This is a genomic window from Cupriavidus oxalaticus (genome assembly GCF_004768545.1).
Classification (GTDB): domain Bacteria; phylum Pseudomonadota; class Gammaproteobacteria; order Burkholderiales; family Burkholderiaceae; genus Cupriavidus; species Cupriavidus oxalaticus_A.
This window is the reverse complement of record NZ_CP038635.1, coordinates 3474638-3586848: the sequence shown is the minus strand read 5'-3', so window position 1 is coordinate 3586848 and position 112211 is coordinate 3474638. Positions and strand designations below refer to the sequence as shown.

Sequence of the window (112211 nt, the reverse complement as noted above, 5' to 3'; positions counted from 1 at the left end):
GGCCTGCAGGCCTGGTATGGCGAATCGCACATCCTGCACGGCGTCGACCTCACGGTGAACCGCGGCGAAGTGGTGACGCTGCTGGGCCGCAACGGCGCCGGGCGCACCACCACGCTGCGCGCGATCATGGGCCTGACCGGCGCGCGCAAGGGCTCGATCAAGGTCAACGGCAACGAGACCATCGGCCTGCCCACGCACAAGATCGCGCACTACGGCATCGGCTACTGCCCGGAAGAGCGCGCGATCTTCTCCAGCCTGTCGTGCGAGGAGAACCTGCTGCTGCCGCCGCAGCTCAAGGGCAAGGGTGGTGAGACGACCGCGGGCATGAGCGAGTCCGAGATCTACGACATGTTCCCCAACCTGAAGGAGCGCCGCCAGAGCCAGGGCACGCGCCTGTCGGGCGGCGAGCAGCAGATGCTGGCGGTGGCGCGCATCCTGCGCACCGGCGCCAACCTGCTGCTGCTCGATGAAATCTCGGAAGGGCTGGCACCGGTGATCGTGCAGGCGCTGGCGCGCATGATCCGGATGCTCAAGCAGAAGGGGTACACGGTGGTGATGGTGGAGCAGAACTTCCGCTTCGCCGCGCCGCTGGCCGACCGCTTCTACGTGATGGAGCACGGCAGCATCGTCGAACGCTTCGATGCCGGCGATCTGCAGGCAAAGATGCCGGTGCTGCATGAACTGCTCGGGGTCTGATCCCGGGATCTGACCGATACCCGGATCGTTGATTGCTGTTTGGCAGGAACGGGTGGCGCATCGCCGCCGCAAATCAGGAGACAAAGAGATGAAAAAGACTCGGCTCGCGGCCGCGATGGCGGCTATTGCCATGGGTGCGGTTTCGTTCGGCGCTGCCGCGCAGGTATCCGGCGACACCGTAAAGATCGGCTATATCACCGACATGTCGGGCCTGTACGCCGACATCGACGGCCCCGGCGGCCTGGAAGCCATCAAGATGGCGATCGAGGACCGCGGCGGCAAGGTGCTGGGCAAGCCCATCGAGATCGTTTCCGCCGATCACCAGAACAAGGCCGACATCGCCGCCTCCAAGGCGCGCGAATGGATGGACCAGCAGGGCCTGGACATGCTGCTGGGCGGCACCAACTCCGGCACCGCGCTGGCGATGAACAAGGTCGCTTCCGAGAAGAAGCGCGTCTACATCAACATCGGTGCCGGCACCGCGCGCCTGACCAACGAAGAGTGCTCGCCGTACACGGTGCACTATGCCTATGACACGGTGGCGCTGGCCAAGGGCACCGGCAGCGCGGTGGTCAAGCAGGGCGGCAAGTCGTGGTTCTTCCTGACCGCCGACTACGCCTTCGGGCACTCGCTGGAAAGCGACACCGCCGCGGTGGTGAAGGCCAGCGGCGGCACGGTGGCGGGGCAGGTACGGCATCCGCTGTCGGCGTCCGACTTCTCGTCGTTCCTGCTGCAGGCGCAGTCGTCGAAGGCGCAGATCCTGGGCCTGGCCAACGCCGGCGGCGACACCATCAATGCGATCAAGGCGGCCAAGGAATTCGGCATCACCAAGACGATGAAGATCGCTGGCCTGCTGATGTTCATCAATGACATCCACAGCCTGGGTCTGAAGAACACCGAAGGCCTGCTGATGACCGACAGCTGGTACTGGGACATGAACGACGACACCCGCAAGTTCGCCAACCGCTTCTTCGGCAAGATGAAGAAGATGCCGAGCAGCCTGCAGGCCGCGGACTATTCGGCCGCCAGCACCTACCTGAAGGCGGTGGAAGCAGCCAAGACCGATGATCCGGACAAGGTCATGGCCGAGCTGAAGAAGATGAAGATCAACGACTTCTACACCAAGGGCTATATCCGCCAGGACGGCCGTGGCATCCACGACATGTACCTGATGCAGGTGAAGACCGCGGCCGAGTCGAAGAAGCCGTGGGATTACCTGAAGGTGGTGGCGACCATCCCGGGCGACCAGGCATTCACGACGGTGGCCGAGTCGAAGTGCGCGATGTTGAAGAAGTAAGAGCCGTCGACACTGCGACGGTTTGCTCCCCTCTCCCGCGCGCGGGAGAGGGGCAGGGGAAGAGGGCCGGCGCTAGCAGGAGCGTGGCGCAACCAAACTTCCGGCAGCGGTCCTGAGGCCCGCACGCGCCGGTGTTGAAGTCGGCAGCCTCTTGCACGCCGGCCCTCTCCCCCAACCCCTCACCCGAAGCGGGAGAGGGGAGACACAACCAGCAACGGATGCCCATGGACATCTTCGGAATTCCCCTGCCTGCCATGCTTTCCCAGCTGTTGCTGGGGCTGGTGAACGGCGCCTTCTATGCGATGCTGAGCCTGGGCCTGGCGGTCATCTTCGGCCTGCTCAACGTCATCAACTTCGCGCACGGCGCGCTCTTCATGCTGGGTGCGGTGCTGGCCTGGATGGGCATGGAGTACGCCGGGCTCAACTACTGGATCATGCTGCTGCTGTCGCCGCTGGTGGTTGCCGCCATCGGGGTGGTGATCGAGAAGACCATGCTGCGCTGGATCTACAAGCTCGACCACATCTATGGCCTGCTGCTGACGCTGGGCATCACGCTGGTGATCGAAGGCATCTTCCGCTCGATCTACGGCGTGTCGGGCCTGCCGTACCAGACGCCTGACGCGCTGCAGGGTGCGACCGACCTCGGCTTCATGATCCTGCCGAACTACCGCGCCTGGGTCGTGGTGGCGTCGCTGGTGGTGTGCTTCGCGACCTGGTACGTGATCGAGAAGACCAAGCTGGGCGCCTACCTGCGCGCCGGCACCGAGAACCCAAAGATGGTCGAGGCCTTCGGCGTCAACGTGCCGCTGATGGTGACGCTGACCTACGGCTTCGGCGTGGCGCTGGCGGCGTTTGCCGGGGTGCTGGCCGCGCCGGTGATCCAGATCTCGCCGCTGATGGGCCAGAACCTGATCATCATCGTGTTCGCGGTGGTGGTGATTGGCGGCATGGGCTCGATCATGGGGTCGATCCTGACCGGCCTGGGGCTAGGCGTGGTCGAGGGCCTGACCAAGGTGTTCTATCCTGAAGCATCGTCGACCGTGGTGTTCTTCATCATGGTGATCGTGCTGCTGCTGCGCCCGGCCGGGCTGTTCGGGAAGGAGAAGTGATGAGCGCACCAACCACATCATCGACGCGGCCCGCAGTGGCTGCCAACGCGGGCCGGGCAGGAAAGGGACAGGGCGTGCAGAAGAAACTGTTGTACGGATTGCTGCTGCTGGGGCTGATCGCCGCGCCGCTGGCGGGTGCCTATCCGGTATTTGTGCTCAAGGTGCTGTGCTTTGCGCTGTTTGCCTGCGCGTTCAATCTGCTGATCGGCTATACCGGGCTGCTGTCGTTCGGCCATGCGGCCTTCTTCGGCGGTGCCGGCTACGCGGCCGGCCATGCCATGAAGGCCTGGGGCGTGACGCCCGAGATCGGGCTGATCCTGGGCACGGCCACCGGCGCGCTGATCGGCTACGTGGTCGGCTCGCTGGCGATCCGGCGTCAGGGCATCTACTTCTCGATGATCACGCTGGCGCTGGCGCAGATGCTGTTCTTTATCTGCCTGCAGGCGCCATTCACCGGCGGCGAGGACGGACTGCAGGGCATCCCGCGCGGCAAGCTGTTCGGCGTGCTGCCGCTGTCCAATGACCTGACGCTCTACTACGTGGCGCTGGTGATCATTGTCGCGGCCTTCGCGCTGATCGTGCGCACGGTGCATTCGCCGTTCGGCCAGATCCTGAAGGCGATCAAGGAGAACGAGCCGCGGGCTATCTCGCTGGGCTACGATGTCGACCGCTTCAAGCTGACCGCTTTCGTGCTCTCGGCGGCGCTGTCGGGGCTGGCCGGCTCGATCAAGGCGCTGGTGCTGGGCTTCGAGACTCTGACCGACGTGCACTGGTCGATGTCGGGCTCGGTGATCCTGATGACGCTGGTGGGCGGCCTGGGCACCTTGTCGGGCCCGATCGTCGGCGCCTTCGTGATCGTGGCGCTGGAAAACAAGCTGGGCGACATCGGCAGCTTCCTGGCCTCGGCCACCGGCCTGCAGTGGTTCAACACGCTGGGCGAGTCGGTGACGATGGTGACCGGCGTGATCTTCGTGATCTGCGTGCTGACCTTCCGCCGCGGCATCATGGGCGAGCTGCTGGCCCGGTTCGGCCGCAAGCACGAGTGATCGTGGGGCGACATGCCCGATTCTGGGGCTAGGGTTTTTTCTAGCTTGTCCTCTGTGCACCGCTTCGTTACATTCCATATACGGTTTTCGCAGGTTAAATGGAGGCGGAAGCGAGGAGACGACAGGCGCGCACCCGGTGTCGGGTAGCAGCGTTATAAAATAAAGGGCGTTGCCGGGTGATCCTCGGCAACGCTTTTTTCATTGGTGCTTCGCCCACGGCAGCGAGCACGCAATCCTTCACTGTGCCGTGTTCGCCTCATTGTGGGGCACCCATGCCGGATCGGCATCACCCCGGTCCCCGACGCATGCGACAATGCGGGCGCTTTCCGTTGCCCGCCATGCCCGACTATCCCCCTGATTCCCAAGATCCGCCGCTTCCGGACGGCTCGGGCCGTCCCGACGCAACGCCGCAACGGCCCATGCCGCAGCTGTGGGTACGCGCCGGCCAGAGTGCCGATGGCGCCATGCTGGAGGCCTGGCTGGCAGTCGTGCAGCCGTTGCCGGTGCCGGCGGCCAGGGCTCGGCGGCTGATGCTGGACGAGTTGCTGGCGCAGTCCGGGCGCGGGATCTGCCTTCTGGCCTATGGCGGCGCGCCGGACGATGTGCTGGCTTGCCTGCCGGTGGCGCTGGTGCCAAGCCTGGAACTGGCTGGCCTGGCCGCCCTGGCCACGGAATGGTGGGTACGCCCCGGCCTTGGTGCCGGTATGGCCCGCGCCTGCCTGGACGCCGGCTGCGACACGCTGGCCGACTGGGGGCGCGCCCATGGCATCCGCCATGCGCTGCTCGCCCCGGCACTGGCCGGCGCGCAGGGCGGCGCGCCGCCCGGTTTTGCCCCGCATGCCAGCGGCATGTGGATGCGCAATCTTGTGCCGGCGGCCAAGGTGCTCGGCTGAGCCGGCACTGACGCGCTCCGGCGCCCCGTTTTTTCCTCTCCCCGTTTTCCTTTCCCCGTTCCTGCAATGATGGAGTTCGCTTTCCTGGCGGTTGCCGCCTTTCTCGCCGGCATGATCGACGCGGTCGCCGGCGGCGGCGGCCTGGTCCAGATCCCGGCGCTGTTCTCCGCCTATCCCGGCATGGCGCCGGCAACGCTGCTGGGTACCAACAAGGTTGGCTCGATCGCCGGCACCGCCAACGCCGCGCTGCGCTACGGCCGCAGCGTGCGCATCTACTGGGGCGCGACCGCGCCGGCGGTGGTGGCGGCCTTTGTCTTCTCGATGGCCGGCGCGTGGGCGCTGACCATGATCCCGGCCGAGCCGATGCGCAAGGCGCTGCCATTCATCCTGGTGACGCTGCTGGTGTATACGCTGGCCAAGAAGGACCTCGGGACCGAGCATGCGCCGACGCTGAAAGGCGGCCGCGAACGGCTCGCGGCATTGCTCGCCGGCGCAGTGCTCGGCTTCTACGATGGCGTGTTCGGCCCCGGCACCGGCAGCTTCCTGATGATCGTGTTCGTGCGCGTGTTCGGCTATGACTTCCTGCATGCCGCGGCGTCGACCAAGCTGGTCAACCTCGCCACCAACCTGGCGGCGTTGCTGCTGCTCGCCAGCAAGGGCCATATCTGGTGGCAGCTGGGGCTGGTGATGGCGGTGGCCAATGTTGCCGGCAGCCAGGTGGGCAGCCGGCTGGCGCTGCGGCATGGCAGCGCGTTCGTGCGCAAGGTGTTTATCGTGGTGGTGAGCGCGTTGATCCTGAAGACGGCATGGGATGCGTTTGCGCGCTGAGCAGCCGGGCGCTGACCTTGATGCGGGTTAATCCTGCTTTTCGCGTCAAGTCGCTGTGATAGACTCGATTCGCATTCCCGACCGCACGGTCGGTGAATGACAGAAGCGCCAATTCCGGGGGAATTCCGGGGAAAATGGGGCCGGTTCGCCAGGGCGAACGGGTTCTCGGCGTGGACGGGAAATGGGGAATGGTGTGTCATCGTTCCTGGCAGTAGCGCAGGTGCCGGCGATGTGCCTGCGTCAGACCCGAGGGGTCCGTAGAAAATGGGCATCCGCCGGTGGACGCCGGACGGATGCCTTTCCGTTTCAGGAACCGAAGGAGACAAGATGGATTTCAAGCGCGCCAGCCTGCTGGCAATCGCGGCGGCCTGCCTGGCTGCCGGCGCCGCCCAGGCACAGGTCAAGGTCGGGGTCACGGTGTCGGCGACGGGTCCGGCCGCATCGCTGGGTATTCCGGAGAAGAACACCTTCACGCTGATGCCCAAGGAAGTCGCGGGCAAGAAGATCGAGTACATCGTCCTGGACGACGCTTCGGACACCACCACCGCGGTCAAGAACACCCGCAAGCTGATCAGCGAAGACAAGGTTGACGTGGTGGTCGGTTCCACCGTGACGCCGAACTCGCTGGCCATGGTCGACGTGGTCGCCGAGAACGATACGCCGATGATCACCATGGCCGCCTCGGCCCGCATCATCGAGCCGATGGATGCCAAGCGCGCCTGGATCTTCAAGACGCCGCAGAACGACTCGCACATGGCTACCGCGATTGCCGAGCACATGGGCAACAACAACGTGAAGACGGTGGCTTTCATCGGCTTCGCGGATGCCTATGGCGACAGCTGGGCGCAGGAATTCGCCAAGGTGGCGGAGATGCGCAAGATCAAGGTGGTCGCCAACGAGCGCTTTGCCCGCACCGACACTTCGGTGACCGGGCAGGTGCTGAAGATGATGAGCGCCAACGCCGACGCGGTGCTGATCGCAGGCTCGGGTACGCCCGCGGCGCTGCCCGCCAAGACACTGAAGGAGCGCGGCTACAAGGGCAAGGTCTATCAGACTCACGGCGTTGCCAACGCGGACTTCCTGCGCGTGTGCGGCAAGGATTGCGAAGGCACGTTCCTGCCGGCCGGCCCGCTGCTGGTGGCTGAACAGTTGCCCGACAGCAACCCGGTGAAGAAGCCGGCCATGGCCTACAAGACCGCCTACGAGAAAGCCTTCGGCGGCCAGGTCTCGACCTTCGGCGGCCATGCCTGGGATGCGGGCCTGATCCTGCAGCACGCCATTCCCGAGGCACTCAAGAAGGGCCAGCCCGGCACCAAGGAATTCCGCAAGGCGCTGCGCGACGCCATGGAGCAGACCAGGAACCTGCCGGTGTCGCACGGCATCATGAACATGAGCACCACCGACCACCTCGGCTTCGACCAGCGCGCACGCGTGATGGTGCAGATCGTCGACGGCAAGTGGAAGCTGCTGAAATAAGCCGCTGCACTAGATTCCCGAGTGACAGTGGAGTAGGAGTGAAGCAGGGCGCATGGGTTATGCCATGCGCCCTTTTTTCTGCCGCACCGCCATACCTAGGGTTGCCGAGTATTTCCGCAATGGGCAACCTGTTTACCATTTCGTAAATCCCACCGCGCGCAGCGCCCTGTCGGCCCCCTTCGAAGCAGGCAGGTATTTCAACGATACGGGGAGACAATGGACCTATCTATCGCCGCCATCCTGGCGCAGGACGGCATCACCTCGGGCGCGATCTACGCGCTGCTGGCACTGGCCCTGGTGCTGGTGTTCTCGGTGACGCGCGTCATCTTCATCCCGCAAGGGGAGTTCGTTGCCTACGGCGCGCTGACGCTGGCCGCGATGCAGGCCGGGCATGCGCCGCAGACCAGCTGGCTGCTGCTGGCCATGGGCGCGCTGACCTTCGTCTATGAAACCGTGACCGTGCTGCGCAGCGCCGAGCTGCGGCGCACGCTGGGCCAGCGGCTGGCGGTGCTGGCCGGCAAGTACCTGGTGTTCCCGCTCGCGGTGCACTGGGTGGTCCAGCAATACGGCGCGCAGCCGTTGCCGATGCTGGCGCAGATCGCGCTGACGCTGCTGGTCATCATTCCCCTGGGGCCGATGCTGTACCGCCTCGCCTACCAGCCGCTGGCCGAGGCCAGCACGCTGGTGCTGCTGATCGTATCGGTCGGCGTGCACTTTGCGCTGGTGGGGCTGGGGCTGGTGATGTTCGGCGCCGAGGGCTCGCGCACCACGGCGTTCTCGGATGCGCGCTTCGAAGTGGGCGCGCTCAGCGTCTCGGGCCAGAGCCTGTGGGTGGTGGGCGTGTCGGCGCTGCTGATCGGCGCGCTGTACTTCTACTTCGAGCGCACGCTGCAGGGCAAGGCGCTGCGCGCGACCGCGGTGAACCGGCTGGGCGCTCGCCTGGTCGGTATCGGCACCACGCAGGCGGGGCGGCTGTCGTTCACGCTGGCCGCGGCGATGGGCGCGCTGTGCGGCGTGCTGATCGCGCCGCTGACCACGGTGTACTACGAGTCGGGGTTCCTGGTGGGCCTGAAGGGCTTTGTCGGCGCGATCGTCGGCGGGCTGGTGAGCTATCCGGTCGCAGCACTGGGTGCGCTGCTGGTAGGCCTGCTCGAATCCTATTCGTCCTTCTGGGCCAGCGCGTTCAAGGAGGTCATCGTCTTCACACTGATCATCCCGGTGCTGCTGTGGCGCTCGCTGACGAGCAAGCATGTCGAGGAGGAGGAATAAGCCATGACCATGCTGACCGACAAGCAAGCGGCGGCCGTGACCGGCGCCGAGGCCGGCAGCCGCGCGCGGCTGAACCGCAACCGGATTCTGGTGCTGGCCTTCATCGTCGTGCTGGCGCTGCTGCCGGTGCTGCCGACGCCTGAATTCTGGATCACGCTGGGCAACTACATCGGGCTCTACAGCATCGTCGCGATCGGGCTGGTGCTGCTGACCGGCGTGGGCGGGATGACATCGTTCGGACAGGCCGCGTTCGTGGGGCTGGGCGCGTACAGCACCGCCTACCTGACCACGCAGTTCGGGCTGTCGCCGTGGTTCGGGCTGCTGGTGGGTCTGGTGATCACGGTAGCCTCGGCCTATGTGATCGGGCTGATCACGATGCGCATGTCCGGCCACTACCTGCCACTGGCGACCATCGCGTGGGGCCTGTCGCTGTTCTTCCTGTTCGGCAACCTGGAGTTCCTGGGCAAGTACGACGGCATCAACGGCATCCCGGTGCTGTCGTTCTTCGGCATCGAGCTGCAGTCGGGCCGCTCGATGTTCTACCTGATCTGGGCAGTGGTGCTGCTGGCCGTGCTGGCGATGCAGAACCTGCTGAACTCGCGCCCGGGCCGCGCCATCCGCGCGCTCAAGGGCGGCGGGGTGATGGCCGAGGCGATGGGCGTCAATACCGCGTGGATGAAAGTGGTGATCTTCGTCGTGGCGGCGATCCTGGCGTGCGTGTCGGGCTTCCTCTACGCGCACCTGCAGCGCGCGGTGAACCCGACGCCGTTCGGCCTGAACTACGGCATCGAGTACCTGTTCATGGCGGTGGTCGGCGGCGTCGGCCACGTGTGGGGCGCAGTACTGGGTGCGGGCATCCTGACCATCCTGAAGGACGTGCTGCAGGGCGTGCTGCCCAAGCTGCTCGGCGCCAACGGCAACTTCGAGATCATCGTCTTCGGCGTGCTGCTGGTGCTCCTGCTGCAGTATGCGCGCGATGGCATCTGGCCGTTCCTGCGCCGGCTGTTTCCGTCGGGCCCCGCGGTGCTGGCGCCGGCGCAGGCCGAGGCGCTGGCGGTGCGGCGCAAGCCCGAGGCGGGCGAGCTGATCCTCGACGTGCGCGCCGCGCGCAAGGAGTTCGGCGGGCTGGTCGCGGTCAACGATGTCAGCTTCCAAGTGCGTGCGGGCGAAATCATCGGCCTGATCGGCCCGAACGGTGCCGGCAAGTCCACCACCTTCAACCTGGTGACGGGCGTGCTGCCGGTCACGCGTGGCGAGGTCCGCTATCGCGGCGAGGTGATCTCCGGCCTGCCGTCGCGCGAGATCGTCAAGCGCGGCATTGGCCGCACCTTTCAGCACGTGCACCTGCTGCCGACCATGACGGTGCTGGAGAACGTCGCCATCGGCGCGCACCTGCGCGGCGACTTCCGCGCGCAGGGCGGTGTCTCGGCAGCGATCCTGCGCATGAACAAGGTCGAGGAAGACAAGCTGCTGTTCGAAGCGAAGCGGCAACTGGAACGCGTAGGCCTGGCCGACTGCATGTACATGGAAGCGGGCAGCCTGGCGCTGGGCCAGCAGCGCATCCTGGAGATCGCGCGCGCCCTGTGCTGCGACCCCGCGCTGCTGCTGCTCGACGAGCCGGCTGCGGGCCTGCGCTACAAGGAGAAGCAGGCGCTGGCCGACCTGCTGCGCAAGCTCAAGGGCGAGGGCATGAGCGTGTTGCTGGTCGAGCACGACATGGACTTCGTGATGAACCTGACCGACCGGCTGGTGGTGATGGAGTTTGGTACGCGCATCGCCGAGGGCGTGCCCGAGGAAGTGCAGAAGAACCCGGCGGTACTGGAAGCCTACCTGGGTGGCGTGGAATAGGTGTGGAGCAAGGACCCGACATGAGCCTGATACTTGAAGTGAAGGACCTCCACGTCCGCTACGGCAAGGTGGAAGCGGTGCACGGCGCCAACCTGAAGGTGGAAGCCGGAAAGATCGTGACGGTGATCGGCCCCAATGGCGCCGGCAAGTCGACCATGCTCAACGCGATCATGGGTGCGCTGCCGGTCAACGGCTCGGCGAGCGGATCGGTCAGCTACCTCGGTCACGACATGGCCGGTATCCCCGTGGAGGGCCGCGTCGCGCGCGGCATGTGCCTGGTGCCGGAGAAGCGCGAGCTGTTTGCGTCGATGACGGTCGAAGACAACCTGTTGCTGGGCGCGTTCCGCCGCAAGCGTGCCGGCGAGAAGAACTACCTGGACCAGATGGACGTGGTCTACGACTTGTTCCCGCGCCTGCGCGAGCGTGCGCGCCAGGATGCCGGCACGCTGTCGGGCGGCGAGCGCCAGATGCTCGCGGTGGGCCGCGCGTTGATGGCCAAGCCGCAGCTGCTGATGCTGGACGAGCCCAGCCTCGGCCTGGCACCGCTGATCGTCAAGGAGATCTTCCATATCATCAGCAACCTGCGCCAGACCGGCGTGGCCACGCTGCTGATCGAGCAGAACGCCCGGGCGGCGCTGCAGGTGGCTGACTATGGCTATGTGATCGAGACCGGGGATATGTCGATGGAGGGGCCCGCAGACGAGTTGGCGGCGAACCCGAAGGTGATTGAAACCTATCTTGGGTTGGCAAAAAAGGCCGCTTAATCCATAAGGATGATAGCCGGACGAATGAGGGCTCGCCTAGGCGAGCCCTTTTTCATTTCTCGTGTGAATAACTTTGGGGATAAGTGGTTTCAGAGGCCTGTTTTTTGGTATCGGGAGGAGCGACGCAGGGTTGGGTACGCTTCGATTCGGTTGATGAATGAAAGGCTGCGAGAATCCTCTGTAGATATCGAGGCCAACGATGATGGCGCTAAAATTATGCTTTGAAGGAATATAGTGGCGCTATCATTTTGGTGTTTTATTTTTTGCGAGAATGTCCTTCGGTATCTTGGATAGCTTCTTGCTGCGCGGTCTCCAGCAACCAATCGCGAAAGCGGTTTAGCGCCGGATGATCGCGGCGCTCCCGCGGCGCGCACAAGAAATAGCCCCGTTGCAGCGAAATCGGCAAATCAAACGGCGCAAAAACACGTCCCGCTGCAATTTCATCTCTCACCAGGCATCGCTGCAACACCGCGACTCCCATGTCGGCGCGAACAGCCTGGATCAGGATCGACACCTGGTCGAACGCTGTGGATAACATCGGCGCAGCGTTGGGTACGCCGGCCGCTCGCAGCCAGTTTTGCCAGTTCGCCGGCGCTGACGTGTGATAGAGCAGGGGCTCCTGCAACAGCTCCGCCGGCGTCTGCCAGCGGCCGGCCTCGCGGCGAGCACGGGCGCGGTCCGGATGGCAGACCGGCACCATTTCACGCCCGATCACGTAGTCGGCCTGCAGGCCCGGCCACTTGCCCGCTTCACCCGCCAGGATGGCGGCATCGGGCGTGGCGCCCGAGAGATCCTCATCGCGCTGGTAGGGAACGAAGTCGAGGTGGATTTCCGGATGGCGCCGATGGAAGTCCGGCAGGCGCGGCACCAGCCATACGCTGGCCAGCGTCGGCACGACCGACAGCGTCAGGCGGTGGCGCCGGTCGCCGGCGAGCAGGGCAGCGCTGGCATTTTCGATTGCGGCCAGCGGCTCGGCCACGGCATCGAGCAGCTGCCGGCCGGCATCGGTCAGCACCAGCCGATGTGCATTGCGCTGGAGCAGCGGCTGGCCGAAGTGTTCCTCGAGCCGGGCGATTGCCCGGCTGATCGCGCCCTGGGTGACGCACAGCGTGTCGGCGGCACGGGTGAAGCTGCCAAGCTTTGCCGCGGCGGCAAAGGCGTGCAACTCGGACATCGACGGGGAACGCAGCCGCATGGCGCAGGGTACAGCGCAGGAGAGGGGCAGAACCTGCGATGCCACAGTGTTTACCTGGGCGTGGGGCAGGATGATCTTTGGTAATGCAAACGTGCAATATAGTCGTTTGTGCGCATCCGGTAAACGCCTGACACTCGCTCGGTTCCTTCGCATAAAACAACAGGAGAAAGCCTCATGAACCGAGCCACGATGACGCGCCGCCAACTGATGCTGTCGGGCGCCGCAGCCGCCGCCACGCTGATGTTTACCAGCAGCGCCTTCGCGCAGGCCAACTATCCGACCCGCCCGATCCGCTTGATCGTGCCGTTTGCCGCGGGCGGTTCGACCGACCTGTCGGCGCGCCTGGTGGCCGAGTTCGCCGGCCGCGAGCTGGGCCAGTCCATCGTGGTCGAGAACAAGGGCGGCGCGGGCGGTTCGCTCGGCATGGAGCAGGTGGCCGGCTCGGCACCGGACGGCTACACCATCGGCATGGCCACGGTCAGCACGCACGGCTCCAACCCGGCTGTGTATCCGAGGCTGAAGTACGACCCGATCAAGGACTTCGCCCCGGTGACCAACGTGGTCGCCATCCCCAGCGTGTTCGCCGTACACCCGAGCGTGCCGGCCAAGACCATGCAGGAGTTCATCGCGCTGGCCAAGGCCAATCCGGGCAAGTACAGCTTTGCCTCGCCGGGTGCGGGCTCGCTCGGCCACGTCAACATCGAGAACTTCATGATGCTGGCCAAGATCGACCTGCTGCACGTGCCGTACAAGGGCGCCGGCCTGGCGCTGAATGACGCTGTAGCAGGGCAGGTCAATGCCATCACCGATAACCTGTCGTCGACGCTGCCCCACGTGAAATCCGGCAAGTTGCGCGCGCTGGCGGTGCTGGGCGCGTCGCGTTCGGCACAGCTGCCGAACGTGCCGACGTATGCCGAGCTGGGCTTCAAGGACATGGGCGAGGGCGGCTGGTTCGGCATCGTCGCCCCGGCCGGCACGCCGCCGGCGATCGTCAACAAGCTGAACCAGGCTATCCACAAGGCCATGCAGAACCCCGAGTTCAAGCGCAAGGTGGAAGAGTCGGGCGGCACGCTGGTGCCGACCACGCCGGATCAGTTCAAGGCCCAGATCCAGCAAGCCATGGCGCGCTATGCCCGCGTGGCCAAGGCCGCCGAGATCAAGCTGGACTGAGGCATGGCTGAAGCGAATCATCAGGGCGCGCTGCCGCCGGTCATCGTGCGGCTGCCGGAAGGGAAGGCGCTGCCGCTGGTGTGCGACTCGCCGCATAGCGGCACCGTGTACCCGGCGGATTTCGGCGCGGCGATCCCTGCGGCGCGGCTGCGCGGCGGTGAAGACACGCACGTTGATGCGCTGTGGGCAGCGGTGCCGGCGGTCGGCGGCACGCTGCTGGCGGCTACGTTCCCGCGGGTCTATATCGACCCGAACCGGATGGCCGACGATATCGACCCGGATCAGCTGGACGGGGCGTGGCCCACGGCGCTGGCGCCGGGACCGAAGACCAGCCTGGGCTATGGCCTGGTCTGGAGCCGGATCGATGCGAGCACGCCGATCTACGATCGCCGGCTGTCCGTGGCGGAAGTGCAGGGGCGTCTGGACCGCTATTACCGCCCCTACCATGCGGCGCTTGCCGAGGCCGTGGAGGGCGCATACCGGCGCTTTGGCGCGGTCTGGCACCTGAACCTGCACTCGATGCCGAACAATGCCTATGAGCGCCTGAAGATCGACAGCCCGCACCCGCTGGCGGACTTTGTGCTGGGAGACCGGGACGGAACCACCTGCGAGCCGGGGCTGGTCGACCTGGTCGACCGGGAACTGCGCAACATGGGCTACACGGTTGCGCGCAATGACCCCTACAAGGGCGTGCAGCTGATCGCCCAGATCGGGCGGCCGGCCGAGCGGCGTAGCAGCCTGCAGATCGAGATCCGACGCCCGCTCTATATGGACGAGGCGACGCGGAAACGGAATGCCGGGTTCGATACCTTGCAGCGCGACCTTGGCAGGCTGGCGGAGCAGGTTGCAGCATATATCCGGGCCAGCCTCTGAGCAGCTTGTTCCACGTGAAACATTGGCCGGGCCTTGTGCCCGGCCTTTTTGTTTCACGTGGAACATCGTGGCACCCCAGGCGTCGCTTGCCGGCCACGCGCAGGTATCGTCCACATCATGTTTCACGTGAAACATGGTGTCGGTCGAAAAGCGGCCAGACGAATGCCGCTATAATTTCGCATTCCCGCATTTTCCCGCCAGCCTCCCGGAGGAGGTGTCTCATGCTTTACCCAAAAGAATTCGATGTCATCGTCGTCGGTGGTGGTCACGCCGGAACTGAAGCAGCACTCGCGGCCGCGCGCATGGGCTGCCAGACGCTGCTGCTGACCCACAACATCGAGACGCTGGGCCAGATGAGTTGCAATCCGTCCATCGGCGGCATCGGCAAGGGACACCTGGTCAAGGAAGTGGATGCGATGGGCGGCGCCATGGCGGCCGCCACGGACGAGTCCGGCATCCAGTTCCGCATTCTCAATTCCAGCAAGGGACCGGCGGTGCGCGCCACGCGCGCGCAGGCGGACCGTGTGCTGTATCGCAAGGCGATTCGTACTCGCCTGGAAAACCAGCAGAACCTGATGCTGTTCCAGCAGGCAGTGGATGACCTGATGGTCGAGGGCGATCGGGTCGTCGGCGCCATGACGCAGGTCGGCATCGCCTTCCGCGGGCGGGCCGTGGTGCTGACCGCCGGCACTTTCCTGGACGGCAAGATCCACGTCGGCCTGGACAACTACACTGGCGGGCGCGCCGGAGATCCGGCTGCCGTATCCCTGTCGGCGCGCCTGAAGGAACTGAAGCTGCCGCAGGGCCGGCTGAAGACCGGCACGCCGCCGCGCATCGACGGCCGCACCATCGACTTCTCGGTGATGGAAGAACAGCCTGGCGATCTGGATCCGGTGCCGGTGTTCTCCTTCCTGGGCCGTCCGGAGCTGCACCCGCAGCAACTGCCTTGCTGGATCACCCATACCAACAGCCGCACGCATGACGTCATCCGTGGCGGTCTCGACCGTTCGCCGATGTACACCGGCGTGATCGAAGGGGTGGGGCCGCGCTACTGTCCCAGCATCGAGGACAAGATCCATCGCTTTGCCAGCAAGGAAAGCCACCAGATCTTCCTGGAACCGGAAGGGCTGACCACCAATGAGTTCTACCCGAACGGGATCTCGACCAGCCTGCCGTTTGACGTGCAGCTGGAGCTGGTGCATTCGATCCGCGGCCTGGAGAACGCGCATATCCTGCGCCCTGGCTACGCCATCGAGTACGACTACTTTGATCCGCGCGGCCTGAAGTCATCCCTGGAGAGCAAGGCGATCCGCGGGCTGTTCTTTGCCGGCCAGATCAATGGCACCACCGGCTATGAAGAAGCCGCCGCGCAGGGCCTGCTGGCCGGCATCAATGCCGGTTGCTACGTGCGCGAGCGTGAAGCCTGGACGCCGCGTCGCGACCAGGCCTACCTGGGCGTACTGGTTGACGACCTGATCACGCGCGGTGTGACCGAGCCGTATCGCATGTTCACCAGCCGTGCCGAATTCCGACTGAGCCTGCGCGAGGACAACGCCGATATGCGGCTGACGGAAGTCGGCCGTGAGCTGGGTGTCGTTGACGATGCACGCTGGGATGCTTTCAACCGCAAACGCGACACTGTTTCACGTGAAACAGAGCGGCTGAAAAGCACATGGGTGAACCCGGCCATGCTGCCGCCGGAAGACGCCGTGCCGTTGCTGGGCAAGCCGATCGAACGCGAGTACAGCCTGGCCGACTTGCTGCGCCGGCCGGAAGTCCGCTATGAGTCGCTGATGGCGCTGCAGGGCGGCCGCCACGCGCCCGAAGCACCGCTCGACGCCGATGCCATGCTGGCCGACCAGATCCGTGAGCAGATCGAGATTGGTATCAAGTACCACGGCTATATCGCTCGCCAGGCTGCCGAGGTCGACAAGCTGGAAGCCAATGAATCGACCCGCCTGCCCGAGAATCTCGACTACACCGAGGTACGCGGGCTGGGCTTCGAGGTCAGCCAGAAGCTGAACCAGCACCGCCCGGAAACGCTGGGCCAGGCATCGCGCATCTCGGGCGTGACTCCGGCGGCGATCTCGCTGCTGCTGGTACACCTGAAGAAGAAGGGGCTCGGCCGAACGCGCGCCGACTCGGCTGCCGTTGGCGGCAACTCGGAAGAGGCGGCCTGAGTGGCGGGCGCTCGACACACCATGACAGACGACGCCACGCAGCGTCGTCGCCTCGAAGCCGGTCTCGCCGAGATCGGGCTGGTATTGGCACCGGTACAGATCGACAAGCTGTTCGACTACCTCGCGCTGCTGCGCAAATGGAACGGCGTCTATAACCTGACCGCGATCCGCCACCCCGATGAGATGCTTACGCATCACATGCTGGATTCGCTCGCGGCAGTGCCCGCGCTGGCCGCTGCCGCGCGTTCTGCAGAGATAGGTACGCCTGCGCGGGGCAGGGTGCTGGACGTCGGCTCGGGCGGCGGCATGCCCGGGCTGCCATTGGCGATTGCGTGTCCCGACGTGTCGGTGCTGATGGTCGACATCGTGCAGAAGAAGACCGCATTCCTGACGCAATGCCGCGCCCAGCTCGGCCTGGTCAACGCCGCGGCGCACTGGGGCCCGGTGGAAAAACTGGACGATGCGGGCGGCTTTGCCGTGATCACGTCACGTGCCTTTGCTGAACTGACCGACTTCGTGAACCTGTCGGGCCAGTTGCTCGCGCCGCACGGCAAGCTGATCGCCATGAAGGGCGTTTATCCACAGGCGGAGCTCGACCGGATGGAAGCCGCGGGACTGATGGCCAACTGGCAAGTCGACGAAGTACCGCGCCTCACTGTGCCGGGACTGGATGCCGAGCGCCACCTGGTGGTGCTGTCGCGGCGCGCAGGCGCGCACGCATGACCTACGCCGCGGCGCTGCAAGCAGTGCCGCGAACTGCCGGCCATGAGGCTGGCCGGATGAATTGAAGCAGGAGCCTCAGGAACATATGGCCAAGGTATTCGTGATTGCAAACCAGAAGGGCGGGGTGGGCAAGACCACCACGACGGTGAACCTCGCCGCCGGCCTGGCCGCGCAAGACCAGCGCGTGCTGCTGGTCGACCTGGATCCGCAGGGCAATGCCTCGATGGGTTCGGGCATCGACAAGCAGGCGCTGGAACACAGCGTGTACCAGGTGCTGGTTGGCCTGGCCAGCGTCCCGCAAGCGCGCCAGAAATCCGAGACCGGCAGGTACGACGTGCTGCCGGCCAACCGCGAGCTGGCCGGTGCCGAAGTCGAACTGGTCGAGCTCGATCACCGCGAGCGCCGGCTCAAGCAAGCCATCGACGCAGTCGACGACGAGTACGACTTCGTGCTGATTGACTGCCCGCCGTCGCTGTCGCTGCTGACGCTGAACGGGCTGTGCGCGGCGCATGGCGTGATCGTGCCGATGCAGTGCGAATACTTCGCGCTCGAAGGGCTGTCCGACCTCGTCAACACCATCAAGCAGGTGCACGCCAACCTGAACCGCGAGCTCAAGGTGATCGGCCTGCTGCGCGTGATGTTCGACCCGCGCGTCACGCTGCAGCAGCAGGTGTCGGCACAGCTCGAATCGCACTTCGGTGACAAGGTGTTCAAGACCCTGATCCCGCGCAACGTGCGCCTGGCCGAGGCACCGTCCTATGGCATGCCGGGCGTGGCATTCGATCCGTCATCCAAGGGCGCCAAGGCGTACCTGGACTTTGGCGCCGAGATGATCGCGCGCGTCAGGCAGTTGGGCTGAAGCTCGAGGAGGCATCGACCATGAGTACCGCAAAGACGCCGGCAAAGAAGAAGGGCCTGGGCCGGGGCCTGGAAGCATTGCTGGGCGGTCCCGCCGAGATCGTCGAGACAGCGAAGCAGGAGGGCGCGCCCAGCGTGTTGCACGTGGACCAGTTACAGCCCGGCAAGTACCAGCCGCGTACACGCATGGATGAAGGCGCGCTGCAGGAGCTCGCCGCCAGCATCCGCGCGCAGGGCCTGATGCAGCCGATCCTGGTGCGGCGCGTGGCCGAGCCGGATCGCTACGAGATCATTGCGGGCGAACGCCGTTACCGCGCGTCGAAGCTCGCGGGCCTGGACCAGGTGCCGGTGCTGGTCAAGGACGTGGCCGACGAAGCCGCGGCCGCGATGGCGCTGATCGAGAATATCCAGCGTGAAGACCTGAACCCGCTGGAAGAAGCGCAGGGCATCATGCGCCTGATCCGCGAATTCAAGTTTACGCACGAGCAGGCCGCCGAGTCGGTGGGCCGCTCCCGCAGCGCCGTGTCCAACCTGCTGCGCCTGCTGAACCTGGCGGCGCCGGTGCAGACCATGCTGATGGCGGGCGATCTTGACATGGGTCACGCGCGCGCGCTGCTTGCTGTCGACGGCGCCAATCAGATCACGCTGGCGAACCAGATCGTCAACAAGCGGCTGTCGGTGCGCGAGACTGAAAAGCTGGTGGCGTCCACGCTCAAGCCGTTCGACCTGAGGTCGCTCAAGCAGAAGGGCGTGAACAATATCCGCGACGTGGCGCGGCTGGAGGAAGAGCTGTCGGATGCGCTGGGGCTCTCGGTGCAGATCAAGGTGGGTGCGCGCGGCAAGGGCCAGCTCACCATCCACTTCAGCGACAACGATGCGCTCGATGGGGTGCTCGCGCGGCTGCGCGAATCGCGCGAAGGGCAGCAGGCAGCCTGAAATAGCGGGCGATAACCGGCCATTGCGAGGGTAACTGTTGCATCGAAGCAGCAGTGGCCGGTGCGATTATCGGCATACGTGAGGCGTACCGGCTAATCCACCATCATGCGCAGGGTCCGCTGCGCAATCCAATTACGTCAAACATCATTGCGGCGCAATTTTTGTGAAGCCATCATGCAATCGTGATGGCAACCGTTGTGCGCAACGCACTGCAAGCTAACTGTAAGCAGATTGACGCGAATCAGTAGTTCCCCTTAAAATCGTGCGGTTTGAATTCTGGTCGGGCCGATAAGTTCCGGCCTGAATGAGGCAGGCAGGTAGTGGTTCGAGACCGTCAGCAGCGCAGCGCCGGTTCCCGTCAGGAAGATGACTGGGACGACTGGAAAGAAGGCGCAGAACGTGAAGATGAAGCTGTCGATCCGCTGTCGCACGCCGATGCGGTGAAGCTGTTTGGCGAACGCGCGCTGCGTCCTTCGCGCATGACCCCGGGCAAGGTTGTCCTGGCGCAGGTGATCGTTTCCCTGCTGTCAGCATTTTGCTGGGCGTTGTTCGGGAAAGAGGCGGGGCCGTACGGCTGGTCAGCGTTGTTCGGCGGCATGGTGTGCTTCGTGCCCAGCGGATTCTTCGCATTCCGGCTGTGGGTGGCGCGGGATCGCGCATCGGTCGGCGGGCTGGTCCTGGGTGAGGCGATCAAGGTGTTCGCCACCGTGGCCATGCTGGTGCTGGTGGTGGTGCTGTACCGGGATCTGCGTTGGGTACCAATGCTGGTCACGTTCCTGCTGGCGCTCAAGACTTACTGGGTGGTGGCCCTCGCGATGCGCTAGGCCGCTGCACAAAACAGGTGCTTCATCCGGAGGTGGGGCACCGAAACGGAATATCAAGATGTTTCCGTGGCGGTTTCACCGTGGTTTCACAGCGGTGACACCGGACACGGTCAAGGTTGGAAACCCGCTTGCATCGCGGTGACCGGCGAATCCGCCGAAGGCAATGCAAGACGCGTACCGGGTGCCGCACAGGAGTAGCGGCGCGCGGCCCGAAGATTTCGCAATATACCGTTCGATTCGACAATGGCAGAAGCTACCCAAAGCGCGGAACACGTGCTGACACCCTCCGGCTATATCGCCGAACACTTGCAGAACTTGAACTCGGTCGGCGGCAAGCAGGCGTCGGTGGTCGATTTCTCCGTGATCAACTATGACACGGTGTTCTGGTCGGTCCTGTGCGGCGCCATCGCCGTGCTGTTCCTGTATGCCGCCGCGCGCCGCGTCACCTCGGGCGTGCCGGGCCGCTTCCAGGCCTTCGTCGAGATGATCGTCGAGATGGTCGACGACCAGGCCAAGGGCATCATCCACGGCGACCGTTCGTGGATTGCTCCGCTGGCACTGATGGTGTTCTGCTGGATCACCATGATGAACGCGATCGACTTGATCCCGGTGGACTGGGTCACCGGCCTGAATCATGTCCTGGGCATCTTCCACATCCATCTGCCCCACCACCGCGCGGTGGCCACGGCCGACCTGAACGGCACGCTGGGCATGTCCTGCGCCGTGCTGGTGCTGATGATCTACTACAGCTTCAAGATCAAGGGCGCGGGCGGCTTCATGCACGAACTGTTCTCGGCCCCGTTCGGCGCCAAGTGGTACCTGGCCCCGTTCAACCTGATCCTGAACATCATCGAATTCCTGGCCAAGGCCGTTTCGCTCGGCATGCGGTTGTTCGGCAACATGTACGCCGGCGAACTCGTGTTCCTGCTGATCGCGCTGCTGGGTTCCATCTGGACGTTTGGTGCCGACCTGTCGGCGCTGGGTTTCGTCGGCCACGTCCTTGCCGGCGCTGTCTGGGCGATCTTCCACATCCTGATCGTGCTGCTCCAGGCCTTCATTTTCATGATGCTGACGCTGGTGTACATCGGCCAGGCTCACGATCACCACTGATCGCCGCAGGTTTCAAGTTTTAGGTTTTTGGTTTTTTTGATTTTTTGGTTCTAAGTCTCTCTAAATTAAAGGAGTCGTCATGCAAGAATTTCTCGCCAACATCCAGGGTCTGACCGCTATCGGTATCGGCATCATCATCGGCCTGGGCGCTATCGGCGCCTGCCTGGGTATCGCCCTGATGGGTGGCAAGTACATCGAAGCCTGCGCACGTCAGCCCGAGCTGATGAACCCGCTGCAAACCAAGATGTTCCTGCTGGCCGGCCTGATCGACGCGGCATTCCTGATCGGCGTGGGTGTTGCAATGCTGTTCGCCTTCGCGAACCCGCTGCTGGCTGTCATCAAGTAATTCTTTTCGGTCTGCATGATGCTGACGGGCGGCGCGGGCCACCAGCCCAGCCGCCTTTTGTGCATTTATCTGTAGTTTGATTACCGAAAGGAACACACCATGAATCTGAACGCAACGTTTTTTGCGCAGATGGTCGTGTTCTTCATCCTGTGGTGGGTTGTTGCCAAATTCATTTGGCCGCCGCTGGTGAAGGCGCTCGACGAACGCGCAACGAAGATCGCCGATGGCCTCGCCGCTGCCGAGAAGGGCAAGGCCGAGCTTGAACTCGCCAACAAGCGTGTGGACCAGGCCATGGCCGAAGCCCGCACCGAAGGCGCCCAACGCGTCGCTGACGCCGAGAAGCGCGCCCAGCTGACGGCCGAAGAGATCAAGCAGAACGCCCAGGCAGAAGCCGCACGCATCATTGCCCAGGCCAAGGCCGACGCCGAACAGCAGGTTACCCGCGCGCGCGAAGAACTGCGCGACCAGGTCGCCGTGCTGGCCGTCAAGGGTGCCGAGCAGATCCTCAAGCGTGAAGTGAACGCGCAGGTCCACAGCGACCTGCTCAATCAACTCAAGGCTGAGCTCTAATCATGGCTGAAACCGCAACCATTGCCCGTCCCTACGCTGAGGCGCTGTTCCGCGTCGCCAGTGAATCGAGCGCAGGCAACCTGGGTGCATGGTCCGAGCTGGTGTCGGAAATGGGGCTAGTTGCCGCCAATGCCGACATGAAGGCGGTCGCCGACGATCCGAACGTTCCCGGCGACAAGCTGGCCGAACTGTTCCTGTCGGTGCTGAAGTCCCCGGTCAGCGACGAGGCACGCCGCTTCGTCAAGCTGCTGGTGGAGAACGGCCGCCTGACGGTGATGCCTGACATCGCCGAACAGTTCCATGCGCTCAAGAACGCCCGTGAAGGGTCGTCGGATGTCGAGATCACCAGTGCTTTTCCGCTGGAAGATGGTCAGCTGAACGACCTGGTCGCCGCACTCGAACGCAAGTTCGGCCGCAAGCTGTACGCGCAGGTGGCGGTGGACCCGTCCCTGATCGGCGGCGTCAGCGTCAAGGTTGGCGACGAAGTGCTCGACACCTCCGTGCGTGCGCGCCTGGCAGCCATGCAAACCGCGCTGACCGCCGCCTGAGCGGCAGTCCGACGGATTGAAGAATTAGGAGCATTGTGATGCAACTGAACCCCTCAGAAATCAGCGAGCTGATCAAGACCCGCATCTCGGGTCTTGGCGCCGAAGCTGAAGTGCGCAACACCGGCACGGTGATTTCCGTGACCGACGGTATCTGCCGCGTGCATGGCCTGTCCGGCGTGATGCAGGGCGAGATGCTGGAATTCCCCGGCAACACCTTCGGCCTCGCGCTGAACCTCGAGCGCGACTCGGTCGGCGCCGTGGTGCTGGGCGACTACGAACACATTTCCGAAGGCGACACGGTCAAGTGCACCGGCCGCATTCTGGAAGTGCCCGTTGGCAAGGAACTGCTGGGCCGCGTGGTGAACACGCTGGGCCAGCCGATCGACGGCAAGGGCCCGATCAACGCGAAGCAAACCGACGTGATCGAAAAGGTCGCGCCGGGCGTGATCGCGCGTCAGTCGGTGAGCCAGCCGGTGCAGACCGGCCTGAAGTCGATCGACTCGATGGTGCCGATCGGCCGTGGCCAGCGCGAGCTGATCATTGGCGACCGCCAGACCGGCAAGACCGCCGTTGCCGTGGACGCGATCATCAACCAGAAGGGCAAGGGCATGTACTGCGTGTACGTCGCCATTGGCCAGAAGGCTTCGACCATTGCCAACGTGGTGCGCAAGCTGGAAGAGCACGGCGCGATGGAATACACCGTCGTCGTGGCTGCTGCCGCTTCGGACTCGGCCGCCATGCAGTACCTGGCTGCCTACGCCGGCTGCACGATGGGCGAATACTTCCGCGACCGCGGTGAAGACGCGCTGATCGTTTATGACGACCTGACCAAGCAAGCCTGGGCCTACCGCCAGGTGTCGCTGCTGCTGCGCCGCCCGCCGGGCCGCGAAGCCTACCCGGGCGACGTGTTCTACCTGCACTCGCGTCTGCTGGAGCGTGCTGCCCGCGTGAACGAAGACTACGTCGAGAAGTTCACCGACGGCGCCGTCAAGGGCAAGACCGGTTCGCTGACCGCGCTGCCGATCATCGAAACGCAGGCTGGCGACGTGTCCGCGTTCGTGCCGACCAACGTGATCTCGATCACGGACGGCCAGATCTTCCTGGAAACCGACCTGTTCAACGCCGGTATCCGTCCCGCCATCAACGCCGGTATCTCGGTGTCGCGCGTGGGTGGTGCAGCACAGACCAAGGTGGTGAAGGGCCTGTCCGGCGGTATCCGTACCGACCTGGCCCAGTACCGTGAACTGGCTGCGTTCGCGCAGTTTGCTTCGGACCTGGACGATGCGACCCGCAAGCAGCTCGAGCGCGGCCGCCGCGTGACCGAACTGCTGAAGCAGGCGCAATACCAGCCGCAGCAAGTGTGGCAGCTGGCCGCTTCGCTGTTCGCCGCCAACAACGGCTTCCTCGACAATGTGGAAGTGAAGGACATCCTGCCGTTCGAGAAGGGCCTGCACGACCATCTGAAGACCAAGTACGCTGACCTCGTCAACCGCATCGAAGAGACCAAGCAGCTCTCGAAGGAAGATGAACCCGCCCTGCGTGCCGCCGTCGAGGATTTCAAGAAGTCCGCCGCGTTCTAACCACCGCGTGATTCCACGACATCCCTGCCGCGCCTGAGTAGTCAGGCGCGGCAGGGACTCGGACGGAGAGGAAGATATGGCCGGAACGAAAGAAATTCGAACCAAGATCAAGAGCGTGCAAAACACGCGCAAGATCACCAAGGCGATGGAAATGGTCGCCGCATCCAAGATGCGCAAGGCGCAGGAACGGATGCGCAATGCCCGCCCCTATGCCGAGAAAGTGCGCAACATCGCGGCGCACCTGGCTTCTGCCAACCCCGAGTTCAAGCACCCGTTCATGCAAGAGCGCGAAGTGAAGCGCGTCGGCATGATCGTGGTCACGACCGACAAGGGGCTGTGCGGCGGCCTGAACACGAACGTGCTGCGTGCGGTGACCAACGAGCTGAAGAGCCTGCAGGGTCGAGGCGTGGATGTGCAAGCCACTGCCATCGGCAGCAAGGGCATGCAATTCCTGAGCCGCATCGGCGCCAAGGTGGCCTCGAATGTGGTGCAGCTCGGCGACACCCCGCACCTGGAAAAGCTGATCGGCGCGATCAAGGTCCAGCTCGACGCATTCACCAACGGTGAAGTCGACGCGGTGTACCTGGCGTACACCAAGTTCATCAACACGATGAAGCAGGAACCGATGGTTGAGCAGCTTTTGCCGCTCGCCGCCGACAAGCTTTCGCAGACGGAAGAAGAGAAGCGCGCCTACTCGTGGGACTACATCTACGAGCCTGACGCGCAGACCGTGGTGGAAGAGCTGTTGGTCCGCTACGTCGAGGCGCTGGTGTACCAGGCCGTGGCCGAGAACATGGCGTCCGAGCAGTCGGCGCGCATGGTGGCCATGAAGGCAGCATCCGACAACGCGAAGAACGTGATCGGCGAACTGCAGCTGGACTACAACAAGACCCGGCAGGCAGCGATCACCAAGGAACTGTCGGAGATCGTCAGCGGCGCGGCAGCGGTCTGAGGCGTCAAGAATTCAAGCTATCGGAGATACGAAATGAGTATCGGAAATATTGTGCAGTGCATCGGCGCCGTGGTGGACATCGAGTTCCCGCGCGACGCGATGCCGAAGGTGTACGACGCGCTGGTGCTGGAAGACAGCGGCGAAACGTCGTTCGCCGAAAAGGGCCTGACGTTCGAAGTCCAGCAGCAGCTGGGCGATGGCGTGGTGCGTACCATTGCCCTCGGTTCGTCGGACGGCCTGCGCCGCGGCATGCCGGTGAAGAACACCGAAGCGCCGATCTCGGTGCCGGTGGGTCAGGGTACCCTGGGCCGCATCATGGACGTGCTGGGTCGCCCCATTGACGAAGCTGGCCCGATCGCTTCGGACGAGCGCCGCGCGATTCACCAGAAGGCACCGAAGTTCGACGAACTGTCGCCTTCGACCGACCTGCTCGAAACCGGCATCAAGGTGATCGACCTGATCTGCCCGTTCGCAAAGGGCGGCAAGGTGGGCCTGTTCGGTGGTGCTGGCGTGGGCAAGACCGTCAACATGATGGAGCTCATCAACAACATCGCCAAGCAGCACAGCGGTCTGTCGGTGTTCGCCGGCGTGGGCGAGCGTACCCGTGAAGGGAACGACTTCTACCACGAAATGAAGGAATCCAACGTGCTCGACAAGGTGGCCATGGTGTTCGGCCAGATGAACGAGCCGCCGGGCAACCGTCTGCGCGTGGCACTTTCGGGCCTGACCATGGCCGAGAAGTTCCGCGACGAGGGCCGCGACATCCTGTTCTTCGTCGACAACATCTACCGCTACACGCTGGCCGGTACCGAAGTGTCGGCACTGCTGGGCCGTATGCCTTCCGCCGTGGGCTACCAGCCGACGCTGGCTGAAGAAATGGGCAAGCTGCAGGAGCGCATCACCTCGACCAAGACTGGCTCGATCACCTCGATCCAGGCCGTGTACGTGCCTGCGGATGACTTGACCGACCCGTCGCCGGCAACCACCTTCCTGCACCTGGACTCGACCCTGGTGCTGTCGCGTGACATCGCCGCTCTCGGTATCTACCCCGCCGTCGATCCGCTCGACTCGACCTCGCGCCAGATGGACCCGCAGGTTGTGGGCCAGGAGCACTACAGCGTCGCGCGCGCCGTGCAGCAGACCCTGCAGCGCTACAAGGAACTGCGCGACATCATCGCGATTCTGGGCATGGACGAACTGTCGCCGGAAGACAAGATGGCCGTGAACCGCGCGCGCAAGATCCAGCGTTTCCTGTCGCAGCCGTTCCACGTGGCCGAAGTGTTCACGGGTTCGCCGGGCAAGTACGTGCCGCTGAAGGAAACCATCCGTGGTTTCAAGATGCTGGTGGACGGCGAGTGCGATCACCTGCCCGAGCAGGCGTTCTACATGGTCGGCTCGATCGACGAAGCCTTCGAGAAGGCCAAGAAGCTCCAGTAAGCCTTGTTTCGATGCCCCCGCGCCTGCGGGGGCGGCGGGGCATCGCGCCAAGCGGTGCAGCCGCCAGAAGCGAAGCGATTGGAGAAAGGATCAGATATGGCAACCATTCTTGTAGACGTCGTCAGCGCGGAAGCGTCGATCTTCTCCGGCCAGGCGAAGTTCGTGGCGCTGCCGGGCGAGTCGGGTGAGCTGGGCATCCTGCCGGGCCACACGCCGCTGATCACGCGCATCCAGCCGGGTGCGGTGCGCATCGAGAAGGAAGACGGCAGCGAAGAGTTCGTGTTCGTTGCCGGCGGCATTCTCGAAGTGCAGCCCAAGCACGTCACCGTGCTGGCCGACACCGCTATCCGCGGTGGCGACCTGGACGAAGCCAAGGCCCAGGAAGCCAAGCGCGCGGCCGAAGAGCTGATGCAGAACCGGAGCAGCGACCTCGACCTGGCACGTGCCCAGAGCGAGCTCGCCGTGGCGGCTGCGCAGCTGGCTGCCATTGCCCGCCTGCGTCGTAAGAAGTAACTGCTTCGGTAGTACTGTCGCGTTGTTGTTTTTTCGATGCGACATTTAAAAAAGGCAGCCGCGAGGCTGCCTTTTTTGTGGGCACAGCGATATGCTTTCGTCCTGCCTGGACAAAAAAAAGCGCGCGGGCCGGGGAGGCTCCGCGCGGACGGGAAAATCCCTTCGAGGGGTCAATTCGAAGGAACGGGTTCGGTCCAGGTGACAATCAAGGCGCATCGGATACCTGGTATCCGCAACAGGCTGCAAAGGCCACGCGCTAAAACGGTCTTCCTGGTGTTCCGGTCCAGCGGCAATTTTGCTGGATCGGAAAATCGGGTTGCTGCAAGAAACGCTACAAAAAGGCTTTCTTCACCACGCCCCTTTAGGTCTGCACAGCAATCTTTGCTGGGGCGCCGCACCCCGGACAGCGGGTGTGTCAATGCATTGTGGGGGAAACTCCCCGGCATGGCAGTAACAAAATGTATCGTTTTGCAAGAAGTTGAAAGCCGCTGGCACCAATACCCGCCGTGCGCGCCACTTTTGTGCAAGTTACGACCACGTTTGCCGTTGTAACGTGCCGATAGCGTATCATTCCCGGCTTGTTTTTCGTGTTCGCTCTCGCACCATGTCCATGTGGCGATTCGCGGTTACGATTTGATACGTCCCCAGCGCTGGCCCGCCTCGGGCCGACGGAAGCCGGACAGTTATCCCCGGTTATCCTGCAGTTGTTCAGCCGTTATCCCAAGACTTATCCCGCAGTTATTCACAGTTTCACAGCCGGAGCCGCAATGCACCCAGAGATGCAGCCAGCGATACATGCCATGCTGGCGATGAAGACCGTGGCCGTGGTCGGCCTGTCGGACCGGCTGGAGCGCCCCAGCAATGAGGTGGCGGAATTCCTGCAGGGTCACGGCTTCCGTATCGTGCCGGTGAATCCACGCCACGCCGGCGAGCGCATCCTTGGCGAAACCTGTCACGCCAGTCTGCAGCAGGCCGCCGAGGCGATGGCCGCCAGCGGCGTGCGCATCGAGTGGGTCGACATCTTCCGCCGTGCCGAGGATACCCCCGCGGTGGTCGATGACGCCATCGCCATCGGCGCGCGCGGGGTCTGGCTGCAGCTTGGCATCGTCAACGATGAAGCCGTGCGCCGCGCCACCGCCGCGGGACTGCTGGCGGTCCAGGACTGCTGCAGCAAGATCGAATTGACGCGCGCACTGGCGCCGCGCTAGGTTGCCCAAGTTGCGCTCAGCCGCGCCGGCACTGGCCCGTTTTCGTTTTTACAAGCCCTCGCAACCATGGCCATCGATCCCGAACTGACCGCCTACTATCGCCGCCTGGCCGAGCGCTATGCCGGCGCGCCCGTGCCTGCCGACGCCGCCGCGCGCCGTACCCGCTTCGCCGAGATCGCCGCGGCTTCGCAGCTGCCGGACCCCGAGGGCATCGCCGTGCGGGACCTGCAGATCCCGCTGGCGGGCCGCACCCTTGACGCGCGCCTGTTCCAGCCGCAAGGCGAGGCCCGGCCGCGGCTGATCGTGTACTTCCATGGGGGCGGCTGGGTCATCGGCTCGCCCCAGACCCACCATACCGTGGCGGCATTGCTCGCCGCGGATACCGGTTGCGCGGTGGTCAGCGTCGACTACCGGCTGGCGCCCGAGCATCCATTCCCCGCGCCTTGCGAAGACGCCATGGAAGCGGTGGCGTGGCTGGCGGGCCAGCGCGAGGCGCTGGGCCTGGCACCAGCCTTCCTGGCGCTGGCCGGCGACAGCGCGGGTGGCCATCTGGCGGCGCAGGCCGCACAGCAGCTTAACGGCGGCAACGCGGTGCGGGTCGACGCCCAACTGCTGATCTACCCCGTCGCGGCGCCGGTACTGGCCACGGAAAGCTATCGGGCCTTTGCCGACGGTCCCGGCCTGACGCGCGACGAAATGGCATGGTTCTGGACCCAGTTCATCGGCGCCGGGGCTCTTGCGGAAGGAGCGGCGCATGCCGACCCGCGCGTGCACCTGATGGCCGCAGCGCCGGTTCGGCCGCCCGCGACGGTGATCGTGGTCGCGGCCCACGACGTGTTGCGCGACGATGGTCTGGCCTACGCCGACTTCCTGGTGCGCCACGACGCCGCGGTGATCACCATCGAGGCCAGTGGCATGGTCCATGGCTTCGCGCGGCTGCAGCCGGAAGCCCAGCGTGCGCGCGAATGGATGCGGCGTGCCGCCGATGCCTTCCGCGACCTGCTCGACGACGCCTGAGCGTGGCCGCAGCGCATCGGGCCCATACCCTGAAGCGCCGGCACGCCTCGCCCATCCCTTAGAATGGCGGTCTTACGAGGATGACCATGACCGCACTGCAGAACGATACCTTCCTGCGCGCGCTGCGCCGCCAGCCCACCGAATACACGCCGCTGTGGCTGATGCGCCAGGCAGGCCGCTACCTGCCCGAGTACAACGCCACGCGCGCGCGCGCCGGCAGCTTCCTCGGGCTGGCCAAGAACCCGGCCTACGCCACCGAGGTGACCCTGCAGCCGTTGGACCGCTATCCGCTGGACGCGGCCATCCTGTTCTCCGACATCCTGACCGTGCCCGATGCCATGGGCCTCGGCCTCTCGTTCGCCCAGGGCGAAGGCCCGCGCTTCGCGCATCCGCTGCGCTCCGAAGCCGACGTGCAGAAGCTGGCCGTACCCGACATGTCCTCGTTGCAATACGTGTTCGACGCGGTCAGCGAGATCCGCCGCGCGCTGGTGCAGGACGGCCGCCAGCGCGTGCCGCTGATCGGCTTCTCGGGCAGCCCGTGGACGCTGGCGTGCTACATGGTCGAAGGCGGCGGCTCGGACGACTTCCGCACGGTCAAGGCGATGATGTATGGCCGCCCGGACCTGATGCACCGCATCCTCGAAATCAACGCGCAGGCCGTCTCTGCATACCTGAACGCCCAGATCGACGCGGGCGCGCAGGCCGTGATGATCTTCGACACCTGGGGCGGCGTGCTCGCCGACGGCATGTACCAGGCGTTCTCGCTGGCCTATATGCGCCGCGTGCTTGCCGGACTGAAGCGCGAGCACGCCGGCGAGCAGGTGCCGGCGATCGTCTTTACCAAGGGCGGCGGACTGTGGCTGGAAGCGCTGGCCGATACCGGTGCCGACGCGATCGGGCTGGACTGGACCGTCAACCTGGCCGAGGCGCGCCGCCGTACCGGCGGGCGCGTGGCCCTGCAGGGCAATATCGACCCCACCGTGCTGTTCGCGCCCGAAGCGGCGATCCGCGAGCAGGTGCGTGGCGTGCTGGACAGCTACGCCGCGGGCGGCGGCAGCGATGGCCACGTGTTCAACCTCGGCCACGGCATCTCGCAGTTCACGCCGCCCGAGCATGTCACCGTGCTGGTCGACGAAGTGCATGCCTACAGCCGCAAGCTGCGCGCCGCGCAGAAGTGACCCGCGTGATATACGCCGCGGCCATTGGGCTCGCGGCGCCCCGCGCTGCAGCGAAACGCGCCGGCGCGTACCCGGTGATGCGGGAGCCGCGCCGTTACGCCTGTCAAGTTAACTTTTTCGCCAGCATTCGCCAAAAAGGTGCTCGGAGTTGATTCTCGGGGCTTGACTTATGCACACCGATAGGTTTGCCGCAGTGCAAGGGAGGGTAATGCCTTAACCTATCCGGGGGATGTTTGCAAGGTCTTGATTTTTAAGGCTTTGGAAGATTTGCAAAGCGTGGGCCGATGCCAGTGGATCCCTTGATTTCCGGGCCTTCCGGGCGCTCCCGAGCGACTTTTCAACAAAGTTATCCACAGGGGCGATGGAATTAGTGGAAAACCAGTCATCTATCATCGACTTAGGGCCACATTTGAAGTTTTACTTTAAGTTGATGTTGCGCCGCACACAAAAACGCCTGCGGCCGCCGTGCTGCCGCCCAAAGCACAGCGATCGTGCGACTGGCGTGCACCAGGTCGGGTCCGATGGCGGACGATAGCGGCGCCAACGCCATATTGCGGGGCGACCCGGCCATCGCCCTGCCGATCGTCCGTGTCGCGCTGGATACACCCGCCGACGATTGCTTCGACTACCTGGCGACGCCCGAGGTCGCGACCGGCGACCTCGTCGTGGTGCCATTTGGCCGTCGCAGCCTGGTTGGCGTAGCCGTGGAGCGCGCTGCCACCTCCGATGTGCCGCCCGACCGGCTGCGCCCGGTGGCGCAGCGCCTGGACTGGATGCCGCCGTTGCCGCCCGACTGGATCGCGCTGGCCGCGTTTGCGGCGCGATATTACCAGCGCCGCCTGGGCGAGGTCATGCTCCCTGCGCTGCCGCCGGCGTTGCGTGAAGCCGACAGTTGGCCGGGCCTGGCACAGCGTGCCCGCACCGACGAATATCGCCTGCTGCCCGGGCATGTGGATAACTTGCTGGCCGCCGTGCCGCCGCGCGCCCGCAGCGTGCGGGCGCTGGCTCAGGCGCTCGCCGAACGCGCGGCCGTCGGCACGCCAATGGCGCTGGCCGATGCGCGCGCGCTGTGCGCGGCGGCACCGGCCCGGCTGGCCGAATGGCAGGCCGCCGGCTGGGTCGAAGCCGATCGCACCGCGCGGCTGCTGCTGCCGACCGCGCCGATGCAGGCGCCGTCCGCGGCCCCTGCCTTGCATGACGAGCAGCGCGCCGCGGTACAGGCGATCGCCGAAGCGCAGGGTTTCTCCCCGTTCCTGCTGCACGGCGTTACCGGCAGCGGCAAGACCGAGGTCTACCTGCACGCCATGCAGGCCGTGCTGGAGCGCGACCCGCACTCCCAGGTGCTGATGCTGGTTCCAGAGATCAACCTGACACCGCAGTTGCAGATGCGCATCGCCGCGCGTTTCCCGCACCTGCCGCTGGCGGTGCTGCACAGCGGCCTGGCCGACCAGGAGCGCAGCCTGCAGTGGCTGGCCGCGCATCGCGGCGAGGCCCGGATCGTGCTGGGCACGCGCATGGCCGTGATGGCGTCGCTGCCGGCACTGGCACTGATCGTGGTCGATGAGGAGCACGATACCTCCTACAAGCAGCAGGAAGGGCTGCGCTACTCGGCTCGCGACCTGGCGGTGTGGCGGGCCAAGCAGCGCGGCATCGCCGTCGTGCTGGGTTCGGCCACGCCGTCGATGGAAACCTGGTGGCGGGCGGGGCAGGGCACTTACCGCAAGCTGGTGCTGCGCGAGCGCGCCCAGGCGGATGCCGCGTTGCCAACCGTGCGGCTGGTCGACCTGAACCATGAGCGGCAGCGCCAGCGCGCGCTGTTCGAAGGCCTGTCGGTGCCGCTGCTGGAAGCGATCGACGCCCGCCTGGCGCGCGGCGAGCAGAGCCTGCTGTTCCTGAATCGCCGCGGCTACGCGCCGGTGATTGCCTGCGACAGCTGCGGCTGGTTGTCCGGCTGCCCGCGCTGCTCGGCGTACCTGGTGCTGCACCGGCCCGAGCGGCGCCTGCGCTGCCACCACTGCGGGCTGGAGGCCCCGGTGCCGCACCACTGCCCGGATTGCGGCAATGTCGATATTGCGCCGCTCGGCCGCGGCACCCAGCGCATCGAGGAAGCGCTGGCGGCACGCTTCCCGCAGGCGCGCATCGCCCGCATCGACGCCGACTCGACCCGGCGCAAGGGCAGCGCGCAGGCGATGTTCGATGAAGTCCACGCCGGCGAAGTCGACATCCTGGTGGGCACCCAGATGGTCGCGAAGGGCCATGACTTCCAGCGCGTGACGCTGGTCGGCATCGTGCACCCGGACGCCGCCATGTTCAGCCACGATTTCCGCGCCGCCGAGCACCTGTTCGCGTCGCTGATGCAGGTGGCGGGGCGCGCCGGGCGCGCCGGGCTGCCGGGCGAGGTGCTGATCCAGACCCGCTACCCGGATACCCCGGCATTGCAGGCGCTGACGCGCCATGACTATGATGGATTCGCGGCCAGCCAGTTGCGAGAGCGGCGCCAGGCCGGGTTGCCCCCGTTCTGCTTCCAGGTGCTGGTCACCGCGGAGCACGGCGAGCTGGAGCGGGCGCTGCAGTTCCTGCAGGCAGCGCGGCGGCACGCCGATTCGTGCCGGTTGGCGGCCGAGGTGCAACTGCACGACCCGGTGCCCATGTCGATGGTGCGCATCGCCAACCGCGAGCGCGCCCAGATGCTGGTCGAGGCGACATCAAGGCCGGCGCTGCAACGGTTCATGGCTGAGTGGGTACAGACTTTCGCAGAGGTAGGAACGGAGGTGAAAGGGGTGCGCTGGCAGCTGGAAATCGACCCGCTCCGGATTTGAAGCAACAGCGGCGGGCTGCGCAGGTGCAACCCATTTTTCAGGGTTAACGCTAGGGTTGCACAAGGTTGCACCTTGAGGTTTTTCGGGAGTAAGATCGCGCCAGCTCACAGGCTGCGGCCGGTCGTGCGTCCATGCCTGCGGCATCGGCGCGGCGGTACCGGCGGCGCCCCAGTTTTCGGAGAACTGCCCGCATGGCCACCACCACTCTCGGCGTCAAGCTCGACGACGCCTCGCGCGATCGCCTCAAGCGTGTCGCCCAATCCATCGACCGCACGCCGCACTGGCTGATCAAGCAGGCCATCTTCACTTACCTGGAGCAGGTCGAGCGCGGGCACCTGCCGCACGAGACCAGCGCCGCCGGCTCGGCCGACTCCGATGGTTCCGACGCCCCCGACCTGGTCGCCGCCGACGGCGCGCCGCAGCCGTTCCTGGAATTCGCGCAGAGCATCCAGCCCCAGTCGGTGCTGCGTGCCGCCATCACCTCAGCCTACCGTCGTCCCGAGACCGACTGCGTGCCGGTGCTGCTGGAGCAGGCACGCCTGCCGCAGCAGCAGGCCGAGGCAGCCATCAAGATGGCCAAGAAGCTGGCCACCGCGCTGCGCGAACAGAAGGTTGGAACTGGCCGCGAAGGCTTGGTGCAGGGCCTGATCCAGGAATTCTCGCTGTCGTCGCAGGAGGGCGTGGCGCTGATGTGCCTGGCCGAGGCGCTGCTGCGCATTCCCGACAAGGCCACCCGCGATGCGCTGATCCGCGACAAGATCAGCGGCGCCAACTGGCAGTCGCACCTGGGCCAGAGCCCGTCGCTGTTCGTCAACGCCGCCACATGGGGCCTGCTGCTGACCGGCAAGCTGGTCGCCACGCATACCGAATCGGGCCTGACCAAGGCGCTCACGCGCATCATCGGCAAGGGCGGCGAGCCGCTGATCCGCAAGGGCGTGGACATGGCGATGCGCCTGATGGGCGAGCAGTTCGTCACCGGCGAGACCATTTCCGAGGCGCTCGCCAACGCGCGCAAGTACGAGGCGCAGGGGTTCCGCTACTCCTACGACATGCTAGGGGAAGCGGCCATGACCGAGGACGATGCCGCGCGCTACCTGGCTTCGTACGAGCAGGCCATCCATGCCATCGGCCAGGCTTCGCGCGGTCGTGGCATCTATGAAGGCCCGGGCATCTCGATCAAGCTGTCGGCGCTGCATCCGCGCTACAGCCGCGCCCAGCACGAGCGCGTGATCGGCGAGCTGTACGAGCGCCTGAAGTCGCTGACGCTGCTGGCCCGCCAGTACGACATCGGCATCAATATCGATGCCGAGGAAGCCGACCGGCTGGAGATCTCGCTCGACCTGCTCGAACGCCTGTGCTTCGAGCCCGAGCTGGCCGGCTGGAACGGCATCGGCTTCGTGGTGCAGGGCTACCAGAAGCGCTGCCCGTTCGTGATCGACTACCTGATCGACCTGGCCCGCCGCAGCCGCCACCGCCTGATGATCCGCCTGGTCAAGGGCGCCTACTGGGACAGCGAGATCAAGCGCGGCCAGGTGGAAGGACTGGAGGGCTACCCGGTCTACACGCGCAAGGTCTACACCGATGTGTCGTATGTCGCCTGCGCGCGCAAGCTGCTGTCGGTGCCGGACGCGATCTATCCACAGTTCGCGACGCACAACGCGCACACGCTGTCGGCCATCTACCAGATCGCCGGCCACAGCTACTACCCCGGCCAGTACGAGTTCCAGTGCCTGCACGGCATGGGCGAGCCGCTGTACGACCAGGTGGTCGGCCCGACCGCCGACGGCAAGTTCAACCGCCCATGCCGGATATACGCGCCGGTCGGCACGCATGAGACGCTGCTGGCCTACCTGGTGCGCCGCCTGCTGGAGAACGGCGCCAACACCTCGTTCGTAAACCGCATCGCCGACGACACCATCTCGCTGGACGAGCTGGTGGCCGATCCGGTTGCCGTGGTCGAGGCCATGCACCGTGACGAAGGTACGCTGGGCCTGCCGCATCCGCGCATCCCGTCGCCGCGTACGCTGTACGGCAAGAGCCGTCCCAACTCGGCCGGCATCGACCTGGCCAACGAACACCGGCTGGCGTCGCTGTCGTCGGCGCTGCTGGCGGGCACCAGTGAGCGCCAGGTTGCCGAGCCGATGCTGGGCGCGGAGGTGCCGCGCGCGGCCGACGCCATCACCACGCCCGTGCTGAACCCCGCCGACCACCGCGACGTGGTCGGCCAGGTCACCGAAGCCAGCCAGGCCGACGTCGACGCCGCGCTGCAGGCAGCCGTCAATGCCGCGCCGATCTGGCAGGCGACGCCGCCGGACGTGCGCGCCGCCGCGCTGGAGCGCGCCGCCGACCTGATGGAAGCGCAGATGCAGTCGCTGATGGGCATCATCATGCGCGAGGCCGGCAAGACCTTCTCCAACGCCATCGCCGAAGTGCGCGAGGCGGTGGACTTCCTGCGCTACTACGCCGCCGAGATCCGCCGCGGCTTTGACAACGAGACTCACCGCCCGCTGGGCCCGGTGGTGTGCATCAGCCCGTGGAACTTTCCGCTGGCGATCTTCACCGGCCAGGTCGCCGCGGCGCTGGCCGCAGGCAACCCGGTGCTGGCCAAGCCCGCCGAGCAGACCCCGCTGATCGCCGCCGCCGCGGTGAAGCTGCTGCGCGAGGCCGGCGTGCCGGCCGGCGCGGTGCAGCTGCTGCCGGGCCGCGGCGAGACCGTCGGCGCCGCGCTGGTGGGCGATGCCCGCGTCAAGGGCGTGATGTTCACCGGCTCGACCGAGGTCGCACGCATCCTGCAACGCAATGTCGCCGGCCGTCTCGACGCCGCCGGCCGCCCGATCCCGCTGATCGCCGAGACCGGCGGCCAGAACGCGATGATCGTCGACTCCTCGGCGCTGGCCGAGCAGGTGGTCGGAGACGTGGTCAACTCGGCCTTCGACTCGGCCGGCCAGCGCTGCTCGGCGCTGCGCGTGCTGTGCCTGCAGGAGGACGTGGCCGACCGCGTGCTGGAAATGCTCAAGGGCGCGATGCAGGAACTGACCATGGCCAACCCGGATCGCCTGTCGACCGACGTCGGCCCGGTGATCGACGAAGAGGCGCGCGCCAACATCGTGCGCCATATCGACGCCATGCGTGCCAAGGGCCGCCGCGTCCACCAGGCCGATCCCAATGCCGCGCAGGGCGCCAGCTGCCGCAACGGCACCTTCGTGCCGCCGACGCTGATCGAGCTGGACAGCATCGAGGAACTGAAGCGCGAGGTGTTCGGCCCGGTGCTGCACGTGGTGCGCTTCCCGCGCGCGGCGCTCGACACCATGGTCAGCCAGATCAACGGCACCAACTACGGCCTGACGCTGGGCATCCATACCCGCATCGACGAGACCATCTCGTTTATCGTCAGCCGCGCCCATGTGGGCAACCTGTACGTGAACCGCAATATCGTCGGTGCCGTGGTCGGCGTGCAGCCGTTCGGCGGCGAGGCGCTGTCGGGCACCGGTCCCAAGGCGGGCGGCCCGCTGTACCTGCACCGGCTGCTGTCCGTGTGTCCGCAGGACGCGGTGGCACGCAGCGTACGCGCGGCCGACGTGACCAACCACGCCGAGGCGGTCGGCCCGGACGATGAAGCCGTGCGCGCCGCCGAAGCCTTCCGCAACTGGGCCGGCACCGAGCTGCCCGCGGTCGCCGACGCCTGCGCGCGATTTGCCGAGGCATCGCCGTCGGGCCTGGCGGTGACCCTGGCCGGCCCCACCGGCGAGCGCAACACCTACACGCTGCTGCCGCGCGAACACGTGCTGTGCCTGGCCGCGCAGGAGGCCGACCTGGCGCTGCAGCTGGGCGCCGTGCTGACCGTCGGCGCGCGCGCCGTATGGCCGGAAACCCCCGTTGCGCGGGGGCTGTTTGCGCGCCTGCCTAAGGGCGTACAATCGCGCGTCCGCATGGTGGCTGACTGGACCGCCGCGGACATCGCCATCGACGCGGTGCTGCACCACGGCGACTCCGACCAGCTGCGCACGGTGTGCGAGCAGGTGGCGGCGCGCCCGGGGCCGATCATCGGCGTGCAGGGGCTGGCGCAGGGCGAGCCGACCGTCGCGCTCGACCGCCTGCTGATCGAGCGCTCACTGTCGGTCAACACCGCTGCCGCGGGCGGCAATGCAAGTTTGATGACGATCGGCTGAGGCATTCTCGGACGACGCGTCTTGTCGAAGCGCGCACCGGTGGCGGCGATCCTGCCCCGGCGCGCATACCAAGGAGGGCGCGGCACTGCCAGGCCGCGCCCAGAAAAATACGCCGCCCAGGGCGCCATACCGGCACCACCGCGGCACAGAGTGGCACCAATTGGGACCCAAGGAGATCTGATGAGCTCGACATTCCACAAGACGGCACTGACCGTTGCCCTGACCCTGGCCGGCCTGACCGGCGCCTCCGCCGCCTTCGCGCAGGCGCAGGAAATCAAGCTGGGCTACGCCGGCCCGATGACCGGCGGCCAGGCCCAGTATGGCAAGGACATGCAGAACGGCATCGTCCTCGCGATCGAGGACATGAACGCCACCAAGCCCAAGATCGGCGGCAAGGAAGTCAAGTTCGTGCTGGTCTCCGAAGACGACCAGGCCGACCCCAAGACCGGCTCGGTGGTCGCGCAGAAGCTGGTCGATGGCGGCATCCAGGGCATGCTCGGCCATTTCAACTCGGGCACCACCATTCCGGCGTCGATGGTCTACAACCGCGCCGGCATTCCGCAGATCGCCATGGCGACCGCGCCGGAATACACCAAGCAGGGATTCAAGACCACCTTCCGCATGATGACCTCCGACACCCAGCAGGGTTCGGTGATCGGCGCCTACGTGGTGAAGAAGCTGGGCGCGAAGAACATCGCCATCGTCGATGACCGCACCGCCTACGGCCAGGGCCTGGCCGACGAGTTCGAGAAGGCCGCCAAGGCCGCCGGCGGCAAGATCGTGCGCCGCGAGTTCACCAACGACAAGGCGGTGGACTTCAAGGCCGTGCTGACCAACATCAAGCGCAGCAACCCGGACATCATCTTCTACGGCGGCGCCGAGACCCAGTCCGCGCCGATGGCCAAGCAGGTCAAGGAACTGGGCATCAAGGCCCCGCTGGTGTCGGGCGAGATGTCCAAGACCGACAACTTCCTGAAGCTGGCCGGTCCAGCCGCCGAAGGCACCGTGGTGTCGCTGGCCGGCCTGCCGCTGGACCAGATGCCGGGCGGCGCCGCCTACGAGAAGAAGTACGAGAAGCGCTTCGGCTCCAAGGTGCAGACCTACTCGCCGTACTCGTATGACGGCGCCACCGCGATGATGACCGCGATGGTCAAGGCTGGTTCGGCCGATCCGGCGCGCTACCTGCCGGTGCTGGCCGCGACCAGCATGCAGGGCGTGACCACCAAGACGCTGGCCTATGACGGCCGCGGCGACCTGAAGGACGGCGGCATCACCGTCTACAAGGTGGTGGGAGGCAAGTGGACCGTGCTGGAAACGGTCGGCGGCAAGTAAGCAATCAGTGCCCGCCAGGCAGGACGCCACCCTCGGGTGGCGTTTTGTTTATGTGCAATGGCTTAAAGAAAGCGGCCGCCGTGCCGATGGTTGTCCGGATGCGGATCGCCCTCATGGCGCATAATCCCGCACTCGCTTACCAAAAATGCAGAAGGAGCAGTACGTGTCCGTGCCGGAAGTCAGCTACGACCACGCCATCGAGCTTGCCAACCAGGGCCGCTTTGCCGACGCCCTGCAGATCGCCGACCAGCTTGCGCAGGCCCGGCCCGAGGTGGTCGATTTCGTCACGCTGCGCGCGCGGCTGCACTTCGACAACGGCGATGCCGCCGCGGCGCTTGCCGTGCTGGACGAGGCACTCGCGCGCCTGGACAGCCTGCCGCTGCAGCCGCCGCACCGCTGGGCCTCGCGCGGCGTGATCGCGCACCGCTACGGCGCCATGCTGATGAGCCTGGGCCGCGACGCCGAGGCGCGCCCGTGGCTGCATGAGGCCGCGCAGCGCAGCGGATTGCTGTCGGGCGAATGGCCGGCGCATTTCCACGCCGGCTTGGCCGCGCTGCGCATGAACGACATGGCTGCCGCGGCGCGCTACTGGCACGACCTGATGTTCCGCAATCCCGACCTGGGCGCGGAAGACATCGCGCCGCTGGTGCAGGACTACATTGCCCGCGCCGAGGGCGCCGGCGTGCCGGTGGAGCCGCTGATGCGCGTCTGCCTGGGGCGCGTGGCGCTGGACAACCCGCACCTGCTGCAGCTCGACGCCGATGCCGGCGACGCGCTCGCCGCCGACCAGGCCGCCCGCGTGCTGGCCGAACATCCCGACCACCCCGAGGCGCGCCGGCTGCGCGCGCCGCTGCGCTGGGGCGTGGGCGACACGCAGGGCGCGCTCGACGACCTGGCCGTCTACCTGCGCCAGGTGGCCGACCCGCAGGCCCAGGTACGCGAACTGGCCTGGCGCCATCAACTGGCCAAGGCCGGCGCGCAGGATGCCGAACGCGAGCCCTGGCAGCGCTTCGCCATCACCGACAAGTCCGACGACGGCGCCGCCTACTACCGCGCCGCCATGGCGCTGGGCGAGTTCATCGATGAAGTCCCCGCCGCCGAGGCGGCGCTGCGCCCCGCGCTGGTGGCCGCGTGCCGCCATGGCGTGAGGTGCTACGACCACTATTTCGCCACCGGCCAGGGCGATGCCGCCGGGCACGGCGGCAATGCCGATCCGCACGTGTATTCATTGTTGTGCCGGCTGCTGGCGCGCAGCCTGCCTGCCGATGCCGCGCACCTGGAAGAGCGCATCGCGCTGCATCGCCAGGGCATGGCCGCCAGCGAGTTCATCGACCACTGGATCGACCTGCTCGACTGCCATGCCGGCGCGGGCCAGCACGGCAAGGTGGTCGAGCTGGCCGGCGAAGTGCTCAATCGCTACCCGCTCGAGCGCAATCCGGCCGATGTCACCTGGGCCTTCAGCCGCCTGATCGCGGCCTGGAAGTCCATGGGCGGCGCCGAGCCGGCCGAGGCGGCGCGCGCCGCGATGGCGCACATGGACGCGCGCCTGGATGCGCTGCCGGTAGAGGCCCGCAGCGAGGCCGCGCACCCGATGGCGCATGCGCGCGCTCACTTCGCCGCGCTTCTGCAGGCACAGATGGCGCGCATGGACGAGCATGACCGTGCCGACGCGCTGGCCGAGATCGAGGGCCAGCAGCGCCGCGCGCTGCTGGTCGAGGATGCCTGGCTGTACAACCGCTTCGGCCTGCTGTGGCGCGAGCTGGGCGAACCGGAGCGCGCGCTGCCGATGTTCGAGCAGGCGGTCGCGCTGACCGAGGGCGATCCCGAGGACCAGGCCGGGCCGCGCCTCCAGCGCGGCCTGGTCCACAACGCCTCGCGGCGCCATGAAGCGGCCATGGCGGACTTCGCCGCCGCCTTTGCCGTGCGCGACGACTGGGATGCCGAGGTATGCCTGCGCGTGGTCGAGTCGGCACTCGGGCTGCAGCAGCGCGAGACGGCGCTGGCTTACTTTGAAAAGGCCCGGGCACGCGGCGCTGCGCAGGGCGCCACGCGCACTTTGTACACGCAGGTCGAGACGGCGCTGAAGTCCACCCGCCCGCGCTGGAAGGTCTGGGGCGTCTGATGCGTCGCACGGGTGTGCGGACGCGTTGAGTTCCGCACAAAATGTAAAAAATGCCATCCAGAAGATGGCGTTTTTTGCGCGAACTTGACCGAAGTTCGTAAGGCGTTTGGTGCGGTGTCGGACAATCACTGACATGGATTGTGATGTGCTTACATTACCATGTCGACCATGAACGGACTGAGCCAACTATTCCCAACTCTTCCCCTCGCCCCAGGGGGCTTGTTCTGGGTCGGGCTCGCGCTGGTAGGCGCGGGCCTGGCGGGGGAAGTCAGCCGCCGCTGGCTGCGCTGCCCGCGCATCGTGGGCTATGCCGTCGCCGGGCTGTTCGCCGGCATGCTCGGGCGCGGCATCGTCGACGAGAACATGATCAACCAGACCCGTATCCTGATCGATATGGCGCTGGCACTGGCCCTGTTCGAACTCGGGCACCGGCTGTCGCTGACCTGGCTGCGCGCCAACCGCTGGCTGCTGCTGACCAGCGCCTTCGAAAGCGTGCTGACCTGGGGCCTGGTCGCGGCGGTGCTGCAATGGATCGGCGCCTCGCCTGGCGTGGCGATCCTGGCCGGCGGCATTGCCGTCAGCACCTCGCCCACCATCGTGCTGCAGCTCAAGAACGAACTGCGTGCCGAGGGCCAGGTCACCGAGCGGCTGATGGCAATGGCGGCACTGAACAGCATCTACGCTGCCGTGATCGTGCAGGTGGCCACCGGCTGGCTGCATTCCGAATACGGCAACCTGGGCGCCGCCCTGCTGCACCCGCTCTACCTGCTGGTGGGCTCGTGCCTGCTGGCATGGGTGGTGGGCAAGGTCGGCCACGTGATCTATGAGCGCATGTCGGCCGATGACCACTACAGCTTCCTGGTGCTGGTGGGCCTGGTGCTGTTCACGCTGGCGCTGACCCGGGTACTAAAATTGTCGATGCCGCTGACGCTGCTGCTGGCCGGCGTGGTGTTCAAGCACCAGGACAGCCAGCCGCACGTCTGGCCGCCGCACTTCGGCAGTGCCGGCAGCCTGCTGATCATCGTGATGGTGGTGTCGCTGGGCCTGCCGCTGACCGCGCATGACTGGGCCGTGGGCGGCGTCTATGCCATCGTGCTGGTGCTGCTGCGTCACCTCGCCAAGTTTGCCGGCGTGATGTCGCTGGGATCGTTCTCGGGCCTGAGCATGCGCCAGTGCATGGCACTGGGGCTGGCGCTGGCGCCGATGTCGGGGCTGGCCTACCTGCTGATGAGCGACGTCGCGCGCATCTACCCCGGCACCGGACAGCCGCTGGCCGCTATCATCCTGTGCGCGCTGGCGATCGAACAACTGATCGGCCCGGTGTTGGCAGCGTGGGCGCTGCGCTTCGCCGGCGAATCCCGGGCCAATGGAGGAGGGCGCTGATGTCGCTCGAATCGTTCAAGCAATCCGAGGCACTGACCTTCGGCGTGGAGCTGGAGCTGCAGCTGGTCAACCGCCACGACTATGACCTGGCGCCGTTCGCGCCCGACCTGCTGCGCGCACTCAAGGGCGCCGAGCATGCCGGCGACATTAAGCCGGAAATCAGCCCGTCGATGATCGAGATCAGCACGGGCATCTGCCACAGCTACCAGCAGGCGCTGGACGAGCTGACCACCATGCGCAACCTGATGGTGGCCGCCTCGCGCTCGCTCAACCTGGGCATTTCCGGCGGCGGCACGCATCCGTTCATGCAATGGGCCGACCGCACCATCTCGGACTCGCCGCGCTACCAGTACATCTCCGAGCTGTATGGCTACCTGGCCAAGCAGTTCACCGTATTCGGCCAGCACGTGCATATCGGCTGCCCGAGCGCGGACGAGTCGCTGTTCCTGCTGCACGCCATCGGCCGCTACGTGCCGCACTTCGTTGCGCTGGCGGCGTCGTCGCCGTATGTGCAGGGTGTCGATACCGGCTTTGCCTCGGCGCGCCTGAATTCGGTCGCGGCGTTCCCGATGAGCGGGCGCGCGCCCTTCCTGCTGACGTGGGACGCCTTCACCGCGTATTTCGAGAAGATGCGCAATACCGGCGTGATCGAGAGCATGAAGGACTTCTACTGGGATATCCGGCCCAAGCCGGAATTCGGCACCATTGAGGTCCGCGTGATGGACACGCCGCTGACGGTGCAGCGCGCCTGCGATATCGCCGCGTATATCCAGATGCTGGCGCGCTACCTGTTGTTGTCGCGCCCGTTCATGCCGCAGGAAGACGACTACCTGGTGTACACCTTCAACCGCTTCCAGGCGTGCCGCTTCGGGCTGGATGGCGAATATGTGCATCCCAACGAGCTGACCCGGATGCCGATCGCCGACCACATCCTCTCGATCTGCGATGCACTGGTGCCGCATGCAGAGGCATTGGGTTCGCTGGACGCGCTGGCCAATATCCGCGCGCTGGCCGAGCGCCGCGACGGCGATGCGGAATGGCTGCGCCAGACCGATGCCGACGCGCGCAGCCAGCGCGAGACCGTGCGCAAGGCCTGCGAGCGCTGGGCGGCGTAACACACCGCCCGCCGCCTAACCGCTGAACCGGCACTTACTTCACGCTGTAGCCGCGCCCTTGCATGCACGCGGACCAGGCCTGGTAGTACGAACCCATCGCCTGGCTGGTGTTGGCCTGCGCCTGCTGGTTGGCGGCGTTGGCCTGGCGCCGCGATTGCCGGTGCGCCACGCCGCCTGCCACCGTACCCGTTGCAGCGCCGACCGCCGCGCCTTTGCCGGCATCGCCCGCCATCGCCCCCACCACTGCGCCGGCAGCGGCGCCCCCCGCGGCACCGCGCACGCGCTGGCCGCTTTGCGGCTGCGCCGGGGGCGGTGCCGCGGCGGCCTGGGCGGGATCGACACCGCTCTGCTGCTTGGCCCAGCTGTAGCAGGCGCCGTCGTCGCTGGCTTGCTGCTGCTGGCTCTGCCCCTTGGCCGGATAGGCCACCGGCTTGCCTTGCGCGAGTGCCTGGACCGGGGCCAGTACCAGGGCGGCAGCCAGTACGCCCAGGCCGCGGTACAGCGTGCAGTTTTGCCTTCGCTTCATGATCGATCCCCCGCGATTGCCGGCCGCGCCGCCGTGTGCGGTGGCGGCCGTGTTTGAAGGCCAGTATTGCAGGCGGCGTGGCTAAGTCAATGCATCGTTTCAACGCGCCGGACCGGCTGGCGCCGATGCGTGCACCGCAGGTGCCCGGCAGCGCACGCGCGCATCAGCGGGACGCGGGCGGCGACAGCAGGAACGCGAGCGCGTTGCGCCACCATGCCTCGTCGACGTAGCCGGTCCAGTCGTTGTGCCCGGCGTGATCGATCACGGCCAGGCGGCGGGGTTCGTCCAGCGCTTCATAGAGCGCCTTGCCGAGCCGGGGCGGCACGATGCTGTCGCGCTCGGCCACGACCACCATGACCGGGCGGCCAAAGGCGGCCAGGTGGCTCACGCTGTCGTAACGGTCGCGCAGCAGCCATCCGGTCGGCAGCCATGAGTAGTGGTGTGCGGCGACGTGGGCGAGCTTGTCCCATGGCGTGATCAGCAGCACGGCATCGACGTGCTCGCGCTGGCGCGCCGCGGCGGCCGCCGCAACCCCGGCGCCGAGCGATTCGCCGACCAACAGCAGCAGGCCGTCGAACTGGCGCCGGGCCAGCGCAATCGCCTGCCCGGCATCGTCGACGAAGCTGCGCTCGCCAAGCGCGCCGTCGCGCGGGCCATAGCCGGGGTATTCGGCCAGGATCACGCGAATGCCCAGCCGCGTCAGCACGCTGGCGTAGTAGCCGCGATGGCCGGCGTGCCCGGCATTGCCGTGGAAGACGATGGCGGTGGCGCGGACGGGACCGTGCGGCTCGGCCAGCAGGCCGCGGAAATCATCCGGACCCGGCCATGCGCGCAGTCCCTGAGCAACCATATCGTCGACCGAGGCCCTGTCGGGAAAGTAAAGAAAACGATCCTGCAGCATCAGGATGCCTCCCAGCAGGACCGCGCCCGCCAGCAGCCAGCGCAGCAGGCGCCGCGCCGGCGCGGATCGTGCCGCGGGCAGCGCGGTGGCCGGCATGGCGCGTGCGCTAGGCGCCGGCGAGCACCGGTTCGCACCGCACCTCGGTCCGGACCGAATTGGCGATAAAGCAGGCATCGTGCGCGGCATGGTGCAGGCGCTCCAGCTCGTCGCGGGTGGGTTCGCGCTCGCCGGAGAAAGTGACCTGGGGGCGCAGGGTCACCACTGTCATCGCCATCTGGCCTTCGCGGTTCTTTTCCATCACGCCGGTGGCGGCATCGACATAGCGGTCGACGACAAAGCGCTGCTTCGCCGCCAGCGACAGGAACCACAGCATATGGCAGCTCGACAGCGAGGCGATGAACATCTCTTCCGGGTCGACCGCGCTGGCGTCCGACATCGGCAACGGCACCACATGGGGCGACGACGAGCCCGGGACTTCGGCGCCGCCGTCGAAGCGCAGCACGTGCCTGCGGCTGTAGCGGTTGCCGGTGAAATCCTGCCCGTCGCGTTGCCACAGGACTTCGGCGGTATATACGGACATGCGGTTGACTCCCAAGGTTGGAATGCTTCAGGCGCCGTGCGGCACGCTCTCGCCGTCGCGCAGGCCCAGGTGCTGGTTCGCCGGCACCGCGATATCGATCAGCCTGGGCCGCGGCAGGTTCAGGTTGCGCATCATCTCGATGAACTCCTCGCGCGTGCGGCCGGATACGCGACTGTTGTGCGCGCGCTCATGGCCGATGGTCGAGCAGGTCTGGCCCTTGTAGTCGTGCGCGGGATAGACCCGGGTGTCGTCGGGCAGCGCGAACAGCTTGCGGGTCAGGCTGTCGTACAGCGTGCCGGCATCGCCCGACTGGAAATCGGTGCGGCCGCAGCCGTCGATCAGCAGCGCATCGCCCGTGAAGACGCGGCGCACGATGCCTTCGGAGGTGGACTCTTCCCACAGGTAGCTCATGCTGCCGGCGGTATGGCCGGGCGTATGGATCGCGCGCAGCACCTGCTTGCCGAATGCGACAGTGTCGCCGTCGATCAGTTGCTTCTGTGCCGGCTTGATATCGCAGCCCGACGGCGCCGCGGTGTGCGCGCCGGTCTGCATGGCCAGGTGGCCGGCCGAGGTGATGTGGTCGGCGTGGGCGTGGGTCTCGATGACCCAGGTCAGGTGTGCGCCGGTATCCTCTACCAGCGCCAGGTCGCGTTCGAGCTGGTGGTCGACCGGGTCGATCAGCAGCGCCTCCTTCGTTTCCGCATCGATCAGCAGGTACGTGAAGGTTGACGAGGCATCGTCAAAGAGCTGGTGGAAGGTCTGCATGGCGGGCCCTCTTGTTCTGCAGTCGGGGAACGCCGCAATGATACGCCGCAAACCATGCACGATGTACGACGGTTTTCTTCCCTCTCCCGCGCGCGTGAGAGGGGAGAAAACCCCGCGTTTAGCACTCGACGATATTCACCGCCAGCCCGCCGCGCGCGGTTTCCTTGTACTTCGTCTTCATGTCGGCGCCCGTCTCGCGCATGGTCTTGATCACCGAATCGAGCGATACATAGTGCGTGCCGTCGCCGCGCAGCGCCATGCGCGCCGCGTTGACCGCCTTGACCGACGCCATCGCATTGCGCTCGATGCACGGAATCTGCACCAGCCCGCCGACCGGGTCGCAGGTCAGGCCGAGGTTGTGCTCCATGCCGATCTCGGCCGCGTTCTCCACCTGCGCCGGGCTGCCGCCGAGTACCGCGGCAAGCGCGCCGGCGGCCATCGAGCAGGCCACGCCGACCTCGCCCTGGCAGCCGACCTCGGCCCCGGAGATCGACGCGTTGAGCTTGTACAGCAGCCCGATCGCGCCCGCTGTCAGCAGGAAGTCGACTACACCCTGCCGGTTCGCGCCCGGCACGAAGCGGTCGTAGTAATGCAGCACGGCGGGGATGATGCCGGCCGCACCGTTGGTCGGCGCGGTCACCACGCGGCCGCCCGCCGCGTTCTCTTCATTGACGGCGATGGCGTACAGGTTGACCCAGTCCATCACCGAGAGCGGATCCGACAGCGTGCGCTCGGCACGCTCGGTCAGGCTGCGGAACAACTCGGGCGCGCGCCGCTTGACCTTGAACGGCCCCGGCAGTTCGCCATCGGTGCGGCAGCCGCGCGCGACGCAGGCCTGCATTACGTCCCAGATATGCAGCAGGCCGTCGATGACCTCTTGCTCGCTGCGCCACGTCAGTTCGTTCTCCAGCATCAGCCGCGCAATGCTCTTGCCGCTGTCCTGCGCCATCTGCAGCATGTCCTTGCCGCTGCGAAACGGGTGCGGCAGCTGCTGCGCGGCGTTGAGCACCTGGGTGTTGGGCGCACCGGCCGTGACCACGAAGCCGCCGCCCACCGACAGGTAGCGCGCTTCGCGCAGGCTCGCGCCGCTGCTGTCGAAGGCATGGAACTTCATGCCATTGGGATGCTCGGCCAGGGCCTCGCGGCGGTAGAACGCGATGTGATCCTTCTCGACGAAGGGCACGATATGGCGTCCCAGCAGCGACAGCTCGCGCGACTTGCGCAACGCGGCGAGGCGCCTGTCGATGGAATCGGGATCGATGGTGTCGGGAGACTCGCCCATCAGGCCGAGGATCACGCCCTTGTCGGTGCCGTGCCCCTTGCCGGTGGCGCCGAGCGAGCCGTACAGCTCGACCCGCACGCTGGCCACCTGCGGCAGCAGGCCGTCGCGCTCCAGCCCCTGCGCGAACATCAGGGCCGCGCGCATCGGGCCCACGGTATGCGAGCTCGACGGGCCGATGCCCACCTTGAACAGATCGAAGACGCTGACTGCCACGGAATGTCTCCAGCAATGGGGTGGCCTTGCAGAGGCTCTTTTTAGGCGGTCGAAGTACGGCAACGGACACCGCCGCCGGCGGGCCCGCCATCTTGAGAATAGTGCGGCGGCCGAGCCACCGCAGATGCGATGGCACGGCCCCGGGGGTGCGTCAGTCGACCACGTAGTCGCTGACCGGCACGCAGCTGCAGAACAGGTTGCGGTCGCCATATACGTTGTCGGCACGGCCGACCGGCGGCCAGTACTTCTGCGTGCGCAGCGACGCCACCGGATAGGCGGCTTCCTCGCGCGTGTACTTGTGGGTCCACTCGTTCGCGGTCACCACCGCGGCGGTGTGCGGCGCGTGCTTGAGCGGGTTGTCCTCGCGATCGAAAGTACCGTCGGCGACGCGGCCGATTTCCTGGCGGATCGCGATCATCGCGTCGATGAAGCGGTCCAGCTCATGCAGTGCTTCGGACTCGGTCGGCTCGATCATCAGCGTGCCCGGCACCGGGAAGCTCATGGTCGGCGCGTGGAAGCCGTAGTCCATCAGGCGCTTGGCCACGTCTTCGTTGCTGATGCCGGTCTCCTTCTGCAGCGGGCGCACGTCCAGGATGCACTCGTGCGCGACCAGGTCGTGCTGGCCGGTGTACAGCACCGGGTAGTACGGCGCCAGGCGCTTGGCCACGTAGTTGGCCGCCAGGATGGCGTTCTCGGTGGCGGCGGTCAGGCCGGCCGAGCCCATCATCGCGATATACATCCACGAGATCGGCAGGATGCTGGCCGAGCCGAACGGTGCCGCCGACACGCCACCGATGCCGCGGTCGTCGCGGCGGTAGCCGACGCTGTCCTGGTTGGGCAGGAAATCCGCCAGGTGCGCGCCGACCGCAACGGGGCCAACGCCCGGGCCGCCGCCGCCGTGCGGGATGCAGAAGGTCTTGTGCAGGTTCAGGTGCGACACGTCGCCGCCAAACTGGCCCGGCGCGGCGGTGCCGACCATCGCGTTCATGTTGGCGCCGTCGACATAGACCTGGCCGCCGTGCTTGTGCACGATCTCGCAGATCTGCTGCACGCCCTGCTCAAACACGCCGTGCGTGGACGGGTAGGTGATCATGATCGCAGCCAGGTTCTTGCTGTGCTGCTCGGCCTTCTTCGCCAGGTCTTCCAGGTCGACGTTGCCATTCTCGTCGCAGGCCACCACCACCACCTTCATGCCGGCCATCTGCGCCGACGCCGGGTTGGTGCCGTGCGCCGACGACGGGATCAGGCAGATGTCGCGATGGCTTTCGCCGCGGCTGGCGTGATACGCATGGATGATCAGCAGGCCCGCGTACTCGCCTTGCGAGCCGGCGTTGGGCTGCAGGCTGACCGCGGCGTAGCCGGTGGCGGCGCACAGCATGGCCTCGAGCTGGTCGATCATCTCGCGGTAGCCCACGGTCTGGTCCAGCGGCGCGAACGGGTGGATCTGGCTGAACTCGGGCCAGGTCACCGGGATCATCTCGCTGGTGGCGTTCAGCTTCATCGTGCACGAGCCCAGCGGGATCATGGTGCGGTCCAGCGCCAGGTCCTTGTCGGCCAGCATGCGCAGGTAGCGCAGCATCTCGTGCTCGGCGTGGTGCGTATTGAACACCGGATGGGTCAGGTACTCGCTGGCGCGCGCCAGTTCGGCCGGGAAGGCGTCATTGATGGCGGCTTCGAGCTTGTCGAAATCGAGGCCCGCCGGCAGCGGCTTGCCTTGCGTGAAGATTTCCCACAGCGCAACCACGTCGTCGCGGGTGGCGGTCTCGTCCAGCGAGATGCCGACGCGCGTGGCGCCGGCATGGCGCAGGTTGATGCCGCGCGCGGTGGCGGCGGCATGGATGGCTTCGGTGTTGAAGCCGGTCTCCAGCGTCAGCGTGTCGAAGAAGGTGGCGTTGGTGCGGACGAAGCCAAGCTGCTCCAGGCCGGCGGCCAGCGTCGCGGCCAGGCGATGCACGCGCTGCGCGATGCGCTTCAGGCCCTGCGGGCCGTGGTATACGGCGTACATCGACGCCATCACCGCCAGCAGCACCTGCGCGGTACAGATGTTGGAGGTCGCCTTCTCGCGGCGGATATGCTGTTCGCGCGTCTGCAGCGCCAGGCGATACGCCTTGTTGCCCTGCGCGTCGACGGTCACGCCGACCAGACGGCCCGGCATCGAGCGCTTGAACGCATCCTTCACCGCCATGTAGCCGGCGTGCGGGCCGCCAAAGCCCAGCGGCACGCCGAAGCGCTGCGAGTTGCCCACGGCCACGTCGGCACCCCATTCGCCCGGCGCGGCGATCAGCGTCAGCGCCAGCAGGTCGGCGGCAGCGACCACCAGGCCCCCGGCGGCGTGCACCGCGTCGGCGATGGCGCGGTAGTCATTGATGTCGCCGTTCACGCCCGGGTACTGCAGCAGCACGCCGAAGGCGCCCGCAGCAGCGGCGTCGGCGGCGGGGCCGACCTTCACTTCGATATCCAGCGGCAGCGCGCGCGTTCGCACCACTTCCAGCGTCTGCGGCAGCACGTCGTCGGCGACGAAGAAGATACTGGAGTCGTGCTTGTTCACGCGCTGCAGCAGCGTCATCGCTTCGGCGGCAGCGGTGCCTTCATCGAGCATCGACGCGTTGGCGATATCCAGCCCGGTCAGGTCGGTGACCATCTGCTGGAAGTTCAGCATCGCTTCCAGGCGGCCTTGCGAGATTTCCGGCTGGTAGGGCGTGTAGGCGGTGTACCAGGCCGGGTTCTCGAAGATATTGCGCAGCACGACCGCGGGCGTGACGGTGTTGTAGTAGCCCTGGCCGATAAAGCTCTTCAGTACGCGGTTCTTGCGCGCCAGGCCGCGCAGCTTGGCCAGTGCGGCTTCCTCGCTCAGCGGCTCGGTGAACTCGCCCATCGGCATGCCGTCGCGGCGGCGGATGGCGGCGGGGATCACGGCATCGATCAGCGCGGCGCGGCTGTCGTAGCCGAGCACCTTCAGCATGTGCTGCTGTTCGGGGGTATCGGGGCCGATGTGGCGGGCGGCGAAGGCGTCGCGCGCCTCCAGTTCGGCCAGCGTGGGCCGGTTACCTTGGGCGGCGGTCATGGGAAGCGGGGCGTTCATTGGCAAGAACCTCGTGGGGAGCGCTGCGGCAGGTGGTCAGCCGTGCCGCGGCGCTGCAAATGCTGTGTGCCGATCCCGGGTGCGGGACCGGCGGGGCGATCAGGCGCCGACGCTGGCCTTGTACGCGTCGGCCGACATCAGGCCGTTGACGTCGTCGCTGTTGGCCGGCTTGAGCTTGAACAGCCAGGCGTCGAAGGCATTGGCATTGACGCTTTCCGGCTCGGCCGTGGCGGCTTCGTTGACGGCGATCACTTCGCCGGCCACCGGGGCGTAGATATCGGAAGCGGCCTTCACAGATTCCACCACTGCCAGCGCGTCGCCGGCACCGACCGACTTGCCCACTTCGGGCAGTTCCAGGAAGACGATGTCGCCCAGCGCATCCTGTGCGTGGTCGGTGATGCCAATGGTGAGCGTGCCGTCGGCTTCGACGCGCACCCACTCATGCGACTCGGTGTATTTGAGGTCGGCGGGGAAATTCATGAAGGTTCTCCGGATTCAGATCTGTTTCTTGTTGGGTGATGCCTGCCCGGCAACGCTGCCGGCAGGCGAGGGCGACCGTTGGGTGAGCGGATGTTTCCCTTAGCTCACGAGTGCCTTGCCATTACGCACAAACGGCAGTTTAACCACAGTCGCGTTGAGTTTGCGGTCGCGGATCTCCACCTGCACGGTGTCGCCGACGTTCACGCCCTGCGGCAGGCGCGCGAACGCGATCGATTGCGACAGCGAGGGGCTGAAGGTGCCGCTGGTGATTTCGCCGTCACCGGCGGCGGTGATGACCTTCTGGTGGGCGCGCAGCACGCCACCTTTGTCGCGCAGGATCAGGCCGAGGAATTGCTGGCGCGAGCCGGCCGCGGCCAGTGCCGCCTTGCCGGTGAAGTCGCGCTCGCTCTGCAGGTCGACGGTCCAGGCCAGGCCCGCGTCCAGCGGCGAGGTGCTGATATCCATGTCCTGGCCATACAGGTTCATGCCGGCTTCCAGGCGCAGCGTGTCGCGCGCGCCCAGGCCGGCCGGGCGCACGCCCGCGGCATTCAGTTTTTCCCACAGGCCGGCGACGCTGGCCGCCGGCACCACCAGCTCGAAGCCGTCTTCGCCGGTGTAGCCGGTGCGCGCGACCATGACTTCGCCAAGTGCGGGGTCCTGCACCACGACAGCGTTGAACGGCTTGAGCGCATCGGAAGACTGGGTCGACGGGAAGGTGCTCCACACCTTGGCGCGGGCGTTAGGGCCCTGCACCGCGACGATCGCCAGCGGCTGCGCGCCCGCGGGCGCAACATCTTCACGGCGCGGGGTGATGGTCACGCCGCTGCCGGTGGCGTCGTTGCGCGCACGGATCCAGTCGATATCGCCGACCGCGGTGCTGGCGTTGACCACCAGGCGGAAACGGTCCTCGGCAAAGAAATAGACGATCAGGTCGTCGATCACGCCGCCTTTTTCGTCGAGCATGCACGAGTACAGCGCCTTGCCCGGCGTCTGCAGCTTGTCGACGTTGTTGGCCAGCAGGCCGCGCAGGAAGGCGCGGGTATTGGGGCCGCTGAGGTCGACCACGCACATGTGCGAGACGTCGAACATGCCGGCGTCGGTGCGCACGGCGTTGTGTTCTTCGATCTGGGAGCCGTAGTTGACCGGCATGTCCCAGCCGCCGAAGTCGACCATGCGGGCGCCGAGGGCGCGGTGGATGGCGTTGAGGGGCGTGGCCTGGAGCGTCATGGAATCCTCGGGGCAATGTCGGGTTGCGAAAACAAAAAAGGGCCATCCGCCGCAACGATCGCTATGCCAATGGCCAAGCAATCCGCTGCGGCGGATGACCCCTCTGTCCTCGATACCTGAGAGATTACGAGGCGGATTCGTTGAATCCCGTCCTCGCGCGCCCCTTCGGTGGGCACGCTCGCCATGAATGGCGGGTGCCGCTCTCCAGAGTGCGGCATGCATCGTGTGCATGTTGCATGCCGATCCGAGCGGTCCGTGGTGCCTGAGAGTTTTCGGGTGATACCCCTTCGGCGGCGCAGATATGCGCGCTCTCCCGGTCGGATGCGCGCAATGTACGGGAGGGCCCTGCCTTTGTCAACGCGGCGGGCGCCCCCCGCCAGCAGCCATTCGCCCTATCAACGGCGATGGTCGTCGGTCATTACGTTACCGACCACGCCGCCCAGGGCGGCACCGCCCAGCGTGCCTGCGGCACTACCGTGCGTCAACGCAGCACCGCCGGCCGCGCCCACGCCGGCACCAATTACCGTGTTGCGCTGCTTCGGTGTCATGTCGGCACAGCCGGTGGCCAGGGCCGCAACGGCTATGCCGGCCATCGTCGCTTTGGAAAAGGCTCGTATCATTTTCATGATGGGCTCCGAAAGTAACTTTGAGTACGTTCGGGACGCAGGTCTGCCATCCCGCCATACTGGTTAGAGGAGGGTCCGGACGCCCGGTTTTTGGACTTACCAAGTGTTACTTCGGTAACGTCCCCGCCCCCGGAAAAAGCGGTTCCCGCTGACTGATCAGGGCCGGCCCAGCGTGTTAACATGATTAGTTTTGCGTCCGGCGCCGCCCCATGTGGTGTACAGGGCGCGACGCCGTCCCGACCACCCCACGCAAGCATTCCCGCGCATGAGCCACGGCCTCAACACCGCCCAATCTGAAGCCGTCCGCTATCTGGACGGACCCTGCCTCGTCCTTGCCGGGGCGGGCTCGGGCAAGACCCGCGTGATCACGCAGAAGATCGCGCACCTGATCGAAGACAAGGGCTTCGAGCCGCGCCATATCGCTGCCGTCACCTTCACCAACAAGGCTGCCAAGGAGATGCAGGAACGCATCGGCAAGCTGATGGAAGGCAAGACCACGCGCGAGGGCAAGCGCATCCCGCTCAAGCAGCTCACAGTCTGTACCTTCCACTCGCTGGGCGTGCAGATTCTGCGCATGGAGGCGGAACACGTCGGCCTGAAGCCGCAGTTCTCGATCATGGATTCGGACGACTGCTTCGGCCTGATCCAGGAGCAGCTCGGCACCACCGACAAGAAGCTGATCCGCGGCGTGCAGAGCACGATCTCGCTGTGGAAGAACGGCATGGTCGACCCCGAGGCCGCGATCGCGCAGGCAGCCAATGCCGACGAGCACCAGGCCGCGCTGGTCTACCGCAACTACGTCGCCACGCTGAACGCGTACCAGGCGGTGGATTTCGACGACCTGATCCGCTTGCCCGCGGAACTGTTCGCGCGCAACGAAGCGGTACAGCTCAAGTGGCAGAACCGGCTGCGCTACTTCCTGGTCGACGAGTACCAGGACACCAACGCCTGCCAGTACCAGCTGCTCAAGCTGCTGGCGGGGGGCTCGCACCTGCGCGCGCCGGCCTTTACCGCGGTGGGCGACGACGACCAGGCCATCTACGGCTGGCGCGGCGCCACGCTGGACAACCTGCGCGGGCTGCAGACCGACTTCCCCGACCTCAAGGTGATCAAGCTGGAGCAGAACTACCGCTCCACCGTGCGCATCCTGGAAGCGGCCAACGCGGTCATCGCCAACAATCCCAAGCTCTTCGACAAGAAGCTGTGGAGCGAGCACGGCATGGGCGATCCCATCGCCATCCACCCGATGAACGACGAGGAGCACGAGGCGGAGTCGGTGGTGTTCCGCCTGTCGGCGCACAAGTTCGAGCGCCGCGCGCAGTTCCGCGACTACGCCATCCTGTACCGCGGCAACCACCAGGCGCGGCTGTTCGAGCAGATCCTGCGGCGCGAGCGCATTCCCTATGTGCTGTCGGGTGGCCAGAGCTTCTTCGACAAGGCCGAGATCAAGGACATCTGCGCCTACCTGCGCCTGATCGCCAATCCCGACGACGATCCCGCCTTTATCCGCGCGATCACCACGCCGCGCCGCGGCGTCGGCAATACCACGCTCGAAGTGCTGGGCACGTTTGCCGGGCAGGCCAAGGTGTCGTTGTTCGAGGCGGCGATGATGGGCGGCATCGAGGGCAAGCTGCAGCCGCGCCAGCTGGAGCCGCTGCGCGTGTTCTGCGAATCGATGGTGCGGCTGGCCGACCGCGCGGCCAAAGATCCGGCCACCGAAGTGCTCGACGACCTGATGGCCGGCATCCACTACGAGGCATACCTGTACGACAGCTTCGACGAGCGCCAGGCGCAGTCGCGCTGGACCAACACGCTGGAGTTCCTCGAATGGCTCAAGCGCAAGGGCACCAAGCCGGAAGCGGCCGAGGGCGAGGAAGCCACCGGCTATGACAACGCCGACGGCTTCGGCAGCGAAGGCAAGAACCTGCTTGAGCTGACGCAGACCGTGGCGCTGATGAGCATGCTCGAAGGGCGCGAGGAAGATCCCGACGCCGTGCGGCTGTCCACGCTGCACGCCTCCAAGGGGCTGGAATATCCGCACGTGTTCCTGGTCGGCGTGGAAGAGGGCATCCTGCCCCACTGCCGCGAAGACGACGACATGACCGACGAGAAGATCGAGGAAGAGCGCCGGCTGATGTACGTCGGCATCACGCGCGCGCAGCGCAGCCTGCAGATCAGCTGGTGCAAGAAGCGCAAGCGCGCGCGCGAGACGTACTCTTGCCAGCCGTCGCGCTTTATCGGCGAGATGAAGCTGGAAGAAGCGCCGGCACCCAAGGACGAAACTCCGGCGATGAGCCCCAAGGACCGGCTCGGCGCGCTCAAGGCGCTGCTCGGCGGCCCAGGCAAGACAGCGGCAGGCTGATCTTAGGTACGAAGCCCGATACAAAACCCTACCAGGCCGACAAGACCGCGCGCGCCGCTGTCCTTAGCATGACGGTTGTGCCGCTCTGCGCTTTTCACGGTGTGCGGCTTGCGGCGGCAGGGGCTGCCCGGGTCTTGCCGCGCCAGACATCAAGTCTGGTTTTTCCCTGTAATTGGCCCCCGCCGCGCCAGCGTGCGGGGGCAATTTTGGACGTGCTCGCCCTGCTGCAGGCGGTGGTCGACGACGCCGCCGACAGCGGCCACGAGGTCGCGCTCAGCGGCCAGGCGCAGCAGCTGCTGGCGTGGCCGTCGGAGCTGCGGCGCGCGGTGGTCAACCTGGTCGAGAATGCGCGGCGCTATGGCGGCGCGGCCAGCATCGTGCTGACCGACAGCCCGGCGCGGGTGCTGATCGATATCTGCGACGATGGCCCCGGCATTCCGGAAGACCAGCTGGCGCGCGTGATGGAGCCGTTCTACCGGCTCGAATCGTCGCGCAGCCGCGCCACCGGCGGGGTCGGCATGGGTTTGTCGATCGCTGCCGATATCGCCGCGCGGCATGGCGGCGAGCTGGTCTTGTCCAACCGTCCCGAAGGCGGCCTGCGCGCGCCTGTCGCTACCGCGCGCCTGACACCGCCAGCGTGACGTACTGCGAGCCGCGCTGGCCGTGGCTGAAGTCGAGGGTAAAGTCCCCCACGTCGACACGGCCTTGCAGTGCGCGGCGCAGCTCGGCGGCACCGCCGGCGCGCACGCCGGCCAGCGCCCGTGCCAGCCATGCGGCGCCGATATAGCCGGCCAGCGTCGCCGAGGACGGCGGCTCATCCAGGTATTGCTTCATGCGCGCTACGTGTTCCCTGACCACGCGCAGCGTGGCCTGCTGCGGGCCGGGCGCGACCTGGGTCAGCACCATGCCGCCGGCGTAGCCGGTACCCAGGATCTCGCGCGCGGCCGTGGCACTGACCGACGACAGGCCGACCAGGAAGCCATACCAGCCCTGCGCCGCCAGTGCGCGGCCCAGTCCGGCATAGGCCAGCGTATCGCCCGCGACGATCACGGCGCCGGGGCGGGCGGCTGCAATGCGGCGTGCCGCAGCGTCGGCACCCGGGTCGGCTTTGGGATCGAGCGGCACCGCGCGCGTGCCGGTCTGCGCCTCCAGCCGGGCCAGCGATGGCGTGGCGAAGTCCGGCGCCACCGCCAGCGCGATCGCGCTCAGGCCATAGCTGCGCAACTGCCGCACTGCCGCGTCGAGTTCGGCCTGGTAGTCGGCGCGGGTGAACCAGACGTTGTCCGCTGCCAATGCCAGGCCCGACAGCGGCGCCACAATCTGCACGCCGCGCCGGACCAGCTCGGCCGATGACGCCAGCGCCGGCAGGAGACGGTCGCCGGCGCCGAACAGCAGCTCGGCGTGCTCGCTGTCGGCCAGCGCCACCGCCTGGGCCACCGCGCGGCGCGGATCGGGATCGGCGTTGCGCACCACGTGGGCGATCCGTACCGGGCCGTTGGCGGCATTGACCGCGTCGAACAGCACCTTGGCGCCGGCCAGGTAGTCGCGCGCCAGGTCCGCCTGCGCACTACCGCGGTCGATCAGGTGGCCCACCACCACGGTGCGGCGCGCGGGAGACTGGGCCAGCAGCGGGGCATTGGGCAGCGCCAGGGCCGCTGCGCCGGCCGCCAGCAGGCGTCGGCGCAGCGGTAGGTACGGCAGGGAAGGGGGCAGGGTGTCCGGGATCGGCATCGCGCAATAGGAAAAGGGGGCGCAAGTCGCGCCGGCGCGCAGCGTATCCGCCACGTATTACCGCCGTGTGACGCGGGGCGCCTGCGCACCCGTGCCGTGCCAACGCCGCGCTTGACGACGATCAACGCAACGCGCGGCGCGCAGTCCTAGCATGGGCTGTCAAACACCGTTCCCCCCGCGCCCCCCCATGAACCCGCTTGCCATGACTACCCTTGCGCCCGACCGCCGCGCGCTGTCGGACTTTCGCGCTCTCGCCGGCCGCATCGACGGCAACGGCCCGCGCTACACCTCCTACCCGACTGCCGACCGCTTCAGGAACGGCCCGGACCTGTCGCTGTACCACGACGCCCTGGCCGCCTGCCGTGCCGATGCGCCCGCGCCGTTGTCGCTCTACCTGCATATCCCGTTCTGCGAGAACATCTGCTACTACTGCGGCTGCAACAAGATCATCACGCGCGACCACGGCCGCAGCGCCCGCTACGTCACCTACCTGGGCCGCGAGATGGCGCTGCTGGCCGCGCGGCTCGGCACGCGCCGGCGCGTGCTCCAGTCGCACTGGGGCGGCGGCACGCCGACCTTCCTGGATCCCGAAGAAATGCGCCGCGTGATGGCGCTGCTGCACGAGCATTTCGAACTGCCGCCCGATGGCGAGCATTCGATCGAGATCGACCCGCGCCGCGTCGATGACGCGCGCATGGCGCTGCTGGCCGAACTTGGGTTCAACCGCGTCAGCCTGGGCGTGCAGGATTTCGATCCCGAGGTGCAGCAGGCCATCCACCGGATCCAGTCGTACGAAGAGACCCGTGCCGTGGTCGACGCCGCGCGCCGGCTGGGCTTCCGCTCGGTCAGCCTCGACCTGATCTACGGCCTGCCGCACCAGACTGCCGCACGCTTTGGCCGCACCATCGACCAGGTGCTGGCGCTGCGGCCCGACCGCCTTTCGGTCTACAGCTATGCGCACCTGCCGCATGTGTTCAAGCCACAGCGGCGCATCGACGAAAGCGCGCTGCCGCCTGCCGGCGAGAAGCTCGACATCCTGGTCTCCACCATCGAACGCCTGACCGCCGAGGGCTACGTCTATATCGGCATGGACCACTTCGCGCTGCCCGATGACGACCTCGCCGTGGCGCAGCGCGAAGGCCGGCTGCAGCGCAACTTCCAGGGCTACTCCACGCACGCCGGCTACGACCAGCTCGGCCTCGGCGTCTCGGCGATCGGCGCGGTGGCGGGCCGCTACGTGCAGAACGCCCGCACGCTGGACGAGTACTACGGCGCGCTGGACCAGGAGCGCCTGCCGCTGGCGCGCGGGGTGGAGATGACCGCCGACGATCATCTGCGCCGCGAACTGATCGGCGCGCTGATGTGCAACGGCGTGCTGGATATCCCCGCGCTGGAGCGGCGCCACGGCATTGACTTCGGCACCGATTTCGCGCCCGAACTGGCCGACCTTGCCACCCTGGCGGCCGACGGGCTGGTGCAGGTCCAGCCAGCCCGCATCACGGTCACGCCGCTGGGACGCCTGCTGGTGCGGCGCGTGGCGATGGCGTTCGACCGCTACCTGCGCGACGATGCCGCACGCGTGGCGGTCGCCGGGCCCGAAAGCGAAGGCACTCGCCGGTCCGCCAACGACGGCGCGCAACCGATCCGCATCGTGCCGCGGGCGCGCTACTCGCGCGTCGTGTAACCGCCGCCAGGCATGAAAAAACGCCCGCGAATTTCGCGGGCGTTGTTGTTTGCGGCGCAGTCGTGCCTTACTTGGCTGCGTTCGCCATGTAGTCCGACGCGGCGATCACGTCGGCGTCCGGGCCGGCGTAGCCACCCTTGGGCGGCATCACACCCTTGCCCTTCAGTGCGTAGTTGTGGACCGCGTCCATGCCTTCCTTCAGGCGCGGCGCCCAGGCGGCCTTGTCGCCAAACTTGGGCGCACCTGCCACGCCGGCGGCGTGGCAGGCGGCGCAGACCTGGTCATAGACCTTCTTGCCGACGTCGGCCGACGCTGCGGCTGGCGCCGCGGCAGCGGCTGCCGGAGCCGCAGCAGCGGGTGCGGCCGGTGCGGGCGCAGCAGCAGCCGCAGCGGCTTCCGGCGCCGCAGCGGTCGTCGGGGCAGCGGCAGCCGGTGCCGGCGGCTCGGGGAACTTCGCGCCACCGGCGTCGGCCATGTAGACCACGGCGCGGGCCAGTTCGTAATCGGTGTAGTCGTCAGGCGTGCTGCCGGCGCGCGGCGGCATTGCGCCCTTGCCGCCCAGCACCGACTTCATCAGGCCGTCAAAGCCCTGGCCGATACGCGCGCTCCAGTCGCCGGCAGTACCATACTTGGGCGCTCCCGCCGCGCCAGTGGCGTGGCAGGCCGCGCAGATTTCCTTGTAGACCTGTTCGCCGGTCTTGAACACGCGCGGTGCATTGGGGTCCTTGATTTCGAGCGACGCGACCGGCTTGATGCGGTCGTTGACGGCTTCCGCGGTGGTGGCAGTGCCGGCACTTTCAGTGGAGCCGTGTCCCACAAAGTTGACCAGGAGGACGATCACGAGGATCGGTACCAGGAAAGCCGCGACCACCACAGCGATCAGCTGCTTGGGGGTCTTGATGGGAGACTCGTGTTCGTGGTGTTCGTTGTGGACGTCGCTCATACAGAACTCTCAGTTTTGCAGGAAACCTTCTGGCCGCTCACCCTCGGCTTGCTTTATCTGGCCCTAGTCTGACCACTACCTGGCCCGCAGGGACCCGACAGAAGTCCGCCCCATGCTGCCTTGCGGCCATTGCCTGGCTCGGGTCTGTCGCTATTTGCGCACTTCGGAGTGTCTCCCGGGCCGGGCCCCGGATTGTCGCCGAAACCAAGCCGCAAAGCCTTGATCCTGGTCGACTGCGTGAGGGGCACGATTTGACGCAAATAGCTGGCGATTATAGCCCCATTCCACCCTTCGCCAGTGCCAAAAGCGGCGGTTGCGAGACGTAAGGCGGACCCTCCGGAGAGGCCCGCATGGACGGCGCGGGGCAAACGCGGTATCCTATGCGACTTTCCTGCGGCGGCATTCGCGCGCTGCATTGCTGTACCCGCAATACCGGTTTAAAAAACCGTCTCTGTGCGCCCGTAGCTCAATGGATAGAGTACTGCCCTCCGAAGGCAGGGGTTGCTGGTTCGATCCCAGCCGGGCGCGCCAATCCCATCCGGATTTCCCGCTTTTCCTCCGCCGCCACCACCGCCGCGAAGAACAACAACGCACAACCACAGCCTGCGCGATAAGACGCCGATGTCGATGCTGATGGTCGATATTGACCCCGCTTCAAGCGCGTCAACGACAACTGGGCCACGCCAGCGGCGACCGCGTGCCGAAGAAGCTGGCCGACGTGATGCGCGCGACCGTGCGGGCCATCGACGTGCCGGGCGCGCATCGGCGGCGAGGAATTCGCCGTGCTGCTGCCGCGGATGGCAAAACGCGCCTCGAATAACGCGGCGGTTGCCCAGCCCGGTCAGCGCGTCGGTCTCGGCCAGTTCGCGCAGCGCTTCGCCGCGGGCGAGGTAGTGCGAAAACAGCTTGCGGAAGCCCTGCAGCGTGACCCACAGCAGCAGCCCCAACAATAGCGCGCTGGCCGCCAGCACCGCGCTCAGGTGCGAGGCGGTGCGCAGCAGCAGGGGGGCGGAGGTCAGCGAAAGCTGAACTCATCATGTGCTATCCGGCATAATAAACAAAGAACTCGATGCGTCATTGCCAAATAAGGAATGATCGAGGCTGCCAGGTATGGATATCGCCACTGCTGGCATGGATATCGGCGCGCACTTAATTCGCGGCGCAAAAAGTTTCATGACGGTCCCGCCACCTCGCGCCACGGCCATGCTGATAGATTCACCCGACCACACCCTGTCCCGAATGCCCTGTCATGGTTATCTCGACAAGCCTCCCGCGCTGGCTGCGCGGCGCGTTGGCCGGCATTGCGCTGGCCGTGGCCGCGCACCCCGGCGAGGCCGCGCCGGTCAGCCTGCCAGGATCGCTGCCGAACATGGTCGGCCTCGGCGTCGGCTCTACCACCGAGTTCGCCGGCGGCAAGGACCGCATGATCGGCGTGGTGCCCGGCGTGCGCTACGTGACCCCGGGCGGCCGCCTGCTGGAATGGTATGGGCCGTATGCACAGTTCAATTTCGGCGGCCTGACGGGATTCCAGTGGGGGCCGGCGGTAGGGCTGCGGCTGGGCCGCAACAATGTCGACGATCCGGTGGTGGCGCAGGTGCACGAGATCGACACCACGGTGGAGGCGGGCGGGTACATCGGCTATGAATACCTGAACCCTGGCCGCGTCCCGTGGCGGCTGCGCGGCGGCATCAACGTGATGACCAATGCCGGCATCGTTTACGGCGGCAGCCGCGTCACCGCCACCGGCACCTTCTGGATGCCGCTGCACCAGCGCATCTACGCGGGCATGGGCCTGGGCGCGACCTGGGTCAGCGGCAGCTTCAACCGTACCTACTTCGGCGTAACGCCGGCGGATTCGGCAGCCAGCGGCCTGCCCGTCTACAGCCCGGGCGGCGGGCTGGAGCAGTTTACGGGCTGGCTGGCGATGATCTACCAGTTCGACAAGCACTGGTATGGCGGCGCGATGGTCTACGCGCAGCGGCTGGCCGGCGACGCGGCCGACAGCCCGATCGTCACGCAGCGCGGCACGCGCAACCAGGTTACCTATGGCATTGGCCTGGCTTATTCGTGGCGCTAGGTGCGGTCCGGCGCGGGGCCGGCTTGCTATGATGCAGCATGGTCGACGAGCTAGTCATTCCCCACCACGAATACCTGATCACCGCGATCCGCGCGCAAGGCGCGGGCGGCCAGAATATCAACAAGGTATCCAACGCCGTGCACCTGCGTTACGACGTGCGGGACTCTTCGCTGCCGCCCGACCATAAGGAACGCCTTCTGGCCCTGCACGATCACCGCATCACGCGCGACGGCGTGGTGGTGATCAAGGCGCAGCAATTCCGCAGCCTCGAGCAGAACCGCGACGAAGCGGTGCGGCGCCTGCATGAACTGGTGCGCAGCGTGGCTACGCCGCCGCGCGTGCGGCGCGCCACGCGTCCGACGCTGGCATCGCGCCGGCGCAGGCTGGAAGGCAAGAGCCAGCGCAGCCAGGTCAAGGCGCTGCGCGGCAGGGTGCTCGACTAGCCCCGCTTGCGAGGCCAGCCTCAGGTCAGCGGGCCGACTGTAGCGCGGCAATGCGTTCCTCGATCGGCGGATGGCTGGAGAACAGCGCCATCCACGACTTGCCGCCGGCAATGCCCATGGCCTGCATGTTCTGCGGCAGTCCGTCCGGCTCCAGGCCGCCCAGGCGGCGCAACGCCGAGACCATCGGCGTGGGCGAACCCATCAGGCCCGATGCGCCGGCATCGGCGCGGAATTCGCGCTGGCGCGAGAACCACGCCACGATGATGCTGGCCAGGATGCCGAACACGATCTCGCAGACGATCACGGTCACCATGTAGCCGATGCCGGGGCCGCTCGATTCTTCGTCGTTCTTGCGCAGCATCGAATCGACGAAGTAGCCGACCACGCGCGCCAGGAAGATGACGAAGGTGTTGACCACGCCCTGGATCAGCGTCAGCGTGACCATGTCGCCGTTGGCCACGTGCGCGACCTCGTGCGCCAGCACCGCCTCCACTTCCTCGTGCGACATCGATTGCAGCAGACCGGTGGACACCGCCACCAGCGAGCTGTTCTTGGTTGCGCCGGTGGCGAAGGCGTTGGGTTCGCCGTCGTAGATTGCCACCTCGGGCATGGGCAGGCCGGCGCGCTGCGCCAGCTTTTCCACCGTCTGCACCAGCCACAGCTCGGTGCTGGTGCTCGGGTGGGTGATGACCTGCGCGCCGGTGGACCACTTGGCGATGGTCTTGGACATCAGCAGCGAGATAAACGAGCCGCCAAAACCCATCAGCGCCGCAAAGGCCAGCAGCATGCCCAGGTTCAGGCCGTTGGCGGTCAGGAAGCGGTTCACGCCGAGCACGCTGGCGGTGATGCTGAGGACGATCATGACGGCGATGTTGGTCGCCAGGAAAAGCAGTACGCGTTTCATGTGTGTATGGAATGCAGTCGAGTGCAATCGAAGTGGATGTGGAGCAACTACGGCGGGGATGCGGACGAGCCGCAAGCGCGCACCGCACCCGCGGCACGGCGCGCAGGAAACGGCGGACGCGGACAACCGCGGCCGCGCACGCTCAGGCGCGCGGCGGGCGGGGCAGCAGCGGCAGGTCGGGTTCGGGCAGCGCGGCGCCGGCGTAGCGCGGCCGGCCGGCGCGGCCCGCCCACGCTGCCAGGCGCAGCGGAGATGCCGGCAGCAGTTGCTCGGCAAGGTCGGCGCCGGGCTGCGGTTGCGGCTCGGGGGATTCGGGAGAAGGGACGGAATCGGCCAGGACGGACGGTTCAGCTTGCGCGACATCGCCGGCCATGTCATCGGACCTTTGGTCGGACATTTTGTCGGCTGCACTTGCAGCCGGTGCGGTGGCGGACGCCGCCAGCCCGTCGCCGATCGTACCCGCGGCGTGCGCGAGCGCGCCCGCCCAGCCCGGCAGGGGCAGGAAGGCCAGCATCATGACCAGCAGGAGAAGCCGGAGCGAACGCAATTGGGGGACGACTTATCGGTGGTGTTGAGGGATTCTACAGGATGCGCCATGACGTCGGCGCCGGCTGCCGCACGCCGCTGCAAGGTTGCGCAGACTGCCCTACACTAGCCAAAACCCTGGAGCGATTACAGGATTCGATCTTCCAAGACAGGACTTCCACCATGCGTATCGGCGAGCTTTCCCGTACCAGCGGCTGCGATGTCGAGACCATCCGCTATTACGAACGCGAGGGGCTGCTCGACGCCCCGCGGCGCGAGGCCAACGGCTACCGGCGCTATGACGACGGCCACCTGGTGCAGTTGAACTTCGTGCGCCATTGCCGCTCGCTCGGCATGAGCCTGTCGGACGTGCGCAGGCTGCGCGAGTTCGAGCGCAACCCGTCGCAGGATTGTGACGACATCAACACGCTGCTGGACCGCCAGATCGCGCAGATCCATGCGCAGCGGGTGGCGCTCGAAGCGCTGGAAGGGCAGTTGCGCGCACTGCGCGAAACCTGCCACCATCACCACCACCAGCCCGCCAGCGAATGCGGCATCCTGCAGAACCTGCAGCAGGCCGCCGCCGGGGCCGCCTGTGAATGCCATCCTGGCGCGCACGATAGCGCCGACGATAGCGGGCATGCCGCCAATGGGTGAGGTACGCGGCCGCATCGCTGTGCTACGATGACTGTCACCGTGATCGCACCACAGCGGTGCACGAGCCCGGGCGGCGCCTTGCATAGTAAGCAATGACTTACGTTGCCGGCCTTACGGCCAGATGGCCGCCGCACTCCAATCTTTTCCACATGACCGTGAACGATCGCTTGACGCCGATGACCGACGCGCCTGTCCGCCTGCAGCGGACCGGCCGCCCGCGCGCGTCCGCGTTCGCCATGTCCCCGCGCCGGATCAGCGCACCGCCTGCATCCGCCCGGTTCCCAGCCTGACTCTCCCCCACACGGGGCCCGGGCCGAACCGGGCCCGAGCCAGCCTCTCCATGGTTGCCGACGACTGACACGCCGGCACCGTCGATATTCGCGCTGCTGCGCAAAGCCAAGACCTGACCGCGCTGCCGCCCGCCACGTTCATGCGGCCGGGCCGCGCTAATCCATGACTGCCGGAGGATCCGCCATGAAGGCCACCAAGAAGCAATCCGCCAAAACTACACGATCCACTCAGGTGGCGACCCCGTCGCTGTACCTGACCGAGCTCGACGTCACGCGCCTTGAGCGCATCGCCAGCCGCGCCGGCTCGACCCAGCTCGAAGACATGCTCGACAGCCTGCTGGCGCGCGCCACGATCGTTGCGCCTGACGAAATCCCGACCGATGTGGTCACCATGAACTCGCGCCTGGTGTGCACGCTGCCTGGCGATCCGTCGCCGCGCAACTGGACGCTGGTCTACCCGGATGCGGCCGATTTCGACGCCGGCCGGCTGTCGGTGCTGTCGCCGGTGGGCCAGGCGTTGCTGGGCGCACGTGCCGGCCAGACCGTCGGCTACCGCCTGCCGGACGGCCGTGAGCAGCAGGTGACGATCGGCGAGATCGCTTTCCAGCCGGAAGCCAGCGGCCAGTACACGCTCTGAGCGCAGCGCGCGCCCGCCGGCGCGTGCCGGCCTGGCCACACGCAAGCCCAGCCGCCTGCGTGCAACCGGCGCTCCGTGGACACCATTCATCGGCAAGCGAGTCGTTTCACGACTCGCAACGCACCATTCGTCGCAGCGGCATTTCTGCTTGCGCGCACTGTGACTAATCTTCAGTCCGTGCTCGCATCGCAACATAGATTGCCGGGCGGTCGGAGTTTCACCCGGCCAAAAAATAAGACCGACGAAATCAGTTGAAGGAGTCCCGAAATGATCGCCAGACGTATCCTTGGCGGCGCGCTTGTGTTCGCGGCAGTGGCCGCGTCCGCTGCGGCGTTGGCTGCCCCCGCCACCAGCAAGGTCGGCAAGTTTGATGTGTATGCCGATGCGCTGCGCGCCGGCAAGTACGACGTGTACACCGACGGCGCCAAGCAAGGCAAGTTCGATACATATACCGATGGCGCCCGCACCGGCCGCTTCGATGTGTATTCGGAAGGCTCGCGCCAGGGTGGCAAGTTCGACACCTTCACCGAAGGCACGCATACCTTCAGCGGCGAGATCTCTAAGCAAGGCAAGTTCGATACCTTCAGCGAAGGTACGCACACCTTCAGCGGCGATATCGCTGACCGCGCGCTCGACAACTCGCGCACGGGTGACGGCTCGCTGTACGGCTATCGCGTCTGAGCGGCACAGCCGAACGCCTGACCTGAAGCGGCCACCACGGTGGCCGCACGTTTTCTCTCCCGCCTGCCCGGCCGACCTCCTCCTCCTTCTCTCTTCGCCTGGCAGGCGTTTTTCTCCCCCGTCTTTCTTCTCTTTGTCCGATTGTGCTGATTGCAAGCCCACGGCTGCGATAGCCTGCGCGCGTCTCATGCCGCCGGCGGCTGCGTGGCAGCGGCGTCGTGCCGCTCCGCCTGCGCCTTTGGCAGCCTGCGCGCGATCGCCGCGTACAGCAGCGGCACCGCCAGCGTACCCAGCACGAACGCCAGCGAGGTCATCACCACCGGGCGCAGGCGCTGGCGAGCCGCGCGCCCGGCGGCCTCCACCACGCTGGTCACGCCGCCTTCGCGCCGCGGTGCCCTTGGGCTAAGGCTTCAGGGCTCGCGCGCGGCGAAGGTGTCGCACTTGCGGACGTCGCCCGACTCGATGCCGCGGCGCAGCCAGCGCACGCGCTGTTCGCTGGAGCCGTGGGTAAAGGCCTCCGGCACGACATAGCCTTGCGACCGGCGTTGCAGCCGGTCATCGCCGATGGCGGCGGCGGCCTTCAGGCCTTCCTCGATATCGCCCGGTTCCAGCAGTTGCTGGTTGGCGCGCTGCGCGGTGGCGGCCCACACGCCGGCCAGGCAGTCGGCCTGCAGTTCCATGCGCACCGACAGCTGGTTGGCCTGCGCCTCGCCCATGCGGCGGCGCGCGGCGTCGACCTTTTCGGACACGCCCAGCAGGTTCTGCACATGGTGGCCGATCTCGTGCGCGATCACGTACGCCTGGGCAAAGTCGCCGCTGGCGCCAAAGCGCTTGCGCAGTTCGTCATAGAAAGCCAGGTCGATATAGACCTTCTGGTCGCCGGGGCAGTAGAAGGGGCCCATCGCCGACTGGCCCGTGCCGCACGCGGTCGGCGTGGCGCCGGAGAACAGCACCAGCGTCGGCGGTGCGTAGCGGCGGTTCAGCTCGGTCTCGAAGATGTGTTGCCAGGTGCGCTCGGTATTGCCCAGCACCTTGCGCGTGAACACCGTCATCTGGTCGGTGGCGGGCGGGCGGTTGGCCTGCTGCTGCTGTTGCTGCTGGCCAGAGCCTTGCAGCACCGATGCGCCCTGCATGATCAGCATCGGGTCGATGCCGAAGAAATACGACGCGGCCAACGCGACGATGACCGTGCCAATGCCGATCGACTTGCCGCCCAGCCCGCCGAATCCGCCGCGGCGGTCTTCTACGTGCTGGCTTTCGGCTTCGTCATCGAGGCGCATGTTGCAGGCTCCTGGGGCAATGTGAGGGAGATCCGGGATTTGCCGGGTTGAAAGTCAGTATAGCAATGGGCTCGGGCGGCCCGCGTGCGCCCAAAACCGCCCCCCTTTTTGTACCCCTCTTTTGCCTTTCTGCGCCCCAAAAAAAAAACACCACCCGATCGCCCTGGAGACGGGCAACGCGGGCGGTGTGCGGCAAACATAAGAAACCGGGCTTGCGCCCGGTCCGGTCACTGCCTGAGCGTCCCGCGACGGGACGCTGGTGCGTCGGCTAGGCCAATGCGGCTTCCCGCGTGGACGAGGCCGTGGCCACTGCGCTGGCGCCGACTTCCGCCACGCGCAGCAGGTTGGTCGTCCCGCCCTGGCCGAACGGCATGCCGGCCGCGATGGTGATCTGGTCGCCCGGCGCGGCGTAGCCTTCCACCAGCGCCGCGCGCGTCGCGGCCTCGACCATCTCGTCGACGCTCTGCACGTCCGGGCTCACGGTGGAGTGGATGCCCCACGCGATCGCCAGCCGGCGCGCGATGTCCAGGTTGGGCGTGATGCTGACGATCGGCGCGCACGGCCGCTCGCGCGCGGCGCGCAGCGCGGTGGCGCCCGACGACGTATAGGTCACCGTGGCCGCCGCGCCGATGATCTGCGTGACCTCGCGCAGCGCGGCGCAGATCGCGTCCTGGCGCGTGTTCAGCGGGGTCTCGTGCTGCGCGTCGAGCAGGTTGCGGTACAGCGGGTCGCGCTCGACCTCGGTGACGATGCGGTTCATCATCGACACCGCCTGCACCGGGTAGCGGCCGTTGGCTGACTCGGCCGACAGCATTACCGCATCGGCGCCTTCGTAGATCGCGCTGGCCACGTCCGACGCTTCGGCGCGCGTCGGTACCGGCGAGTCGATCATCGATTCCAGCATCTGCGTGGCGATCACCACCGGCTTGCCCAGCTGGCGGCACACGCGCAGGATACGCTTCTGCACGCCGGGCACGCGCTCGGGCGGCAGCTCAACGCCCAGGTCGCCGCGCGCCACCATCACCGAGTCGGACACGCGCACGATCTCTTCCAGCTGCTGCAGCGCGGCCGGCTTCTCGATCTTGGACAGGATGCCGGCACGGGTGCCGACGATCTCGCGCGCCTCGACGATATCCGACGGACGCTGCACGAACGACAGCCCGATCCAGTCCGCGCCCAGCGACAGCGCGAAGTCCAGGTCCTTGCGGTCCTTCGCCGTCAGCGCGGGGATGGGGATCACCGCGTCGGGCACGTTCACGCCCTTGCGGTCGGACAGCGTGCCGTTGTTGGCCACGCGCGTGGTGATGGTGCCAGTGGTGACCGACTCGATCGCCAGGCGCACCTTGCCGTCGTCGATCAGCAGCGACTGGCCCGGCTGCGCGGCTTCGAACAGCTCGGGGTGCGGCAGGTAGACGCGGGTGCCGTCGCCCGGGGTTGGATCGCTGTCGAGCACGAACACGTCGCCGGTGCGCACCGCGACCTTGCCCGCGGCGAAGGTGCCGATGCGCAGCTTGGGACCCTGCAGGTCAGCCAGCACGGCGATGGGACGGCCGGTCTCGGCCTCGATCTGGCGCACCGCGTCGTAGCGCGCGCGGTGGTCGTCGTGCGTGCCGTGGCTGAAGTTCAGGCGGAACACGTCCGCGCCGGCCTCGAACAGCGCGCGGATCGCCGCGATGTCGGTGCTGGCGGGGCCGAGCGTGGCCACGATCTTCGCTTTGCGCTGGCGTCTCATGATGTCTCCTCTTCCATTCTCGGTTGCGGCGCGTCGGCGCCGCGAGTCAGTCGGTACTACGTTGGCGGCGATCGTCAGACGATCAGGATCGCGCGGAAGTCGTTCACGTTGGTACGGGTCGGGCCGGTGACGATCAGGTCGTCCACGCCGGCAAAGAAGCCGTAGCCGTCGTTGTTCTCCAGATGCGCGCGCGCATTCAGGCCACGCCCGGCGGCGCGGGTCAGCGTGTCGGGCGACAGCAGCGCGCCGGCGTTGTCTTCCGAGCCGTCGATGCCATCGGTATCGCCGGCAATCGCATGCACGCCGGGCAGGCCGTCGAGCGCCACCGCCAGCGACAGCAGGAACTCCGCATTGCGCCCGCCGCGGCCCTTGCCGCGCACGGTCACGGTGGTCTCGCCACCGGACAGCAGCACGCACGGCTTGCTGAAGGGCTGGCCGCGCTGGGCGACCTGGCGCGCGATGGCGGCGTGGACTTCGGCCACTTCGCGCGCTTCGCCCTCGATGCAGTCGGACAGGATGTGGGCCTCGAAGCCCAGTTCGCGCGCGCGCGCCGCGGCGGCTTCCAGCGATTGTTGCGCGGTCGCCAGCGTCACGCTGCGGTGGCCGTTGAAGCGCGCGTCGCCGGGCTTGGGCGTTTCACCCGCGCCGCTCTCCAGGTGCGCGCGCACATTGGCGGGCACGTCGATGCCGTACTTGGCGATCACGGCCAGCGCATCGGCGCAGGTGGTCGCATCGGGCAGCGTCGGGCCGCTGGCGATGAGGGTCGGGTCATCGCCCGGAATATCGGAAATCAGCAGCGTCTCCACGCGCGCCGGCGCGCAGTGCAGCGCCAGGCGTCCGCCCTTGAGCGCGGACAGGTGCTTGCGCACGCAGTTCATCTCGCCGATGCTCGCGCCGCTCTTGAGCAGCGCCTTGTTCACGGCTTGCTTGTCGGCCAGCGTCAGGCCCGGCGCGGGCGCGGCCAGCAGCGCGGAGCCGCCGCCGGAAATCAGGCACAGCACCAGGTCGTCGGCGGTCAGGCCCTGCACCAGTTCCACCATGCGCTGCGCGGCGCGTGCGCCGGCTTCGTCGGGAACAGGGTGGGCGGCTTCGACCACTTCGATCCGCCTGCAATCGGCACCATGGCCGTAGCGCGTCACCACCAGCCCCGACAGCTCGCCTTGCCAGTTCGCTTCCACCGCTTGCGCCATCGCGGCGGCGGCCTTGCCGGCGCCGATCACCACGGTGCGGCCCTTGGGCGGCGCGGGCAGGTGCGGCGGCAGGCAGTGGCTGGCGCTGACGGAAGCGACCGCGGTATCGAACAGGTCGCGCAGCAGCGCGCGCGGATTGATCTGTCCGGGATGGGCTGCCGTGCGCTGGGGCGACAGCAGCGCGGCTTGGGGTTCGGTGGCGAGCATGAAGAATCCTGGTGCTGACGAGGTACTGGCTGACTGCGAAAGCTAGTCGTCCCCGCGGGGCGGGGACGACAAGGTTGCTGCTTACTTGGCGTTGGCGATCTGGTGGTTAGACATGATCTCGATCGCGCGGCACAGGGCCGAGTGGTCCTGCTTGCCCAGGCCGTTGGCCGAGCAGGTGTTGAACAGCTCCTGCGCGGTGGCGGTGTTGGGCAGTGCCACGCCCAGCGCCTTGGCACCCTGCAGCGCCAGGTTCAGGTCCTTCTGGTGCAGTTCGATGCGGAAGCCCGGATCGAAGGTGCGCTTGACCATGCGATCGCCATGCACTTCCAGGATGCGGGAGGCCGCAAAGCCGCCCATCAGCGCCTCGCGCACCTTGGCCGGATCGGCGCCCGCCTTGGAGGCGAACAGCAGCGCTTCGGACACAGCCTGGATGTTCAGTGCGACGATGATCTGGTTGGCCACCTTGGTGGTCTGGCCGTCGCCGTTGCCGCCCACCAGCGTGATGTTCTTGCCCATCAGCTCGAACAGCGGCTTGACCTGGTCGAAGGCCTCCTGCGGGCCGCCGACCATGATCGTCAGCGATGCGGCCTTGGCGCCGACTTCACCGCCCGACACCGGGGCGTCCAGGTACGAAGCGCCCAGCTTGTTGATGCGCGCGGCGAAGTCCTTGGTGGCGATCGGCGAGATCGAGCTCATGTCGACCACGATCTTGCCGTAGCTGGCTTCCTTGCCGGCGGCCTTCAGCGCGGCGGCAACGCCCTTGTCGGCAAACAGCACGGCCTCGACGTGCGGCGTGTCCGGCACCATGATGACGATGATGTCGGCGCGCTTGGCGACTTCCTCGGCGCTGGTGCAGACGGTCACGCCTGCATCGACCAGCGCTTGCGGGGCCGGGTTGACGTCATGCACGAACAGCGTGTGGCCGGCGGCGCGCAGGTGGCCCGCCATCGGTGCGCCCATGATGCCCAGGCCGATGAAGCCGACGTTGCGTTGGTTTGCCATATTGATGTCTCCTTGCTTGAGAGTAAGTCTGTCTTGGTTCGAGTAGGTGGTAGCGGGTTACCGCGGGGGCTTACTGCACGCCGTGCGCGGCGCGCCAGCCCAGGCCGGCTTCGGTGGTGGTCTTCGGCTTGTATTCGCAGCCGATCCAGCCGGTGTAGCCGATCTCGTCCAGGAACTTGAACAGGTACTGGTAGTTCAGCTCGCCCGTGCCCGGCTCGTTGCGGCCCGGGTTGTCGGCCAGCTGCACGTGCCTGATCTTCGGCAGGTTGGCCTTGATGGTGTTGGCGATCTCGCCTTCCATCCGCTGCATGTGATAGATGTCGTACTGCACGTACAGGTTGGGCGCGTTGACCTGGTTGATCAGGTCGACCGCCTGCTGGGTGCGCGACAGGAAGAAGCCGGGGATGTCGAAGGTGTTGATCGGCTCGACCAGCAGGTCGATGTGCTCGGCGGCCAGCGCGCCGGCGGCGAAGCGCAGGTTCTCCACCAGCGTTTCCTGGGCCTGCTCGCGCTTGACGTTCTGCGGCAGGATGCCGACCAGGCAGTTCAGCTGGCGCACGCCCAGCACCTTGGCGTACTTGATGGCTTCGCCCACGCCGTCCTGGAATTCGCCGACGCGGTCCGGGTGGCAGGCAATGCCGCGCTCGCCCGCGTCCCACTTGCCGGCGGGCAGGTTGTGCAGCACCAGGTCCAGCTGGAAGCGGTTCAGGCGGTCAGCGATCTGGTCCGCGTGGAACGCATACGGGAAGAGGAACTCCACGCCGCGGAAGCCCGCGCGCGCGGCGGCTTCGAAGCGGTCGAGAAAGCCCACTTCGTTGAACAGCATGGTGAGGTTGGCCGCAAGTTTGGTCATTTGTCATCTCCTGTGACTTGGTTTTTGTTCGTCGTTCCCGCGGAGGCGGGAACCCAGTGACTTTCAAAGACACTGGATTCCCGCCTCCGCGGGAATGACGTGTCGGACTGCAAGGGGCTGTGGAGCCTTACGCCGTTTCCACTTCTTCGTTCAGGATGGCCTCGTCCGCATCCTCGATGTCTTCGATCGGCTCGAACTCGTTGATGTTGTCGATCTCGGTGCCCATCGCGATGTTGGTCACACGCTCCAGGATCACCTCGACCACCACCGGCACCGAGAACTCGGCCATCAGGTCGCGCGCTTCGGCAAAGGCGGGGGCGATGTCTTCCGGCTTGAACACGCGGATCGCCTTGCAGCCCAGGCCTTCCACCACCTTGACGTGGTCCACGCCGTAGCCGTTCAGCTCGGGCGAGTTGACGTTGTCGAAGGCCAGCTGCACGCAGTAGTCCATCTCGAAGTTGCGCTGCGCCTGGCGGATCAGGCCGAGATAGGAGTTGTTCACCACCACGTGGATGTACGGCACCTTGAACTGCGCGGCCACGGCCAGTTCCTCGATCATGAACTGGAAGTCGTAGTCGCCCGAGATCGCCACCACGTCCGAGTTCGGCGAAGCGGTCTTCACGCCGATCGCGGCCGGGATGGTCCAGCCCAGCGGGCCGGCCTGGCCGCAGTTGATCCAGTGGCGCGGCTGGTTCACCGACAGGAACTGCGCGGCGGCGATCTGCGACAGGCCGATGGTGCTGACATAGCGCACGTCGCGCGGGAAGTACTGGTTCATCTCGCGGTACACGCGCTGCGGCTTGACCGGCACGTTGTCGAAGTCGCTCTTGCGCTGCATGGTGCGGCGACGCTTCTGCACGTCGGCGACCCACGACTTGCGGCACGGCAGGCGGCCGGCCATCTTCATTTCGCGCGCGACTTCGACGAACAGCTCCAGCGCGGCCTTGGCGTCGGAGACGATGCCCAGGTCGGGGCCAAACACGCGGCCGATCTGGGTGGGCTCGATATCGACGTGCACGAACTTGCGGCCCTTGGTGTAGACGTCGACGCTGCCGGTGTGGCGGTTGGCCCAGCGGTTGCCGATGCCCATCACGAAGTCCGAGGCCAGCAGCGTCGCATTGCCGTAGCGGTGCGAGGTCTGCAGGCCGACCATGCCGGCTTGCAGCGGGTGGTCGTCGGCCAGCACGCCCCAGCCCATCAGCGTCGGCACCACCGGCACGTTGACCAGTTCGGCGAACTCGACCAGCAGATCCGAAGCGTCAGCGTTGATCACGCCGCCGCCGCAGACGATCAGCGGGCGCTCGGCCGCGTTCAGCATGGAGATGGCCTTTTCGATCTGGGCGCGCGAGGCGGCCGGCTTGTATGGCTGCAGCGACTGGTAGGTGTCGGGATCGAATTCGATCTCGGCGACCTGCACGTCGAACGGCAGGTCGATCAGCACCGGACCCGGGCGGCCCGAGCGCATGATGTGAAACGCTTGCTGGAACACTTGCGGCACCAGTGCCGGCTCGCGCACGGTCACGGCCCACTTGGTCACGGGCTTGGCGATCGACTCGATGTCGACGGCCTGGAAGTCCTCCTTGTACAGGCGCGCGCGCGGGGCCTGGCCGGTGATGCAGAGGATGGGGATCGAGTCCGCCCAGGCCGAGTACAGGCCGGTGATCATGTCGGTGCCGGCGGGGCCCGAGGTGCCGACGCAGACGCCGATATTGCCGGGCTCGGCACGGGTGTAGCCCTCGGCCATGTGCGAGGCGCCTTCGACGTGGCGGGCCAGAACGTGGCTGATGTTGCCCGACTTGCGCATTGCCGAGTAGAACGGGTTGATCGCCGCGCCCGGCACGCCGAACGCCGTGGTCACGCCTTCCTTCTCCAGAACCGCGATGGCCGCGTCGATTGCTCTCATCTTTGCCATGATCTTGTCTCCAATGGTGGTGGGATTCGCATTGGAGTCGATCCTATTCCCCCAACCGGGGCGGGATAAACGGAAGGACGATCAGTTGATTCGATACTTCGGGTATGGAATATGGCCTTGGAAGCCTGATGAGACGGTCGCCGACAGCACGCCGGCGTATGCAATTGGATATGCGGTGTGATGAAGCGGCCACGCTGCGCAGCGGTGGGTACGCCCCGGGGCCACCCGGCGCGGTGTCTATCCGGCACGTGCCCATGCGGCGAAAATGGCGGCATCCCGTTGCCCGTGCCGATCATGTATTCCAGGCTGCCGCCGACCTACGAACTGCTTGAAGCGCTTGACGCCTCCAGCGCGCCCGCGCCGCCATCGGAGCGCGCGCCGGCTGGCGGGCTGGCCCGCGTGCTGTGGATCGGCTTTATCGTCGCGCTGGTGGCGACCCTGCTCGGCGGCGGTGCGCTGGCCGCGTGGCGGCTGTGGCTGAAGCACCCGGTACCACCGTGGTCGCTGCGCGCCTTCGAGGCGTTTCTGGCCGCGGCGGCCGCCTGCTATGTGGGCGCCGGGCTGGCGCGCACCCGCCCGGTGCTGGCCAGGCTGCGCAACCCGCTGCGCTGGCAAGCCTGGGAAATGGACCGCCAGCGCGCGGCCGAGGACGCGCTGCTGCGGCAGCTGGCGCGCATCCCGCCGGCGCAGCTGGAAGCGCGCCAAAGGCGCGTGGCCTTGCAGCTGCGGCTATGGGAGGGGGCTGCACGTACCGTGGGCCTGCTGCTGGCTCTGGCGCCCGCCGCGGTGGTGCTGGCCGGCGCGTGGCGCGCCTTGCCGCGTCCGGAGCAGGCGGTGCCGACGCTGCTGTGGGGCTATGGCGTAATGCTGGTCGCCGGCGGCGCCAGCTACCTGTACCTGCATGTGCAGTGCAGCCGGCCGTTGCGGCGGCTGGCCTACGTGCTGGGCGAAGCCGCGCGGATGAACGCCGAACTGGATGCGCGGCGCGCGCAACGCGCCGCCGCTGCACGCGAAGCGTGATCAGGCCGCGGCGAGATAGGTCTGCACCAGCCGCACCCAGGCCGCCGCGCCCAGCGGCAGCACCGCGTCGTTGAAGTCGTAGCCGGGGTTGTGCACCATGCAGCCGCCGAATTCGCCTTCGCCGTTGCCGAGGATCAGGTAGCACCCCGGCACTGCGTTGAGCATCCACGCAAAGTCCTCGCTGCCGTTGAGTCCCTTTGGCGCCTGCGTGACCACGTTGTCCGCGCCGACCAGCTCGGTGCAGACGCGCTGCGCCAGCAGCGTTTCGGCTTCGGCGTTGACCATCGGCGGCGTCAGCTGGCGGTAGTCGATCTCCGCCTCCACGCCATGTGCCTGTGCCGTCAGCGCGACGATCTCGCGGATGCGCTGCTCGACCAGCGCACGGGTCTCGGGCCGCGCGGCGCGCACGTTGAGCCCCAGCGTCACGGCTTCCGGAATCACGTTGTGCGTGGCGCCGCCGCGAATGAAGCCGACTGATACCACGGCGGTATCGTCAGGTGCGACATTGCGCGCCACCACGGTCTGCAGCGCGGTGACGATGGCCGCCGCCGCCGCGATCGGGTCGCGCGCGCGGTGCGGCATCGCGCCGTGGCCGCCCACGCCGCGCACGGTCACGTCGGCCACGTCCGACGACAGGCTCACCGGCCCCGGCAGCACGCGGAACGATCCCGCCGGCACGCCCGGCATGTTGTGCAGCGCGAAGATCGCATCGCACGGAAAGCGCTCGAACAGCCCGTCCTCGATCATCGCGCGCGCGCCGCACAGGTTTTCTTCGTCGGGCTGGAAGATCAGGTTGAGCGTGCCGTCGAATTCGGGCTGGTCGGCAATCGCCCTGGCCGCCGCCAGCAAAATTGCGGTATGGCCGTCGTGGCCGCACGCGTGCATCTTGCCGGGCACGCGGCTGGCGTAGGGCAGGCCGGTGGCCTCGGTGATCGGCAGCGCGTCCATGTCGGCGCGGATGCCGAGGCGGCGCGCGCCGCTGCCGCGCTTGAGCTGCCCGACCACGCCGCTCTTGCCGATGCCGGTGTGGACCTCGTAGCCCCATTCGGCCAGCAGCGTCGCCACCAGCTTGCTGGTCGCCCCCACCTCGAAGCCCAGTTCGGGCTGCGCGTGGATCTGGCGGCGGATGCCGACGAAGGTTTCGGCGTCGATGCCGAGCGCCGGCAGCAGGTGCGGCAGGTACTGGAACGGCTGGAGCGTCGGTGCGCGGGTCATGGGTTCGGTCTCCGGAAAATGGTCAGGGTTCAGTGGGCGCGGATCAGTGGGCGCGGATTTCGCGGATGCGCAGCACGGCGAGCAGCGTGATCACGCCGCAGACCAGCATGTAGAGGGCCGGCGACATCGGGTTGCCGGTGCGGGCCAGCATCCACGTGACGATGAATTGCGACGAGCCGCCGAACACCGTCACGCCCACGCTGTAGATCACCGACAGGCCGCTGGCGCGCACGCCGGCGGGCAGCATCTCCAGCATCATCAGGAACATCGGCGTGGTGCCCAGGTTGACCAGCGCCGTCAGCAGCGCCGACACGCACAGCACCAGCGGCACGCTCGGGTAGGCATTGATCAGCCAGAACGCCGGGTACACCGCCAGCATGCTGAGCACCAGCGATGCCACCACCAGCGGCTTGCGCGCGACCAGGCGGTCAGCGAGGCGGCCGGCGAACAGTGACACCACCGTCAGCGTCAGCCCGGTGACACAGCCCGACAGAAACGAGAGCGACGCCGGCATATGCAGCACGCGGATCATGTAGGTCGGCATGAAGAACACCACCAGGTACATCGTCGCGGTGCCGGCCGTGGTCGCCAGGATGCCCTTGAGCACGGTGGCCCAGTGGTTGCGGAACAGCTCGCCGAGCGGGCTCGGCGCGTGGTCGTCGGCCTGGTGGGTTTCGTCGAGGTGCGCGCGGATATACAGCCCCACCGGCGCGATCAGCAGACCGACCAGGAAGGGCAGGCGCCAGCCCCAGCTCTCCAGCGACGCGGCCGGCAGCACGGCGTACAGCGCGGCGCCGGTCAGCGCGCCCAGCAGCGCCGAGATGCCCTGGCTGCCGAGCTGCCAGCTGACGCGCCAGCCGCGGCCCTTGACCCCGCCTGCCTCCATCAGCATCGCGGTCGAGGCACCGATCTCGCCGCCGAGCGAAAAGCCCTGCAGCAGGCGGCCCGCCACGATCATCAGCGAGCCGGCGATGCCGGCCGACGCATACGGCGGCGCCAGCGCGATGCACAGCGTGCCCAGCACCATCAGGCCGATGGTCAGCGTCATCGCAGCCTTGCGGCCGCGCCGGTCGGCGTAGCTGCCGATCAACACGCCACCGAGCGGGCGCATCACGAAGCCGATGCCGAAGGTGGCGACCGCCAGCAGCAGCGAGCCGTAAGGACTGTCGGAGGGGAAGAACAGCTTGCCGATCAGCAGCGAGAAGAAGCTGTAGACGGTGAAATCGAACATCTCCAGCGCGTTGCCCAGCGAGCACGCCGCGATCAGGCGGAACTGGCTCTGGTTGCGAGGCGTGCTGACGGTGGCGGCGGGGGCGGCCGCGACGCTGGCAGGCGTCGCGAGGGTGGCGTCGTTCATGCAAGTTCTCCACGAACTGGTGGGGGGCTGCACGCACGGCGGACCGGTGTTGTCAGGGCCCGGTGAGCTGGAGCGGCTCGCGCGGCAGTCAGGTTGGCAACCTGTGGCGCTGAGTATTCAGGCAAACGGCCCGGGACAAAAAATCATATATTTTCATCCTGATAACCAGATCGAATCACCGTCATAACCGGTGTCGTCCCGATATCGGGAAAACTACTGAAGGGCGCCGGCAAAGCCTTGGCCGATGCGGCGAAGGGACGGAAGTGCTGCCCGCGACGCGCATCGGCGCCGCGCCCGCGGATGGGGCGTGTTGCCCCGCGCCGGGGCATGGCGCACGGCAATGCACGGCACCCTGGAACAGGAAACGAAATCGATGAAGCTGCACCAACTGCGGGTCCTGCTGGCCGTGGCCGAGCACGGCAGCATCCATGAAGCGGCGCGCGCGCTGCATATCTCGCAGCCGGCGCTGTCCAAGGCCATCGCCGAGCTGGAACGCGAGCTCGGCGTGACGCTGCTGTCGCGCTCGGTGCGCGGCGTCAGTCTGACCGCCTACGGGCTGGCGCTGGTCAAGCGCGCCAGCGTGGTCGAGCAGGAGCTGCGGCATGCGCTGGAAGACATCGAATCGATCCGCGGCCATGCCGAGGCGGAGCTGAACATCGGCTTTACCGCGGTGGCGTCGAGCGGCCCGCTGCCCGCGGCCATCGCGGCGTTCCGGCAGCGCTTTCCCAACGTGGCGCTGCGCGGCTTCGAGCTGCGCCCGCAGCAGATCCAGGAAGGCCTGCGCGAAGGGCGGCTCGACCTGGGCCTGATCTCCACCAACAGCGGCCCCGGCTCGGCCTCGCTGCAATGGGAGCCGCTGTTCTCGGTCGGCATGAAGCTGGCGGTGCGCGCCGGGCACCCGCTGCGCCGCACGCGCCGGCTGCGGCCACTGCTGGACGCCGACTGGCTGGTGCTCGACCCGGTCGACGATGCCGGCAGCCCGCTCGCCAGCCTGATGCGGCTGCACCGGATGGAAATGCCGCGCCGGGTGGTGCAGAGCGCATCGAACCTGCTCGGCCTGCAGCTGGCCACGCGCACCGACCTGGTCAGCATGTGGTCGGACTTTGTCTTCCACGGCACCGGCGGCCCGCTGCAGCTGGCCCGCGACCAGCTGGTGCCGCTGCCGATCCAGGACGAGCTGCCGGATTTCCGCGTTTTCCTGGTCTATCGCTCGGTCGACCTGATGACGCACGCCTGCGCGGAATTCAGCCGCGAAGTGCGGCATTGTGCCCGCGAGCGCCGCGATGCGCCGCCCGCCATGCGCCGGGCCCGATCCGCTTCATAAGCGCCGCCGGGATGCCACGGCGGCGCCGATGCCGCACAATGGCGCCCGGGAGACTGATATCCGATGGACAAACTCAAGCAAATCGAAGCCTTTATCGCCGTGGTGGAGCACGGCAGCATGGCCGCCGCGGCGCTGACGCAGAACGTCACGCCGGTGATGATCGGCCGGCGCATCAACGCGCTGGAGGCGCGTATCGGCGTCAAGCTGCTGCACCGCTCCACGCGCCGCATCGCCGTGACCGAGCAGGGGGCGGTGTTCATGGAGCAATGCAAGAAGGCGCTCGCCGACCTGGACCGCGCCGAGATGCTGATCGCCGAAGGCAAGCACAAGGCCACCGGCCACCTGATCGTGTCGGCGCCGGCCGCGTTCGGCCGCAAGCACGTGGCGCCGCACGCGCCGGCCTTCCTGGCCGCCAACCCGGAAGTGCAGATCTCGTTCAACCTGACCGACCGCGTGGTCGACCTGGTGCGCGAGGGCTATGACGTCGGTATCCGCATCGGCGGCGCGATCGACCCCAACTTCGTCGCGATCAAGCTGGCGCAGAACAAGCGCGTGGTATGCGGCACGCCGGCGTACTTTGCCAAGTACGGCGTGCCGCAGACGCTGGACGACCTCGAGCACCACAACTGCCTGGCGTTCAACCTGCAGGGCGGCCAGCAGCGCGGCTGGTACTTCAGCCAGAACGGCAAGACCGTGACGGTGCGCGTCAACGGCAACCTCGACTGCAACGACGGCGAGCTGCTGCACCGCTGGACCGGCGAAGGGCTCGGGCTGGGCTGGCGCTCGACCTGGGAGATCCTGCCGCAGCTAGAGAGCGGCGAGCTGATCACCGTGCTCGACGAATACGCGCTGCCCGACTACGACATCCTCGCGGTGTACCCGCAGCAGCGCCCGGTGCCGGCCAAGATCCGTTTCTTTATCGAGCACCTGAAAGCCCAGTTCGCGCGCCCCGGTTACTGGATGGCCGGCGGCAACGGCGACTGAGCGCAACGGGACGAGATGCCAATATCAGCCTGGCTGGCGGATCTCGTCGTCATCGTGCACGGGCTGTTTATCGTGTTCGTGGTGGCTGGCGGCCTGCTGGTGCTGCGCTGGCCGCGGCTGGCGTGGGTCCACCTGCCCGCCGCGGCGTGGGGCGTGCTGATCGAGTGGTCCGGGTGGATCTGCCCGCTGACGCCGCTGGAGAATGCGCTGCGCCGTGCCGCGGGGGAGGCGGGCTACAGCGGCGGATTTATCGAGCGCTACCTGTTGCCGCTGATCTATCCGCCGGGCCTGACGCCCGCCGTGCAGCTGTGGCTGGGATTGGTGGTGTTGGTCGTCAACGTGGCGGTCTACGCGGTTTGGTGGCGCCGCCGGCGCCACCACTGAGCTACAGGCTTCAACGCGCCGGGTCAAACCGCGGCACGCGTTTCTCCATGTTGGCCAGCACCGCCTCACGCTGGTTGGGCGAGCCGACCAGCCGGTCCTGCTCGTCCGACTCGGCCTGCAGGATAGCGGCATTGTCGCCGCGCTCGACCACCGCCATCAGCCGCTTGGCCGCGCGGATCGCATCCGGGTTCTTCTGCGCCACCTGGCGCGCCGCTTCCAGCGCCGCGGCGCGCGGGTCGTCGGCAACGTAGGTGGCGAGCCCCAGCTCGCACGCTTCGATGCCATTGAGCACGCGCGCGCTGTAGACCAGCTCGCGCAGCACGTCGGGCCGAACCAGACCGCGCGTCAGCACCATGCCGGCCATGTCGGGCACGAGGCCCCACTTCATCTCCATCACCGACAACTTCGTGTCGGGCGCGACGTAGCGCACATCGGCACCCAGCGCCACCTGCAGGCCGCCGCCGAACGCCACGCCGTGCACCGCCGCGAACACCGGCACCGGCAGCTCGCGCCACACCATGCAGGCATATTGCGGGCGATTGGAAATGCCGTTGGTGCGCTTGCCGAGCCGCCCGCCGCCGATGCTGTCGCTTTCGCTGCCGCCATCGCCGGACAGCATGCCGGCCATGCGGCCCATGTCCAGGCCCGCACAGAACGCGCGGCCTTCGCCCGACAGCACCACGGCGCGCAAGTCCTGTGTGCGCGCCAGCTGCTCGCCGGTCTCGATCAGCGCATCGAACATCTGCTGGTCGAGCGCGTTCATCTTGTCGGGACGGTTCAGGCGGACGTCGGCGACGCCGCCTTCGATGGTGACGATGATCCGTTCATTGCTGCTGGCGCTCATGCGCGGGCTCCTTGAGTTGATGTGCCGGGTGTGCCGGTTGTGCTGCAGGCGGCGAGAACGCTGCTCAGCGCCCCTTGAACTGCGGCTTGCGCTTCTCGACAAAGGCGGCGACGCCTTCCTTGCAGTCTTCGCTGCGGCTGGCACGCGACTGCAGCGTGGCCTCGACTTCCAGCTGCGCGGCCAGGTCATTGCCGAAGCTCTGGTTCAGGGCTTCCTTGATCATGCCGTAGGCCAGCGTCGGCATGCTGGCCAGGTGGCGCGCGAGCTTGCCGGCTTCGTCCTGCAGCGCGGCATCGTCATGGACCTTCCACACCAGGCCGATGCGTTGCGCTTCCTCGGCGTCGATCTTCTCGGCCAGGATGGCCAGCGCGCGGGCGCGCATCTCGCCGGCATAGCGCGGCAGGAAGTAGGTGCTGCCGGCATCGGGAATCAGGCCGATCTTGGAGAACGCCTGCAGGAAGCTGGCCGAGCGGCCCGCCAGCACCACGTCGCCGGCCAGCGCCAGGCTCATGCCCGCGCCGGCGGCCACGCCGTTGACCGCGGTAATGACCGGCTTGGGCATCTGGCGCAGCGCCAGGATGATCGGGTGATAGCGCTCGCGCAGCATCTGGCCGGAATCCTGCAGGCCATTGCCGCCGGCCTGGCGCGCGGCCAGGTCGGCGCCGGCGCAGAAGCCGCGGCCGGCGCCGGTGATCAGCACGGCGCGCACTTCGGCATCGGCCGCGGCGCGTTCCACGCCTTCGCGCAGCTCGCGCATCAGCTCGGCGTTCATCGCGTTGAGCACGTCGGGGCGGTTCAGGGTCAGCGTCGCCACGCCTGCGTCGGTTTGGTAAAGCACGGATGCTGTCATCGTTGGATCTCCATGTATCGTTGTGGTTGCTCTTGTGTTCTCCGGGTCGCGCGTCAGCGCATGGGCTTGAGCGCATCGGCCGACGCGTCGCCCAGCTTGCTGCCGCCGTCGCAGTCAAGGATGGTGCCGGTGACGAAGTGCGCGTTGTCGCTGCTCAGGTACATGGCGGCGTCGGCGATATCGTCCTTGGTGCCGTAGTCGCGCAGCGCCAGGCGGGCCTTGTAGCGCGCCTCCACCTCGGGCGTCGGCGCCAGCCGCGCCATGCCTTCGGTATCGGCGATCGGGCCCGGCGAGATGCCGTTGACGCGCACGCCGGCCGGCCCCCATTCCATTGCCAGGCACTTGATCAGCATATTGATCCCGGCCTTCGCCGCGCAGGCATGGGCCTGGAACATCATGGCGTTGACGCCTTGCGGCGCCGTGATGGCGATCAGCGATGCGCCGGGCTTGCTCAGGTGGTCGAAGCTGGCGCGGAACACATTGAAGGTGCCGAGCAGGTCGATGTCGACCACGGTCTTGAACGCATTGGCCGACATGCCGACCACCGGCGCGAGGAAATTGCCGGCGGCGCCGGAGATCACCACGTCGATCGGGCCGAGTTCCTGGCGCGTGCGCGCCAGTGCCGCTTCCACCGCCGCGTAGTCGCGCACGTCGGCCGCCATGCCGATCGCGGTGCTGCCCGCGGCGGCGATGCCATCGGCCGCGGCCTGGATGCGGTCTTCGGTGCGGCTGATCAGCGCCAGCTTCGCGCCGGCGCGGGCGAAGCCGTGCGCGATGCCGAGGTTGATGCCGGAAGAGGCGCCGGCGATGAATACGGTCTTGCCGGAGAAGGCGTCTGCGCGAAAGGCACTGGGCATGGGTAGTCCTCTTGATCGATGGTCAGGCAATGCGAGGGATGACCGCGCCCGCCAGAGGCGGGGCGCTCAGGAAACGAAAACCGGGAGAGGGTGCGAACGCAGGCCGGACGGCCGCGCGGGCACGGTGCGATCACGCATGACGGGTCTCCATGACGGTTGTTCTGATGCGCGTCCGCGGCGATGCCGCGGCGCAGGCCTCTGTGTTGGGCCCTCGCGATCCTAACCCGAAGCACGCATTCGGTTATGGCCGCTTTGCGCCGGCGACGTAAAGTGGCCGGCCCGGCAATGTGCGCCAGCCCGCACGGCCTTGCGGCGGCCGGCACATGCGCAAGTGATTGGCCGAAAAGGGAAATTGCCGCGCTGCGGCATTGCTCGCGAGGACCCGCCGGCTAACGATGCTCGGCGCGGCAAAAGCCAGCCCTCAAAAAAAAGAAAGCCCGCACACCGTTGCAGCGTGCGGGCGGCCTTCCGGCGATGATGCGCGAAAGGCAGAGTGCTCATGAAGTGCGCCCCCGCGTCTTCATGGCGAGGACAAGTGTGCCCGGGCGCGGCCCAGGCCGCTTTGACTCACGTCAAGCGCGGGTCAACGGCCAGTCCCTCTCCTACGCCAGCAGCGCCGCGACCAGGTCCTTGCCTCGTGCCACCGGCGCGGTTTCCTCGAAATGCAGCGCGCTTTCGACATGGCTGAGGTGGTCCACCATCAGCGTGACGGCGCGCTCGACATCGCCCGCGCGCGCCGCCTCGATGAATTCGCGATGCTCGTCCGACGAGCACGCCGCGTCGCGGCGGGACTGGTACAGCATGGTGATGACCGCGCTGCGCGCGGACAGCTCGCGCATCATCTCGGTCAGCACGCCATTGCCGACCACCTCGGCCAGCACGATATGGAAATCGCCGAGCAGCCGGGTGCGCACCTGCGCGTCGTTGCCGCCCAGCGACTTGCGCTCGGCGGCGAGGTGCTTGTCGATGCGCTTGTAGTCGGCCGCGGTTGCCCTGGCGACGAACTCGCGCGCCAGCGCCGCTTCCAGGATGCGCCGCACGGCGAAGACCTCGCGCGCTTCTGCCGCGCTGGGCTTGGCCACGAACGCCCCCTTGTCCGGCACGATCTGGATGACCTTGTCCTTGCTCAGCATCAGCAGCGCCGCGCGCACCTTGGTGCGGCTGACGCGGTAGACGCTGGCCAGCGCCTCCTCGCGCAGCTTGGTGCCAGGCGGCAGGCGGTGCGAGACGATCGCCGCGACGATGTCGTCGGCGATCGCTTCAGCGGTCATGTCGGGATCGATATGCTCGGGCATGGCAGCGCACTTGCGCAGGGGCTGCGCGTTGGGGAAATGCCGTGATTCTAGCGCCCCGCGACACTCCCCGGCACGGCGGCGGGCGAACCGGCCACGGCGTTGTCATCCGTCATGGCGGCGAGGCCGGCGTCCAGGTCGGTCGCTTCGATCGTGCCGTTGAGCACGCCACGCGCCCGTTCGCGGTCGATATCCTTCTCCCATGCGGCCACCACCACGGTTGCGACGCAGTTGCCGATCAGGTTGCCGAGCGCGCGCGCGATGCCGATGAACCAGTCCACCGACAGCACCAGCACCAGGCCGATCGCCGGGATTGCCGGATGCGCCGACAGCGTCGCCGCCAGGATCACGATGGCCGAGCCTGGAATGCCGTGCGCGCCCTTGGAGGTGACCAGCGCCACCGCCAGGATACCGAGCAGGTCGCCCATTGCCAGCGGCGTGTTGGTGGCCTGGGCGATGAACACCGCGGCCAGCGTCAGGTAGATCGAGAACGCATCCAGGTTGAACGAATAGCCGGTCGGGATCACCAGGCCCACCACCGACTTCTTGATGCCCATGAACTCCAGCTTCTTCATCACCTGCGGCAGCACGCTGTCGGACGAGGCCGTGCCCAGCACCACCAGCAGCTCGGCACGCAGGTAGCGGATCAGCTTGATCACCGAGAAGCCGCACACGCGCATGATGGTGCCCAGCACCACCAGCACGAACACGATCACCGCACCGTAGAACAGGAACACCAGGAAGCCCAGCTGCTTGAGCGAGCCGATGCCGTACTTGCCCACGGTGAAGGCCACCGCGCCCAGCACGCCCAGCGGCGCCAGCTTGATGATGAAGCCCATCATCTTGAACAGCGTGTGCGAGAAGGTATCGATCAGCTTGACCAGCGGCCGGCCCGGCTCGCCCACCAGCGACAGCGCGCAGCCGAACAGGATCGACACCAGCAGCACCTGCAGCACGTCGCCGTTGGCAAAGGCGCCGAACACGGTATTGGGAATCAGCTTGAGCAGGAAGTCGACCGTGCCCTGGTCCTTGACCTTGGTGGCATTGTCGATAAAGCCGGCAATGGCCGACGCGTCGAGCGAGCGCGGATCCACGTTCATGCCGACGCCGGGCTGGAACACATATGCCAGCAGGATGCCCAGCGCCAGCGCGATGGTGGTGACGATCTCGAAATACACCACTGCCTTGATGCCGACGCGTCCAACCTTCTTCAGCTCGCCGGCGCCGCAGATGCCGGCCACCACCACGCAGAACACGATCGGGCCGATCAGCATCTTGATCAGCTTGATAAAGGCATCGCCGAGCGGCTTGAGCTTGGCGGCGAATTCGGGAAAGGCGAGGCCGAGTGCCGTGCCAATCACCAGGGCGATCAGCACCTGGCCGAACAGCGAGCGGGTAAAGCGGGTGTGCAGGCGTGGGGTGCCCGGGCGGTGCTGCGAGGGAACTGCGTGCTGCATGGTTGTCTCCGTGCCGGGCCGGTCCTGCGCATGTGCGCTGGCTGGCCCATTTCGATCCAGGAATCACCGGCGGCCCCGTGCTGCTCTGACGGCTGGGTGGGCTGCCGGCCTTACGTCTCGGGCAGGGCTCCGGGTCTGGAGCGCGCCACCGCGCGGACAGCCCCCCTGTTGGGGCGGAATCCACGCAATCCGTTGTCCGGACCGGATTGTCCGCAGCGGATTGTCTGAACGTGGAACCGAATATAGTGCATATCATTTTTGTATGCAATTTTTGAATTCACTGTGCTACCATGAATCGCACAGAATAGAGCTTCGGCCATGGGCGTCCCGCCCGCACTGGCGCCCCGCCAGCCACGCCGCCGCGGCTTTCAAGCACTTCCAGCAGGAGACACGCATGGCAGCAAATCCGTCGTCGGCCACGCCGGCAGCCGCAGAGGTAGGCACGCGCATCATGGCCTGGGCCGATGCACTGGCCGTTCACACCGAGCAACCCGGCATGCTCACCCGCACCTACCTGACCGAGGCCCACCACGGCGCCGCCGCCCAGCTGACCGAATGGATGCAGCAGGCCGGCATGACGGTGCGGCGCGATGCCGCCGGCAACGTGATCGGCCGCTACGAGGGCACCACGCCCGGCGCGCCGGCGCTGCTGACCGGCTCCCACTTCGACACCGTGCGCGACGCCGGCCGCTATGACGGCAACCTCGGCGTGATCCTGCCGATCGCCTGCGTGGCCGAGTGGAACCGCCAGGGCAAGCGCTTCCCGTTCGCGCTCGAGGTGGTTGGCTTTGCCGAGGAAGAGGGCGTGCGCTTCAAGGCCACGCTGCTGGGCAGCCGCGCCATCGCCGGCACCTTCGACACCAAGGTGCTGGACAACGTCGACGACAGCGGCAAGACCATGCGCGAAGTGATGCGCGAGGCTGGCTTCGACGCGGCCGGCCTGCCTGCCGCAAAGCATGACCGCAGCAAGGTCGCCGCCTTCATCGAGGTGCATATCGAGCAGGGTCCGGTGCTGCTGAACGAGGGCCTGCCGGTCGGCGTGGTCACCGCGATCTCCGGCGCCACGCGCTTTATCGTCGAGCTGGAAGGCCTGGCCGGCCACGCCGGCACGGTGCCGATGGACATGCGCCGCGATGCCGCCATGGCCGGTGCCGAAATCGGCCTGTTCATCGAGAAGCGCTGCGGCGGCAAGCCGGGCCTGGTCGGCACCGTCGGCCAGTTCAACGTGCCCAATGGCGCCACCAACGTGGTGCCGGGCCATGCGGTGTTCTCCATCGACATTCGCTCGGGCATCGACGCCGAGCGCGAGGCCGCCGTCAACGACGTGCTGGCCGAGATCGAGCGCGTGTGCGCGCGCCGCAATGTACGCGCGCAGGTGCGCAAGACCCACGAGGCGAACAGCGTGCCGTGCGCCCCGTGGCTGCAAGAGCAATGGGCCGCCGCCATCGCCCGCCAGGGCGTGCCGGTGCGCCATCTGCCGTCCGGTGCCGGCCATGACTCCATGGCCATCGCCGCCATCGCCGATGTCGCCATGCTGTTCGTGCGCTGCGGCAACGGCGGCATCAGCCACCATCCCACCGAAACCATGACCGCCGAGGATGCAGCACTGTCCGCGCGCGTGTTCAGCGATTTCGTCGAGCATTTCCGGCTGCAGCAGTAAGCCAGCGCCCGGAAACCCACCCGAACCCTCCTGAGAAGCTACGAGAACAAGTCATGACCGCACGAGACAGTATGAATCCCATCGAAACCACGCTGACGCAGTTCATCGACCAGCACCGCCCGCAGCAGGAAGCCTTCCTGGCCGAGCTGGTCAAGGTGCCTTCGGACAACCCGGCCGGCGATTGCGATGCCCACGGCAAGCGCGCCAAGGAACTGCTGGAGGGCCTGGGCTTCACGGTGGAGGCGCACAAGGTGCCTGACGCGCAGGTGAAGGCCGCCGGCATGATCAGCGCCACCAACCTGATCGTGCGCAAGCAGTTCGGCACGGGCGGCCCGGTCATCGCCATGAACGCCCACGGCGACGTGGTGCCTCCAGGCCTGGGCTGGACCAAGGACCCGTACGGCGGCGAGATTGCCGACAGCGAGCACGGCCCGGTCATGTACGGCCGCGGCGTGGCCGTGTCCAAGTCTGACTTCGCCACCTACACCTACGCCGTGCTGGCGCTGATGGAGGCCGAGAAGCAGGGCGCCAAGATCAACGGCGCGGTCGAGCTGCAGTTCACCTATGACGAGGAAACCGGCGGCGATATCGGTCCCAAGTTCCTGCTCGACAACAACCTGAGCAAGGCCGACTACGCCATCTCTGCCGGTTTCTCGTACGGCATCACCTCGTCGCACAACGGCTGCCTGCACGTCGAAGTGACGGTCAAGGGCAAGCAGGGCCACGCCGCCATGCCGCACACCGGCGTCGACGCAATCGAGGCCGCCACCCATATCCTGCAGGCCATCTACGGCCTGCGCGCCGAACTGGCCACGCGCAAGTCGAAGGTGCCTGGCATCGACACCGCCACGCTGAACGTCGGCCTGATCAAGGGCGGCATCAACACCAACGTGGTGCCGGACCTGGTGACCTTCCGCGTCGACCGCCGCATGATCCCGGAGGAAATCGGCTTCGACGCCGAAGGCGAGATCCGTGCCGTGGTCGAGAAGGCCGCCAGGGACCGCCCGGGCATCGAAGTGAAGGTCGAGCGCATCATCCTGGCCGAGCCGCTGTCGGAACTGCCGGGCGTGGAAAAGCTGATCGGCGCGCTGAAGAGCCGTGCCGAGTCGGTGTTCGGCGTGGAAATCCCGGTGCAGGGCGTGCCGCTCTACACCGACGCCCGCCACTACACCAAGCGCGGCATCCCGACCGTGCTGTACGGTGCCGGCCCGCGTACCCTGATGGAAGCGCGCGGCCATAACTCGGACGAGAACCTGCGCCTGAACGACCTGAACCGCGCGACCAAGGTGGTGGCGCTGGCGTTGTCGGATCTGATGAAGTAAGCGGGGAAGGCATCTCCGCGCCGGTGACAGATCGGCGACAGAAACGCCACGGCTTCGGCCGTGGCGTTTTTTTATAAGCGCTTGCGCCTACTCCGGCAGCGTATTCGCCCCCGTCCCTAACACCCGCTGCATCAATACCGTATCGATCCACTGCCCATGCGACCACCGCTGTGTTGGCGAGGCCCTGGGACAGGCGCTGCTCGCCGAGCTGGTGGCGCGATGCGAAACCGGCCCGTGGCGCCAGATGGATGGACTTAGGGCAACGCGGATGTGTGCCGGGCACTTGTTCCGTTGCACCTGCGCGCGGCCCGATGTGTTGTATATAGTGCCGTTGGATTTGCACCGCATTAGTGCCACCGCCCCGAGGCGGGGCGCACATCAACAAGAAAGGACCACCTGCCATGATCACGATCTACCACAACCCCCGCTGCTCCAAGTCGCGCGAGACGCTTGCCATGGTCGAGGAAGCCGCCGGGCGCCTGGGCGAGCCGGTGGAAATCGTCGAGTACCTGAAGAACCCGCCATCGGTGGCGACGCTGCGCCAGCTCAACACCATGCTGGGCGTGCCGGTGCGCGAGATGATCCGCGACAACGAGGCGCCGTACGCGGAGCTGGGCCTGGCCGACCCGGGCCTGACCGATGCCGAGCTGCTGGCCGCCGTGGCCGATAACCCGATCCTGCTGCAGCGCCCGGTGGTCGTTCGCAACCGCCGCGCCGCGATCGGCCGCCCGCCCGAGAACGTGGCGCCGCTGCTGGCCTGAGGCGGACGCCGGAATAAAACCGGCCCCCACGAAGGGTGGGGGCCGGCCGGTCTGCGAGACAAACAGCTTCAGGCGGGTCGTCTTAATGAACACCCAGCCAGTGCATGGCCTCCTGACCGAAAGCAATGGCCGCGAGCACGACCAGCAGTACCACCAGTGTCACCGTACTGACGTACAGGGTGGCCTTGGCGACTTCGGCGTCTTCATCCGAGGTGTGGTGATGGGTGATGGGCGTTACGCCCTTCGCGTGCGATCCATGCGGCCAGTGAATCCGGCCGGCCAGGTCTCTCAAGTGCAGGTCGGTAGGAAAACGCATGATCGACACCTCCTCGGCAGGCGCCGCGCGGCTCCGGGCACATCGGTCAGGCGGATGATGGCGGGTTGCGCAAGTGCGCCGAATAGTCAGTTGGCTCGTTTCGCCCGGTGCGCCACATCCACTTCTACTATAGGCGGTTGGCGACGGATGCGAGCCTTCGGCCTGCAAGGGGCGTGCCGCGGTTCATGCTGCCCTGCAGCAGCGGATCAGGGCTCTGGATCAGCTTGTGAGGACTCGCTTGCCTCGTTGTCCACAGCCGGCGCCAGGCTTGCCAGTGCCGCTTCCCGTTCGCGCAGCGTTGCCAGCATGTTGCAGAACAGCGCGCCTTGTTCCAGCGCATCGTCCAGCGCCACGTGGGTGTGGGGCAGCGGATCCATCCATTCCGCCGGGAACGCCGCTTTCACGGTCTTGCGATAAGGCCGCCCGGTCAGCGCAAAGCCCAGGGTCTTGATGTCCAGCGCGGCCCAGCCGAACGGCGAGCGCCCGGCAAAGCGCATCATGTACCAGAACATCCAGGTGAAATCGAAGCCGGCCGGGAAGGCCACGAAGACCGGCTTGCCCGGCAGGCTCTCGACCCACTCCACATAGCGCACCATCGCATCTTCCGGGCGCTGCAGGTCGCGCCGGCAGGCGCTCCAGGCCTCAGGCTGGGTTTGCCACCACTGCATCTGCACGGGGTGGCCGGCCGCGCCAGGGAGCGTCTCCAGGTTCGCCGAGAACGTGCCGATCACGGACTTGTCCGCCAGCATGGCCGCGGACGCGAACGACAGCATCGAATGCGGGCCCGGAATCGGGCCGTCGGCCTCGACGTCGGTGCTGACGTAGATTTCCGGCCGGGTGTCTGGCAGCTGTCGCTTGGCCATGGCCTCAGCCCACGTCGATCAGGTGGTCGGCCACGAAGGGGTTGTTGCGGCGCTCCTCGCCGAAGGTCGAAACCGGGCCGTGGCCGGGAACGAAGGTCACATCCTCGCCCAGCGGCCATAGCCGCGTGCGGATCGAGCGGATCAGGTCGGCATGGTTGCCGCGCGGGAAATCGGTGCGGCCGATCGAGCCGGCGAACAGCACGTCGCCCACCACCGCGAGCTTGTTGGCGCGCGAGAAGAACACCACGTGGCCGGGCGTGTGGCCCGGACAGTGGTAGACCTCCAGCGTTTCATTGCCGAACTGCACGGTGTCGCCGTTTTCAAGCCAGCGGTCCGGCTCGAAGCTTTCGGCATGGCCGAAGCCGAAGCGCCGCGTCTGCTCGGGCAGTTGCTCGATCCAGAAGCGTTCATCCTGCTGCGGCCCTTCGATGGGAATGCCGAATTCGCGCGCCAGCGCCGCGGCGCCGGCGCAGTGGTCGACGTGGCCGTGCGTCAGGAAGATCTTCTGCAGCGTGACCCCTTGCTCCCGGACCGCTTCGCGGACGCGTTCGAGGTCGCCGCCCGGGTCGCAGACGGCGGCTGTGCCGGTGCTTTCGTCGATCAGCAGCGAGCAGTTCTGCTGGAAAGGGGTGACCGGGATAAGGAGGACTTTCATCAGTTGATATTTGTGATCGATACGGCATTCGAAATAGGCGCCGCATCCGCCGCGACAGCGTTGGAAAACCGCGCGGCATTCATGCTTTGCATTGTAGCGCCGGGCGATAAATTGTTGCGGCGCATATCCATATGTGATTTTTAAGCCTCTCTGTTACAAATTTCCGGATCGCCCGCAATCCCTTGTCACACCGTCGATCGCGGGCAAGATCGCCCTCGTTCGTGCGAGATCGAACAGATTTCGTAACAAAATGAAAGAGATAGTCAGCAGTAGTGAATGCTAGACTCGCGCCCATGCTTAATTTGACCGCCCTCACCAAGCGCTGGCAACGGCTGGCCAAGCTCGGGACATGCACTGCATGCGCCCTGGTGCTGGCCGCTTGTGCCACGCCCCCCGGGGGCGACAATGCGGACGTCGCCGATACGTCGAACGCGGTGCCCACGCGCGGCGCGAAGAACGCCGGCAAGGCCGCCCGCAACGACGCGGACAAGAGCGCCCGCGCATCGTCCGAAGGCGGTAGCTGGAACCTGTTCGGCTACGACCGGGAAGAAGGGCGCAGCGGCAGCTCGCTCGACGGCCTGCGCGCGGACATCGGCACGTTCGAGCAGCGCGGCGTCGCTTCGTGGTACGGCAAGGGCTTCCACGGCCGCAAGACCGCCAATGGCGAGCGCTTCGACATGCGCGCCATGACCGCCGCGCATCCGTCGCTGCCGCTCGACAGCTGGGTGCTGGTGCGCAACCTGCGCAACGACAAGGTTGCGGTGCTGCGCATCAACGACCGCGGTCCGTACCACGGCAACCGCGTGCTGGACGTCTCCTACGGCGCCGCGCGCCGGCTTGGCTTCGTCGAGCGCGGCGCCGTCAACGTCGAAATCCGCCGCCTGACGCGCACCGAAGTCGCGGCGCTGGGCCCGCAGTTCGATACCGGCGGCACTGAAGCCGGCGATGGCAGTGGCGACGACGATGTCTCCGTGCCCGAACTCGCCAACTCGCTGGCGCCCGCCAAGGCGCGCAAGGCAACCAAGGCCAGCGGCAAGCCGGTCAAGCGCAAGCGCCGCTGAGACCGGCAGCGCCCGATGCATGCCACCGCGCGCTGACACCTCTCCGTTACTTTCCCCGCACCGGCCCGGCGTCGTCGCCCGGGCGTCCTCAGGGGCAACCTCAGTCCCCGCTATTGCCGGAACGTTGCGCCAGTGCCAGCTGGTAGAGCGCGTTGGTGCTCGCCCCGGTGATCGCTGCCGCCAGCTTGGCGGCGCGCTTGGCCGGCAGTTCCGCCAGCAACAGCCCCAGCACGCGCTGCGCCTCGGCATCGGGCGCCCCGTCCGCGGCCGCGTCGCCGCCGGCGCCTTCCACCACCAGCACGAATTCACCCTTGGCCCGGTTCGGGTCGGCCGCCAGCCATGCCGGTGCCTGCGCCGCCGTCACCACCGCGATGTCCTCGAACAGCTTGGTCAGCTCGCGCCCGACCAGCACCCGGCGCTCGCCCGGCAGGCCGGCGGCGAGCGCGGCCAGCGTGTCGGCAATGCGGTGCGGCGCCTCGTAGCAGATCCAGGCGTGGTCGAGCGCGGCGAGCCGTGCGATGGCCTCGCCGCGCGCCTTGGGCTTGCTCGGCAGGAAGCCGACAAAGGTGAAGCGGCCATCGCCGGTATCGAGCATGTCGCCCGCCACCGACAGCGCGGCCACCGCCGCGCTGGGGCCGGGCAGCGGCACCACCGCGTGCCCGGCGGCGCGCACCGCCTCGACCAGCCTTGCGCCCGGATCCGATATGCCCGGCGTGCCGGCGTCCGAGACATAGGCGATACGCTCGCCAGCGGCCAGCCGCGCGGCGATGCGGCCGGCAGCCTCGCGCTCGTTGTGCTCGTGCACGGCCACCAGCGGCCGCTGCAGCCCCACGCGCGACAGCAGCTGGGCGGTATTGCGGGTGTCTTCGCAGGCCACCGCGTCGGCCAGGCCGAGCACATGCAGCGCCCGCAGCGACAGGTCCGCGACATTGCCGATGGGCGTGGCCACGACATACAGCGTGCCGCCCGGGTACGACTGGCTGGCCGCCAGCGAGATCCAGTCACTCATTGAGAACTTCCGTCGATGCCATCATTCAAATCCACCACGCAGCCGAGCAGCGCGCAGGCGCGCGGTATGCGGGCGGAGGACCGGGCGCTGGCGCACCTGCGGCGCCAGGGCCTGCAGCCCGTGGTCCGCAATTATCGCTGCAAAGGCGGCGAGATCGACCTGGTGATGCGCGCGCCGGACGGCACGCTGGTGTTCGTGGAGGTGCGCCAGCGCAGCGGACGCGGTTTCGGCGGCGCCGCGGCCAGCGTCACGCCGGCCAAGCAGCGCCGCGTGCTGCTGGCCGCGGCTCACTACCTCGCCACGCTGGCGCAGCTGCCGCCGTGCCGATTCGACGTGGTGGCGCTGGAGCCAGGGCGCCTGGAGTGGCTGCAGCACGCGTTTGACCTTGACGCCGCGCCGGCTGGTTCATAATGCGCGCTGGCGCGCGACCGGGCGTGCAACTGCCAATGAAAGGCCACAGAGCCATGAGTATTGAGAGTATCCAGCAACAATTCCTAGACAGCGCCGAGACCAAGCGACAGGCCGCGGCGGCAATGGCCCCCTATATCGACGCCGCCGTGGAACGCATGGTGGGCGCGCTGACCAGCGGCAACAAGATCCTGGCGTGCGGCAACGGCGGCTCGGCGGCCGATGCGCAGCATTTCGCCGCCGAGCTGGTCGGGCGCTTCGAGCGCGAGCGCCCGGGCCTGGCGGCGATCGCACTGACCACCGACAGCTCGATCCTGACCGCGATCGGCAACGACTATGACTTCAGCAAGGTGTTTTCCAAGCAGGTCGAGGCACTCGGCGTGCCCGGCGACATCCTGCTGGCGATTTCCACCTCGGGCAACTCGGCCAATGTGATCGCCGCGATCGAGGCGGCGCGCCAGCGCGAGATGGCCGTGATTGCGCTGACCGGCAAGGGCGGCGGCGTCATCGGCGGCCTGCTCGATGAATTCGATATCCACGTGTGCGTGCCGAGCGAGCGCACCGCGCGCATCCAGGAAGTGCACCTGCTGACGCTGCATTGCCTGTGCGACGGCATCGACGAGGCATTGCTCGGGGAAGCCTGAGCTAGCCTGTCCGCTTACTCACTTCCGCCCCCATTTCCAACATCCAGCCACAGCAAGGACCGCATGACCAACCTGCCTACTACGCCTGAAACCCGGACCAGCGCCGCCGGCGCCGGCCGTATCCTTCGCGCCACGCTGACCGCGGCGGCGGTGCTGGTTTCCGCCACCCAGCTGGCCGGCTGCTTCCCCGTGATCGCCGGCGCCGTTGGCACCGGCGTGACCATGGCCACCGACCGCCGTCCGGCCGCCACCCAGACCGTCGACCGCGGCCTGCAGATGGAAGCGGAGAGCACCATCAACTCGCGCTACAGTGGCCAGGCCCGCGTCAACGTGACCGTGTTCAACCGCAAGGTGCTTCTCACCGGCGAGGCCAGCAATGACAGCGTCAAGCAGCAGGTCGAGCAGTACGTGCGCGGCCTGCAGAATGCGCGCGTGGTGATCAACGAGCTCGAGGTGGTCAACTCGCCCGGCTTCATGACGCAGAGCCAGGACGCGTACCTGACCAGCAAGGTCAAGACGCTGCTGATGACCGCCGACGGCGTGCCGTCGAACTCGATCAAGATCACCACCGAGAAGAGCGTGGTCTATATGCTCGGCGTGGTAACCCAGCAGGAAGGCGATCGCGCCACCGACGTGGCGCGCAATGCCTCCGGCGTGACCAAGGTGGTCAAGGCGTTCGACTACGTCAATGACACCGAGCGCGCGCGCCTGGATGCGGCCTCGACCTCGCAGAACCCGTCTTACGATGGCAACGTCGGCACGCCGGCGCCGGTGCAGTCGGTGCCGGGCGTGGGCGGTCCGGTCGATGCGCCGGCCAGCACGCCCAGCCAGGTCACTACCAGCCCGGTAGATTCGCCGGCTGCCTCGCCGGTCGCCCTGCCGCCGGGCCGGAACCTGCCCTGAGCCGGCTCGCTTGCCGGCTCGCTTGCCGGCACCACGGCGCCCGCACATGCGGGCGCCGTTTTTCCATCTGAGATTTTCACCGCACACTGTCCGCACCCGATGTGATACGGTTGCCGCGCCAGCAGGCATCTCGCCGATGCCTGCGCCCGGCACCCCACACGGAGCGAGACCATGACAACCATCCCCCGGCCCGCTGGGTTCGTGCGGCTGGCACTGCTGGCCCTGGCGCTTTGCGGCGCCCAGCCCGCACTGTCGGCCGACCCCACCGGCCAGTACGTGCGCATCAATGCCGCAGGCTGCACCAGTTGCCACGGCCCGTCGGGCCGCGCGCCTGAAGGCAGCACCATCCCGTCGCTGGCAGGACGCCCGCAGGCCGAACTGGTGGCGCAGATGCAGGCGTTCCGTTCCGGAACCCGCCCGGCCACGGTGATGCACCAGATCGCCAGGGGCTACACCGACGAACAGCTCGCGGCGATCGCGGCGTGGTTCGCCAACGTGCGTTGACGGGGAGAGCGCCATGCAACGACGACATTTCCTGGGCGCCGCCGGCGCCGCGGTGCTGGGCTCGATGGGCATGCACGCGGCGAGGGCCGCGGCGCCGGCCAAGGTGGTGGTGGTCGGCGGCGGCTACGGCGGCGCCACCGCCGCGCGCTACCTGCGCGAGTGGAGCGGCAACGCCATCGAAGTCACGCTGGTCGAACCCAATCCTGCGTTCATTTCCTGCCCGCTGTCCAACCTGGTGGTCGGCGGCAGCCGGCAGCTGGCCGACATCACGCTGTCGTACGACCAGCTGGTGCGCCGCCACGGCGTCAAGCTGGTGCGCGACACCGCCGCCGCCATCGATCCCGGCAAGCGCACGGTGCGGCTGGCCGGCGGCGGCACGCTGCCGTACGATCGCCTGCTGCTGTCGCCCGGCATCGAGCTGATGAGCGATGCGCTGCCCGGCCTGAAGCGGCCCGGCGGCGACCAGGTGCTGCACGCCTGGAAGGCCGGCCCGCAGACCCTGGCGCTGCGCCGCCAGCTCGAGGCGATGCCGGACGGCGGCACCTACGCCATCACCATCCCCTTGGCGCCGTACCGCTGCCCGCCCGGCCCGTATGAGCGGGCCTGCCAGGTGGCGCACTATTTCAAGCAGCACAAGCCGCGCAGCAAGGTGCTGATCCTGGACGCCAACCCGGACATCACCTCCAAGGCCGGCCTGTTCCGCAAGGTCTGGGCCGGGCAGTACGCCGGCATGGTCGAATACCGGCCGCAGTACGACACCGTCGATGTCGACCCGGCCACGCGCACGCTCAAGTTCGAGGTGCAGGACGATGTGCGCGCGGACGTGATCAACGTACTGCCGCCGCAGCGCGCGGGCGCGATCGCGGTGGCGACCGGGCTGGCCACGGCCAACACCAAGTGGTGCGATGTCGATTTCGTTACCTTTGAGTCGCGCGCGGCGCCCAACATCCATGTGATCGGAGATGCCATCCAGATCGCGCCGCTGATGCCCAAGTCCGGCCATATGGCCAACCAGCATGGCAAGGTGGCGGCCGCGGCGATCGTGGCGCTGCTGTCGGGCCGCGCGCCGGATCCGCAGCCGCTCTATAACAACACCTGCTACAGCTTCACCTCGGACCGCGAGGCGGTGCACGTGGCGAGCGTGCACCGCTACGATGCCGCACAGAAGACCATGCTGACCGTGCCGGGCTCGGGCGGGCTGTCGGACGCGCCCAATACGCTGGAGGGGGTGTACGCGCTGTCGTGGGCCAGGAGCATCTGGTCGGAAATGCTGGGATAAGGCACTGGCAATTTCGGGCGTTGCCAGGGCGCCCATAACAAAACCGCAAGAACGTGCAATGCCGCGCGCGGGGCGGCTGGTAGGCTGGGGGTTTGATCACATCGCCAGTCGCCATCCCGGCCGCCCCCGCCATGCAAGCCAGAGACCGTCTCCTCGCCCTCGCCATCGTCTGCGTCTGGGGTGTCAACTTTGTCGTCATCAAGGTAGGGCTGGCGGGCGTGCCGCCGATGCTGCTCGGCGCGCTCCGTTTCCTGCTGGTGGTCTTCCCCGCCATCTTCTTCGTGCCGCGCCCGCGCGTGCCGTGGCGCCTGCTGCTGGCGTACGGCGTGACCATCAGCCTGGGCCAGTTCGCTTTCCTGTTCTACGCGATGGCGGTCGGCATGCCGGCCGGCCTGGCATCGCTGGTGCTCCAGTCGCAGGCGTTCTTCACGCTGGCCATCGCCGCGCTGTGGCTGGGCGAGCCGGTGCGCTGGCACAACATTGCCGGCATGGCGGTGGCCGCCGCCGGGCTGGCGCTGATCGGCTCGGGCGCTGCCGCCAGCGCCGGCGGCATGAGCGTGGCCGGCTTCGTGCTGACGCTGTGCGCGGCGTTCTGCTGGGCCAGCGGCAATATCGTCAGCAAGAAGATCGGGCCGGTCGACCTGCTGGGCCTGGTGATCTGGGGCGCGCTGGTGCCGATCGTGCCATTCGCGCTGCTGTCGCTGTGGGTGGAGGGGCCGGCGCGCATCGTGGCGAGCGTCACGCATGTGTCGGCCATGGGCGTGTTCGCCGTGGCGTACCTGGCCTTTGCCGCCACCGTGTTCGGCTACACCATGTGGGGCCGGCTGCTGACGCGCTATCCCGCCAGCCAGGTGGCGCCGCTGACGCTGCTGGTGCCGGTGGTGGGGCTGCTGTCGGCGCATGTGCTGCTGGGCGAAGACCTGTCGCCGGCGCAATGGGCGGGCGCGGCCGTGGTCATGGCGGGGCTGCTGCTCAATGTGTTCGGCCAGCGGCTGTGGGCGGGCCGGGTACTGCTGCGCCGATAGGCCACCACGAGGCCACCACGTGGCCATCCTCCGGTCCACCACCGGGAGTCACCGCTGGCAAACCATGATTGGTGCCGCGCAGCCATGCCCGGCACAATCATGCTGTTCTGCATCATTGGGTAAACACTATATGCGCACTCACGCATATACGAATATATTGGACGGCATGGAAGAGCTGGATCGCGTTTTCGAGAAGGTGTCGGGCTACTTCAGCCTGCTGGCGGAGCCGACGCGGCTGAAGATCCTGCACGCCTTGTGCGATGGCGAGAAGCCGGTCACCACGGTGGTCGAGACGGTGGGTTCGTCGCAGACCAACGTGTCGCGGCATCTCAACGCGATGTACCGCTCGGGCGTGCTGTCGCGCCGCAAGGAAGCCAACCTGGTCTTCTACGCGATTGCGGACGAAAGCGTGATCGAGCTGTGCCGCACCGTGTGTGTGCAGGTGGCCAGCCGGCTGGAGGACAACGCCTTGCCCTCCGGCGCGGTCGACCGCTTCATGGCGCAGCCCGAGGCCGCGCCCGCGCGCAGGCGCCGGGCGGCAGGCTGAGCGCGATCCGGCTCTTCCGGACCATCGATCGCTGTCGCGCAAGGCGCGCGGCGGCACGAATAACAGGCGGCGCGCCCCGCAGGCGCAAGCTGCCGGAGGAGACGGCATTGCAGGAACGGAACCGGCCCGGGCGCATCGTGCCCGCGCCCGAGCACTTCGTCAGCGCATCGCTGCAGCAGGACATCGGCCGGCACGGCCTGGACGCGCCGCGGCGCGACTTCCTGCGCAAGAGCTTCCTCGGCGCCGCGGCCGGCATCGCCGCCGCCACCGCCGGCCGGCACGCGCTGGCTGCGGACGGCGATCCCGCCATCCTGGAGCCCCAGCCCTGGGCCACGTCCCTTGGCCAGCCGGTCGCGGCCCGGCCCTATGGCCAGCCCTCGGTCCATGAGAAAAACCTGATCCGGCGCGAGTCGCCGGGCCTGACGCGCGTGTCGGCGGCATCAGTCGCGTTCGCGCCGCTGCAGGGCTTCTTCGGCATCATCACCCCCAACGGCCTGCATTTCGAGCGCCACCACCAGGGCTGGCACGATATCGACCCGGCCCGCCACCGCCTGATGATCAACGGCCTGGTGCGCACGCCGCGCGTCTACACCATGGACGACCTGATGCGCCTGCCGGCGGTGTCGCGCATGCATTTCATCGAGTGCGGCGCCAATACGGGCATGGAGTGGGGCAACGTGGCCGTGCCGACGGTGCAATACACGCACGGCATGCTGTCGTGCTGCGAGTTCACCGGGGTGCCGCTGCGCGTGCTGCTGGACGACGCCGGCGCCGACCTGCGCCGCGGCCGCTACCTGCTGGCCGAGGGCGGCGACGGTTCGTCGATGACGCGCACCATCCCGATGGAGCTGGCCGACGAGATCATCGTCGCCTGGGGCATGAACGGCGAGATGCTGCGCCCCGAGAACGGCTACCCGCTGCGGCTGGTGGTGCCGGGCGTGCAGGGCGTGTCGTGGGTCAAGTGGCTGCGCCGGCTGGAACTGGGCGACCAGCCGTGGAACGCCAAGGACGAGACCATCCACTACGTGGACATGATGCCGGACGGCAAACTGCGCCAGTACAGCTCGATCCAGGAGTGCAAGTCGGTGATCACCACGCCGTCGGGCGGCCAGCAACTGGTGGGCAAGGGGTTCTACAACATCAGCGGGCTGGCGTGGTCGGGACGCGGGCGCATCACGCGGGTCGATGTCTCGGCCGACGGCGGCCGCAACTGGCGCACCGCGCGGCTGGAATCGCCGGTGCTGTCCAAGTGCCTGACGCGCTTTAACCTCGACTGGGTCTGGGACGGCAGCGCCGCGATCCTGCAAAGCCGCGCCATCGACGAGACCGGCTACGTGCAACCGAAGATGGCCCAGTTGCGCGCCGTGCGCGGCACGCGCTCGATCTATCACAACAACGCCATCCAGAGCTGGCGGGTGGCGGCAGGCGGGGAGGTGTCCAATGTCCACGCGGGCTGAACGCGGCGCCGCCATGCTGGCGCTGGCTGCGGCCTGCGTGGCGCCATCCTGGGCCGCCGGCACGGCCGATGCTCGTGCGGCAATTGGCCGCGCCGCCACCCCGGCCGAAGTGGCCGCCTGGGATATCGACGTGCGCCCGGACTTCAAGGGCCTGCCCAAAGGCAGCGGCACCGTGGCGCAGGGGCAGCAGGTGTGGGACGGCAAGTGCGCCTCGTGCCACGGCGATTTCGGCGAGTCCAACGAGGTCTTCACGCCGCTCGTGGGCGGCACCACGGCCGAGGACATCAAGCGCGGCCGGGTCGCCGCCATGACCGGCAACCAGCCGTATCGCACCACGCTGATGAAGGTAAGCACGCTCAGCACGCTGTGGGACTACATTCACCGCGCCATGCCGTGGAACGCACCCAAGAGCCTGTCCGCCGACGAGGTCTATGCCGTCACCGCCTACCTGCTGAACCTGGGCGAGATCGTGCCGGCCGACTTCACGCTGTCGGACGCCAATATCGCGGCCGTGCAGCGACGCATGCCCAACCGCGACGGCATGACCACCGACCATGGCCTGTGGCCCGGCCGCGGCCGCCCGGACACGCGCAATACCGCCTGCATGAAGGATTGCTCCGGGCAGGTTTCGATCGCTTCGGCGATGCCTGACTATGCCCGCGACGCCCACGGCGAGCTGGCGCAGCAGCAGCGCGCCTTTGGCCCGGTACGCGGCGTGGCGGCAAGCGCGGCCGCGCCTTCGAATGCCGCATCCGCCGCTTCAGCGCCCGCGCCGGCCGGCGCCAGGCTGGCCAGCCAGTACCAGTGCGTGGCCTGCCATGCAATGGACCGGAAGCTGGTCGGCCCGTCGTTCGCGGACATCGCCGGCAAGTACAAGGGCCAGGACGCGCACGCCGCGCTGGCCAAAAAGGTCAAGGCCGGCGGGCAGGGCGCGTGGGGCAGCGTGCCGATGCCGCCGCAGCCGCAGATCCCCGATTCGGACGTCCATGCCATGGTGGGGTGGATTCTTGAGGCAAAATAGCGGGCTGGCCGCCGCAGTGCCCCCGAGGCGGCGGCCGGTGTATGCCGCGAAGCAGCTTGCAGTACGTGCCGAGCGGCCCTTGCCGTCCCCACGGCTTTACAGAGCTTGGAGAGCTTAACAATGAAGCAGTTTGTCATCGCAGCGCTGATGCTGGGCGCCGCCGCATCGGCTCACGCGGTCGATGCCGCCAAGGCACAGGAGATCGCCAACAAGAACGCCTGCATGGGTTGCCACCAGGTCGACAAGAAGCTGGTCGGTCCTTCCTACAAGGAAGTCGCCGCCAAGTACAAGGGCGACAAGAACGCCCTCGCGACGCTGAGCAAGAAGGTCAAGAGCGGTGGTTCGGGCGTCTGGGGCCCGGTGCCGATGCCGGCCAACGCCGCCATCAGCGACGCCGACCTGAAGACCGTGGTCGAGTGGGTGCTCGCAGGCGCGCCCGCCAAGTAAAGCCTGACCGCCCCCAGGGGGCAGTCCGCCGATGCAACGGGCCGGACGGCGCAAGCCGACCCGACCTGCACAGATCCAGCGGCCGGCAATGTACCGGCCGCGAGCAGGACACACGTAGTACGAGCAGGGCACAAGCTGGACAGAACACCAACGAGTACCGCCAAAGCGGTCACGCGAACCGATTGGGACGGAGTAGCCGGAGAGCAAGAACATGAATTCCAAACGACGAGAAGTGCTGCGGGTCACCGCTGTCCTGTCGCTGATGGCCGCCACCGGCCTGATCAGCGAAGCGCAGGCGGCCGAGTGGAACAAGACCGCCTTTGACGGCAAGAGCGTTGCCGACGTGATCAAGGCGCTCGGCGGCAGCGGCACCGAGAAAAGCACCGCCATCACCTTCAACGCCCCCGACATCGCCGAGAACGGCGCCGTGGTGCCGGTGGCCGTGACGAGCACCATCCCGGATACCGAGCAGATCGCGATCCTGGTGGAAAAGAACCCCAATACCCTGGCCGCCGACTTCATTATCCCGGCCGGCACCGAGCCGTTCGTCTCCACGCGCGTGAAGATGGGCCAGACCTCGGTGGTGCACGCCGCGGTCAAGGCCGGCGGCAAGTGGTACGTGGCATCGAAGGAAATCAAGGTCACGCTGGGCGGTTGCGGCGGCTGACGCCGACACTCGCCCCGTTACCGAGATTCCCGCCAACTGCAACCGGAGAAACACATGGCAGACCCGATGCGCGTACGCGCCACCGAGAACGGCGGCGTGGTTGATGTAAAGATCCTGATGAAGCACGACATGGAGACCGGCCAGCGCAAGGACGCGTCCGGCAAGGTCATCCCGGCCTGGCATATCCAGACCGTGACCGCCCAGTGCAAGGGCAAGGAAGTGTTCCGCGCCCAGTTCGGGCCGGCGGTGTCCAAGGACCCGTTCCTGAACTTCAAGTTCAAGGGCGGCGCCAAGGGCGACAAGGTCGCGGTGACCTGGATCGACAACAAGGGCGACAAGCGCACCGACGAAGCGACCATCGCCTGAGGCCGACCGATGCCGGCATGTTGCCGGCACGCCGCGTCGTCCTCTGCTAAGGTTCGGGGCGGAATGCCGGGACGGACCCGGCCGGAAGGAGCATTATGCGGCGAGCATTTATTCGAGCATCGGCGGCGCTGGCAGCCATCGGCCTGGCGGCCAAGGCCTCTGCACAGTCCGGCCAGCCGGCGCAGGCCGGTGCCGGCAAGGGCGGGCGCGTGAAGGTGGTGTACCAGCTGTCGGAAGGCATCGACCAGGCGGTGCGCGCGATGGGCAACCTGCGCAACCACCTGAATGGCGCCCCCGGCACCAAGATCGTGGTGGTCGCGTTCGGCTATGGCATCGATTTTTTGGTCGAAGGTGCCAAGGATGCGCGCGGCAACAGCTTTGAGAGCCCGGTGGGCGCGCTGGCCGCCGAAGGCGTGGAGTTCCGCGTGTGCCGCAATACGCTGACCGCGCGCAGGATTACCGAATCGCAGCTGTTGATGGAAGCAAAGGTAGTACAGGCCGGCGTGGTCGAGATCGCCCGCCTGCAAGCCGAGGAAGGCTACGCCTATATCAAGCCCTGAGCCGGGCTGGCGCTGCCTGACGGCAAGACAAGAGAAGAAGCTAGAAAAAGCGGCCCGTCCCGAAAGGCGCGGCCGCGAGGAGAAGCCCCATGAAACCGATCCGAAGCCTGGCCCGGCGCGCTGCGCTGGCCCTGGCCGCCACCGCGGCGGCCGCGGGCGCTGTCGCCGTGCATGCGCAGGGCAGCACCGCCGATGAAATCGCCAAGTACCGCCAGATGCTGGCCGAAGGCAATCCCGCCGAGCTGTGGGAAGCCGCCGGCGAAGAGCTGTGGAAAAAGCCGGCCGGCCCGAAGAACGCCTCGCTCGAGCAATGCGACCTGGGCAAGGGCCCGGGCGTGACCAAGGGCGCCTACGCCGAGCTGCCGCGCTACTTCAAGGACGCCAACAAGGTGATGGACCTGGAGCAGCGTCTGGCCTGGTGCCGCGTGACGCTGCAGGGTCTCACGAAAGAAGAGGCGACCAGGAACCCGTTCTCGGCCTCGGGCAAGCCGTCCGACATCGAACGCCTGGTTGCGTATCTGACCGGCGAATCGCGCGGCGCGAAGATGAACGTGCAACTCAACCATCCGGAAGAGAAGCGCACCTACGCCCTCGGCCAGAAGATGTTCTTCTACCGCGGCGGCGCCTATGACTTTGCCTGCGCCACCTGCCACGCGGTCGACGGGCAGCGCATCCGCCTGCAGGACCTGCCCAACCTGCTCACCGACAAGGGCGCGCAGGCGGCCTACACCACGTGGCCCGCCTACCGCGTGTCGCAGGGCGAGGTTCGCTCGATGCAGCACCGCCTGTACGACTGCCTGCGCCAGCAACGCTTTCCCGAACCCGCCTATGGCTCGGACGTGATCACCGCGCTGACCATGTTCCTGGCGAAGAACGCCAACGGCGGCACCTACGATGGCCCGGCGATGAAGCGCTGACCAGTACGGGAGAGACGACATGCAACGACAATACAAGGCACTCGCCATCGCCGCGCTGGCTACCCTGGTGGCAACCGGCGCGCAGGCGCAGGACAACACCAGGGCCCGTCCCGCCAAGACAAAGCCCGCTGCCGTCAGCAGCGCCGACATGAAGCACCTGATCGAGGACTCGTTCTCCTCCAGGGGTCCCGCTACCGTGGAAGGCGTTTTGAACCAGGACGCCATGCAGCAGGCCTGCAGCCAGTACCCGGACCGCAGCAAGGTGCCTGGCAAGGTGGCGAAGAAGATCGAGGCCGCCGAACTCAAGCAGGTCAAATATCCCGCCGACAGCAACTGGCTCGGCGACTGGAAGGAAGGCGAGAAGGTCGCCCAGAACGGCCGCGGCATGCAGTTCACCGACCAGGTCGGCGGCACCAACGGCGGCAACTGCTACGCCTGCCACCAGATGACCAAGGCCGAGATCTCGTTCGGCAATATCGGCCCGTCGCTGTACCAGTACGGCAAGCTGCGCGGCAACTCGCAGGAAGTGGTCAAGTACACCTGGGGCAAGATCTGGGATTCGAACGCCTACTCCGCCTGCTCCAACATGCCGCGCTTCGGCCACAAGGGCATCCTGACCGAGGCCCAGATCCGCGACGTGATGGCGCTGCTGCTCGACCCGGCCTCGCCCGTCAACCAGTAAGCCCGATGCGCGCGCGTGCCGTCCTGCTGCGCTGGCTGCTGGCCGCTGGCCTGGCCTGCGCCGCCGGCGGCGCCGCCGCGCTGGAAGTGGGCGACACCGTGCGCCTGCCCGATGTGCAGACGCTCGACGGGCGCACGCTGCGCGCCGACACGCTGGCCGGCAAGCCGCTGGTGGTCGAATACTGGGCCTCGTGGTGCCCGTTCTGCGCGATGCAGAACCCGCGCCTGCAGAAGCTGTACGAGCGCACGCGCGGCACGCCGCTGCGGGTGCTGGCCATCAGCATCGACAAGGACCCGCGCGAGGCCGCTGAATACATGAAGAAGCGCGGCTACACCTTTCCCGCAGCGATGGATTCCGCCGCGCTGCAGGCCGTGTTCGGCAAGCGCAAGGGCCTGCCCGAGCTGTACGTGATCGACGCGCGCGGGCGCGTGGTGCAGAAGGAAGTGGGCGAGATGCTCGAAGACGACGTGGCCGCGCTGGAGCGTTACGCGAAGCCATAGCGATGCGATGCCGGACGCCACGCGCCCACCGGCACGCACTTATCCACAGGACGAACATGAACCGACGCGAGTTCCTGCAGGTGCTGGCCATTGCCGGCGCCGGCGGCATGACTTTCCCCCACCAGGACGCGCACGCCGCGCAGGCCGCCGAGTCGATGTACGACCTGCCGCGCTTCGGCAACGTCCACCTGCTGCATTTCACCGACTGCCACGCGCAACTGCGGCCGGTGTACTTCCGCGAACCCAGCGTCAACCTCGGCATCGGCGACTACGCCGGCAAGCCGCCGCACCTGGTCGGCGAGGCGCTGCTGCGCCACTACGGCATCCGCCCGGGTACGCCGCAGGCGCATGCGTTCACCTATCTCGATTTCAACGAGGCCGCGCGACGCTATGGCAAGGTCGGCGGGTTTGCGCACCTGGCGACGCTGGTCAAGCGGCTCAAGGCGGGCCGGCCGGGCGCGCTGCTGCTCGACGGCGGCGATACCTGGCAGGGCTCGGCCACGGCGCTGTGGACCAAGGGGCAGGACATGGTGGATGCGGCGCTGGCGCTCGGTGTCGACGTGATGACGCCGCACTGGGAAATGACGCTCGGCGCGGACCGCGTCAAGGAAATCGTCGACAAGGACTTCAAGGGCAAGGTCGCCTTCCTGGCACAGAACATCAAGACCAACGACTTCGGCGACCCGGTGTTCGATCCGTACGTGATCCGCGAGATCAACGGCGTGCCGGTGGCCATCATCGGCCAGGCCTTCCCGTACACGCCGATCGCCAACCCGCGCTATTTCGTGCCGGACTGGACCTTCGGCATCCAGGAAGAAAACCTGCAGCAGGTCATCGACGCGGCGCGCGGCAAGGGCGCGCAGGCCGTGGTGCTGCTGTCGCACAACGGCATGGACGTCGACCTGAAGCTGGCCTCGCGCGTACGCGGGCTCGACGCCATCCTCGGCGGCCACACCCATGACGGCGTTCCCGCGCCGGTGGCGGTGAAGAACGCGGGCGGCACCACGCTGGTGACCAATGCCGGCTCCAACGGCAAGTTCCTCGGCGTACTGGATTTCGACGTAAAGGGCGGCAAGGTAGCCGATTTCCGCTACCGGCTGCTGCCGGTGTTCGCCAACTACCTGCCGGCCGATCCGGCCATGGACGCGCTTATCAGGAAGGTACGGGCACCGTACGAACAGAAGCTCGGCGAAGTCCTCGCCGTCAACCGAGGCCTGCTGTACCGCCGCGGCAATTTCAACGGCACCTTCGACCAGCTGATCCTGGACGGCCTGATGCAGGTGCAGGGCGCGCAGATCGCGTTCTCGCCGGGTTTCCGCTGGGGCACCACGCTGCTGCCGGGCCAGGCCATCACCATGGAACACCTGATGGACCAGACCGCCATCACCTACCCATACACGACCGTGACGGCGATGAGCGGCGAGACCATCAAGACCATCCTCGAAGACGTGGCCGACAACCTGTTCAACCCCGACCCGTACTACCAGCAGGGCGGCGACATGGTGCGCGTCGGCGGCCTGCAGTACACCATCGATCCCACCGCCGGCATGGGCAAGCGCATCACCGACATGCGCCTGGCCGGCAAGCCGCTGGAGGCAGGCAAGACCTACAAGGTGGCGGGCTGGGCGCCGGTGGCGGAGGAAGCGCGGGAGGCCGGCGGGGCGCCGGTCTGGGACGCGATGGCGCAGTGGCTGCGCAGCACGAAGGAAGTCACGGCGCGGCCGCTGAACGAGCCCACGGTGCGTGGGATGAACGGCAACGCGGGCATCGCCGCCTGATGTTGTGCAGTATCCTCACGCCAGCCGGGGAGGATTGAAGGCCGCTGCCGAAGTAGGCTACAATCGTCCGCGACGGGCCGATAGCTCAGCTGGGAGAGCGCTGCGTTCGCAATGCAGAGGTCGGGAGTTCGATCCTCCTTCGGTCCACCAGGATTTCTTGTAAAAAAACGCACGGCATCTCACGATGCCGTGCGTTTTTTCTTTGGAGGTTCCCTAAAGGGGAACCCGGATCGGCCGTCTTTAGTTCAGCGAACTGGGGTCCTGAGCCGTCTTGCGCTGCTTGGCCTTGGCGACAGCGTAAGAGCCGACCTGCTTCTGCGTGACATAGCCGGTCTTCTTGCGGTCGATCTTGTCGAAGTTCTTCGCCACCTCGGGCATGCCGGCTTCGGCTTCCTGGCGGGTCAGCTTGCCGTCGTTGTCGGTATCGGCAGCCTTGAATTTTTCCGCGAACGCCGCCTTCATTTCCTGGGCGGTCATCGGCTTCTGTGGCTGCGCCGGTTGGGCCGGTTGGGCCGGTTGCGCCGGCTGTGCCTGCGGCTGTTGCTGGGCGCCTGCCTGCCCGGCGACGAACACGGCAGCCAACAAGGCGCCGGTCACCAGTACGCGTTTCGTCATCAAAGTCTCCTCGCTTGTGTCTTGGAATAGCCGGCCCGGTGGCCTGGCTTCCGGCCCGGGTGGCATGGGGCACTCTAGCAGCGGGGACTGTTCGGCAGAATTCAATCTTTTCTGCGGTCGATTGAATGGTTTGATGAGGGCGCGCCGCATGACGGGCACGCGCGGGGTGCGCCTGCTGCAGGCAATCGTGCTGAGTCGAAGCACTGAGTCGAAGCAGAGACGTCTGTCGTCCTAAGCCACCCGCGTCGGCCGCCTGGCCTTCATCGCCGAAGGCCGTACCTGTTGCAGCGCGCGCAGCGACTGCAGCGCGTCTTCCACGGCCTCGATGCCGTCGCGCAGTCGCGCGGTGGCATAGCCGAGCCGGCTTTGCGCATCGGCATCGGCAGTGGACAGTTGTTCCAGTGCATCGACTTCCGCCTGCATCTGGCCGACCAGGCGGCGCAGTTGCGACGTGCTGTGCGAAGCAAGTGACCGAATCGCCATCGTAGGGGCCCTCCTTGCATTGACCGGCATGCCGGTCAATGACTACGGTAAGGGCGTCGCCGGGACTTCGCCAGCGCTGTTACGAAATCGGCACGAAACAGGCGACGCAGGGCCGTCGGGGAATGCGGTGGGGCGCCGGCGTATCCTGGGCTATAGTCGCGCGATGGAATCGGAATCCGAAAAACGCTTTGGCTTCGGCCCCGGCCTGCCTGACGACGCCTCCGCCGCGACCGCGGCCGAAGCCGACGCCCGCCACCGCGCAGGCCGGCGCAGCACGCTTGTCAGCGTGGCGGTCAATATCGGGTTGACCGCTGCGCAGGGCGTCGCGGGCGTGGTAGCCGGCTCGCAGGCGCTGCTGGCCGACGCGGTGCATTCGCTGTCCGACCTGCTCTCCGACTTCGTGGTGCTGCTGGCGGCGTGGCAAAGCCGCAAGGATCCCGACGCGGACCACCAGTATGGCCACCTGCGCTTCGAAACCGCGGCGTCACTGGCGCTGGGCGCGCTGCTGCTGGCGGTCGGCGCGGGCATGCTGTGGGCCGCGGTGGGCAAGCTGCAGCACCCGGGCGGCGCCCAGCCGGTGCAGGCGCTGGCGCTGTGGGTGGCGCTGGCCACGCTGGTTTCCAAGGAACTGCTGTTCCGCTACATGCTGGCGGTGGCGCGGCGCGTGCGTTCCGGCATGCTGGTCGCCAATGCCTGGCATGCGCGCTCCGACGCGGCCTCGTCGCTGGTGGTGGCGCTGGGCATCGGCGGCAACCTGCTCGGCTACCACATGCTGGATCCGGTAGCGGCGATCGTGGTCGGGCTGATGGTGGCGCGCATGGGCCTGCGCTTTGGCTGGGATGCGCTCAACGACCTGATGGACCGCGCCGCGGACGAGGAAACCGTCGCGGCAATCGAGGCGACCCTGCTCGGCACGCCGGGCGTGCACGGCCTGCATGACCTGCGCACGCGCAAGATGGGCGATCAGGTGCTGGTCGACGTCCATCTGGAGATCGACGGCTCCCTGAGCGTGGCGCAAGGCCATGCGATCGCCGTCGAGGCACGGCGCCGCGCGCTCGAGCATCACCAGGTGCTCAACGTGATGACGCACGTCGATCCGGTATACGCCGCCAGGACGGCCGCCGCCGGCTAGGCTGCTGTGGACATCTGCGCCCGCGCCTGGGGATAACTCGCCGGACAAGCTGTGCCCCGCCTGGGGGTGCGCTGTGGGACGTATACGAACAACCGTCACGCGGTTGGCGTGCACGTATACGCAAGGGCCTGGCTATCCCGGTATACGGGTGCGCTGGCACCGTGGTTATCTTTCTTGCAAGTCCTTGAAGCAAAAGAGGAAAGGTGACTTATCCACGGGGCGGCGGCTGGTTTACCTACTACTACTATGTTTACATACGTAAACAATATAAAAACCATCGTCAAGACCGTTGCGGCGATCGCAGCGGTGAGGCGCCGGGACACGGGCGTATACGTGGGCGTATACCGCGCGCCGTCAGCGCCCGGGCAGGCCTGCAAACGTTAACGCGGCACCTTGAACGCCTTGCGCGCCCGTATCACCTCGGTCCGCGTCGCGCAGCCTTCCTGGTGGTCGTTGACCAGGCCCATTGCCTGCATCAGCGCGTACATGGTGGTCGGTCCGACAAAGCGCCAGCCGCGTTTCTTCAGGTCCTTGGACAGCGCCGTCGACTCGGGCGAGATCGCCATGGTGCGCAGCACCTCGGGCGTCAGCACCTTGGGCCGGCTGGCCAGGTCGGGCTCGAAGCGCCAGAAATAGGCGGCCAGCGACGATTCGGTTTCGAGCAGCTCGCGCGCCCGCTGGGCATTGTTGATGGCGGCCTCGATCTTGCCGCGGTGGCGCACGATGCCGGCATCGCCGAGCAGGCGCTGGATATCGCGCTCGCCGAAGCGCGCCACCTTGTCGATGTCAAAGTTGGCGAAGGCCTTGCGGAAGGCCTCGCGCTTGCGCAGGATGGTCAGCCAGCTCAGGCCCGACTGGAAGCCCTCCAGGCACAGCTTCTCGAACAGGCGCCGGTCATCCGCGACCGGGAAGCCCCACTCGTGGTCGTGGTAATGGCAATAGTCTTCCAGCGTGCCGCACCAGCCGCAGCGCGCCGGCGCTGCCGGGGCGGCCTGCGCTTCCTTCTTGCTTGTCATGCGTAACCTTTCTCCCTTTTGGGTGGATCCGGTGCGGTGGCCGCTCAAGGTGTCGCTCAAGCGGTCGCTCAAGTGTCGCTCAATCCGCTCGCGGCGCGCCGCATTTGCTGCGATCATGCCCGCACCTGAGACATTGCGGAAGGCTGAAAATGGACATGCGATTGACGACCCTGGATGAAGACGGCTGGGAGCTGGATGACGGCGAGTCCATTGCCGCCGCCCATCCCGACACGTTCTGGATTCCGTCCCGTGAGGAACGCGACGCGCTGGTGCCGGGCCAGCAGGTCAAGCTGATCTTCCGCATCCTGGTGGCGGACGAAGACGGCGGCGAAGAGGTCCATGTCGAGCGGATGTGGGTGATCGTGACCGGGCGCGAGGGCAGCCTCTATACCGGCGAACTGGACAACCAGCCGTATTGCACCGACGAGATGGCGCCGGGCATGCCGCTGTGCTTCGAGGCGCGGCATGTAATCAATATTTACCGGGAAGGGGCCGAGGAGAACTGAGCGATCCGCGCCGCAGCGGGCGTCAGAAGCTCGCCGCCAGGCCCAGTGAAACCCCCGACACATTGTTGCCGAACACATAGCGCACCACCGCCCGTATCCGCGTGACAAAGACCTCGTGCGCACTGGTATCCAGCTCCAGCCCGGTGCCAACCGTGGTCAGGTAGTTGAAGCCGAGAATGCCTGCCTGGCTGCCGAAATAGTGCGAATGTGATAACTCAAGCACATAGCGCAGGGGCCGGTCCAGCGCGCGCAGGCCTGTCGGTGCCCGCCAGCGCGCCCACAGGTTGGCGGTCTGCGCCGTCGCCGAACCGGTCACCGCGCTTGAGGAGCCGCCGAAGCTCTGCAAATGGATGCTGGTGTAGCGCAGTTCGACGTCGACTTCATAGTTCTCGCGATAGTGCTCCCAGTCCAGCATCAGCGAGCCGCCCAGGCCGTACGCGTTCAGGCTGCCGCCATCGAGGAATTCGATTTGCCGGTCGGTGGCCTGCTCAACCGCGAACTTGCCGATCGACAGGTCGCTCGAGACATTGCCCAGAGAAAAATTGAAGATCGGCCGGATCACCAGTTCCTTGTTGGCGGTGATCGGGAAATCCCAGCCGATGCCGATGGTGCCCGAGAACGTGTTCCACCGGGTCGGGATGGAGCGCGATTCGGTGCCGTTGCTGGCAACAAAGGTGGGGTCGTAGCGGCTGTACGCGATCGCGCCTTCCAGGTAGAGCGGGAATGACTTGCTGATGGTGAAGCCGCCGCCGAGCTGCGACATGACGACGCCGGGGTCGTCGGTGCTGGCGTTGTTGATCGACAGCGAGCTGGAAGTCAGGTCGGGCACCACGGAATATGCCATCAGCGACAGCACCGCGTTGGCGTGCCGCTGCACGTTGGCACCGACCAGTTGCAGCCCGTTGCCGGCGGTCTGGCCGTGCGCGGTCCCCGCGGCCAGCAAGCCGAGCGCAGCCGCCGCGGCGCGCCAGCGGCAAGCGCGGCGCCGGCTGGCGCGAAACCGGTCAGTCGGCAGGCGTACGGACATGGGTATTTCCCCTTGCACACGGCTCACGCGGCGCCGCGTGGCGGCAGCCGTCCGACGCATTCTAGCCACGCGGGCAAGCGTGCGAACGGGGCGCAAAAGTTTTCAGATCGGTTTGCCGAGGCTTTGAATCGGGCGCGGAAGCGGCCAGGCCAGTATCAGGCCGCTGTATGGCGGCGTGGTGTCTGCTGCGCGCACGCATCGCCCGGATCGCACTTTTCTGCCGCAGCGGATGCCGCAGGCGGTGGCGGCCGGTGACGGCCCAGCCACAGCATCAGCGCGCTGCCGGCCCAGCCGGCAACAAACACCGTATCGCCCGCCTG

General features: G+C 67.1%; 106 protein-coding genes, 2 tRNA genes, 2 pseudogenes and 2 riboswitches (2 of these 112 running past the window's edge). Of the genes and pseudogenes, 73 read left to right on the top strand and 37 right to left on the bottom strand.

Annotation, left to right across the window (positions count from 1 at the left end; genetic code table 11):
• The 10 genes from E0W60_RS27470 to E0W60_RS27425 form a co-directional block, all read left to right on the top strand.
• Positions 1-696: the 3' portion of an ABC transporter ATP-binding protein gene (locus tag E0W60_RS27470; RefSeq protein WP_135704013.1), read on the top strand. Its footprint begins 36 nt before the window's first position; 696 of the gene's 732 nt are visible here — the last part of the coding sequence; its start codon lies beyond the left edge, outside the window; it ends in the stop codon at positions 694-696.
• An 88-nt stretch (positions 697-784) separates the two neighbouring features.
• Complete coding sequence (locus E0W60_RS27465) at positions 785-1993, top strand: ABC transporter substrate-binding protein (protein ID WP_029046505.1); 1209 nt, start codon at positions 785-787, stop codon at positions 1991-1993.
• Positions 1994-2217: 224 nt separating this feature from the next.
• Positions 2218-3102: a branched-chain amino acid ABC transporter permease gene (locus E0W60_RS27460; protein WP_133097865.1), complete on the top strand. Its 885-nt coding sequence runs from the start codon at positions 2218-2220 to the stop codon at positions 3100-3102.
• A complete protein-coding gene (locus tag E0W60_RS27455; RefSeq protein ID WP_240745909.1) occupies positions 3102-4148 on the top strand; it encodes a branched-chain amino acid ABC transporter permease in 1047 nt (348 codons plus the stop codon). The genes E0W60_RS27460 and E0W60_RS27455 overlap by 1 nt, the downstream gene beginning before the upstream one ends.
• Before the next feature lie 419 nt (positions 4149-4567).
• Positions 4568-5041 carry a hypothetical protein gene (locus E0W60_RS27450; protein ID WP_133097864.1) on the top strand — a complete coding sequence of 158 codons (474 nt, stop codon included), beginning with the start codon at positions 4568-4570 and terminating at the stop codon, positions 5039-5041.
• A 69-nt stretch (positions 5042-5110) separates the two neighbouring features.
• Positions 5111-5869: a sulfite exporter TauE/SafE family protein gene (locus E0W60_RS27445; RefSeq protein WP_133097873.1), complete on the top strand. Its 759-nt coding sequence runs from the start codon at positions 5111-5113 to the stop codon at positions 5867-5869.
• Between the two features lie 327 nt (positions 5870-6196).
• Entirely contained in the window at positions 6197-7345 is a 1149-nt protein-coding gene (locus E0W60_RS27440) for an ABC transporter substrate-binding protein (RefSeq protein ID WP_029046510.1), read from the top strand.
• 216 nt (positions 7346-7561) lie between these two features.
• Positions 7562-8614 (top strand): branched-chain amino acid ABC transporter permease, encoded by a 1053-nt coding sequence (locus E0W60_RS27435; RefSeq protein ID WP_135706145.1) that lies wholly within the window; start codon positions 7562-7564, stop codon positions 8612-8614.
• A gap of 3 nt (positions 8615-8617) precedes the next feature.
• Entirely contained in the window at positions 8618-10462 is a 1845-nt protein-coding gene (locus E0W60_RS27430) for a branched-chain amino acid ABC transporter ATP-binding protein/permease (RefSeq protein WP_133097862.1), read from the top strand.
• Positions 10463-10482: 20 nt separating this feature from the next.
• Positions 10483-11226 (top strand): ABC transporter ATP-binding protein, encoded by a 744-nt coding sequence (locus E0W60_RS27425; RefSeq protein WP_133097861.1) that lies wholly within the window; start codon positions 10483-10485, stop codon positions 11224-11226.
• A 256-nt stretch (positions 11227-11482) separates the two neighbouring features.
• Here E0W60_RS27425 and E0W60_RS27420 read toward each other — a convergent pair whose 3' ends face one another.
• Positions 11483-12421: a LysR substrate-binding domain-containing protein gene (locus E0W60_RS27420; protein ID WP_135706144.1), complete on the bottom strand. Its 939-nt coding sequence runs from the start codon at positions 12419-12421 to the stop codon at positions 11483-11485.
• Positions 12422-12595: 174 nt separating this feature from the next.
• On the opposite strand from E0W60_RS27420, the gene E0W60_RS27415 reads away from it, so the two are divergent.
• The 24 genes from E0W60_RS27415 (at position 12596) to E0W60_RS27300 (ending at position 43384) form a co-directional block, all read left to right on the top strand.
• Positions 12596-13591, top strand: a complete 996-nt coding sequence (locus E0W60_RS27415; protein ID WP_133097859.1) for a Bug family tripartite tricarboxylate transporter substrate binding protein — start codon at positions 12596-12598, stop codon at positions 13589-13591.
• A gap of 3 nt (positions 13592-13594) precedes the next feature.
• A complete protein-coding gene (locus E0W60_RS27410; protein ID WP_133097858.1) occupies positions 13595-14464 on the top strand; it encodes an N-formylglutamate amidohydrolase in 870 nt (289 codons plus the stop codon).
• A gap of 221 nt (positions 14465-14685) precedes the next feature.
• A complete protein-coding gene (gene mnmG / locus E0W60_RS27405; protein WP_135706143.1) occupies positions 14686-16644 on the top strand; it encodes a tRNA uridine-5-carboxymethylaminomethyl(34) synthesis enzyme MnmG in 1959 nt (652 codons plus the stop codon).
• A 21-nt stretch (positions 16645-16665) separates the two neighbouring features.
• Positions 16666-17367, top strand: a complete 702-nt coding sequence (rsmG, locus tag E0W60_RS27400; RefSeq protein WP_205751642.1) for a 16S rRNA (guanine(527)-N(7))-methyltransferase RsmG — start codon at positions 16666-16668, stop codon at positions 17365-17367.
• Positions 17368-17452: 85 nt separating this feature from the next.
• On the top strand, positions 17453-18226 hold the full coding sequence (locus E0W60_RS27395) for a ParA family protein (RefSeq protein ID WP_133097855.1): 774 nt from the start codon (positions 17453-17455) through the stop codon (positions 18224-18226).
• Positions 18227-18246: 20 nt separating this feature from the next.
• Positions 18247-19161 (top strand): ParB/RepB/Spo0J family partition protein, encoded by a 915-nt coding sequence (locus E0W60_RS27390; RefSeq protein WP_133097854.1) that lies wholly within the window; start codon positions 18247-18249, stop codon positions 19159-19161.
• A gap of 320 nt (positions 19162-19481) precedes the next feature.
• Positions 19482-19985, top strand: a complete 504-nt coding sequence (locus E0W60_RS27385) for an ATP synthase subunit I (RefSeq protein ID WP_133097853.1) — start codon at positions 19482-19484, stop codon at positions 19983-19985.
• Positions 19986-20228: 243 nt separating this feature from the next.
• The gene (gene atpB, locus E0W60_RS27380; protein WP_135706141.1) at positions 20229-21095 is read left to right on the top strand and encodes a F0F1 ATP synthase subunit A; all 867 of its coding nucleotides are present in this window, start codon (positions 20229-20231) and stop codon (positions 21093-21095) included.
• Positions 21096-21174: 79 nt separating this feature from the next.
• A complete protein-coding gene (atpE, locus tag E0W60_RS27375; protein WP_010811268.1) occupies positions 21175-21441 on the top strand; it encodes a F0F1 ATP synthase subunit C in 267 nt (88 codons plus the stop codon).
• Between the two features lie 99 nt (positions 21442-21540).
• A complete protein-coding gene (locus tag E0W60_RS27370) occupies positions 21541-22011 on the top strand; it encodes a F0F1 ATP synthase subunit B (protein ID WP_133097852.1) in 471 nt (156 codons plus the stop codon).
• Positions 22012-22013: 2 nt separating this feature from the next.
• Positions 22014-22559: a F0F1 ATP synthase subunit delta gene (locus E0W60_RS27365; RefSeq protein WP_133097851.1), complete on the top strand. Its 546-nt coding sequence runs from the start codon at positions 22014-22016 to the stop codon at positions 22557-22559.
• Positions 22560-22597: 38 nt separating this feature from the next.
• Positions 22598-24139 (top strand): F0F1 ATP synthase subunit alpha, encoded by a 1542-nt coding sequence (gene atpA / locus E0W60_RS27360; protein WP_133097850.1) that lies wholly within the window; start codon positions 22598-22600, stop codon positions 24137-24139.
• 76 nt (positions 24140-24215) lie between these two features.
• Complete coding sequence (gene atpG / locus E0W60_RS27355) at positions 24216-25091, top strand: F0F1 ATP synthase subunit gamma (RefSeq protein WP_133097849.1); 876 nt, start codon at positions 24216-24218, stop codon at positions 25089-25091.
• A 33-nt stretch (positions 25092-25124) separates the two neighbouring features.
• Entirely contained in the window at positions 25125-26528 is a 1404-nt protein-coding gene (atpD, locus tag E0W60_RS27350) for a F0F1 ATP synthase subunit beta (protein WP_135706140.1), read from the top strand.
• A 96-nt stretch (positions 26529-26624) separates the two neighbouring features.
• Positions 26625-27041: a F0F1 ATP synthase subunit epsilon gene (locus E0W60_RS27345; protein ID WP_135706139.1), complete on the top strand. Its 417-nt coding sequence runs from the start codon at positions 26625-26627 to the stop codon at positions 27039-27041.
• Between the two features lie 767 nt (positions 27042-27808).
• Positions 27809-28249, top strand: a complete 441-nt coding sequence (locus E0W60_RS27340; protein WP_135706138.1) for a CoA-binding protein — start codon at positions 27809-27811, stop codon at positions 28247-28249.
• Between the two features lie 66 nt (positions 28250-28315).
• Positions 28316-29266 (top strand): alpha/beta hydrolase, encoded by a 951-nt coding sequence (locus tag E0W60_RS27335; RefSeq protein WP_135706137.1) that lies wholly within the window; start codon positions 28316-28318, stop codon positions 29264-29266.
• An 80-nt stretch (positions 29267-29346) separates the two neighbouring features.
• The gene (gene hemE / locus E0W60_RS27330) at positions 29347-30444 is read left to right on the top strand and encodes a uroporphyrinogen decarboxylase (RefSeq protein WP_135706136.1); all 1098 of its coding nucleotides are present in this window, start codon (positions 29347-29349) and stop codon (positions 30442-30444) included.
• Positions 30445-30965: 521 nt separating this feature from the next.
• Positions 30966-33263, top strand: a complete 2298-nt coding sequence (locus E0W60_RS27325; RefSeq protein WP_135706135.1) for a primosomal protein N' — start codon at positions 30966-30968, stop codon at positions 33261-33263.
• A 191-nt stretch (positions 33264-33454) separates the two neighbouring features.
• Positions 33455-37432, top strand: coding sequence for a trifunctional transcriptional regulator/proline dehydrogenase/L-glutamate gamma-semialdehyde dehydrogenase (gene putA / locus E0W60_RS27320; RefSeq protein WP_133097843.1), 3978 nt, complete (start codon positions 33455-33457; stop codon positions 37430-37432).
• Positions 37433-37612: 180 nt separating this feature from the next.
• Complete coding sequence (locus E0W60_RS27315) at positions 37613-38764, top strand: branched-chain amino acid ABC transporter substrate-binding protein (RefSeq protein ID WP_133097842.1); 1152 nt, start codon at positions 37613-37615, stop codon at positions 38762-38764.
• Between the two features lie 163 nt (positions 38765-38927).
• Complete coding sequence (locus E0W60_RS27310; protein ID WP_133097841.1) at positions 38928-40886, top strand: tetratricopeptide repeat protein; 1959 nt, start codon at positions 38928-38930, stop codon at positions 40884-40886.
• Between the two features lie 159 nt (positions 40887-41045).
• Positions 41046-42269 (top strand): cation:proton antiporter, encoded by a 1224-nt coding sequence (locus E0W60_RS27305; protein WP_167884602.1) that lies wholly within the window; start codon positions 41046-41048, stop codon positions 42267-42269.
• Complete coding sequence (locus E0W60_RS27300) at positions 42269-43384, top strand: YbdK family carboxylate-amine ligase (protein ID WP_133097839.1); 1116 nt, start codon at positions 42269-42271, stop codon at positions 43382-43384. The genes E0W60_RS27305 and E0W60_RS27300 overlap by 1 nt, the downstream gene beginning before the upstream one ends.
• 34 nt (positions 43385-43418) lie before the next feature.
• Here E0W60_RS27300 and E0W60_RS27295 read toward each other — a convergent pair whose 3' ends face one another.
• The 9 genes from E0W60_RS27295 to E0W60_RS27255 all read right to left on the bottom strand — a co-directional run bounded on the left by E0W60_RS27295 (position 43419) and on the right by E0W60_RS27255 (position 53066).
• A complete protein-coding gene (locus E0W60_RS27295; protein ID WP_133097838.1) occupies positions 43419-43910 on the bottom strand; it encodes a YMGG-like glycine zipper-containing protein in 492 nt (163 codons plus the stop codon).
• Positions 43911-44073: 163 nt separating this feature from the next.
• The gene (locus E0W60_RS27290) at positions 44074-44907 is read right to left on the bottom strand and encodes an alpha/beta hydrolase (RefSeq protein ID WP_135706133.1); all 834 of its coding nucleotides are present in this window, start codon (positions 44905-44907) and stop codon (positions 44074-44076) included.
• Between the two features lie 10 nt (positions 44908-44917).
• Positions 44918-45391, bottom strand: coding sequence for an OsmC family protein (locus E0W60_RS27285; RefSeq protein ID WP_135706132.1), 474 nt, complete (start codon positions 45389-45391; stop codon positions 44918-44920).
• A gap of 27 nt (positions 45392-45418) precedes the next feature.
• Positions 45419-46156 carry an MBL fold metallo-hydrolase gene (locus E0W60_RS27280; protein WP_135706131.1) on the bottom strand — a complete coding sequence of 246 codons (738 nt, stop codon included), beginning with the start codon at positions 46154-46156 and terminating at the stop codon, positions 45419-45421.
• 118 nt (positions 46157-46274) lie between these two features.
• The gene (locus tag E0W60_RS27275; RefSeq protein ID WP_135706130.1) at positions 46275-47651 is read right to left on the bottom strand and encodes an L-serine ammonia-lyase; all 1377 of its coding nucleotides are present in this window, start codon (positions 47649-47651) and stop codon (positions 46275-46277) included.
• Between the two features lie 151 nt (positions 47652-47802).
• Positions 47803-50733, bottom strand: a complete 2931-nt coding sequence (gene gcvP, locus E0W60_RS27270; protein ID WP_135706129.1) for an aminomethyl-transferring glycine dehydrogenase — start codon at positions 50731-50733, stop codon at positions 47803-47805.
• Between the two features lie 99 nt (positions 50734-50832).
• On the bottom strand, positions 50833-51213 hold the full coding sequence (gcvH, locus tag E0W60_RS27265; RefSeq protein ID WP_133097832.1) for a glycine cleavage system protein GcvH: 381 nt from the start codon (positions 51211-51213) through the stop codon (positions 50833-50835).
• Positions 51214-51312: 99 nt separating this feature from the next.
• Positions 51313-52440, bottom strand: coding sequence for a glycine cleavage system aminomethyltransferase GcvT (gcvT, locus tag E0W60_RS27260; protein ID WP_135706128.1), 1128 nt, complete (start codon positions 52438-52440; stop codon positions 51313-51315).
• A gap of 93 nt (positions 52441-52533) precedes the next feature.
• Positions 52534-52658: riboswitch (glycine riboswitch) on the bottom strand.
• A 21-nt stretch (positions 52659-52679) separates the two neighbouring features.
• Positions 52680-52766: riboswitch (glycine riboswitch) on the bottom strand.
• A 69-nt stretch (positions 52767-52835) separates the two neighbouring features.
• Complete coding sequence (locus E0W60_RS27255) at positions 52836-53066, bottom strand: glycine zipper 2TM domain-containing protein (protein WP_135706127.1); 231 nt, start codon at positions 53064-53066, stop codon at positions 52836-52838.
• Between the two features lie 265 nt (positions 53067-53331).
• Here E0W60_RS27255 and E0W60_RS27250 point away from each other — a divergent pair, with 265 nt between their 5' ends.
• Entirely contained in the window at positions 53332-55428 is a 2097-nt protein-coding gene (locus E0W60_RS27250; RefSeq protein WP_135706126.1) for a UvrD-helicase domain-containing protein, read from the top strand.
• A gap of 212 nt (positions 55429-55640) precedes the next feature.
• Positions 55641-56069: a sensor histidine kinase gene (locus E0W60_RS27245; RefSeq protein WP_346769555.1), complete on the top strand. Its 429-nt coding sequence runs from the start codon at positions 55641-55643 to the stop codon at positions 56067-56069.
• Here the strand turns inward: E0W60_RS27245 and E0W60_RS27240 are convergent.
• Positions 56041-57159, bottom strand: coding sequence for an ABC transporter substrate-binding protein (locus tag E0W60_RS27240; RefSeq protein ID WP_135706326.1), 1119 nt, complete (start codon positions 57157-57159; stop codon positions 56041-56043). The genes E0W60_RS27245 and E0W60_RS27240 overlap by 29 nt on opposite strands.
• Positions 57160-57346: 187 nt before the next feature.
• Between E0W60_RS27240 and hemN the strand changes: the two genes are divergently transcribed.
• Positions 57347-58843: an oxygen-independent coproporphyrinogen III oxidase gene (gene hemN / locus E0W60_RS27235; RefSeq protein ID WP_135706125.1), complete on the top strand. Its 1497-nt coding sequence runs from the start codon at positions 57347-57349 to the stop codon at positions 58841-58843.
• 67 nt (positions 58844-58910) lie between these two features.
• On the opposite strand, the gene E0W60_RS27230 is transcribed toward hemN, so the two are convergent.
• Positions 58911-59786: a c-type cytochrome gene (locus E0W60_RS27230; RefSeq protein WP_135706124.1), complete on the bottom strand. Its 876-nt coding sequence runs from the start codon at positions 59784-59786 to the stop codon at positions 58911-58913.
• 455 nt (positions 59787-60241) lie between these two features.
• Here E0W60_RS27230 and E0W60_RS27225 point away from each other — a divergent pair.
• From E0W60_RS27225 to arfB, 4 genes are all read left to right on the top strand, one after another.
• Positions 60242-60317, top strand: a tRNA-Arg gene (locus E0W60_RS27225).
• A 166-nt stretch (positions 60318-60483) separates the two neighbouring features.
• Complete coding sequence (locus E0W60_RS38110; protein ID WP_276609601.1) at positions 60484-60606, top strand: hypothetical protein; 123 nt, start codon at positions 60484-60486, stop codon at positions 60604-60606.
• A gap of 429 nt (positions 60607-61035) precedes the next feature.
• On the top strand, positions 61036-61863 hold the full coding sequence (locus tag E0W60_RS27220; RefSeq protein ID WP_135706123.1) for a MipA/OmpV family protein: 828 nt from the start codon (positions 61036-61038) through the stop codon (positions 61861-61863).
• Positions 61864-61901: 38 nt separating this feature from the next.
• Positions 61902-62306, top strand: coding sequence for an alternative ribosome rescue aminoacyl-tRNA hydrolase ArfB (arfB, locus tag E0W60_RS27215; protein ID WP_135706122.1), 405 nt, complete (start codon positions 61902-61904; stop codon positions 62304-62306).
• Positions 62307-62331: 25 nt separating this feature from the next.
• On the opposite strand, the gene htpX is transcribed toward arfB, so the two are convergent.
• The gene (htpX, locus tag E0W60_RS27210) at positions 62332-63210 is read right to left on the bottom strand and encodes a protease HtpX (protein WP_135706121.1); all 879 of its coding nucleotides are present in this window, start codon (positions 63208-63210) and stop codon (positions 62332-62334) included.
• Positions 63211-63352: 142 nt separating this feature from the next.
• Positions 63353-63727: a hypothetical protein gene (locus E0W60_RS27205; protein ID WP_135706120.1), complete on the bottom strand. Its 375-nt coding sequence runs from the start codon at positions 63725-63727 to the stop codon at positions 63353-63355.
• A 191-nt stretch (positions 63728-63918) separates the two neighbouring features.
• Here E0W60_RS27205 and E0W60_RS27200 point away from each other — a divergent pair, with 191 nt between their 5' ends.
• The 3 genes from E0W60_RS27200 to E0W60_RS27190 all read left to right on the top strand — a co-directional run bounded on the left by E0W60_RS27200 (position 63919) and on the right by E0W60_RS27190 (position 66000).
• On the top strand, positions 63919-64392 hold the full coding sequence (locus E0W60_RS27200; RefSeq protein ID WP_133097801.1) for a Cd(II)/Pb(II)-responsive transcriptional regulator: 474 nt from the start codon (positions 63919-63921) through the stop codon (positions 64390-64392).
• Between the two features lie 474 nt (positions 64393-64866).
• A complete protein-coding gene (gene rnk / locus E0W60_RS27195) occupies positions 64867-65319 on the top strand; it encodes a nucleoside diphosphate kinase regulator (protein ID WP_135706119.1) in 453 nt (150 codons plus the stop codon).
• Between the two features lie 267 nt (positions 65320-65586).
• A complete protein-coding gene (locus E0W60_RS27190; protein ID WP_029046599.1) occupies positions 65587-66000 on the top strand; it encodes a hypothetical protein in 414 nt (137 codons plus the stop codon).
• Positions 66001-66185: 185 nt separating this feature from the next.
• Here the strand turns inward: E0W60_RS27190 and E0W60_RS27185 are convergent.
• The 7 genes and pseudogenes from E0W60_RS27185 to gcl all read right to left on the bottom strand — a co-directional run.
• Positions 66186-66389, bottom strand: a pseudogene (locus E0W60_RS27185) (efflux RND transporter permease subunit); the annotation flags it as partial.
• Positions 66390-66410: 21 nt separating this feature from the next.
• Positions 66411-67280 (bottom strand): KPN_02809 family neutral zinc metallopeptidase, encoded by an 870-nt coding sequence (gene ypfJ, locus E0W60_RS27180; RefSeq protein ID WP_133097798.1) that lies wholly within the window; start codon positions 67278-67280, stop codon positions 66411-66413.
• 268 nt (positions 67281-67548) lie between these two features.
• A complete protein-coding gene (gene pyk, locus E0W60_RS27175; RefSeq protein ID WP_133097797.1) occupies positions 67549-69012 on the bottom strand; it encodes a pyruvate kinase in 1464 nt (487 codons plus the stop codon).
• Positions 69013-69086: 74 nt separating this feature from the next.
• A complete protein-coding gene (locus E0W60_RS27170; protein ID WP_135706118.1) occupies positions 69087-70409 on the bottom strand; it encodes a glycerate kinase type-2 family protein in 1323 nt (440 codons plus the stop codon).
• A gap of 81 nt (positions 70410-70490) precedes the next feature.
• A complete protein-coding gene (locus tag E0W60_RS27165; RefSeq protein ID WP_135706117.1) occupies positions 70491-71411 on the bottom strand; it encodes a 2-hydroxy-3-oxopropionate reductase in 921 nt (306 codons plus the stop codon).
• A gap of 70 nt (positions 71412-71481) precedes the next feature.
• Positions 71482-72264, bottom strand: coding sequence for a hydroxypyruvate isomerase (hyi, locus tag E0W60_RS27160; RefSeq protein WP_116319980.1), 783 nt, complete (start codon positions 72262-72264; stop codon positions 71482-71484).
• A 127-nt stretch (positions 72265-72391) separates the two neighbouring features.
• Positions 72392-74176 carry a glyoxylate carboligase gene (gene gcl, locus E0W60_RS27155; RefSeq protein WP_135706116.1) on the bottom strand — a complete coding sequence of 595 codons (1785 nt, stop codon included), beginning with the start codon at positions 74174-74176 and terminating at the stop codon, positions 72392-72394.
• Between the two features lie 294 nt (positions 74177-74470).
• On the opposite strand from gcl, the gene E0W60_RS27150 reads away from it, so the two are divergent.
• On the top strand, positions 74471-75196 hold the full coding sequence (locus E0W60_RS27150; protein WP_135706115.1) for a hypothetical protein: 726 nt from the start codon (positions 74471-74473) through the stop codon (positions 75194-75196).
• Here the strand turns inward: E0W60_RS27150 and E0W60_RS27145 are convergent, their stop codons facing one another.
• Both E0W60_RS27145 and E0W60_RS27140 read right to left on the bottom strand, forming a co-directional pair.
• Positions 75197-76411: a M20 aminoacylase family protein gene (locus tag E0W60_RS27145; protein ID WP_133097791.1), complete on the bottom strand. Its 1215-nt coding sequence runs from the start codon at positions 76409-76411 to the stop codon at positions 75197-75199.
• 43 nt (positions 76412-76454) lie between these two features.
• On the bottom strand, positions 76455-77768 hold the full coding sequence (locus tag E0W60_RS27140; protein WP_135706114.1) for an MFS transporter: 1314 nt from the start codon (positions 77766-77768) through the stop codon (positions 76455-76457).
• A 373-nt stretch (positions 77769-78141) separates the two neighbouring features.
• Here E0W60_RS27140 and E0W60_RS27135 point away from each other — a divergent pair, with 373 nt between their 5' ends.
• The 3 genes from E0W60_RS27135 to E0W60_RS27125 all read left to right on the top strand — a co-directional run bounded on the left by E0W60_RS27135 (position 78142) and on the right by E0W60_RS27125 (position 80460).
• A complete protein-coding gene (locus E0W60_RS27135; RefSeq protein ID WP_133097789.1) occupies positions 78142-79092 on the top strand; it encodes a LysR family transcriptional regulator in 951 nt (316 codons plus the stop codon).
• A gap of 63 nt (positions 79093-79155) precedes the next feature.
• On the top strand, positions 79156-80076 hold the full coding sequence (locus tag E0W60_RS27130; RefSeq protein ID WP_133097788.1) for a LysR family transcriptional regulator: 921 nt from the start codon (positions 79156-79158) through the stop codon (positions 80074-80076).
• Positions 80077-80091: 15 nt separating this feature from the next.
• Positions 80092-80460 carry a DUF2784 domain-containing protein gene (locus tag E0W60_RS27125; RefSeq protein ID WP_133097787.1) on the top strand — a complete coding sequence of 123 codons (369 nt, stop codon included), beginning with the start codon at positions 80092-80094 and terminating at the stop codon, positions 80458-80460.
• A gap of 10 nt (positions 80461-80470) precedes the next feature.
• Here the strand turns inward: E0W60_RS27125 and E0W60_RS27120 are convergent, their stop codons facing one another.
• The 5 genes from E0W60_RS27120 to E0W60_RS27100 form a co-directional block, all read right to left on the bottom strand.
• A complete protein-coding gene (locus E0W60_RS27120) occupies positions 80471-81304 on the bottom strand; it encodes a crotonase/enoyl-CoA hydratase family protein (RefSeq protein WP_135706113.1) in 834 nt (277 codons plus the stop codon).
• A gap of 64 nt (positions 81305-81368) precedes the next feature.
• Positions 81369-82154 (bottom strand): enoyl-CoA hydratase-related protein, encoded by a 786-nt coding sequence (locus tag E0W60_RS27115; protein WP_135706112.1) that lies wholly within the window; start codon positions 82152-82154, stop codon positions 81369-81371.
• A gap of 53 nt (positions 82155-82207) precedes the next feature.
• The gene (locus E0W60_RS27110; protein ID WP_135706111.1) at positions 82208-83011 is read right to left on the bottom strand and encodes an SDR family oxidoreductase; all 804 of its coding nucleotides are present in this window, start codon (positions 83009-83011) and stop codon (positions 82208-82210) included.
• Between the two features lie 602 nt (positions 83012-83613).
• Positions 83614-84306 carry a GntR family transcriptional regulator gene (locus E0W60_RS27105; RefSeq protein WP_133097783.1) on the bottom strand — a complete coding sequence of 231 codons (693 nt, stop codon included), beginning with the start codon at positions 84304-84306 and terminating at the stop codon, positions 83614-83616.
• A 47-nt stretch (positions 84307-84353) separates the two neighbouring features.
• Positions 84354-85760 (bottom strand): C4-dicarboxylate transporter DctA, encoded by a 1407-nt coding sequence (locus tag E0W60_RS27100; protein ID WP_133097782.1) that lies wholly within the window; start codon positions 85758-85760, stop codon positions 84354-84356.
• A 394-nt stretch (positions 85761-86154) separates the two neighbouring features.
• On the opposite strand from E0W60_RS27100, the gene E0W60_RS27095 reads away from it, so the two are divergent.
• The 4 genes and pseudogenes from E0W60_RS27095 (at position 86155) to arsC (ending at position 89503) form a co-directional block, all read left to right on the top strand.
• A complete protein-coding gene (locus E0W60_RS27095; protein WP_133097781.1) occupies positions 86155-87420 on the top strand; it encodes an allantoate amidohydrolase in 1266 nt (421 codons plus the stop codon).
• Between the two features lie 53 nt (positions 87421-87473).
• Positions 87474-88742, top strand: a complete 1269-nt coding sequence (locus E0W60_RS27090; protein ID WP_135706110.1) for a M20/M25/M40 family metallo-hydrolase — start codon at positions 87474-87476, stop codon at positions 88740-88742.
• A 160-nt stretch (positions 88743-88902) separates the two neighbouring features.
• Positions 88903-88989, top strand: a pseudogene (locus tag E0W60_RS37620) (GNAT family N-acetyltransferase); the annotation flags it as partial.
• Positions 88990-89143: 154 nt separating this feature from the next.
• The gene (arsC, locus tag E0W60_RS27075) at positions 89144-89503 is read left to right on the top strand and encodes an arsenate reductase (glutaredoxin) (protein ID WP_133097779.1); all 360 of its coding nucleotides are present in this window, start codon (positions 89144-89146) and stop codon (positions 89501-89503) included.
• Between the two features lie 82 nt (positions 89504-89585).
• On the opposite strand, the gene E0W60_RS27070 is transcribed toward arsC, so the two are convergent.
• The 3 genes from E0W60_RS27070 to E0W60_RS27060 form a co-directional block, all read right to left on the bottom strand.
• Entirely contained in the window at positions 89586-89819 is a 234-nt protein-coding gene (locus E0W60_RS27070) for a hypothetical protein (protein ID WP_133097778.1), read from the bottom strand.
• A 206-nt stretch (positions 89820-90025) separates the two neighbouring features.
• Positions 90026-90682, bottom strand: a complete 657-nt coding sequence (locus tag E0W60_RS27065; protein WP_135706109.1) for an exonuclease — start codon at positions 90680-90682, stop codon at positions 90026-90028.
• Positions 90683-90686: 4 nt separating this feature from the next.
• Positions 90687-91337 carry an MBL fold metallo-hydrolase gene (locus tag E0W60_RS27060; RefSeq protein ID WP_135706108.1) on the bottom strand — a complete coding sequence of 217 codons (651 nt, stop codon included), beginning with the start codon at positions 91335-91337 and terminating at the stop codon, positions 90687-90689.
• A 293-nt stretch (positions 91338-91630) separates the two neighbouring features.
• On the opposite strand from E0W60_RS27060, the gene E0W60_RS27055 reads away from it, so the two are divergent.
• Positions 91631-92398: a septal ring lytic transglycosylase RlpA family protein gene (locus E0W60_RS27055; RefSeq protein ID WP_135706107.1), complete on the top strand. Its 768-nt coding sequence runs from the start codon at positions 91631-91633 to the stop codon at positions 92396-92398.
• Positions 92399-92498: 100 nt separating this feature from the next.
• Here the strand turns inward: E0W60_RS27055 and rsmI are convergent, their stop codons facing one another.
• On the bottom strand, positions 92499-93407 hold the full coding sequence (gene rsmI / locus E0W60_RS27050; RefSeq protein WP_135706106.1) for a 16S rRNA (cytidine(1402)-2'-O)-methyltransferase: 909 nt from the start codon (positions 93405-93407) through the stop codon (positions 92499-92501).
• A gap of 15 nt (positions 93408-93422) precedes the next feature.
• On the opposite strand from rsmI, the gene E0W60_RS27045 reads away from it, so the two are divergent.
• From E0W60_RS27045 to E0W60_RS26960, 18 genes are all read left to right on the top strand, one after another.
• Entirely contained in the window at positions 93423-93818 is a 396-nt protein-coding gene (locus tag E0W60_RS27045; RefSeq protein ID WP_135706105.1) for a YraN family protein, read from the top strand.
• Between the two features lie 53 nt (positions 93819-93871).
• Positions 93872-94459 (top strand): phosphoheptose isomerase, encoded by a 588-nt coding sequence (locus tag E0W60_RS27040; protein ID WP_133097772.1) that lies wholly within the window; start codon positions 93872-93874, stop codon positions 94457-94459.
• A gap of 63 nt (positions 94460-94522) precedes the next feature.
• Positions 94523-95362: a BON domain-containing protein gene (locus tag E0W60_RS27035; protein ID WP_133097771.1), complete on the top strand. Its 840-nt coding sequence runs from the start codon at positions 94523-94525 to the stop codon at positions 95360-95362.
• A gap of 171 nt (positions 95363-95533) precedes the next feature.
• Positions 95534-95866, top strand: coding sequence for a c-type cytochrome (locus tag E0W60_RS27030; protein ID WP_135706104.1), 333 nt, complete (start codon positions 95534-95536; stop codon positions 95864-95866).
• A 13-nt stretch (positions 95867-95879) separates the two neighbouring features.
• Positions 95880-97145: an NAD(P)/FAD-dependent oxidoreductase gene (locus E0W60_RS27025; protein WP_135706103.1), complete on the top strand. Its 1266-nt coding sequence runs from the start codon at positions 95880-95882 to the stop codon at positions 97143-97145.
• Between the two features lie 131 nt (positions 97146-97276).
• Positions 97277-98170, top strand: coding sequence for an EamA family transporter (locus E0W60_RS27020; RefSeq protein WP_135706102.1), 894 nt, complete (start codon positions 97277-97279; stop codon positions 98168-98170).
• A 130-nt stretch (positions 98171-98300) separates the two neighbouring features.
• Complete coding sequence (locus tag E0W60_RS27015; RefSeq protein ID WP_133097767.1) at positions 98301-98717, top strand: ArsR/SmtB family transcription factor; 417 nt, start codon at positions 98301-98303, stop codon at positions 98715-98717.
• Positions 98718-98824: 107 nt separating this feature from the next.
• A complete protein-coding gene (gene soxC / locus E0W60_RS27010) occupies positions 98825-100174 on the top strand; it encodes a sulfite dehydrogenase (RefSeq protein ID WP_135706101.1) in 1350 nt (449 codons plus the stop codon).
• On the top strand, positions 100158-101195 hold the full coding sequence (locus E0W60_RS27005; protein ID WP_135706100.1) for a c-type cytochrome: 1038 nt from the start codon (positions 100158-100160) through the stop codon (positions 101193-101195). The genes soxC and E0W60_RS27005 overlap by 17 nt, the downstream gene beginning before the upstream one ends.
• Positions 101196-101315: 120 nt before the next feature.
• The gene (locus E0W60_RS27000) at positions 101316-101642 is read left to right on the top strand and encodes a c-type cytochrome (RefSeq protein ID WP_018006137.1); all 327 of its coding nucleotides are present in this window, start codon (positions 101316-101318) and stop codon (positions 101640-101642) included.
• Between the two features lie 211 nt (positions 101643-101853).
• Positions 101854-102309, top strand: coding sequence for a thiosulfate oxidation carrier protein SoxY (gene soxY / locus E0W60_RS26995; RefSeq protein ID WP_063240926.1), 456 nt, complete (start codon positions 101854-101856; stop codon positions 102307-102309).
• Positions 102310-102363: 54 nt separating this feature from the next.
• Complete coding sequence (soxZ, locus tag E0W60_RS26990) at positions 102364-102675, top strand: thiosulfate oxidation carrier complex protein SoxZ (protein ID WP_116355082.1); 312 nt, start codon at positions 102364-102366, stop codon at positions 102673-102675.
• A 95-nt stretch (positions 102676-102770) separates the two neighbouring features.
• Positions 102771-103235 (top strand): DsrE family protein, encoded by a 465-nt coding sequence (locus E0W60_RS26985; protein WP_133097764.1) that lies wholly within the window; start codon positions 102771-102773, stop codon positions 103233-103235.
• A gap of 89 nt (positions 103236-103324) precedes the next feature.
• Positions 103325-104152 carry a sulfur oxidation c-type cytochrome SoxA gene (gene soxA / locus E0W60_RS26980; RefSeq protein WP_135706099.1) on the top strand — a complete coding sequence of 276 codons (828 nt, stop codon included), beginning with the start codon at positions 103325-103327 and terminating at the stop codon, positions 104150-104152.
• 19 nt (positions 104153-104171) lie between these two features.
• Positions 104172-104834, top strand: coding sequence for a sulfur oxidation c-type cytochrome SoxX (gene soxX, locus E0W60_RS26975; protein ID WP_133097762.1), 663 nt, complete (start codon positions 104172-104174; stop codon positions 104832-104834).
• 5 nt (positions 104835-104839) lie between these two features.
• On the top strand, positions 104840-105334 hold the full coding sequence (locus E0W60_RS26970; RefSeq protein ID WP_133097761.1) for a TlpA disulfide reductase family protein: 495 nt from the start codon (positions 104840-104842) through the stop codon (positions 105332-105334).
• A gap of 56 nt (positions 105335-105390) precedes the next feature.
• Positions 105391-107112 carry a thiosulfohydrolase SoxB gene (gene soxB / locus E0W60_RS26965; RefSeq protein ID WP_135706098.1) on the top strand — a complete coding sequence of 574 codons (1722 nt, stop codon included), beginning with the start codon at positions 105391-105393 and terminating at the stop codon, positions 107110-107112.
• 74 nt (positions 107113-107186) lie between these two features.
• A tRNA-Ala gene (locus E0W60_RS26960) sits at positions 107187-107262 on the top strand.
• A 90-nt stretch (positions 107263-107352) separates the two neighbouring features.
• On the opposite strand, the gene E0W60_RS26955 is transcribed toward E0W60_RS26960, so the two are convergent.
• Entirely contained in the window at positions 107353-107727 is a 375-nt protein-coding gene (locus E0W60_RS26955; protein ID WP_135706097.1) for a calcium-binding protein, read from the bottom strand.
• A gap of 231 nt (positions 107728-107958) precedes the next feature.
• Complete coding sequence (locus E0W60_RS26950) at positions 107959-108210, bottom strand: hypothetical protein (protein WP_133097758.1); 252 nt, start codon at positions 108208-108210, stop codon at positions 107959-107961.
• A 163-nt stretch (positions 108211-108373) separates the two neighbouring features.
• Between E0W60_RS26950 and E0W60_RS26945 the strand changes: the two genes are divergently transcribed.
• Positions 108374-109342 carry a cation diffusion facilitator family transporter gene (locus E0W60_RS26945; protein ID WP_135706096.1) on the top strand — a complete coding sequence of 323 codons (969 nt, stop codon included), beginning with the start codon at positions 108374-108376 and terminating at the stop codon, positions 109340-109342.
• Between the two features lie 380 nt (positions 109343-109722).
• Here the strand turns inward: E0W60_RS26945 and E0W60_RS26940 are convergent, their stop codons facing one another.
• Positions 109723-110358 carry a DNA-3-methyladenine glycosylase I gene (locus E0W60_RS26940; protein WP_133097756.1) on the bottom strand — a complete coding sequence of 212 codons (636 nt, stop codon included), beginning with the start codon at positions 110356-110358 and terminating at the stop codon, positions 109723-109725.
• A gap of 149 nt (positions 110359-110507) precedes the next feature.
• Here E0W60_RS26940 and E0W60_RS26935 point away from each other — a divergent pair, with 149 nt between their 5' ends.
• Positions 110508-110864, top strand: coding sequence for a DUF2314 domain-containing protein (locus tag E0W60_RS26935; RefSeq protein WP_135706095.1), 357 nt, complete (start codon positions 110508-110510; stop codon positions 110862-110864).
• A gap of 22 nt (positions 110865-110886) precedes the next feature.
• Here the strand turns inward: E0W60_RS26935 and E0W60_RS26930 are convergent, their stop codons facing one another.
• Together E0W60_RS26930 and E0W60_RS26925 are read right to left on the bottom strand one after the other, a co-directional pair.
• Positions 110887-111891 carry a hypothetical protein gene (locus E0W60_RS26930; RefSeq protein WP_240745907.1) on the bottom strand — a complete coding sequence of 335 codons (1005 nt, stop codon included), beginning with the start codon at positions 111889-111891 and terminating at the stop codon, positions 110887-110889.
• Between the two features lie 155 nt (positions 111892-112046).
• Positions 112047-112211: the 3' end of a hypothetical protein gene (locus E0W60_RS26925; RefSeq protein WP_371704901.1), read on the bottom strand. The gene runs 174 nt beyond the window's last position; the window shows 165 of its 339 coding nt (coding positions 175-339); its start codon lies beyond the right edge, outside the window; its stop codon occupies positions 112047-112049.

Excerpts from the sequence above, each read along its gene's own strand:
- E0W60_RS27105 (WP_133097783.1), bottom strand. The coding sequence starts at position 84,306 with ATGCCCGAGCATATCGATCCCGACATGACCGCTGAAGCGATCGCCGAC.
- E0W60_RS27465 (WP_029046505.1), top strand. The coding sequence starts at position 785 with ATGAAAAAGACTCGGCTCGCGGCCGCGATGGCGGCTATTGCCATGGGT.
- E0W60_RS27345 (WP_135706139.1), top strand. The coding sequence starts at position 26,625 with ATGGCAACCATTCTTGTAGACGTCGTCAGCGCGGAAGCGTCGATCTTC.
- E0W60_RS27060 (WP_135706108.1), bottom strand. The coding sequence starts at position 91,337 with ATGAAAGTCCTCCTTATCCCGGTCACCCCTTTCCAGCAGAACTGCTCG.
- atpB (WP_135706141.1), top strand. The coding sequence starts at position 20,229 with ATGGCAGAAGCTACCCAAAGCGCGGAACACGTGCTGACACCCTCCGGC.
- E0W60_RS27325 (WP_135706135.1), top strand. The coding sequence starts at position 30,966 with ATGGCGGACGATAGCGGCGCCAACGCCATATTGCGGGGCGACCCGGCC.
- hemN (WP_135706125.1), top strand. The coding sequence starts at position 57,347 with ATGAACCCGCTTGCCATGACTACCCTTGCGCCCGACCGCCGCGCGCTG.
- E0W60_RS27170 (WP_135706118.1), bottom strand. The coding sequence starts at position 70,409 with ATGCTCGCCACCGAACCCCAAGCCGCGCTGCTGTCGCCCCAGCGCACG.
- E0W60_RS26945 (WP_135706096.1), top strand. The coding sequence starts at position 108,374 with ATGGAATCGGAATCCGAAAAACGCTTTGGCTTCGGCCCCGGCCTGCCT.
- E0W60_RS27190 (WP_029046599.1), top strand. The coding sequence starts at position 65,587 with ATGATCGCCAGACGTATCCTTGGCGGCGCGCTTGTGTTCGCGGCAGTG.
- rsmI (WP_135706106.1), bottom strand. The coding sequence starts at position 93,407 with ATGAGTGACTGGATCTCGCTGGCGGCCAGCCAGTCGTACCCGGGCGGC.
- E0W60_RS27410 (WP_133097858.1), top strand. The coding sequence starts at position 13,595 with ATGGCTGAAGCGAATCATCAGGGCGCGCTGCCGCCGGTCATCGTGCGG.
- E0W60_RS27240 (WP_135706326.1), bottom strand. The coding sequence starts at position 57,159 with ATGCCGATCCCGGACACCCTGCCCCCTTCCCTGCCGTACCTACCGCTG.
- E0W60_RS27440 (WP_029046510.1), top strand. The coding sequence starts at position 6,197 with ATGGATTTCAAGCGCGCCAGCCTGCTGGCAATCGCGGCGGCCTGCCTG.
- gcvT (WP_135706128.1), bottom strand. The coding sequence starts at position 52,440 with ATGACGCTCCAGGCCACGCCCCTCAACGCCATCCACCGCGCCCTCGGC.
- soxB (WP_135706098.1), top strand. The coding sequence starts at position 105,391 with ATGAACCGACGCGAGTTCCTGCAGGTGCTGGCCATTGCCGGCGCCGGC.
- E0W60_RS27340 (WP_135706138.1), top strand. The coding sequence starts at position 27,809 with ATGCACCCAGAGATGCAGCCAGCGATACATGCCATGCTGGCGATGAAG.
- E0W60_RS27055 (WP_135706107.1), top strand. The coding sequence starts at position 91,631 with ATGCTTAATTTGACCGCCCTCACCAAGCGCTGGCAACGGCTGGCCAAG.
- E0W60_RS27250 (WP_135706126.1), top strand. The coding sequence starts at position 53,332 with ATGAGCCACGGCCTCAACACCGCCCAATCTGAAGCCGTCCGCTATCTG.
- E0W60_RS27455 (WP_240745909.1), top strand. The coding sequence starts at position 3,102 with ATGAGCGCACCAACCACATCATCGACGCGGCCCGCAGTGGCTGCCAAC.
- E0W60_RS26940 (WP_133097756.1), bottom strand. The coding sequence starts at position 110,358 with ATGACAAGCAAGAAGGAAGCGCAGGCCGCCCCGGCAGCGCCGGCGCGC.
- E0W60_RS27020 (WP_135706102.1), top strand. The coding sequence starts at position 97,277 with ATGCAAGCCAGAGACCGTCTCCTCGCCCTCGCCATCGTCTGCGTCTGG.
- hemE (WP_135706136.1), top strand. The coding sequence starts at position 29,347 with ATGACCATGACCGCACTGCAGAACGATACCTTCCTGCGCGCGCTGCGC.
- atpG (WP_133097849.1), top strand. The coding sequence starts at position 24,216 with ATGGCCGGAACGAAAGAAATTCGAACCAAGATCAAGAGCGTGCAAAAC.
- E0W60_RS27110 (WP_135706111.1), bottom strand. The coding sequence starts at position 83,011 with ATGCCCAGTGCCTTTCGCGCAGACGCCTTCTCCGGCAAGACCGTATTC.
- E0W60_RS27205 (WP_135706120.1), bottom strand. The coding sequence starts at position 63,727 with ATGATGCTGGCCTTCCTGCCCCTGCCGGGCTGGGCGGGCGCGCTCGCG.
- E0W60_RS26970 (WP_133097761.1), top strand. The coding sequence starts at position 104,840 with ATGCGCGCGCGTGCCGTCCTGCTGCGCTGGCTGCTGGCCGCTGGCCTG.
- E0W60_RS27315 (WP_133097842.1), top strand. The coding sequence starts at position 37,613 with ATGAGCTCGACATTCCACAAGACGGCACTGACCGTTGCCCTGACCCTG.
- E0W60_RS27450 (WP_133097864.1), top strand. The coding sequence starts at position 4,568 with ATGCCGCAGCTGTGGGTACGCGCCGGCCAGAGTGCCGATGGCGCCATG.
- mnmG (WP_135706143.1), top strand. The coding sequence starts at position 14,686 with ATGCTTTACCCAAAAGAATTCGATGTCATCGTCGTCGGTGGTGGTCAC.
- E0W60_RS27120 (WP_135706113.1), bottom strand. The coding sequence starts at position 81,304 with ATGAGCGCCAGCAGCAATGAACGGATCATCGTCACCATCGAAGGCGGC.
- arfB (WP_135706122.1), top strand. The coding sequence starts at position 61,902 with ATGGTCGACGAGCTAGTCATTCCCCACCACGAATACCTGATCACCGCG.
- E0W60_RS27295 (WP_133097838.1), bottom strand. The coding sequence starts at position 43,910 with ATGAAGCGAAGGCAAAACTGCACGCTGTACCGCGGCCTGGGCGTACTG.
- E0W60_RS27125 (WP_133097787.1), top strand. The coding sequence starts at position 80,092 with ATGCCAATATCAGCCTGGCTGGCGGATCTCGTCGTCATCGTGCACGGG.
- soxA (WP_135706099.1), top strand. The coding sequence starts at position 103,325 with ATGAAACCGATCCGAAGCCTGGCCCGGCGCGCTGCGCTGGCCCTGGCC.
- E0W60_RS26930 (WP_240745907.1), bottom strand. The coding sequence starts at position 111,891 with ATGTCCGTACGCCTGCCGACTGACCGGTTTCGCGCCAGCCGGCGCCGC.
- E0W60_RS27305 (WP_167884602.1), top strand. The coding sequence starts at position 41,046 with ATGTCGACCATGAACGGACTGAGCCAACTATTCCCAACTCTTCCCCTC.
- E0W60_RS27420 (WP_135706144.1), bottom strand. The coding sequence starts at position 12,421 with ATGCGGCTGCGTTCCCCGTCGATGTCCGAGTTGCACGCCTTTGCCGCC.
- E0W60_RS26950 (WP_133097758.1), bottom strand. The coding sequence starts at position 108,210 with ATGGCGATTCGGTCACTTGCTTCGCACAGCACGTCGCAACTGCGCCGC.
- E0W60_RS27030 (WP_135706104.1), top strand. The coding sequence starts at position 95,534 with ATGACAACCATCCCCCGGCCCGCTGGGTTCGTGCGGCTGGCACTGCTG.
- E0W60_RS27370 (WP_133097852.1), top strand. The coding sequence starts at position 21,541 with ATGAATCTGAACGCAACGTTTTTTGCGCAGATGGTCGTGTTCTTCATC.
- E0W60_RS27090 (WP_135706110.1), top strand. The coding sequence starts at position 87,474 with ATGACCGCACGAGACAGTATGAATCCCATCGAAACCACGCTGACGCAG.
- E0W60_RS27165 (WP_135706117.1), bottom strand. The coding sequence starts at position 71,411 with ATGGCAAACCAACGCAACGTCGGCTTCATCGGCCTGGGCATCATGGGC.
- E0W60_RS27435 (WP_135706145.1), top strand. The coding sequence starts at position 7,562 with ATGGACCTATCTATCGCCGCCATCCTGGCGCAGGACGGCATCACCTCG.
- E0W60_RS27285 (WP_135706132.1), bottom strand. The coding sequence starts at position 45,391 with ATGTCCGTATATACCGCCGAAGTCCTGTGGCAACGCGACGGGCAGGAT.
- E0W60_RS26955 (WP_135706097.1), bottom strand. The coding sequence starts at position 107,727 with ATGACGAAACGCGTACTGGTGACCGGCGCCTTGTTGGCTGCCGTGTTC.
- E0W60_RS27000 (WP_018006137.1), top strand. The coding sequence starts at position 101,316 with ATGAAGCAGTTTGTCATCGCAGCGCTGATGCTGGGCGCCGCCGCATCG.
- E0W60_RS27095 (WP_133097781.1), top strand. The coding sequence starts at position 86,155 with ATGGCAGCAAATCCGTCGTCGGCCACGCCGGCAGCCGCAGAGGTAGGC.
- atpA (WP_133097850.1), top strand. The coding sequence starts at position 22,598 with ATGCAACTGAACCCCTCAGAAATCAGCGAGCTGATCAAGACCCGCATC.
- E0W60_RS27015 (WP_133097767.1), top strand. The coding sequence starts at position 98,301 with ATGCGCACTCACGCATATACGAATATATTGGACGGCATGGAAGAGCTG.
- gcl (WP_135706116.1), bottom strand. The coding sequence starts at position 74,176 with ATGGCAAAGATGAGAGCAATCGACGCGGCCATCGCGGTTCTGGAGAAG.
- E0W60_RS27220 (WP_135706123.1), top strand. The coding sequence starts at position 61,036 with ATGGTTATCTCGACAAGCCTCCCGCGCTGGCTGCGCGGCGCGTTGGCC.
- E0W60_RS27230 (WP_135706124.1), bottom strand. The coding sequence starts at position 59,786 with ATGAGCGACGTCCACAACGAACACCACGAACACGAGTCTCCCATCAAG.
- E0W60_RS27415 (WP_133097859.1), top strand. The coding sequence starts at position 12,596 with ATGAACCGAGCCACGATGACGCGCCGCCAACTGATGCTGTCGGGCGCC.
- E0W60_RS27045 (WP_135706105.1), top strand. The coding sequence starts at position 93,423 with ATGCCATCATTCAAATCCACCACGCAGCCGAGCAGCGCGCAGGCGCGC.
- E0W60_RS27005 (WP_135706100.1), top strand. The coding sequence starts at position 100,158 with ATGTCCACGCGGGCTGAACGCGGCGCCGCCATGCTGGCGCTGGCTGCG.
- pyk (WP_133097797.1), bottom strand. The coding sequence starts at position 69,012 with ATGAGACGCCAGCGCAAAGCGAAGATCGTGGCCACGCTCGGCCCCGCC.
- E0W60_RS26985 (WP_133097764.1), top strand. The coding sequence starts at position 102,771 with ATGCGGCGAGCATTTATTCGAGCATCGGCGGCGCTGGCAGCCATCGGC.
- E0W60_RS27365 (WP_133097851.1), top strand. The coding sequence starts at position 22,014 with ATGGCTGAAACCGCAACCATTGCCCGTCCCTACGCTGAGGCGCTGTTC.
- rnk (WP_135706119.1), top strand. The coding sequence starts at position 64,867 with ATGAAGGCCACCAAGAAGCAATCCGCCAAAACTACACGATCCACTCAG.
- E0W60_RS27070 (WP_133097778.1), bottom strand. The coding sequence starts at position 89,819 with ATGCGTTTTCCTACCGACCTGCACTTGAGAGACCTGGCCGGCCGGATT.
- E0W60_RS27200 (WP_133097801.1), top strand. The coding sequence starts at position 63,919 with ATGCGTATCGGCGAGCTTTCCCGTACCAGCGGCTGCGATGTCGAGACC.
- atpD (WP_135706140.1), top strand. The coding sequence starts at position 25,125 with ATGAGTATCGGAAATATTGTGCAGTGCATCGGCGCCGTGGTGGACATC.
- E0W60_RS27100 (WP_133097782.1), bottom strand. The coding sequence starts at position 85,760 with ATGCAGCACGCAGTTCCCTCGCAGCACCGCCCGGGCACCCCACGCCTG.
- E0W60_RS27130 (WP_133097788.1), top strand. The coding sequence starts at position 79,156 with ATGGACAAACTCAAGCAAATCGAAGCCTTTATCGCCGTGGTGGAGCAC.
- ypfJ (WP_133097798.1), bottom strand. The coding sequence starts at position 67,280 with ATGCGCCTCGATGACGAAGCCGAAAGCCAGCACGTAGAAGACCGCCGC.
- E0W60_RS27115 (WP_135706112.1), bottom strand. The coding sequence starts at position 82,154 with ATGACAGCATCCGTGCTTTACCAAACCGACGCAGGCGTGGCGACGCTG.
- gcvP (WP_135706129.1), bottom strand. The coding sequence starts at position 50,733 with ATGAACGCCCCGCTTCCCATGACCGCCGCCCAAGGTAACCGGCCCACG.
- E0W60_RS27065 (WP_135706109.1), bottom strand. The coding sequence starts at position 90,682 with ATGGCCAAGCGACAGCTGCCAGACACCCGGCCGGAAATCTACGTCAGC.
- E0W60_RS27390 (WP_133097854.1), top strand. The coding sequence starts at position 18,247 with ATGAGTACCGCAAAGACGCCGGCAAAGAAGAAGGGCCTGGGCCGGGGC.
- putA (WP_133097843.1), top strand. The coding sequence starts at position 33,455 with ATGGCCACCACCACTCTCGGCGTCAAGCTCGACGACGCCTCGCGCGAT.
- E0W60_RS27445 (WP_133097873.1), top strand. The coding sequence starts at position 5,111 with ATGGAGTTCGCTTTCCTGGCGGTTGCCGCCTTTCTCGCCGGCATGATC.
- E0W60_RS27290 (WP_135706133.1), bottom strand. The coding sequence starts at position 44,907 with ATGCCGGCCACCGCGCTGCCCGCGGCACGATCCGCGCCGGCGCGGCGC.
- soxX (WP_133097762.1), top strand. The coding sequence starts at position 104,172 with ATGCAACGACAATACAAGGCACTCGCCATCGCCGCGCTGGCTACCCTG.
- E0W60_RS27025 (WP_135706103.1), top strand. The coding sequence starts at position 95,880 with ATGCAACGACGACATTTCCTGGGCGCCGCCGGCGCCGCGGTGCTGGGC.
- gcvH (WP_133097832.1), bottom strand. The coding sequence starts at position 51,213 with ATGAATTTCCCCGCCGACCTCAAATACACCGAGTCGCATGAGTGGGTG.
- E0W60_RS27035 (WP_133097771.1), top strand. The coding sequence starts at position 94,523 with ATGACCAACCTGCCTACTACGCCTGAAACCCGGACCAGCGCCGCCGGC.
- E0W60_RS27135 (WP_133097789.1), top strand. The coding sequence starts at position 78,142 with ATGAAGCTGCACCAACTGCGGGTCCTGCTGGCCGTGGCCGAGCACGGC.
- E0W60_RS27395 (WP_133097855.1), top strand. The coding sequence starts at position 17,453 with ATGGCCAAGGTATTCGTGATTGCAAACCAGAAGGGCGGGGTGGGCAAG.
- E0W60_RS27040 (WP_133097772.1), top strand. The coding sequence starts at position 93,872 with ATGAGTATTGAGAGTATCCAGCAACAATTCCTAGACAGCGCCGAGACC.
- E0W60_RS27140 (WP_135706114.1), bottom strand. The coding sequence starts at position 77,768 with ATGAACGACGCCACCCTCGCGACGCCTGCCAGCGTCGCGGCCGCCCCC.
- E0W60_RS27280 (WP_135706131.1), bottom strand. The coding sequence starts at position 46,156 with ATGCAGACCTTCCACCAGCTCTTTGACGATGCCTCGTCAACCTTCACG.
- E0W60_RS27150 (WP_135706115.1), top strand. The coding sequence starts at position 74,471 with ATGTATTCCAGGCTGCCGCCGACCTACGAACTGCTTGAAGCGCTTGAC.
- E0W60_RS27145 (WP_133097791.1), bottom strand. The coding sequence starts at position 76,411 with ATGACCCGCGCACCGACGCTCCAGCCGTTCCAGTACCTGCCGCACCTG.
- hyi (WP_116319980.1), bottom strand. The coding sequence starts at position 72,264 with ATGACCAAACTTGCGGCCAACCTCACCATGCTGTTCAACGAAGTGGGC.
- E0W60_RS26935 (WP_135706095.1), top strand. The coding sequence starts at position 110,508 with ATGGACATGCGATTGACGACCCTGGATGAAGACGGCTGGGAGCTGGAT.
- soxZ (WP_116355082.1), top strand. The coding sequence starts at position 102,364 with ATGGCAGACCCGATGCGCGTACGCGCCACCGAGAACGGCGGCGTGGTT.
- E0W60_RS27255 (WP_135706127.1), bottom strand. The coding sequence starts at position 53,066 with ATGAAAATGATACGAGCCTTTTCCAAAGCGACGATGGCCGGCATAGCC.
- htpX (WP_135706121.1), bottom strand. The coding sequence starts at position 63,210 with ATGAAACGCGTACTGCTTTTCCTGGCGACCAACATCGCCGTCATGATC.
- rsmG (WP_205751642.1), top strand. The coding sequence starts at position 16,666 with ATGACAGACGACGCCACGCAGCGTCGTCGCCTCGAAGCCGGTCTCGCC.
- soxY (WP_063240926.1), top strand. The coding sequence starts at position 101,854 with ATGAATTCCAAACGACGAGAAGTGCTGCGGGTCACCGCTGTCCTGTCG.
- E0W60_RS27460 (WP_133097865.1), top strand. The coding sequence starts at position 2,218 with ATGGACATCTTCGGAATTCCCCTGCCTGCCATGCTTTCCCAGCTGTTG.
- E0W60_RS27425 (WP_133097861.1), top strand. The coding sequence starts at position 10,483 with ATGAGCCTGATACTTGAAGTGAAGGACCTCCACGTCCGCTACGGCAAG.
- arsC (WP_133097779.1), top strand. The coding sequence starts at position 89,144 with ATGATCACGATCTACCACAACCCCCGCTGCTCCAAGTCGCGCGAGACG.
- E0W60_RS27335 (WP_135706137.1), top strand. The coding sequence starts at position 28,316 with ATGGCCATCGATCCCGAACTGACCGCCTACTATCGCCGCCTGGCCGAG.
- E0W60_RS27300 (WP_133097839.1), top strand. The coding sequence starts at position 42,269 with ATGTCGCTCGAATCGTTCAAGCAATCCGAGGCACTGACCTTCGGCGTG.
- E0W60_RS27430 (WP_133097862.1), top strand. The coding sequence starts at position 8,618 with ATGACCATGCTGACCGACAAGCAAGCGGCGGCCGTGACCGGCGCCGAG.
- atpE (WP_010811268.1), top strand. The coding sequence starts at position 21,175 with ATGCAAGAATTTCTCGCCAACATCCAGGGTCTGACCGCTATCGGTATC.